Annotated in this window: 92 protein-coding genes and 3 pseudogenes (1 of these 95 running past the window's edge); 45 read left to right on the top strand and 50 right to left on the bottom strand. The window is 70.9% G+C overall.

The annotated features are described in order from the left end of the window. Positions 1-99 (top strand): annotated as a pseudogene (locus ACZ561_RS09160) (ectoine/hydroxyectoine ABC transporter ATP-binding protein EhuA); the annotation flags it as partial. Between the two features lie 144 nt (positions 100-243). Here the strand turns inward: ACZ561_RS09160 and ACZ561_RS09165 are convergent. Then, positions 244-1146 (bottom strand): MBL fold metallo-hydrolase, encoded by a 903-nt coding sequence (locus ACZ561_RS09165; protein WP_470991375.1) that lies wholly within the window; start codon positions 1144-1146, stop codon positions 244-246. Positions 1147-1245: 99 nt separating this feature from the next. On the opposite strand from ACZ561_RS09165, the gene ACZ561_RS09170 reads away from it, so the two are divergent. Then, entirely contained in the window at positions 1246-2199 is a 954-nt protein-coding gene (locus ACZ561_RS09170; protein ID WP_470991378.1) for an AraC family transcriptional regulator, read from the top strand. Positions 2200-2213: 14 nt separating this feature from the next. Here the strand turns inward: ACZ561_RS09170 and ACZ561_RS09175 are convergent, their stop codons facing one another. The 4 genes from ACZ561_RS09175 to ACZ561_RS09190 all read right to left on the bottom strand — a co-directional run bounded on the left by ACZ561_RS09175 (position 2214) and on the right by ACZ561_RS09190 (position 5313). After that, a complete protein-coding gene (locus ACZ561_RS09175) occupies positions 2214-2558 on the bottom strand; it encodes a MerR family transcriptional regulator (RefSeq protein WP_470991381.1) in 345 nt (114 codons plus the stop codon). A 120-nt stretch (positions 2559-2678) separates the two neighbouring features. Then, complete coding sequence (locus tag ACZ561_RS09180; RefSeq protein ID WP_470991384.1) at positions 2679-3548, bottom strand: endo alpha-1,4 polygalactosaminidase; 870 nt, start codon at positions 3546-3548, stop codon at positions 2679-2681. 287 nt (positions 3549-3835) lie between these two features. Further along, complete coding sequence (locus ACZ561_RS09185; protein ID WP_470991387.1) at positions 3836-4282, bottom strand: SRPBCC family protein; 447 nt, start codon at positions 4280-4282, stop codon at positions 3836-3838. Between the two features lie 224 nt (positions 4283-4506). Beyond that, positions 4507-5313, bottom strand: coding sequence for an aminotransferase class IV family protein (locus ACZ561_RS09190; RefSeq protein ID WP_470991390.1), 807 nt, complete (start codon positions 5311-5313; stop codon positions 4507-4509). A 485-nt stretch (positions 5314-5798) separates the two neighbouring features. On the opposite strand from ACZ561_RS09190, the gene ACZ561_RS09195 reads away from it, so the two are divergent. Continuing rightward, the gene (locus tag ACZ561_RS09195; protein ID WP_470991393.1) at positions 5799-7226 is read left to right on the top strand and encodes an MFS transporter; all 1428 of its coding nucleotides are present in this window, start codon (positions 5799-5801) and stop codon (positions 7224-7226) included. A gap of 69 nt (positions 7227-7295) precedes the next feature. Here ACZ561_RS09195 and ACZ561_RS09200 read toward each other — a convergent pair whose 3' ends face one another. Beyond that, the gene (locus tag ACZ561_RS09200; protein ID WP_470992936.1) at positions 7296-8570 is read right to left on the bottom strand and encodes a geranylgeranyl reductase family protein; all 1275 of its coding nucleotides are present in this window, start codon (positions 8568-8570) and stop codon (positions 7296-7298) included. A gap of 380 nt (positions 8571-8950) precedes the next feature. Here ACZ561_RS09200 and ACZ561_RS09205 point away from each other — a divergent pair. The 5 genes and pseudogenes from ACZ561_RS09205 to ACZ561_RS09225 form a co-directional block, all read left to right on the top strand. Beyond that, positions 8951-9337: pseudogene (locus ACZ561_RS09205) on the top strand (ABC transporter ATP-binding protein); the annotation flags it as partial. Positions 9338-9447: 110 nt separating this feature from the next. Continuing rightward, the gene (locus ACZ561_RS09210) at positions 9448-10665 is read left to right on the top strand and encodes a cytochrome P450 (RefSeq protein WP_470992939.1); all 1218 of its coding nucleotides are present in this window, start codon (positions 9448-9450) and stop codon (positions 10663-10665) included. Between the two features lie 4 nt (positions 10666-10669). Beyond that, positions 10670-10894, top strand: a complete 225-nt coding sequence (locus tag ACZ561_RS09215; RefSeq protein WP_470991396.1) for a ferredoxin — start codon at positions 10670-10672, stop codon at positions 10892-10894. 153 nt (positions 10895-11047) lie between these two features. After that, the gene (locus ACZ561_RS09220; protein WP_470991399.1) at positions 11048-12397 is read left to right on the top strand and encodes a cytochrome P450; all 1350 of its coding nucleotides are present in this window, start codon (positions 11048-11050) and stop codon (positions 12395-12397) included. 146 nt (positions 12398-12543) lie between these two features. After that, positions 12544-13422 (top strand): ATP-grasp domain-containing protein, encoded by an 879-nt coding sequence (locus ACZ561_RS09225; protein WP_470991402.1) that lies wholly within the window; start codon positions 12544-12546, stop codon positions 13420-13422. A gap of 6 nt (positions 13423-13428) precedes the next feature. Here the strand turns inward: ACZ561_RS09225 and ACZ561_RS09230 are convergent, their stop codons facing one another. Together ACZ561_RS09230 and ACZ561_RS09235 are read right to left on the bottom strand one after the other, a co-directional pair. Further along, positions 13429-14076 (bottom strand): permease prefix domain 1-containing protein, encoded by a 648-nt coding sequence (locus ACZ561_RS09230; RefSeq protein WP_470991405.1) that lies wholly within the window; start codon positions 14074-14076, stop codon positions 13429-13431. After that, positions 14073-14414, bottom strand: coding sequence for a PadR family transcriptional regulator (locus ACZ561_RS09235; protein ID WP_470991408.1), 342 nt, complete (start codon positions 14412-14414; stop codon positions 14073-14075). The genes ACZ561_RS09230 and ACZ561_RS09235 overlap by 4 nt, the downstream gene beginning before the upstream one ends. An 82-nt stretch (positions 14415-14496) precedes the next feature. On the opposite strand from ACZ561_RS09235, the gene ACZ561_RS09240 reads away from it, so the two are divergent. From ACZ561_RS09240 to ACZ561_RS09250, 3 genes are all read left to right on the top strand, one after another. Further along, complete coding sequence (locus ACZ561_RS09240) at positions 14497-14988, top strand: hypothetical protein (RefSeq protein WP_470991411.1); 492 nt, start codon at positions 14497-14499, stop codon at positions 14986-14988. Further along, positions 14985-15245 (top strand): DUF3817 domain-containing protein, encoded by a 261-nt coding sequence (locus tag ACZ561_RS09245; protein WP_470991414.1) that lies wholly within the window; start codon positions 14985-14987, stop codon positions 15243-15245. Before ACZ561_RS09240 ends, ACZ561_RS09245 begins: the two co-directional genes overlap by 4 nt. 218 nt (positions 15246-15463) lie before the next feature. Continuing rightward, on the top strand, positions 15464-16009 hold the full coding sequence (locus ACZ561_RS09250) for a barstar family protein (protein WP_470991417.1): 546 nt from the start codon (positions 15464-15466) through the stop codon (positions 16007-16009). 58 nt (positions 16010-16067) lie between these two features. Here the strand turns inward: ACZ561_RS09250 and ACZ561_RS09255 are convergent, their stop codons facing one another. Beyond that, the gene (locus tag ACZ561_RS09255; RefSeq protein WP_470991420.1) at positions 16068-16730 is read right to left on the bottom strand and encodes a class I SAM-dependent methyltransferase; all 663 of its coding nucleotides are present in this window, start codon (positions 16728-16730) and stop codon (positions 16068-16070) included. 145 nt (positions 16731-16875) lie between these two features. Between ACZ561_RS09255 and ACZ561_RS09260 the strand changes: the two genes are divergently transcribed. Beyond that, positions 16876-17667: an SGNH/GDSL hydrolase family protein gene (locus ACZ561_RS09260; protein WP_470991423.1), complete on the top strand. Its 792-nt coding sequence runs from the start codon at positions 16876-16878 to the stop codon at positions 17665-17667. Between the two features lie 75 nt (positions 17668-17742). Here ACZ561_RS09260 and ACZ561_RS09265 read toward each other — a convergent pair whose 3' ends face one another. Then, positions 17743-18147, bottom strand: coding sequence for a DUF5997 family protein (locus ACZ561_RS09265; protein ID WP_470991426.1), 405 nt, complete (start codon positions 18145-18147; stop codon positions 17743-17745). 58 nt (positions 18148-18205) lie between these two features. On the opposite strand from ACZ561_RS09265, the gene ACZ561_RS09270 reads away from it, so the two are divergent. Both ACZ561_RS09270 and ACZ561_RS09275 read left to right on the top strand, forming a co-directional pair. Further along, a complete protein-coding gene (locus ACZ561_RS09270) occupies positions 18206-19027 on the top strand; it encodes a LysR family substrate-binding domain-containing protein (RefSeq protein ID WP_470991429.1) in 822 nt (273 codons plus the stop codon). Positions 19028-19131: 104 nt separating this feature from the next. Beyond that, positions 19132-20145 (top strand): MBL fold metallo-hydrolase, encoded by a 1014-nt coding sequence (locus ACZ561_RS09275; RefSeq protein WP_470991432.1) that lies wholly within the window; start codon positions 19132-19134, stop codon positions 20143-20145. Positions 20146-20251: 106 nt separating this feature from the next. Here ACZ561_RS09275 and ACZ561_RS09280 read toward each other — a convergent pair whose 3' ends face one another. The 6 genes from ACZ561_RS09280 to ACZ561_RS09305 form a co-directional block, all read right to left on the bottom strand. Then, on the bottom strand, positions 20252-21436 hold the full coding sequence (locus tag ACZ561_RS09280; protein ID WP_470991435.1) for a cytochrome P450: 1185 nt from the start codon (positions 21434-21436) through the stop codon (positions 20252-20254). Further along, a complete protein-coding gene (locus tag ACZ561_RS09285; RefSeq protein WP_470991438.1) occupies positions 21426-22136 on the bottom strand; it encodes a cyclodityrosine synthase in 711 nt (236 codons plus the stop codon). The genes ACZ561_RS09280 and ACZ561_RS09285 overlap by 11 nt, the downstream gene beginning before the upstream one ends. Positions 22137-22341: 205 nt before the next feature. After that, positions 22342-23367, bottom strand: a complete 1026-nt coding sequence (locus ACZ561_RS09290) for a LacI family DNA-binding transcriptional regulator (RefSeq protein ID WP_470991441.1) — start codon at positions 23365-23367, stop codon at positions 22342-22344. A gap of 26 nt (positions 23368-23393) precedes the next feature. Next, positions 23394-24311, bottom strand: coding sequence for a carbohydrate ABC transporter permease (locus tag ACZ561_RS09295; RefSeq protein WP_470991444.1), 918 nt, complete (start codon positions 24309-24311; stop codon positions 23394-23396). Beyond that, a complete protein-coding gene (locus ACZ561_RS09300) occupies positions 24308-25342 on the bottom strand; it encodes a carbohydrate ABC transporter permease (RefSeq protein WP_470991446.1) in 1035 nt (344 codons plus the stop codon). Before ACZ561_RS09300 ends, ACZ561_RS09295 begins: the two co-directional genes overlap by 4 nt. Next, complete coding sequence (locus tag ACZ561_RS09305) at positions 25339-26649, bottom strand: ABC transporter substrate-binding protein (protein ID WP_470991449.1); 1311 nt, start codon at positions 26647-26649, stop codon at positions 25339-25341. Before ACZ561_RS09305 ends, ACZ561_RS09300 begins: the two co-directional genes overlap by 4 nt. A 191-nt stretch (positions 26650-26840) precedes the next feature. Here ACZ561_RS09305 and ACZ561_RS09310 point away from each other — a divergent pair, with 191 nt between their 5' ends. Continuing rightward, the gene (locus tag ACZ561_RS09310) at positions 26841-28862 is read left to right on the top strand and encodes a beta-galactosidase (protein ID WP_470991452.1); all 2022 of its coding nucleotides are present in this window, start codon (positions 26841-26843) and stop codon (positions 28860-28862) included. A gap of 107 nt (positions 28863-28969) precedes the next feature. After that, the gene (locus tag ACZ561_RS09315; protein WP_470991454.1) at positions 28970-30568 is read left to right on the top strand and encodes a glycoside hydrolase family 53 protein; all 1599 of its coding nucleotides are present in this window, start codon (positions 28970-28972) and stop codon (positions 30566-30568) included. A gap of 82 nt (positions 30569-30650) precedes the next feature. Here ACZ561_RS09315 and ACZ561_RS09320 read toward each other — a convergent pair whose 3' ends face one another. The 6 genes from ACZ561_RS09320 to ACZ561_RS09345 all read right to left on the bottom strand — a co-directional run bounded on the left by ACZ561_RS09320 (position 30651) and on the right by ACZ561_RS09345 (position 38423). Continuing rightward, a complete protein-coding gene (locus ACZ561_RS09320; RefSeq protein WP_470991457.1) occupies positions 30651-32057 on the bottom strand; it encodes a serine hydrolase domain-containing protein in 1407 nt (468 codons plus the stop codon). A gap of 141 nt (positions 32058-32198) precedes the next feature. Further along, a complete protein-coding gene (locus ACZ561_RS09325) occupies positions 32199-32975 on the bottom strand; it encodes a L,D-transpeptidase family protein (RefSeq protein ID WP_470991460.1) in 777 nt (258 codons plus the stop codon). Between the two features lie 179 nt (positions 32976-33154). Further along, on the bottom strand, positions 33155-33703 hold the full coding sequence (locus ACZ561_RS09330) for a hypothetical protein (RefSeq protein WP_470991463.1): 549 nt from the start codon (positions 33701-33703) through the stop codon (positions 33155-33157). 9 nt (positions 33704-33712) lie between these two features. Beyond that, a complete protein-coding gene (locus ACZ561_RS09335) occupies positions 33713-34057 on the bottom strand; it encodes a hypothetical protein (RefSeq protein ID WP_470991466.1) in 345 nt (114 codons plus the stop codon). A gap of 103 nt (positions 34058-34160) precedes the next feature. Next, positions 34161-35669, bottom strand: a complete 1509-nt coding sequence (locus ACZ561_RS09340; protein WP_470991469.1) for a carboxylesterase/lipase family protein — start codon at positions 35667-35669, stop codon at positions 34161-34163. Positions 35670-35762: 93 nt separating this feature from the next. Continuing rightward, complete coding sequence (locus ACZ561_RS09345; protein WP_470991471.1) at positions 35763-38423, bottom strand: SpoIIE family protein phosphatase; 2661 nt, start codon at positions 38421-38423, stop codon at positions 35763-35765. 169 nt (positions 38424-38592) lie between these two features. Between ACZ561_RS09345 and ACZ561_RS09350 the strand changes: the two genes are divergently transcribed. Next, the gene (locus ACZ561_RS09350) at positions 38593-39957 is read left to right on the top strand and encodes an NAD(P)/FAD-dependent oxidoreductase (protein ID WP_470991474.1); all 1365 of its coding nucleotides are present in this window, start codon (positions 38593-38595) and stop codon (positions 39955-39957) included. Positions 39958-40051: 94 nt separating this feature from the next. Here the strand turns inward: ACZ561_RS09350 and ACZ561_RS09355 are convergent, their stop codons facing one another. Continuing rightward, the gene (locus tag ACZ561_RS09355) at positions 40052-41140 is read right to left on the bottom strand and encodes a magnesium and cobalt transport protein CorA (protein ID WP_376433000.1); all 1089 of its coding nucleotides are present in this window, start codon (positions 41138-41140) and stop codon (positions 40052-40054) included. Positions 41141-41316: 176 nt separating this feature from the next. Between ACZ561_RS09355 and ACZ561_RS09360 the strand changes: the two genes are divergently transcribed. After that, on the top strand, positions 41317-42681 hold the full coding sequence (locus tag ACZ561_RS09360; protein ID WP_470991477.1) for a serine hydrolase domain-containing protein: 1365 nt from the start codon (positions 41317-41319) through the stop codon (positions 42679-42681). Between the two features lie 62 nt (positions 42682-42743). Here the strand turns inward: ACZ561_RS09360 and ACZ561_RS09365 are convergent, their stop codons facing one another. The 5 genes from ACZ561_RS09365 to ACZ561_RS09385 all read right to left on the bottom strand — a co-directional run bounded on the left by ACZ561_RS09365 (position 42744) and on the right by ACZ561_RS09385 (position 46668). After that, positions 42744-43340 (bottom strand): LURP-one-related family protein, encoded by a 597-nt coding sequence (locus tag ACZ561_RS09365; RefSeq protein ID WP_470991480.1) that lies wholly within the window; start codon positions 43338-43340, stop codon positions 42744-42746. Between the two features lie 158 nt (positions 43341-43498). Further along, on the bottom strand, positions 43499-44410 hold the full coding sequence (locus tag ACZ561_RS09370; RefSeq protein ID WP_470991483.1) for a carbohydrate kinase family protein: 912 nt from the start codon (positions 44408-44410) through the stop codon (positions 43499-43501). 122 nt (positions 44411-44532) lie between these two features. Next, positions 44533-44730 (bottom strand): hypothetical protein, encoded by a 198-nt coding sequence (locus tag ACZ561_RS09375; protein ID WP_470991486.1) that lies wholly within the window; start codon positions 44728-44730, stop codon positions 44533-44535. A gap of 79 nt (positions 44731-44809) precedes the next feature. After that, the gene (locus tag ACZ561_RS09380) at positions 44810-45577 is read right to left on the bottom strand and encodes a class II aldolase/adducin family protein (RefSeq protein WP_470991489.1); all 768 of its coding nucleotides are present in this window, start codon (positions 45575-45577) and stop codon (positions 44810-44812) included. After that, complete coding sequence (locus ACZ561_RS09385) at positions 45574-46668, bottom strand: C-terminal binding protein (RefSeq protein ID WP_470991492.1); 1095 nt, start codon at positions 46666-46668, stop codon at positions 45574-45576. The genes ACZ561_RS09380 and ACZ561_RS09385 overlap by 4 nt, the downstream gene beginning before the upstream one ends. Before the next feature lie 209 nt (positions 46669-46877). Between ACZ561_RS09385 and ACZ561_RS09390 the strand changes: the two genes are divergently transcribed. The 14 genes from ACZ561_RS09390 (at position 46878) to ACZ561_RS09455 (ending at position 62452) form a co-directional block, all read left to right on the top strand. Continuing rightward, positions 46878-47777, top strand: coding sequence for an Lrp/AsnC family transcriptional regulator (locus tag ACZ561_RS09390; protein ID WP_470991493.1), 900 nt, complete (start codon positions 46878-46880; stop codon positions 47775-47777). A gap of 99 nt (positions 47778-47876) precedes the next feature. After that, positions 47877-48803, top strand: coding sequence for a universal stress protein (locus ACZ561_RS09395; protein WP_470991496.1), 927 nt, complete (start codon positions 47877-47879; stop codon positions 48801-48803). 188 nt (positions 48804-48991) lie between these two features. Then, positions 48992-49633 (top strand): GntR family transcriptional regulator, encoded by a 642-nt coding sequence (locus ACZ561_RS09400; protein ID WP_470991499.1) that lies wholly within the window; start codon positions 48992-48994, stop codon positions 49631-49633. Positions 49634-49635: 2 nt separating this feature from the next. Next, a complete protein-coding gene (locus ACZ561_RS09405; RefSeq protein WP_470991502.1) occupies positions 49636-50538 on the top strand; it encodes a dihydrodipicolinate synthase family protein in 903 nt (300 codons plus the stop codon). Further along, positions 50535-52256, top strand: coding sequence for an L-arabinonate dehydratase (gene araD, locus ACZ561_RS09410; protein WP_470991504.1), 1722 nt, complete (start codon positions 50535-50537; stop codon positions 52254-52256). Before ACZ561_RS09405 ends, araD begins: the two co-directional genes overlap by 4 nt. 94 nt (positions 52257-52350) lie before the next feature. Then, positions 52351-53289: a carbohydrate ABC transporter permease gene (locus ACZ561_RS09415; protein WP_470991507.1), complete on the top strand. Its 939-nt coding sequence runs from the start codon at positions 52351-52353 to the stop codon at positions 53287-53289. Next, positions 53286-54200 (top strand): carbohydrate ABC transporter permease, encoded by a 915-nt coding sequence (locus tag ACZ561_RS09420; protein WP_470991510.1) that lies wholly within the window; start codon positions 53286-53288, stop codon positions 54198-54200. The genes ACZ561_RS09415 and ACZ561_RS09420 overlap by 4 nt, the downstream gene beginning before the upstream one ends. Next, positions 54197-55360 carry a Gfo/Idh/MocA family protein gene (locus tag ACZ561_RS09425; protein ID WP_470991513.1) on the top strand — a complete coding sequence of 388 codons (1164 nt, stop codon included), beginning with the start codon at positions 54197-54199 and terminating at the stop codon, positions 55358-55360. The genes ACZ561_RS09420 and ACZ561_RS09425 overlap by 4 nt, the downstream gene beginning before the upstream one ends. Further along, complete coding sequence (locus ACZ561_RS09430) at positions 55357-56196, top strand: DUF6807 domain-containing protein (protein ID WP_470991516.1); 840 nt, start codon at positions 55357-55359, stop codon at positions 56194-56196. Before ACZ561_RS09425 ends, ACZ561_RS09430 begins: the two co-directional genes overlap by 4 nt. Further along, entirely contained in the window at positions 56193-57752 is a 1560-nt protein-coding gene (locus ACZ561_RS09435; RefSeq protein WP_470991519.1) for a glycoside hydrolase family 43 protein, read from the top strand. Before ACZ561_RS09430 ends, ACZ561_RS09435 begins: the two co-directional genes overlap by 4 nt. A gap of 38 nt (positions 57753-57790) precedes the next feature. After that, entirely contained in the window at positions 57791-59131 is a 1341-nt protein-coding gene (locus ACZ561_RS09440; protein WP_470991522.1) for an ABC transporter substrate-binding protein, read from the top strand. Continuing rightward, positions 59128-59937: a rhamnogalacturonan acetylesterase gene (locus tag ACZ561_RS09445; protein ID WP_470991525.1), complete on the top strand. Its 810-nt coding sequence runs from the start codon at positions 59128-59130 to the stop codon at positions 59935-59937. The genes ACZ561_RS09440 and ACZ561_RS09445 overlap by 4 nt, the downstream gene beginning before the upstream one ends. Before the next feature lie 2 nt (positions 59938-59939). Next, positions 59940-61223 (top strand): pectate lyase family protein, encoded by a 1284-nt coding sequence (locus ACZ561_RS09450; protein ID WP_470991528.1) that lies wholly within the window; start codon positions 59940-59942, stop codon positions 61221-61223. A gap of 104 nt (positions 61224-61327) precedes the next feature. After that, complete coding sequence (locus ACZ561_RS09455) at positions 61328-62452, top strand: pectinesterase family protein (RefSeq protein WP_470991531.1); 1125 nt, start codon at positions 61328-61330, stop codon at positions 62450-62452. 140 nt (positions 62453-62592) lie between these two features. Here ACZ561_RS09455 and ACZ561_RS09460 read toward each other — a convergent pair whose 3' ends face one another. Together ACZ561_RS09460 and ACZ561_RS09465 are read right to left on the bottom strand one after the other, a co-directional pair. After that, positions 62593-63435 carry an SMP-30/gluconolactonase/LRE family protein gene (locus tag ACZ561_RS09460; protein ID WP_470991534.1) on the bottom strand — a complete coding sequence of 281 codons (843 nt, stop codon included), beginning with the start codon at positions 63433-63435 and terminating at the stop codon, positions 62593-62595. After that, the gene (locus ACZ561_RS09465; RefSeq protein WP_470991536.1) at positions 63432-64202 is read right to left on the bottom strand and encodes an IclR family transcriptional regulator; all 771 of its coding nucleotides are present in this window, start codon (positions 64200-64202) and stop codon (positions 63432-63434) included. Before ACZ561_RS09465 ends, ACZ561_RS09460 begins: the two co-directional genes overlap by 4 nt. Before the next feature lie 159 nt (positions 64203-64361). Between ACZ561_RS09465 and ACZ561_RS09470 the strand changes: the two genes are divergently transcribed. The 8 genes from ACZ561_RS09470 (at position 64362) to ACZ561_RS09505 (ending at position 75690) form a co-directional block, all read left to right on the top strand. Then, a complete protein-coding gene (locus tag ACZ561_RS09470) occupies positions 64362-65255 on the top strand; it encodes a mandelate racemase/muconate lactonizing enzyme family protein (RefSeq protein ID WP_470992942.1) in 894 nt (297 codons plus the stop codon). Positions 65256-65332: 77 nt separating this feature from the next. After that, on the top strand, positions 65333-66289 hold the full coding sequence (locus tag ACZ561_RS09475; protein WP_470992945.1) for a zinc-dependent alcohol dehydrogenase: 957 nt from the start codon (positions 65333-65335) through the stop codon (positions 66287-66289). Between the two features lie 130 nt (positions 66290-66419). Then, the gene (locus ACZ561_RS09480; protein WP_470991540.1) at positions 66420-67388 is read left to right on the top strand and encodes a hypothetical protein; all 969 of its coding nucleotides are present in this window, start codon (positions 66420-66422) and stop codon (positions 67386-67388) included. Between the two features lie 3 nt (positions 67389-67391). Further along, entirely contained in the window at positions 67392-68513 is a 1122-nt protein-coding gene (gene chvE / locus ACZ561_RS09485) for a multiple monosaccharide ABC transporter substrate-binding protein (RefSeq protein WP_470991543.1), read from the top strand. Beyond that, on the top strand, positions 68510-70069 hold the full coding sequence (gene mmsA / locus ACZ561_RS09490) for a multiple monosaccharide ABC transporter ATP-binding protein (RefSeq protein ID WP_470991546.1): 1560 nt from the start codon (positions 68510-68512) through the stop codon (positions 70067-70069). Before chvE ends, mmsA begins: the two co-directional genes overlap by 4 nt. Positions 70070-70078: 9 nt before the next feature. Then, positions 70079-71308: a multiple monosaccharide ABC transporter permease gene (gene mmsB, locus ACZ561_RS09495; protein ID WP_470991549.1), complete on the top strand. Its 1230-nt coding sequence runs from the start codon at positions 70079-70081 to the stop codon at positions 71306-71308. A gap of 96 nt (positions 71309-71404) precedes the next feature. Further along, complete coding sequence (locus ACZ561_RS09500; RefSeq protein ID WP_470991552.1) at positions 71405-72634, top strand: SUKH-4 family immunity protein; 1230 nt, start codon at positions 71405-71407, stop codon at positions 72632-72634. 152 nt (positions 72635-72786) lie between these two features. Continuing rightward, positions 72787-75690: a glycoside hydrolase family 2 TIM barrel-domain containing protein gene (locus ACZ561_RS09505; RefSeq protein WP_470991555.1), complete on the top strand. Its 2904-nt coding sequence runs from the start codon at positions 72787-72789 to the stop codon at positions 75688-75690. Positions 75691-75753: 63 nt separating this feature from the next. On the opposite strand, the gene ACZ561_RS09510 is transcribed toward ACZ561_RS09505, so the two are convergent. From ACZ561_RS09510 to arfA, 7 genes and pseudogenes are all read right to left on the bottom strand, one after another. Further along, positions 75754-76809 carry a rhamnogalacturonan acetylesterase gene (locus tag ACZ561_RS09510; RefSeq protein ID WP_470991557.1) on the bottom strand — a complete coding sequence of 352 codons (1056 nt, stop codon included), beginning with the start codon at positions 76807-76809 and terminating at the stop codon, positions 75754-75756. A 12-nt stretch (positions 76810-76821) separates the two neighbouring features. Further along, on the bottom strand, positions 76822-79563 hold the full coding sequence (locus ACZ561_RS09515; protein ID WP_470991560.1) for an exo-rhamnogalacturonan lyase family protein: 2742 nt from the start codon (positions 79561-79563) through the stop codon (positions 76822-76824). 461 nt (positions 79564-80024) lie between these two features. Then, positions 80025-80588 (bottom strand): hypothetical protein, encoded by a 564-nt coding sequence (locus tag ACZ561_RS09520; protein ID WP_470991563.1) that lies wholly within the window; start codon positions 80586-80588, stop codon positions 80025-80027. A 9-nt stretch (positions 80589-80597) separates the two neighbouring features. Continuing rightward, on the bottom strand, positions 80598-81491 hold the full coding sequence (locus tag ACZ561_RS09525) for a carbohydrate ABC transporter permease (protein WP_470991565.1): 894 nt from the start codon (positions 81489-81491) through the stop codon (positions 80598-80600). Next, complete coding sequence (locus ACZ561_RS09530) at positions 81488-82516, bottom strand: carbohydrate ABC transporter permease (protein WP_470991567.1); 1029 nt, start codon at positions 82514-82516, stop codon at positions 81488-81490. Before ACZ561_RS09530 ends, ACZ561_RS09525 begins: the two co-directional genes overlap by 4 nt. Next, positions 82516-83799 (bottom strand): ABC transporter substrate-binding protein, encoded by a 1284-nt coding sequence (locus ACZ561_RS09535; protein WP_470991570.1) that lies wholly within the window; start codon positions 83797-83799, stop codon positions 82516-82518. Before ACZ561_RS09535 ends, ACZ561_RS09530 begins: the two co-directional genes overlap by 1 nt. A 212-nt stretch (positions 83800-84011) precedes the next feature. Beyond that, positions 84012-85519, bottom strand: a pseudogene (gene arfA, locus ACZ561_RS09540) (arabinosylfuranosidase ArfA). A gap of 255 nt (positions 85520-85774) precedes the next feature. Between arfA and ACZ561_RS09545 the strand changes: the two are divergent. Both ACZ561_RS09545 and ACZ561_RS09550 read left to right on the top strand, forming a co-directional pair. Then, positions 85775-87337 (top strand): pectate lyase family protein, encoded by a 1563-nt coding sequence (locus ACZ561_RS09545; protein WP_470991573.1) that lies wholly within the window; start codon positions 85775-85777, stop codon positions 87335-87337. 285 nt (positions 87338-87622) lie between these two features. Further along, on the top strand, positions 87623-88687 hold the full coding sequence (locus ACZ561_RS09550) for a LacI family DNA-binding transcriptional regulator (RefSeq protein ID WP_470991576.1): 1065 nt from the start codon (positions 87623-87625) through the stop codon (positions 88685-88687). On the opposite strand, the gene ACZ561_RS09555 is transcribed toward ACZ561_RS09550, so the two are convergent. The 7 genes from ACZ561_RS09555 to ACZ561_RS09585 all read right to left on the bottom strand — a co-directional run bounded on the left by ACZ561_RS09555 (position 88674) and on the right by ACZ561_RS09585 (position 99667). Further along, positions 88674-89405 (bottom strand): glycoside hydrolase family 12 protein, encoded by a 732-nt coding sequence (locus tag ACZ561_RS09555; protein ID WP_470991578.1) that lies wholly within the window; start codon positions 89403-89405, stop codon positions 88674-88676. The two genes, ACZ561_RS09550 and ACZ561_RS09555, sit on opposite strands and share 14 nt — an antisense overlap. Before the next feature lie 35 nt (positions 89406-89440). Next, a complete protein-coding gene (locus tag ACZ561_RS09560) occupies positions 89441-91657 on the bottom strand; it encodes a glycosyl hydrolase family 95 catalytic domain-containing protein (protein ID WP_470991581.1) in 2217 nt (738 codons plus the stop codon). After that, on the bottom strand, positions 91654-93630 hold the full coding sequence (locus ACZ561_RS09565; protein WP_470991584.1) for a beta-galactosidase: 1977 nt from the start codon (positions 93628-93630) through the stop codon (positions 91654-91656). The genes ACZ561_RS09560 and ACZ561_RS09565 overlap by 4 nt, the downstream gene beginning before the upstream one ends. Next, the gene (locus ACZ561_RS09570) at positions 93630-95909 is read right to left on the bottom strand and encodes a WD40/YVTN/BNR-like repeat-containing protein (RefSeq protein WP_470991587.1); all 2280 of its coding nucleotides are present in this window, start codon (positions 95907-95909) and stop codon (positions 93630-93632) included. The genes ACZ561_RS09565 and ACZ561_RS09570 overlap by 1 nt, the downstream gene beginning before the upstream one ends. A gap of 61 nt (positions 95910-95970) precedes the next feature. Further along, a complete protein-coding gene (locus ACZ561_RS09575; RefSeq protein WP_470991590.1) occupies positions 95971-96933 on the bottom strand; it encodes a carbohydrate ABC transporter permease in 963 nt (320 codons plus the stop codon). After that, positions 96930-97988 (bottom strand): ABC transporter permease subunit, encoded by a 1059-nt coding sequence (locus tag ACZ561_RS09580; protein WP_470991592.1) that lies wholly within the window; start codon positions 97986-97988, stop codon positions 96930-96932. The genes ACZ561_RS09575 and ACZ561_RS09580 overlap by 4 nt, the downstream gene beginning before the upstream one ends. Positions 97989-97990: 2 nt before the next feature. Then, positions 97991-99667, bottom strand: a complete 1677-nt coding sequence (locus tag ACZ561_RS09585) for a type 2 periplasmic-binding domain-containing protein (RefSeq protein ID WP_470991595.1) — start codon at positions 99665-99667, stop codon at positions 97991-97993. 383 nt (positions 99668-100050) lie between these two features. Here ACZ561_RS09585 and ACZ561_RS09590 point away from each other — a divergent pair, with 383 nt between their 5' ends. Beyond that, the gene (locus ACZ561_RS09590; protein WP_470991598.1) at positions 100051-102879 is read left to right on the top strand and encodes a glycoside hydrolase family 3 C-terminal domain-containing protein; all 2829 of its coding nucleotides are present in this window, start codon (positions 100051-100053) and stop codon (positions 102877-102879) included. A 215-nt stretch (positions 102880-103094) separates the two neighbouring features. On the opposite strand, the gene yicI is transcribed toward ACZ561_RS09590, so the two are convergent. Together yicI and xylB are read right to left on the bottom strand one after the other, a co-directional pair. Then, positions 103095-105359, bottom strand: coding sequence for an alpha-xylosidase (gene yicI / locus ACZ561_RS09595; protein ID WP_470991601.1), 2265 nt, complete (start codon positions 105357-105359; stop codon positions 103095-103097). Positions 105360-105429: 70 nt separating this feature from the next. After that, entirely contained in the window at positions 105430-106908 is a 1479-nt protein-coding gene (gene xylB / locus ACZ561_RS09600; protein ID WP_470991604.1) for a xylulokinase, read from the bottom strand. A gap of 147 nt (positions 106909-107055) precedes the next feature. Here xylB and xylA point away from each other — a divergent pair, with 147 nt between their 5' ends. Next, a complete protein-coding gene (xylA, locus tag ACZ561_RS09605; protein ID WP_470991606.1) occupies positions 107056-108249 on the top strand; it encodes a xylose isomerase in 1194 nt (397 codons plus the stop codon). Positions 108250-108267: 18 nt separating this feature from the next. Here xylA and ACZ561_RS09610 read toward each other — a convergent pair whose 3' ends face one another. The 4 genes from ACZ561_RS09610 to ACZ561_RS09625 all read right to left on the bottom strand — a co-directional run bounded on the left by ACZ561_RS09610 (position 108268) and on the right by ACZ561_RS09625 (position 113630). Further along, positions 108268-108942: a hypothetical protein gene (locus ACZ561_RS09610; protein WP_470991609.1), complete on the bottom strand. Its 675-nt coding sequence runs from the start codon at positions 108940-108942 to the stop codon at positions 108268-108270. 26 nt (positions 108943-108968) lie between these two features. Continuing rightward, positions 108969-109499, bottom strand: coding sequence for a SigE family RNA polymerase sigma factor (locus ACZ561_RS09615; protein ID WP_376433103.1), 531 nt, complete (start codon positions 109497-109499; stop codon positions 108969-108971). Continuing rightward, positions 109480-110544, bottom strand: coding sequence for a LacI family DNA-binding transcriptional regulator (locus ACZ561_RS09620; protein ID WP_470992948.1), 1065 nt, complete (start codon positions 110542-110544; stop codon positions 109480-109482). Before ACZ561_RS09620 ends, ACZ561_RS09615 begins: the two co-directional genes overlap by 20 nt. 173 nt (positions 110545-110717) lie before the next feature. Then, positions 110718-113630: a glycoside hydrolase family 48 protein gene (locus ACZ561_RS09625; RefSeq protein ID WP_470991612.1), complete on the bottom strand. Its 2913-nt coding sequence runs from the start codon at positions 113628-113630 to the stop codon at positions 110718-110720. A gap of 262 nt (positions 113631-113892) precedes the next feature. Between ACZ561_RS09625 and ACZ561_RS09630 the strand changes: the two genes are divergently transcribed. After that, positions 113893-115343 carry the 5' portion of a cellulase family glycosylhydrolase gene (locus tag ACZ561_RS09630; protein ID WP_470991615.1) on the top strand. Its footprint extends 79 nt past the window's final position, so the window shows 1451 of its 1530 coding nt (coding positions 1-1451); the start codon lies at positions 113893-113895; its stop codon lies off the right edge, out of view.

A 115343-nucleotide genomic window follows, 5' to 3' on the forward strand; every position in this document is an offset into this window, starting at 1 on the left:
ATGGACGGCGGCGTCGTCGTCGAATCCGGCCACCCCCGCGACGTCCTCGGCAACCCCCAGCACGACCGCACCAAGGCATTCCTCTCCAAGGTGCTGTAGGCGGCATACGCGAAGGGGGTACGGACGCGCATCGCTCCGTGCCCCCTTCGCGTGCTGTGCGGGCCCCGGCTCTCGGCGGGTCAGGGCGGGGTTCGAGCGGCCTGGACACGGCCGCACGGTTCAGCGGGGCAGGGCGACGGCCGTTCACCACTCCGGCTGCTGGAGGGCGAAGCCGTCGCCCTCCCGGCGGACTTCCACCACGCCCCCGCCGCCGAAGTGCGCGGGCACGACCAGTTCCCGTTCGGCGGCGGCTCGTTCGAGGATGCGGCGTCGGCTGGCCACCGCTCCTCCGGGGTCCAGGCAGAAGCAGCTGTTGCACGAGGGGGCGAGGACCTGGACGGGGCTGTGCAGCAGGTCGCCGACGAAGACCGCCCTGTCCGTCCCGGACGCCAGGCGCAGAACGCTGGAACCCGGTGTGTGGCCCGGTGCCTGTTCCAGGGTGAGGTGGGCGTCGATGCGATGGGCGCCGTCCCAGACCACGGACTGCCCCGACCGGTGCACGGGCGCGACACTGTCCTCGTAGACGAGCCGGTCGTCCGCGTGCCGTCCCTTCCCGTACGCGTTGTCCGGGCCGAAGTGGGCGTCGTCCGCGGCCGGAATGAGGTACTGGGCGTTGGGGAACGTCGGAACCCACTCCCCCTCGACACCGATCGTGTTCCAGCCGACGTGATCGGCGTGGATGTGGGTGTTGACCACGACATCCACGTCCTCCGGGTGGACGCCGGCCCGTGCCAGGCCGCCGAGGAAGTCGCCCTGCCAGTGGTGGAACTGCGGCTGGCCGGGGCGCTCGCGCCCATTGCCCACGCCGGTGTCGACGAGCACGGTCCGTCCGCCGCTGCGCAGCACCCAGGTCTGCAGCGCCATCACCGCCCGGTCGCTCTCCGGCTCCCAGTGGTCCGGCGCCAGCCAGTCCTCGTTCGCCTTCCACATGTCCGCTCCCGACTCCGGGACCAGGCCACGGGCAGGCGCGAACGCGCCCTGCCACTCGACGATCCGGATGACCTCGACGTCTCCCAGCACCATGCTCTGAGGGCTCTCACTCTTCATGCTCCGAGCCTAGGAAGGGTCGATGAGCCTCTCAATGCTCGTGCTGCTCGGCCGAATACGCGATCGGATCACCGTTGAATCGGGCGGTACGCTGCATCGGTGGATGTGGTGAGCGACGCGATCGCGACCGTACGCATCGGGCAGCCTTCGTCCGACCGGGTACGGGCGAGCGGGACGTGGTGCACACGGCTCGCCCCGTACGACGGAGCGGGCTTCCACGTGGTCCTGGAAGGTACCTGCTGGCTGCTGCCCGACGGCGGCTCGCCCGTCCAACTCGGCGTGGGGGACGCGGTCCTGCTGCCGCATGGCACGGGACATGTGATCGCCGACTCCCCCGCCGACGCGGCGACCGTGGCACGTGCCGTGTCCTTCGAGCGGTGGGCCGATGCCGGTATGCCCCACCGTCCGTCGCCGGCCGCCCCGGACCTTGGTTCGCGCGGCGGGGTGGAGATGCTGTGCGGCAAGTACCGCCTCGATCGCAGCCGCGCTCATCCCCTGATGGCGGAACTGCCCCACCTCGTCCACCTGCCGAACCGCGTCGGCTCCCATCCCGAGCTGCGTGCCGCGATCGACCTGCTCGGCAGCGAGTTGCGCGCGCAGCGACCCGGCTCCGGCGTCGCCGTCCCGAGCCTCGTCGACCTTCTGCTCGTCTACATGATCCGTTCATGGGTGACCCAGGACTCCACCGGCGCCTGGTCGGCCGTACTCGGCGACCCGGTCACCGCAGCCGCCGTACGGGCGCTGCACGCGGCCCCGGCCGCGCCGTGGACGAACGATCGTCTCGCCGTCGAGGCCGGCGTCTCCCGGCCGACCCTGGCCCGCCGGTTCACCGCCCTCGTCGGACGCCCGCCGATGGCCTATCTCACCTGGTGGCGACTGACCGTGGCCGCCGGCATGCTCCGCGACACCCAGGAGTCCTTGACCGTCATCGCGCACCGCGTCGGTTACGCGAGCCCGTACGCCCTCTCCCACGCCTTCAGCCGCGAGTTCGGCACGACGCCCGGGCGCTACCGGACGCGGACCACGACTCCGGACAAGGAGCCGGGTCTCTGACCCGTCCCCACGGATCAGGGCCTGTCCAGGACGTCGGCGAGGGCGTCACGGCTGCGCCGGAGGTCGTCGATACGCTCGTTCGTCGCGGCCAGTTCCCGGTCCAGGATGGCCCGCACATCCACGCACCAGTCGAATTCCGGAAGTTCGCCACGGGCACACGGCAGCACCGCGCGGATCACATCCGTGGACAGACCCGCCCCCAGCAGCGCCCGCACCTGCCGCACGGTGACCACGGAGTCGTCGTCGTACTCGCGGTAGCCGTTCGGTCCGCGGCGGGCCTCCAGGAGCCCCTGCTCCCCGTAGTACCGCAACAGCCGCGCGCTGACTCCCGTACGCCGGGACAACTCCCCGATCAGCAACCGACCCGCCCCATCCCGCACCCCGTTCCACACCCGATTCCGCCCTCGACGCGCATCCTCAACGCCCGGACGAGACCCCGGCATTCCCGTACGGCACACCCGCCCCCGGCCAGTCTCGAATCAGCACGTGCGGCGCACGTGTCCCGGCTTTCCGTCCGGCCGTACGTCCGGGTCCCGCAGGACGATCGAGAGCGTGTCGCCCCAGGTCGCGCAGGCCGCGTCGAGGCCCCTCGTCTCGTACTCGATGACGAATACACGGTTGTCGAAGGCGGTCGCGTAAGGGCCGCACTCCTCGTACTGGCCGCACTCCTCGGCGACCGCGAAGTCGAAGCCGAGGCTTCGCCCCCTCTTCGCGAGGTCCGGGGCGTTCTTCTGGCCGATCGCGAGTCCGGCCGCGTGGGCGCGGTCGACGAGGAGGCGTGCGAAGGCGAGGTCGTGTTCGGGCGTGAGTCGGCCGTCGGACCGTTCGTACGAGTCGAGGTTGTCCGCCTCGACCGCCTGGTAGCCGTCGGTGGCGCACCCGTCGATCCACTCTCCGACGATCGCGGCGAGCCGCTGGCGCTTGGCCGGCGTGGAGACGTCCAGCAGCGCCTCACCCCACTCCTTGTCCATGACCGGATCACCGTTGGCGTGACGGAGGAGGAGGTCGGGGTGGTTGGCCTGCCACCAACCGGTGGCGTCCGGCTGGGCCTGGAAGGCGTTGACGTAGCAGATGTTGTACAGCCCGGCCGCGGGCTTCACCGTACGGTCGCGGGAGACCGCACTCACACCGGGCGGGGGTGCGTACGGTCCGCCGATCTGGTAGTCGAAGCCGACGTGGGGCTCGGGCGGCACCACCTTCCCCGAGGGCGCCTGGGACGGGGGGGCGGAGTCGTCGGCACCCTGCGGATCGTTCGAGGACGTGCATCCGACCACCGTCGCCGCGAGGACGCCGGCCAGGGTCAGGGCGGACAGCGCGTTGCGGACGGGGCGCGGGATGCGGGCGGTCACGGTGCGGGGCTCCTGGCTGTCGTACGGGTAGGGCGGGGCGCGCAGCCGTCCGGCCCGGGTGGTTGACGGCTGCTGCGGCGGTCGCCCGCAGGCATACGGTACGGCGGGGCGCGTCGGCGGCGGCATCGGCCTGCCGGAGACCCTCCCCCGGTACCTTCGCCGACGGGTACGAGCCCCCAACCCGTCGACCACACCGTCGTTCCCGAACGGCTGCGGCAACGTGTGGCGTGGCAACCGGTCGGATCTCGGTCCCGCCCGCCATCACGCCCGCCGTCACCCGGCCGCTGCTACGACGCTTCGACGGCCGCCTTGATGCGCCGCCCGAAGGCGTCGGCGTCCTTGCGAGCGGCGGCGAGCGCGAAGCCGACGACGAGCTTGCCGAGGCCGTGGCCCTCCAGCACGTTGAAGATCCGGACCCTGGTTCCGCCGTCCGGCAGGGGTTCGAGGTCGTAGCCCCCTTGGGACGCCGTCACGATGTTCTTGGACACCTCGGCCCAGCGCATCCGTCGCGGTGCCTCGAACTCGGTGATGCGGAACTCGCGCGCCGTCTTCATGCCGGCGTCCTTCACCGTGCTCCGGAACACCGTTCCCACTCCGGTCGGGGCGTCCGGCACCCGCTCGATCCGCTGCACCCGGGGGCTGAACTCCGGGTCGTTGCGCCCGTCGGCGAGGAACGCGAAGACCTCGTCGATGGGCCGACCGACATCCGTCGTCGCCTCGAACTGTCCGGACATCGGGCCACTCCCTGATCGCTTCCGTCGTGACGGCGAGCGTATGACTCCGGGCCGGGTCGCGCGCGACGGACTGCGCCACGGGGAGGACGGGCGACGCCGTCGTCGACGAACGACGAAAGCCCGCTGCCGCATACGGGGGAGATGCGGCAGCGGACCTTCACCGACAACCATAGCGGTTGATCATTCAACTGGAAAATGCGGTGGTGGACGCGAGGCGGCGGCGATCACAGCGAGGTCAGCGGTTCCGCCTCGTAGGCGCGGTGCAGCAGCTCCACGAAGGACGGCGCCTCGGGGAGCGGGACGGCGCCGATGCGGTGGACCGCGACGCCCGGCGTCCAGGAGTTCATGACCACTGCCCCCGCCAGGTCCGGCAGATCGGCGACCGTGACCTCCTGACGGCGCTGGGGGACGCCGAGGCGGTCCAGCTGTCGCTCGACGACGGCCATCGTGGTCCCGCCCAGCATCTCGGCGACGGGCCACACCACCGAGGCGCCGTCCCAGAAGGCCAGGTTCCAGATCGTCCCTTCGCTGATCCGGCCCCGCGGGTCGACGAACGCGGCGTCGTCGAAGCCGTCACCGACGGCGCGGCGGAGCGCGTACGTCTTGGCCACCTCACCGACGTGCTTCACCTCCGGGAGGAAGCGCTCGTACGTGACCGGCGCCAGCGCCAGCGGGCCGGCGGGGCCGCTCGAGGCCGGACCGGTGCGCACAAGCACCTCGGGCTCCTCGTCGGCGTCGGCGACGGTGAACTCGCCGGACGGTGAGTACGCCGTGGCCACCAGCGAGAGATCGGCGGGACCGGTGGCCCGCGCCGCCGTTCGGAGCCAGGTACGCACACGGTCGTCGGGGAGCGCGCGGCCGAAGAGCTCCACGGAGGCGTTCCGCAGCCGCGCCAGGTGGAGGTCGAGGCCCCGGACCCGGCCGCCACGCACCTGCATGGCGGTGAAGTGGGCGTAGCCCGCGAAGGCCAGTGGCGCGAGCTCCTCGGCGGTCGCCGTCCGACCGTTGCGCTGGACAACGAAGGTGGTCATGGTGTCGCTCCTGCCGTACGGGTTCGAGGGTGGGGCGAACCTCTACGGGGTCGCTCACGGCGCGAAGCTATGGCTTCACATCAATGGGAAGGTCAAGCTCGGGCCGCTGCGGCAGGATCGGCGTCATGAACACTGCCGACTGGGTACCCCTGTTCAGCTTCGAGAACGTTCCCGGCTGCCCGCGGCCGGGGCGGCTCATGGCGGTTTGACTGCGCGACCGCGGTATCGACTGGGACCCCTTTGCCGGCAACGACATCAGGATCGACCTCATGTGCGGGGTCCGTGCGGACGGGCGTTGGCACGGCACGGTCACGATGAGCGTCCGCGGGGAGGTCCTGCGTCGACTCGGCCTCCATCCCGACCAACCGACATCCGCGCCCGCCGACCCCTTGCCACCGAGCTGGTGGGGCCCTTGGGCGCGCTGACTCGCCGTCGGGGTGGGGCGATGCCACGATGAGGAGGAAGAGCGGGAATCGAGGTGCTCGATGAAGGCTCCTTCCGGGAACCGTGCTGCGCGGGGCCCGGGCCTGTTCACCGCCCGGGACCGGGCCGTGATCGCGGCGGCTGCACTGTCCATGCTGCTCGTGCAGATGGACTGGTTCGCGCTCAACCTCACGCTTCCCGTGATCGCCCGGGACTTCCACGAACCGACCACCGACCTGCAGTGGCTGGTCAGCGGATACATGCTCACCCTGGGCGCCTTCATGATCACCGGAGGGCGGGTCGCCGACGTCCACGGCCGGCGGCGGACGCTCGTCAGCGGGCTCGTCGGGTTCGGCGCCGTCTCCGTCCTCTGTGGCCTGGCACCGTCCACGGGGTGGCTCGTCGCGGGGCGGGTGGTGCAGGGCGTGACCGCCGCCTTCATCTTCCCGGTCGCCGTCGCCGTCGTCACGGGCTACTTCAGGGACGACCGGCAGGGCCGGGCCGTCGGAACGGTGCTCGCGTTCAGCGCCGTGGGCACAGCCCTGGGGCCTTTCGTCGGCGGGACGCTCGCCGAGCACGTCAGCTGGCGTGCCGTGTTCTACCTGAACGTGCCGATCTGCGCCGCCGCCGTGTTGTTGATGCTCCGCCACGTCCCGGAGACCCGCGACACCCACGCCTCGGGGCGGCTCGACCTGCCCGGGGCGGCCGCGATCGCGGGCGGGCTGACGCTGATCATGCTCGGCGTGGATCAGGGAGCCCGGTGGGGCTGGGCCGCTCCGGCTACGTGGGGCTGCCTCCTCGCGGGAGCCGCGCTGCTGGCCCTCTTCGCCCGGATCGAGCGGCGCAGCGCGGAACCGTTGCTGGACCTCGGACTGCTGCGGAACGGCCCGTTCATCACCATCACCCTGGCCGGGTCCTTGTCCAACGTCGTCTACTGCCTCGTCGCCGTCTTCTCGGCGCTCTACCTTCAGCAGGCGCGGGGCCTGTCGCCCTTCACCGCGGGGCTGATCTTCCTCGCGCTCTCGGTCGGCGCGGGTACGGCCAGTTACTTCTCGGGGCACCTGGCACACCGATGGCGGCCCGAAGTGCTCATGGCAATCGCCATGTTCCTCAGCGGCACCTCGCTGCTCGCCCTGACCTGGTCGACTCCGATCGGCCTGTACCTGGTGGTCTTCGCCGTGGTCGGCGCCGGGCTGGGCCTCGGCTGGGCCCTGACGAACGTCGCCACCCAGTCGTACGTACCGGAGACTCGTCTCGCCGCCGCCTCCGGCTTCGTCCTGACGTCGCTGGTCCTGCTCGGCGCGCTGGCCGTCGCCGTCGCCTCGACGGTGCTGGAAGCGCTCAGCGGTTCGGCGTCACGCGCAGCCTCCGACGCCTCGGCCATCGAACTGGTGCTCCGCGCCGCGGCTGTGCTCGCCCTGCTCGGGGGAGCACTCCTTCTCCGCCTGGTCCGCGCACCGGACCGGCCGGCGCTGCCGGACACCGCCTAGGGGTGCGGGTACGACCCGAGTCGTAGCGTTGCGAGGCCGCACCCCTGGTCGCGTTCCCGAATCCGTTCGTCAGGCTGCGGGGACGGCGCGTTGAAGGGCGGTGATGACGCGATCGAGAGCGTCCTTGCTGTACGGGTCCGCGAGGTTGACCCAGAGTTTGAACATGAAGCGTCGCAGGGTGGGGCGGCGAAGGGCCTTGGTGGCGACGAGCTTCATGACAGCGGGGTGGCCAAGGGCGTGGACGACGAGGCGTCCGACGGTGAAATACCGGCCGTAGGTGTCGCGGATGGTCTCGGGGTATGCGAGCAGAACCTCCTCGCGTGCATGCGCGGTGGGCTGCGCGAACGCCCGGGCGGCTGTTTCGGCTGCCAGGCGTCCGGACTCCATCGCGTAGTCGATGCCTTCACCGCTCAGGGGATTGATCATTCCGCCGGCATCGCCGGTCAGAAGCAGACCTCGTGTGTAGAGCGGACACCGGTTGAGGCCGGCGGGAAGAGGCGCTCCGCGCAGCGGGCTGAGAGCGTGGGCTTCGTCGAAGTGCCCGGCGGAGGCAAGACGCGCGGTCCATTCTCTGAAGAGCTGTCGGTGGTCGACCTTGGGTTTGAGTCCGATGTGGAAGGTGCCCAGGCCCACGTTGAAGGCGCCGTTGCCGACAGGAAAGACCCACCCGTAGCCGAACGGCATGTACGTTCGGTTACGGGAGTCGCGTGTTTCCAGATCGAGCCAAGCCTCCAACAGGTCCTCGTCATAGTGCGGCGCCGTGTAGTAGCGGCGCACGGCCACACCCATGGGTCGGTCCTTGCGTGGCTCGATCCCGAGTGCGACAGCCAGACGGCTCGACGCACCGTCTGCGGCGACCACCAACGGCGCCCGGTAGGTGCGGGTGGTGCCCTCCTGCTGAGCGATCACGCCGCTGACACGGCCGGTTGCCGGGTCGACGAGCGGCTCGGTGACCTTGGTCCCCTCGAGCAGGAGCGCGCCGCTCGCTACGGCTCTCTTGGCGAGAAGGTGGTCGAAATCCAGCCGACTGCGTACGAGCCCGAAGTCGGGGAAGGGCCCTTCACTGGGCCAGGGCATCTCCACAGTCGTGCCGGAGCCGTGTACCCGCAGACCTCGCGTTCTGGTCCAGCCGTCCCCGTCGATATCGAGGCCCAGGGCGATGAGTTCCTTCACGGCGCGTGGGGTGAGGCCGTCTCCACAGATCTTGTCCCGAGGGAAGGCGGCCTTCTCCAGCAGCAGGACGTCATGGCCTGCCAGCGCCAAATAGTGAGCGGCGGTACAGCCGGCAGGTCCCGCGCCGACAACGATGACATCCGCCGAATGGCGCTGTGGGGATGAGGTCATGAAACCTTCCTCTGTCGCAATGTGCCATGAGGCGCAACGGCTTCCCATGTGTACCCAGGACTGCAGGCCTCGACCACCCGTCTTCCGAGCGAAGACTTCGTCGCGCCTTCACGTCTCAGCAGTGCTATGGCGGGTGGGGCGTCCTGGAGATTCCGCCCTGTCGTCGCGACGACCTCAACGAGGTCCTGGCCGAGAGGGCGCGCAGGGCCAGAGGCGGATGACCGTGAGAGCTGATGTCGTCGGCGGCGCCTCCGCGAGGTCGAGGCGGGCGGTGGGTGCCCGGCGCTGCTGCGCCGCCGCGTCCGCCCGCCGGCCTCCGCCATGGTCGCCCGCCTCGACCCGGCCGCCAAGCGCGGCAGCGGCTTTGGCGGCTACGGCTGCGGGTGACGTGGAACGGCTCCGACCTGTCCACCGTCGACCCGGCGAGCGTCCGGGACCGCACCGGCCTGGTTCCGCAGATCTTCGCGCAGTGGCCGCTGCGCGTCCGCGAGAGCGTGACGCTGGGTCAGCCCCCGCACGGTCGACGACGGACCGGTGTGGGAGGCGGTCGGGATCCGCGTAGGGAGCACGGCATCTTCGAGCGCGTCAAGGCCATCGCCGGGGACCGCATCACGATCGTGGTGACGCACCGGCTGGAGAACACCTGTATCACCGACCGGGTGATCTGCCCGGAGAACGGTCGGATCACCGAACAGGGCAGCTGTGACGACCTCGTTCACGCCGAAGGTGTCTTCGCCGAGCTGCTCGCCCTCTCCCGCGACCGCTGAGACTTGCACGTCGTGCAATTTCTCTTTTACAGTGTTCAAACAAGGCCTTGAACACCGTTGAAGTCAACGGTGTCCGCCTCGGCGGACACCACTCCGACTGGGGGAACGCCATGCGCCACGAAGCGGCCGCACACCTGCCCGAGCCCGTATCACTGCCCTACGACCGCCCCGCCGGCTGCCCGTTCGATCCGCCCGCGCCCCTCGCCGAGCTGCGCGCACGGCAGCCACTCAGCCCCATGGCCTATCCCGACGGGCACCAGGGCCGACTGATCACCAGCCACGCCCTCGTCCGTGCCGTCCTTGCCGACCCCCGCTTCAGCTCGCGGTACGAGTTGATGCACTACCCGCTCCCCGGCGGCCCCGAGGGCGAGCTGCCGCCGGCGCCGCCCGGCGACATGACCGGGATGGACGCACCCGAACACACACGCTTCCGTCGCCTGCTCGCCGGCAAGTTCACCGTCCGACGGATGCGGTTACTCACCGAGCGCGTCGAGGAGATCACCGCCGAACACCTGGACGCGATGGAGGCCCAGGGCCCCGGCACCGACCTGGTCCAGGCGTTCGCGCAGCCCATTCCGGCGCTCATGATCTGCGAACTGCTCGGTGTGCCCTTCGGCGACCGCGAGACCTTCCACGGTTTCGTGACCGCTTTGATGAGGCTGGATTCCACGCCCGACGAGCGGATGGCCGCGATGACGGGACTGCAGGAGTACATGTACGGATTGGTGCTCGCCAAGCGGGCCGAACCGACCGACGACCTGCTGAGCGATCTGACGGCCAGCGATCTCACCGACGAGGAACTCACGGGCCTCGGAGGCTTCCTGCTCGGTGCGGGCCTCGACACCACGGCGAACATGCTCGCGCACGGCACCTTCGCGCTGCTGCGGCACCCCGACCAACTCGCCGCCCTGCGCGCCGATCCGGGCCTCGCCGAGCAGGCCGTCGAGGAGCTGATGCGGTATCTGAGCATCGCCCACACGACGGTGCGTGTCGCGCTGGAGGACGTCGAGCTCGACGGACAGGTCATCAAGGCCGGCGAGTCGGTCACCCTCTCCATCCAGGCGGCCAACCGCGATCCGGAGCGGTTCGAGGATCCCGACACCCTCGATCTGCACCGCAAGGCCACCGGGCAACTGGGCTTCGGGCACGGGATCCACCAGTGTCTGGGCCAGCAACTCGCCCGTGTCGAAATGCGCGTGGCCCTGCCCGCGCTCCTCACCCGGTTCCCGACGCTGCGCCTGGCCGTCCCGGCCGACGACGTACCCCTGCGGACGGACATGAACATCTACGGTGTGCACACCCTCCCCGTGACCTGGGACGGGAAGTAGAGCCATGGAACTGAGCATTGCCCGCGAACGGTGCCAGGGCGCCGGGATGTGTGTCCTGACCGCGCCCGAGGTGTTCGACCAGGACGAGACCGACGGCCGTGTCGTACTCCTGGAGGCCACGCCTCCGGTCGATCGACTGACGGCCGTGCAAGAGGCCGCCGAGCTGTGCCCCGCCGGTGTCATCACGGTCGACGATCCCCGCGGCATCGCCGGCCCGGCACCGGTGTAGCGGACCGGCTGCCGGTCGCGCTCGGGCCGCAGGTGCCCGAGCACGACCCTCTCCCCCATACCGAGAAACCTCCTCTGGCCTGCAGGGATTCCGAAGTGATCCCCCGCACACACCGGCCGGTACGTGCCCTGCCGCGTGCTAGCGTCCGCGAGCGTGACATCCGCCCTCGGCGGGCCCGGGCCCGCGTCCCCCACGGGTCCGGCCGGACCCTGCCCGTACGGTCGGGCGACCGGCGACTCGCCCCTTCCGGCGCACGAGACGCCCGGGGAGTTCGGGGCGCTCGGGGAGCTCGACCTGTTCGGCGAGGGCTTCGTCCGCGACCCGTACCCCTGGCTCGACGTCCTACGGACCGATGCCCCGGTACATCACGATCCCGCCACCGGGCTGTGGCTGGTCAGCCGGTACGACGACATCCGCCGCGTGCTGCTGGATCCTGCGGTCTTCCGGCCGGACAACGCACAGCACGCGATCACACCGCTGACTGTTCCCGCTCTCCGCGTGCTCGCCCGGGCGGGCTTCCGCGTCCGCCCCGCGCTCGCCAACAACGGCAGCGAGACCCATGCCGGGCTGCGCCGCGTGGTCACCCGGTTCTTCAACGCCCAGCGGGTCGCGGCGGCCGTGCCGGTGATCGAGCGGGTCGCCGAGGAACTGCTCGACACCGTACGAACCGAGATCGACGCCACCGGCGGCAGCGACCTCTTCGGCGCGTTCGCCCACACCCTGCCCTGCCGGGTCATGCTGGAGCTGCTCGGCATCGACGGCCTCGACACCGCGACCCTGGTCCGCTGGAGCGACGCCTCTCTGGAGTTGTTCTGGGGGCGCCCGACGGCAGAGCGTCAGCTCGAACTCGCCGCACTGGTCGCCGAGTTCCACCAGTGGCTCACCACCGTGGTGACGAACCGGACGGCTCCGTCGGACAGTTTCGTCGGCGCGCTGGTCCGGCACCGTCTGCCCGACGGGGAGCTGCTGGACGTGCGGACCGCGGTCGGCGCGTGCTTCTTCGTGTTCGTCGCCGGGCAGTCGACGACCGGCCAGCTCATCGCCACCGTCCTGCGCGGCGCACTCGCCGAGCCGGGCGTCTGGCCACGGGCGGCGCACGAGGAGGGCCTGGCCCGGGCGTGGGTCGAGGAGGTCCTGCGCCGCGAGCCCCCTGTCACCACCTGGCGCCGTGTCACCGAGCGACCCGTGGAGCTCGGCGGCGTACCGCTTCCCGCCGGCGCCGAGCTGCTGCTGATGCTCATGGGCAGCGGCTCCGACCCCGAGGTGTTCGAGGCCCCCGAGGAGATGCGCCCGTACCGCGCCAACTCGCGTCACCACCTGGCGTTCGGCGTGGGCCGTCACCGCTGCCCGGGCGCGTCCTTGGCCCGCACGGAGGCGGCCGTCGCCCTCCGCGCGGCGGCCCGCCGATTTCCCGCCCTTCGCCTCACACCGGACGCCCCTCCCCCGCCGGTCCTCGATCTGCTCTCGTTCCGCGCCCCGCTCCAGGTCCGGGTCTCGCCTTGAGGCGGCGGTGCGTCTCGGTCTGAGGCGCACGCTCCCCTGGTGAGGTCCGTTCCGGCCGGTCCGTGGGATCTTGCCCGGCCGCACACCTCTCCATGACACTGGTGTTCCATAGGAACGGACCTGACATGGGACGGCGGGAGAGACACGTGGGCACTGCCAGGATCGCGATCGTGACGAGCGAGGCGTACGCGGACCTCGACGAGGATCTTCCGCTGATGGTGGAGGCGCTGCGCGCCGGCGGCTTCGCCGCGGAGGCGGTGGCCTGGGACGCCGACGCCGCGGACTGGGGCGGTTTCGACCTGGCCGTCATCCGGTCGACCTGGGACTACGCCGACCGGCTCGACGAGTTCCTGGCATGGGCCGAGGAGGCGGGCCGTGCGACCCGGTTGAAGAACGCGTCGCAGATCGTGCACTGGAGCAGCGACAAGCGGTATCTCGCGGCGCTGGCCGAGCGGGGCGTCTCCGTCGTCCCCACGCGATTCATCGAGCCCGGCGAGCAGGTGCGCGCCGAGTACTTCGACGGACCCGAGGGTGTCGTGGTCAAGCCGACGGTCTCGTTGGGTGCGCGAGACACCGCGCGGTACGAGCCGGGCCGGTACGCGGATGCCGCCGGCCACGCCCGGATGCTGCTGGGGCAGGGGCGGGCCGTCATGGTCCAGCCGTACCTCCCCCTTGTCGCGGAGGGCGAGCGCGCCCTGGTCTTCTTCTCCGGGGTCTTCAGCCATGCCATCCGCAAGGGGCAGGTGCTGACCGAGCCCAATGTGATCGACAACGCCCGGACGCCTCATCCCGACGTCGCCCCGTATCAGCCCACCGAGACGGAACTCCGTACGGCGCTGGAGGCGTTGGCCTCGGTTCCCGGGACCGAGACGCCGTTGATCGCCCGTGTGGATCTGGCGCTCGACTCGTCGAGGGTGCCCGTGGTGATGGAGCTGGAGCTCATCGAGCCGAACCTGTTCCTCGGGGCCAACCCTGAGGGGCTGAAGCGTTTCGTCGAGGCCGTGGCAGCCGAGAGCCGCCGCTAGGGAGTCCTATGCGGGCAGTCGGGCGCATCGGCGACACGCCCGGGCGGAGGGTGCGGTCAGGGCGTGCGACGCCGCCGCGAGTGCGCAGGCCACGGCGATCAGAGGCCAGTTCGCGGCCATGATCGCTGCCACCGCGAGCGTCAGCGTGGCCAGCGCCATCGCGATGCTCGCGGTGGTGCCGGTCCACGCGACGACGAGTGGCAGCCGGTGCGGGGTGGGGAGTCGGCGGGCGAGGGTGCCCGAGGCCGCCAGCATGGCGGCGGCGAGGAGTGCGGCGACGCCCGCGACCCCGGCCAGATGGACCGCGAGGAGCTGACCCGTTCCGGCGCCACTGCTGAAGAGCGTGTACCAGCAGGCGATGAGGAACGGGGCGGTGAGGACGACGGACCGGGCGGTGTGCCGGGCCTGGGCGATGGTCAGCTCGCGCTGACACCCGGGCGCGAGCTCGTCGGGGGTGCCGAACTCCCGTACCGCCTGCCGGACGGCTTCCTCGTAGGGCGTTCCCTCGTGGGTGTACGCCTCCGCGGTGTCGGCGAGCCCGTCGCGCAGCTCCTCGATCAGCCGCGCCTTGGCCCGTGCCGGGCCGTGCAGGGTGCCCGCCAGGTCGGCGGCGTACTCCTCGACGAGGTCGCCCGGGCGACCGGCGGCGCTCATGTGGCGGGCCGGGGCGAGGTGGCGGGGTTCAGGACGGAGCCGATCGCCGCCGTGAACTCGCGCCAGGCGCTCCGCTCGCTCGCCAGGGCGCTTCGGCCCGCGTCGGTGAGCGCGTAACAGCGTCGGCGGCGTTCGCCGACCGAGTCCCAGCTGCTGCTCAGCAGCCCGATCCGCTCCAGCCGGTTGAGCGCCGGATAGATCGTGCCCGTCCGCAGGTCGAGCACGCCTCCGCTGCGCTGCTGGACCGCGGTGATGATCGCGTATCCGTGCAGTGGCCCCTGCTCCAGCACGGCCAACAGCAGTCCGTCCAGGTGCCCTCGCACCGCATCCGCCCTCATAGGTAGGCAGCCTACTCAATGGAGCAGTAGACGTGCTATCTATTGGCAGCCAACATATTGAGAACGGCTGGAGGGGCCTTCCATGACCAAGTTGCTGCTGTCCATACACGTGCTCGCGGCGATCCTGGCGGTCGGACCGATCGCCGTGGCCGCGTCGATGTTCCCGCGGTACGCGCGGGAGGCCGCGCCCGGAGGCGCGGACGTGGATACCGCCGACCAGCGAACTCGCGCCTCGTCCGTCGCCGCGATCCTGCACCGGATCTGCCGCGGCTACGCCGTCGCCGGTGTCGCCGTTCCGGTCTTCGGGCTCGCGACCGCCATCCAGCTCGGCGTACTCACCGACGCCTGGCTGATCTCGTCGCTGGTGCTGACGGCGGCGGCCGCTGCCGTCCTGGTGCTCGCGATCCTGCCCCGACAGCAGCGGATGCTCGCGGGCGGATCGGACCTGGCCGACGGCGGCACTCCTCAGGCGCTCGCGGCGCGACTGGCCATGCTCACGGGGGTGTTCAACCTCCTCTGGGCGATCGTCGTCGTCCTCATGATCGTCCGCCCCGGCTCGACCACGGGCGCGTGACGACCGTGCGTACTCTGCGCATCGCCGCCGGCGTCGAGGCGTTCTCCCTCGTGGCCCTGCTGGCCAATCTGCTCACCACGCACACGCCCGCAGTCTCGAGCCTCGTCGGCCCGCTCCACGGCACCGCCTACCTCGTCGTCATCGTGGCCACTTGGCAGGCCTCCAACACCACCACGCCGGGCACCCGTTGGGCCGCCGCCGTCCCCGGGGTGGGCGGACTGCTCGCCCTGCGACGGATGCGCAGCGAGGGGGCGTAGGACCGTCGGGGCCACCTCCGCATACGGCGGCGCTCCGCGGATGACGGTGAAGCACCTCTCCGAGGTGACGGCCGCCGCGAACCGGGGTGAATGATCCGCCGAGCGGAACCTGGTGCGGCGCTCTGTGATCCCGGGCGGGAACCGGCGTCCCACTACGCTCTCGAGAACCACGCGCCGCCCTGCTGCTTGGGTGTATTCGTTTCGATCACGTTGGGGTTGTGCCAGTGTTCGACGTAAGCAAACCGCAGGCCCCCTGGGTGGTCTTCGGCCCACGGGGCGCCGTCGAGATCGAGGAGCAGGTGGCGGCGCTGGAAGCCGCCGGGGGCAGGTCCTACCATCTCCAGGCCCAGGCGTTCACCGACATGGTGAGCACCTGCGACGCCTTCGGCGCCGCACTCGGGTTCCCCGGCTCCTTCGGCCGCAACTGGGACGCACTGGTCGACTGCCTCGACGACCTGCACGTGCACGAGACCGGCGGCGTGGGCATCGTCGTCGTCGTGCACGGGGCCGACGTCCTCCTCGACGCGGAGGACCTCAAGGCCCTCATGACCACGCTCTGCCTGGCAGCGGACCGCGCCAACACGGACGTCGACCCCGACGGTGACCCCCGGGAGCGCCCCGTGGTGATCGAGCACTTCGTCTTCCTGCTGGACGAGGTCGGGGTGGAGCATTTCGCCGCACGAATCGAGAACCCGGACCTCGTGGTCGAGACCGTCGCAGGCTTCCTCACCGTGACCCTGGACCTCGCGGTCTGGCGTCCGTGACGAGGTCGAGCGGACGATCAACCGGCTCGGACACCATCGGGCTCCGCCCTTCGGCGCCTCAGACCTCGGCAATCAGCGCGTACCGCTCATCGTCCACCCGCTTGCCCCACAGGTCGTCGTCTCCCTCACCGTCCAACGGCACCACGCGCAGTCGGGAGACGAGGGGGCGGACGGCCCCCGCCAGGTCCTCGGCACCGATCCCGCCGTGCCACGGCAGCGATTCGGCTCCGGCGACATAGGGGATCCCGCTCTGGCCCGCCTCCCTCCAGCGGCCCTCGACCAGGACCAGCCGACCTCCCGGCCGCAAGCGGCCGATCCAGTCACGCAGTGCGGCCTCCGGATCGGGGAGCGTCCAGAGCAGGTGCCGGGACAACGCGACATCGAAGCGTCGGTCCCCGGTCGGCGGCGCCATCGCGTCACCGGCCAGAAAGTGGCCCGAGAGGTGGGCGGCCTCGAGCTTCGCACGCGCCTGTTCCACCATCTTCGGCGCCAGATCGACGCCGGTCACCCGATGCCCCGCCTCGGCCAGCAGCAACGCGAGCGAGCCCGTGCCGCAGCCGATGTCGAGGACGTCGAGCGGGCCGGACGGTACCCAGTCACGCAGGTGCCGGGCCCAGGCGGCACGGGTGCGGGCGGCCCGTAGGCCATGGTCCGGTTCGTCGTCGAAGGCCGCGGCGGCGGCATCCCAGTAGGCGGCGATCGATGCGGTGCGGTCGGTCATCTCGCGATCCTCGCACCAGCCACTGACACTCCGTCCGGTGCCGAGCCACCCCTCACGCTATATTCAACGAGTTGAATAACAGACGTGTTGAATTCATTGCGGCGTGTCGGCCAGGACACAAGGCTCACGGAGGAGCGAAGCGCCCATGCACAACGGTCCCTTTACGCGTTACGTCGCGCTGGGCGACAGTCAGACCGAAGGTCTCGGGGACGGCGACGACGCCACCGGACTGCGTGGCTGCGCCGATCGGCTCGCGGAGCTGATCGCCGACACCAGCCCCGGGCTGGCCTACGCCAACCTGGCCGTGCGGGGGAAGCTCGCCGGGCAGGTGCGGGCCGAGCAGCTCGGGCCGGCTCTGGCGCTGCGTCCGGATGTGGCCACCGTGGTCGCGGGGATGAACGACCTGCTCCGGCCCCGCTTCGACGCCGACGAGGTGGCGGATCACCTGGAGGCGATGTTCGCCGAACTCACCGGCCAGGGCGCGAGAGTGGCCACCGTGACGTTCCCGGACACGGCGCGGATCATCCCGCTCGCACGGCCGCTCACGTCCCGAGTCACCGCCCTGAACGCCCGCATCCGGGAAGCGGCCGGTCGGCACGGCGTTGTGGTGGCCGAGACCTACCCTCATCCCGTCGTGACGGACTCCCGCCTGTGGAGTCCGGACCGGCTGCATGCCAGCCCGCTGGGTCACGAGCGCATCGCCGCCGCGGTCGCCGACGCCCTGGGCCTGCCCGGCAGCAGCGAGGCATGGACCCACCCGCTCCCCCCGCACCCGGGCCCGCCGCGGTCCGGAGCGCGCGCCGCGCTCGACGAGTTGCGGTGGGTCGCGGGCTTCCTGGGCCCGTGGATCGGCCGGCGTCTGCGCGGCCGTTCCTCCGGGGAAGGCCGTACGGCCAAGCGCCCCGAACCGATGCCGGTCCGGTCCTCGGGGGCGTGACGCCGCCCCGGACGCGAAACGTCCGGCCGTCGAAGGACGGCCGGACGGCTAGCTCGGCGGGGAAGCCGCCTCGGGTCAGGAGTCCGAGCGTTCGGCCTTCGCGGCCTTCTCGGCCTGCATCTCCTTGATCCGGACCGCTTCCTTGCGGACCTCGGCCTGGGTGGCGCGCTCCTTCTGCAGCCACTCCGGGTCTTCCTTCTTCAGCTCCTCGATCTGCTCGGTCGTGAGGGCGTCAGTGATCCCGCCCCGCGCGAGGCCGGAGATGGAGATGCCGAGCTTGGCCGCGATCACCGGGCGGGGGTGCGGTCCGTTGCGGCGCAGTTCGCGGAGCCACTCGGGCGGATCGGTCTGCAGGGCGTTCAGCTCGGTGCGCGAGACGACACCCTCCCGGAACTCGGCGGGGGTGGCCTCGAGGTACACACCCAGCTTCTTCGCCGCTGTCGCGGGCTTCATCGTCTGGGCGGTCTGGTGCGACGTCATGGTGTCAAGGGTATCGAGCGTGTGAGCTACCTCTGACCACGACCGGTAACCTGGCGGAGTGACTGGCCAGGAAGTATCCCCCTCGTTCCGGCTCGCCTACGTCCCGGGAGTGACGCCCACGAAGTGGGTGCGGATCTGGAACGAGCGGCTGCCCGACGTTCCGCTGACCCTCGTCCAGGTGCCGCCCGCCGAGGCCTGCGCCCTGCTGCGGGACGGTGGCGCGGACGCCGGTCTGGTGCGCCTGCCGGTCGACGGTACGGACCTCAGCGCCATCCCCCTCTATGCCGAGACGACCGTCGTGGTGATCCCCAAGGACCACGTCGTGGCGGCGGTGGACGAGGTGTCCCCCGAGGATCTGGCCGAGGAGATCGTGCTGCATCCGCTCGACGACACGCTCGACTGGGAGCGTCCGCCCGGGTTGCCGGCGTTCGAGCGCCCCGCCACGACGGCCGACGCGATCGAGCTGGTGGCGGCAGGGGTGGGTCTGCTCGTCGTGCCCCAGTCGCTTGCCCGGCTGCACCATCGCAAGGACCTCACCTACCGCCCCGTGTCGGACACCCCCGAGTCACGGGTCGCGCTGTCGTGGCCGCAGGACGAGACGACGGATCTGGTGGAGCAGTTCATCGGGATCGTCCGCGGGCGGACCGTGAACAGCACCCGTGGCCGTCCCGCGACCTCGCCGCAGCCGAAGGGCAAGCGTCCGGAGAAGGGCGGCAGGCCGGCGGCCAAGAGCCCTCGGAGCGGTTCCGGCGGATCGGCCCGCTCCGGTGCTTCCGGCCGCTCCGGCGGTTCCGGTGGTTCCGGCGGCGCGAAGGGCTCCAAGAGCGCGCCCAAGGGCTCGAAGAACGTCAAGCGCGGGAAGCCGCGCCGGAAGCCGTAGCGCCGTCCTCACCGCGCCCGACCAGTGCTCATAGGCGTACACCTATGACTCCCATGGTGATCCGGTCTTGGACAGGGGCGCGCGCCGGCTGATCTTCTGGCGCCATGAGCGACGACACGAACACGAACGGGCGGAACCACCACGGCTTCGCACGGCGGGCGGTGCTCCGAGGCGCCGCCCTCGGCGCGGCCTTACCCCTGCTGCCGACCGCGGTGGGCGGCGCGACGGCCCAGCCCCGGTCCGCCGACTCCGCCCCCGACCCGGACTCCGCGTCGCTGCGCTGGCTGGGCACGGCCGGCTGGCGGATCGACGTCGGCGACCGGACAGTGCTCTTCGACCCGTATCTCACCCGCTTCAAGACGGGCCTCTTCGAGGCGGCCTTCGATCCGGCCACGAAGATCAAGGAGACCGACGCCGGGCTGGTACGGGAGTACGCCGGGAGCCCCGAGCTCATCCTGGTCAGCCACTCCCACTGGGACCACATCGCCGACGTGCCGTACATCGCCAAGGCCACCGGCGCGCGTGTCGTGGGAACCGAGACCACGTTCCATCTGCTCGTCGCCTTCGGTGTGGATCCGCTCCAGATCTCCGTGGTCAAGGGCGGTGAGGTGCTGGACTTCGGCGGCGGCCTGACCGTGGAGGTGGTGGCGAGCCTGCACAGCCGTAACAAGAAGCACGCCTATTTCGCCCCGGGCACCCGCACGGCGCCGCCCGCCACCGTCCCCGAGACCATCTCCGACCTGCCGGAGGGCGACACCCTCGCCTTCCAGGTCACGGCCGGCGCCGGGGGCCCCGCACTGTTCCTGATGGGCGCCAGCGACTTCTCCGAGCGGGCGGCCGACGGGCTGCGTCCCGACGTGGCGATGGTCGCCGTGCCCTCCAGCTCCGCGACCCACCGCTACGCGCCCCGGCTGCTGCGTGCACTGGGATACCCGCCGGTGGTCGTCCCCGTCCACTGGGACAACTTCGAGACGCCGCTGCGCGAGCCCGTGGTCCCCGATCCCACGATGGATCTGACCGGGCTGATCGGCCGGGTGCGCCGGGAGTCGCCCGCGAGTCGTGTCGTCGTGCCCGACTACCGGACCGTCTACGGCGGTGACATGCGGCCTCGCCGCTGACGAGTCACGCACGACCGGCCAGTGCTCGCCAGCGCGGGAACGCCGTCGCCCCCGGCGGGTGGCCGGGAGCGACGGCGGTCGGCGTGCGGAACGGGTCAGGCGACGGTCACCAGGCGACCGGAAGGCGCTCGGGGATGCGCTTCATGAAGCGGGTGCGCCAGACGAGTTGGTCGACCGGGACGGCGAGGTGGAGGTCGGGCATCCTGTCGAGGAGCACCTCCAGGGCGATCTCGGTGTGCCGCTTGCCGAGGGCCGTGGCCGGGCAGTAGTGGCCGCCGCCCCCGAACGACAGATGCGCCGCGGCGTTGGGCCGGGTGATGTCGACGGTGTGCGGGTCGGGGAAGACGGCCGGGTCGGTGTTGGCCGCCTCGACCAGGACGAGGAGCAGCTCGCCCTTGCGGACCTCGACGTCGCCGAGGGTGACGTCCTCGAGGGCGAGGCGCGGCAGCCCGTCGGCGATCGAGAGGTTGACGCGCAGCAACTCGTCCACGGCGGCGGGGATCCGCTCCGGCTCCTTGCGCAGCCGCTCCCAGACGTCGGGGTTCTGGAGCAGCGAGAAGATGGCCATGGTGAGGAAGCCCATGGTGGAGATGACGCCCGCGCCGAAGAAGGTGACGCCGACCGTGGCGAGCATCTCGTCGGTCAGGTGGGCGTAGTCGGGATTCCCTCGCAGGGCGGCGAGTTCGGCCATCAGTCCCGTGGTCGCCGGGTCGTCCAGGCGCTCGACCATGTAGGCGATGTCGCGGTCCCAGTTGAGCCGGGCGCCGGTGACGGGGCAGGCCGAGTTCATGAACGCGATGTCCAGGCTGGCGGCGAGGCGCGGCGCGTCGGCCTCGGGTATGCCGAGGATCCGGCAGTGGAGGTTCTCCGCGTACGGGTTGGTGAACCGGCCGCGGAGGTCGACGGGCGGGCCGTACGCGACGAGCTCGTCGACGAGTTCGGAGGCGTGGCGGCGCATCCACTCGGTGAGGCCGTCGCTCTTGGGGTTGATCGCCTTGAGGACGGCCTTGCGGAGCCCCGCCCCGGTGATGTTGCCCATGTTGTTGACCACCTCGGGCGGGATGGTCAGCGCGTACTGCCGGGGGGCACCGGGCGCCGAGGTGTCCTTGAGCGAGAAGCGGGGGTCTTCGAGGACCTGCTTGCACAGCTCGTAGGAGGAGACCAGCCAGGCCGGGTCGCCGGCGATGGTGCGGACTCGTTTGACCGGCTCGGCGCGGAGGGACTCGATCTCGGTCGGAAGACGGTCCCCGCGGGCGGAGAACGGGAAGTCGGTGAGCGTGTCAGTGGTCATCGTGGTCTCCGAGGATCGCGCTGACGATGGCGTGGCCCTGGTTGCGGGAGGCGCGCAGTCCGGAGCCCCTGGAGTAGAGGAGTTCGGCCATCGGCAGGAGCTGGTGGTAGCAGTTGAGAGAGGAGGGGACACCGAGGATCGCGGGGGTGTCCAGGAAGAGCGGCGCCTCGGCGCAGATGTACTGGAGGCAGACCTCGCGCTGGCGGGCTGTGGCGGTCTGGCCTTCGAGGACCTTCGAGGAGAGGAACGCCGCGACGAGTTTGTCGCAGGTGGCGAGAAACTCCGGGTCGGTGGCGAGCAGGTCGTCCAAGTGCTTGCGCAGGTGCCGGTAGGCAGGTATGTCGAGGAGCGCGGACATGGGGCGCCCTCGGAGCCGTTCACCGCCGGGGTCGGTGGCGGCGACGGCGTTGTTGACCTTGGCGCGCACGCCGCGGAGGTTCTTGACCGTCTTGCGGCGGGCCTCGTCCGGCGGGTAGCCGAGGGCCTCGTACATGTCTGCGACGTGCAGGTCGGTGTAGATGAGGTCGACCTGCTCGAAGTTGCGCAGTCCCCAGGTGGCGAGGTCGGCCACGCGCTGAGCGGAGAAGTAGCCGTTTCCGGGGGAGATTCCGATGACCGCGTGGGCGCCTTCGGTGTGGATCACTTGGCAGTGCTGCGTATACGGCTGGACCTTGAAGCTGTCGGTCGCTGTCGTCGACAAGTGAAGAGATGTCCTTCGGGCCGCTAGTCCCGTCGGGGCCGTGTGCCCCTGGTGTGGCGGCGACGGCATGAAGTTACCGGCGATCTCCACAGAGTGACGATTCTGATTGCGACGTGGCTTGTAATCGTCTGTACATGACCGAAATTGATACGCCGTCCTTCATTTGGAGCGGCATATTCCGGCCATTGTCTCGGGTGTTGGACGCTCAGCTCGACTCGCGGCGCACCAGCTCCGTGGGGAGGATGACCGCGGACGGTTCCTCGCCGCCGATGCGGGCGAGCAGCATCCGGACCATTTCCGTGCTGATGCGGTCCCACGGCTGACGGATCGTGGTGAGCGGCGGACGGGAGGACACGGCCGCCTGGGAGTCGTCGAAGCCGCCCACGGCGACGTCCTCGGGGACCCGGCGGCCGGCGCGGTCGAGGGCGTCGAGCACGCCCTGGGCCATCAGGTCCGAGGCAACGAACACGGCGTCGATGTCCGGGGCCCGCTCGAGGAGCCGGGCGGCCGCGCTCGCCCCGCTCGCCCGGCTGTAGTCCCCGGTGGCGATCAGCGCGTCGTCGACGGGCAGGCCGTACTCGGCCAGCGTTTCGCGGTATCCCGCGAGGCGTTCGACGCCGCCCGGGGTGTCCAGGGGGCCGGTGACGGTGGCGATGCGGCGGCGCCCCGTCTCGTACAGATGGCGGACCATGTCCCGTGCGCCGTCCCGGTCGTCCGCCGCGACATAGCCGATCTTGGCGGTCTGGCCGAGCGGCTTGCCGCACGCGACGACCGGGACGCCCGCCGCGTGCAGATGGGCGACGACGGGGTCGCCGGAGTGGCTGGAGACGAGCAGGACGCCGTCGACGTGGCCGGCTTCGATGTAGCGCAGATTGCGCCGCCGTTCGTCCTCGGTGCCGGCGATCATCAGCAGCAGCGGGATGTCCTGGGCGGCGAGCGCCTGCGTGCAGGCCCGCAGCAGCACGTTGAAGTTCGGGTCCTCGAAGAACCGCTCCTGAGGCTCGGTCAGCAGGAACGCCACCGAGTCGGACTTGCCGGTGATCAGCGAGCGTGCGTGCCGGTTCACGACGTAGCCCGTCCTGCGGATGGCGGCGTCGACGGCGGCCTTGGCCGTAGGGCTGACGTAGTGCCCGCCGTTGAGGACGCGCGAGACCGTGCCGCGCGAGACCCCTGCCTCTCGCGCCACGTCGTGGATCGTGGCCGGGCGACGCCTGCCCGCTGGAATGCTCATGCTCGTTTCCCCTTGTTCCCCGGTGCTCAGGACTTTACGGCGCCGGACAGCAGATCGAGGCTCCAGAACCTCTGGATGACCAGGAACAGCGCGATGAGCGGGACGATCGCCAGCAGCGCGCCGGTGACGACCAGCGTGTAGAGGGCGGGTTGTCCGGCGCCCTGCTTCAGCAGGGTGAACAGACCGACGGTCATGGGGAACTTCTCGTCGTCGCCGAGCATGATGAACGGCAGCAGGAAGTTGTTCCAGATGGCGACGAACTGGAAGAGGAAGATGGTCACCAGCCCCGGTGACATCATGGGCAGGGCGATCCGCAGAAAGATGCGCCACTCCCCCGCGCCGTCCATCCGGCCGGCCTCCACGAGCTCCATGGGGATCGCGGCCTCGGCGTAGATCCGGCCGAGATAGACGCCGTACGGCGAGAGGATCAGCGGCAGCAGGACGGAGAGGTACGTGTCCGTCAGATCGGCCTCGGCCATGAGCAGGTACTGCGGGATGGCGAGAATGACGGGGGGCATGAGCACGCCGGTGAGAATCAGGTTGAAGAACGTCTCGCGGCCGCGGAAGCGGTAGACGGCGAGGGCGTAGCCGGCGAGCGCCGACACGATCGTGGAGAGCACGGCGCCGAGGCCCGCGTAGAACACGGAGTTGGCCATCCACCGCCAGTAGAGACCGTCGCGGTACGCGGCGAGGTCGGCGACGTTGTCGCCGAGGCCGTCCCCGGGGAGGAAGGTGAAGGTGGAGAAGAGGTCGGCGCCCGACTTGGTGGAGGCCACCAGGACCCAGGCGATGGGCAGCAGGCAGTAGAGCGCGCCGAGGAGCAGTGCGGCGGTCGGCAGGAGGGCGACGCGGCGGGGGCGCGGAGGCCCCTGGGACGTTCCGGGGGTGCTGCCGGCGGCCGGGGCGGCCTTGCGTACCTGCGGCGGGGAGGCGAGCCCGCTCATCGGGTGGCTCCTTGCTTCGTACGACGGTTGGAGGCCCTGAGCAGGCCGAAGGAGAGCAGGAAGGTGGCGGCGGCGAGGACCACGGCGGTGGCCGAGGCGGCGTGGATGTTCCCGCCGGTGAAGGCGTCGTTGTAGACCTTCATCAGGGGGCTCCAGGTGGTGGGGATGCCGTTGGTGAGCGGCCGGAGTGTGGTGGGCTCGTTGAAGACCTGGAGGGTGGCGATGATCGAGAAGAAGAACGTCAGGACCAGGGAGGGCGCCACCATCGGGATCTTGATCCGCAGGGCGATCTGCAGCTCCGAGCAGCCGTCGAGCTTGGCGGCCTCGAAGACCTCGGTGGGCAGCGAGCGCAGCGAGGTGTAGATCACGATCATGTTGAAGCCGGTGCCGCCCCATACGGCGATGTTGGCCATCGCCAGGTACAGCGGGCCGCCGTCCATCAGGTCCGGTTCGGGCATCCCGAGAGCGTCGAGGAGGTAGTAGAAGGGGCTGACGTCCGGCAGGTAGAGGAAGCCCCACATGAGGGCCGCGATGACTCCCGGGACCGCGTACGGCAGGAAGATCACGAGGCGGGAGAAGGAACGGGCCCGTACCCGCTCGGAGTCGAGCAGCAGCGCGAACAGCAGCGCGAGTCCGAGCATGACCGGGACGACGATCGCGCCGTAGCCGACGATCCGCAGGGCGCTGTGGCCGAGTTCGGAGTCGGTGAGGGCGGCGGTGTAGTTCTCCAGACCCGCCCACACCTCGTACCTGTCACCCTTGCCCAGACCGAGGCCCTTGACCTCGATCTTGTGGAAGCTGAGCCACAGCGCGTAACCGATGGGCAGCGCGAAGAAGAGGACGAAGAGGACGGCTGCCGGGAGGAGAAAGAGGTAGGGGGCGCTTCGCGCTCGATTGAGGGTGGTGGTGGGCGACGGAGAGAAGGAGGGGGCGCTTCGCGCTCGATTGAGGGTGGTGGTGGGCGACGGGTGGGCGTACGGGGCCGGCTGGGCCCCGTACGCCCGGCGCACGCCCTTGATGGGCTGCGTCACCGGGCGACCTCGAAGCCCTGCTTCTTGAGGTCGGCGACGGTGGCGCCCTGCATCGCGGTCAGGGCGGCGCCGAAGTCGGACTTGGCCTTGGCGGCCTTGCCGAACTCGTCCTTGAAGGAGGTGTAGGCCACGTTCACGTTCGGTCCCCAGGCGGCGGGGGCGGTGGTCTTCGCGATCTCGGCCGCCTTCGTGTAGAACTCGGCCTGGTTGGCGAAGAAGTCCGGGGACTTGGCCAGCGCGCCGCCGGTCTGGGCGGCGGTGGCGGCCGGGTAGATGCCGGCCTCCTTCACGAGGGCGGCGAGCGCCTCGGGGTCGGTGTTCAGCCAGGTGGCGAACTTCGCGGCGGCCGCCTTGTGCTTCGAGTCGGTGGTGACGGCGGTCGTGGATCCGCCCCAACTGCCCGTGGAGGGCTTCGACGCGTCCCACTGCGGCAGCGGGGCCATGGCCCACTTGCCCTTGGTGTCGGGCGCGGCGGTCGTCAGGATGCCCGGCGCCCAGACGGCGCTGACCCAGGCGAGCTGCTGTCCGGTGTTGAGGGCCTTGTTCCAGGCGGGGGTGTACATCGGCTGGTTGTCGATGGCGCCCTCCTTGACGAGGCCGCCCCAGAAGTCGGCGACCATCTTGGTGCCGGGATCGTCGATGGCGACCTTCCACTTCTGGTCCTGGGTGGTCCACCACTGGGCGCCGGCCTGCTGGGCGAGGCCGGCGAAGAGACCGGAGTCGTTGGAGGAGAAGGTGGTGAGCGCCTTGTCGGGAGCCTTGGTCTTGAGGGCCTTGGCTGTGGCGGCGAACTCGTCCCAGGTGGTGGGGACCGTGAGGCCGTACTGCTGGAACAGGTCAGTCCGGTAGAAGAACATCAGCGGGCCGGAGTCCTGGGGCACGGCGTAGACGGCGTCGGAACCGAGCGTGGTCTGCTGCCACAGGCCGGGTGCGAAGGCGTCCTTGACGCCACCGACCTCCTGGGAGATGTCGGCGAGGGCGTCGTTGCTGACCAGCGTCGGCAGTGCCTGGAACTCCGCCTGGACGAGGTCGGGGGCCTGGTGGGCCTTGGAGGCCGTGATGATCTTGGTGACCAGGTCGTCGCCGGAAGCCTGCTTCTGGACGGTGACCTTGATGTCCGGGTTCTTCTTGTTCCAGATCGCGGCCACCTTGTCCATGTTGGGCGCCCAGGCCCAGTAGGTGAGCGATACGGGACCGGATTCGGCCTGCTCGGCGCTGTCGGACGAGCCGCAGGCGGTGAGCACGGCCGCGCCGAGCGCGACGGCGGTGGCAGTGGCGACAACACGGTGGCGCAAAACGATGGGCATGGAGCCTCTCCCCTGACGAGCGGTCCTTCCGTCGCGGAAGGACCTGCCATGCATCTGTGAGCGTTCACAGTAGAGAAACGTTCCGGACACTTGTCAATGGTGGATCGTGTGCGGTTATGTTGCGTTGCCACATCGAGATCTGATGTGTGTACGTTCCCAGATGTTCGAGTTCGACGCTCAGGAGACACCTCATGCAGGACACCGGCCCCCGAGGTCTGCACCGCCTCGCCTTCGGCGGGGACTACAACCCCGAGCAGTGGCCGGAAAGCGTCTGGCAGGAGGACGTCCTATTGATGCGCGAGGCCGGCGTCACCATGGTGAGCGTCGGAATCTTCTCCTGGGCGCTGCTCGAACCAGAGCCGGGAGCATACGATTTCGGCTGGCTCGACCGGGTCCTGGACCTGCTGCACGAACACGGCATCCGCGTCGACCTGGGTACGCCGACGGTGGTGCCGCCCGCGTGGTTCTACCGAGCCCACCCCGAGGCACTGCCGGTCAGCCGCGAGGGCGTGCGCTACGCGTTCGGCTCGCGCGGCGCGATCTGCCACAGCTCACCGGCGTACCGCGAGGCGGCCGCCGGGATCACCACGAAGCTGGCCGAACGGTACGCGGGACACCCCGCGCTTGCGATGTGGCACGTGCACAACGAGTACGGCGTCCCGGTCAGCGCCTGCTACTGCGACACCTGCGCGGCCCACTTCCGCCGGTGGCTGGATGAGCGGTACGGATCGGTCGAGGCCGTCAATGAAGCGTGGGGCACCGCTTTCTGGGGCCAGCACTACACCTCGTACGAGCAGATCGACCCGCCGCGCCTGACCCCCACCGTGGGCAACCCGGCCCAGCAGCTCGACCACCGCCGCTTCGCCGACGCCACCATGCGCGAGAACTTCCGCATGGAACGGGACATTCTGCACCGGCTCTCCCCCGGCGTCCCCGTCACCACCAATTTCATGACCGCGCTCAGCCAGTGCCACGCGGTCGACTACTGGGCCTGGGGCCGCGAGGTCGACCTCGTCACCAACGACCACTACCTGATCACCGACGGGCGCCGCACGCACGTCAACCTCGCCATGGCCGCCGATCTGACCCGCTCCGTCGCGGGCGGCGCGCCCTGGCTGCTTCTCGAACACGCCACCTCCGGGGTCAACTGGCAGCCCCGCAACCCCGCCAAGCGTCCGGGAGAGATGGCCCGCAACGCGCTCGCCCATGTCGCGCGCGGATCCGAGGGCTCGATGTTCTTCCAGTGGCGCCAGTCCCGCAGCGGCGCGGAGAAGTTCCACTCGGCGATGCTGCCGCACGCCGGAACCGACTCGCGCGTCTGGCGCGAGGTGGTGGGGCTCGGCGGCGATCTCGACTCGCTGGCCACGCTGCGCGGCACGCGTACCGTCCCGGACGTCGCCATGGTGTGGGACTGGCAGTCGTGGTGGGCGCAGAGCCTTGAGTGGCGCCCGACCGAGGACCACGACGCGCGCGAGCGCGCCGACAGCTTCTACGAGACGCTCTACGACCGGCATCTGACCGTGGACTTCGCCCGCCCGGAGGCCGATCTGTCGGCGTATCCGCTGGTCGTGGTGCCCGCGCTGTACCTCACCACCGAGGCCGCGGGCCGCAACCTGCGGGCGTACGTGGAGAACGGCGGCACGCTCGTCGTCTCGTACTTCTCCGGGATCGTCGACGAGCACGACGCCGTCCACCCCGGCGCGTACCCCGGCGTCCTGCGGGACGTGCTCGGGCTGACTGTGGAGGAGTGGTCGCCGCTGGGCGAGGGTGAGTCGGTGCGGATCGCGGGCCCGGGCGGGGCGACGCTGCCCGCGGACGTCTGGACCGAGTTCGTGGTCGCGCGCGGGGCCCGGCCCGTGTGGACGTACGCGGACGGGCCGGCCACCGGGCGCCCCGCCGTCACCCGCCATCGCCTGGGCAAGGGCACCGCCTGGTACGTCTCCACCCGGCTCGACGCGGTCTCGCTGGACACCATCCTCGGCGCGGCCTGCGAGGACGCCGGCATCGCGCCTCGCGGCGATCTCCCGCACGACGTCGAGGTCGTCCGCCGCTCCGGCGGCGGCGGTGACTACCTCTTCGCCCTCAACCACACGGAACACGACGTGAAGGTGCCGCTGGAGTCCCCCGGCACCGAACTCCTGGGCGGCGAACGCTCCGCCGGTCACCTCGCCCTCCCGGCGGGTTCGGTCCGCGTCGTGCGTCTCGACGCCTGACCGCCTCCCATGACTCCCCGGGGACGGGCGTCCCGCACGCCTGCCCCCGGGTGAACGGCACCACCGCACCACCTCCCTTTCCCTCCACCGTCGAAGGGACATCGACGATGTACGCCGTTCCCCGCACCCTGCGGTCACTCATGTCAGGTACACGCCTAAGAGTCGCCGCGGCCTCCGCGCTCGGCGCCCTGTTCCTGGCCGCACTGCCCGCGGCACCCGCCCAGGCGGCGACCACGCTCGCCAACACCGGTTTCGAGGCCGACGGCACCGGAACCGCGACACCCTCCGGCTGGTCCACCTACTCCGCGACCGGCCAGAACTCGGCCTCCTTCACGGAGGCCGGCGGCCATGCCGGGAGTTACCGGCTGAGCCACTGGGCCTCGACCGCCTACCAGGTGGAGACGTACCAGTACCTGTCCGGGCTGACCGACGGCCCTTACACGCTGAGCGCCTGGGTGCGCTCCAGCGGCGGCCAGAGCACCGCCCGTCTCGCGCTGCGCAACTGCGGCTCCGCCGAGCAGCGCACCGACCTGCCGCCCACCCCGAACGGCGCCTGGATACGCCTCGTGACCTCGGTGAAGGTCACCGGTGGCCAGTGCACGGTCAGCGTCAACTCCCACGCGTCGGCGGGACAATGGCTCAACGTCGACGACCTCACCTTCACCTCCGGCTCGACGGGCCTGTCCGTCAAGGGCGTCGACATCTCCTCGCTGAAGAAGAGCGAGGACCTCGGCGGTACGTACCGCACCGGCACGGGGGCGACCGGGGATGCCGTGGCGATCCTGAAGTCCGCGGGCGCCACCTACGGCCGGCTCAAGGTGTGGGTGAATCCGGCCGACGGCTACAACGACAAGGCGCGCGTCCTGGCGACGGCTCAGCGCATCAAGGCGCAGGGCATGAAGCTGCTCGTCGACTTGCACTACTCCGACACCTGGGCCGACCCCGGCGCCCAGGCCAAGCCCGCCGCGTGGGCCGGTCACTCGTACAGTCAGCTCACGACCGACGTGTACAACCACACCTACGACGTCCTGAACGCGCTGAAGGCGCAGGGCACGACGGCGGACATGGTGCAGATCGGCAACGAGATCAACACCGGGATGCTGTGGCCCGAGGGCTCGACGGAGAACTGGTCGCAGCTGGCGGGGCTCCTGAAGGCGGGCATCTCCGCCACCAAGGCCGTCTCCTCCTCCACGCAGGTGGCGCTCCATCTCGCGCACGGCGGCGACAACGCCCTGTACCGCTGGTGGTTCGACAACGCGACCGCTCAGGGAGTCTCGTACGACGTCATCGCGGTCTCCTTCTACGGATACTGGCACGGATCCCTGTCCGCGCTGCAGACCAACCTCGACGACATCTCCGCCCGCTACGGGAAGAAGGTCATGGTCGCCGAGACGGCGTACCCGTTCCGGCTGGACAGCGAGGACGGCCACGAGAACATCATCGACACGTCGGCGGAGCTGGTCTCCGGCTACCCGGCGAGCACGGCCGGTCAGTCTGCCTGGCTGCGGGACGTGATGAACGTCGTGGAGGCCGTGCCGAACGGTCGCGGACTGGGTGTCGTCTACTGGGAGCCCACCTGGACCGCCGTCGCCGGCAACGGCTGGGACCCGGCGGACCCCGCGTCGGGCAACGGCTGGGAGAACCAGGCCCTGTTCGACTACGACAGCAGGCTGCTGCCGGCGGCCTCCTGGCTCGCCCATCGCTGACCGGACACCACGGCGACCGGCCTCGCTTCCCTGGGGAGGCGGGGCCGGTCGCTCGGTGGAGCCGATGGAGCCTGTGGAACCGTTACGCGGAGGCGGTGTGCACCCGGCCGAAGACCCGTCCGCCGAGGTCGATTCCGGCGATGGCACCGCTCGCGTCGCGGGAGAAGAAGCCTCGCTGCCCCGCCAGTCCACCCGCGGTGACGATGAACTCGTCGCCGCCGCCGGGCAGCAGGCCCATGGCCGCCGGCTCGTAGTCCGCGGGCATCTCGTAGTCGGCCGCGGCGCGGATCTCCGCCTTGATCCCGGCCGCGAGGGTCAGCTCCGCCCCGTCGGTGGCGACGGCGAGCGTCATGGCGTCGTTCTCGTACCCGCCGACCACCTCCTGGGCCCGCGCCGCGTCGTACGGAAGCGGCTCCGGGTCCTTGTCCACGACGCCGAGGTAGTGCTCCAGGGCCCAGCGGACGGCGGTCCGGTTGAAGGGGATGCCGTCCGGGCCGGCGTTGGACATGGCGACGACGGCGAAGTTCCGCTCGGGCACGAGCAGCAGTTCGACGAACTGGCCGTTGACCGAACCACCGTGCTCGATGGTCCTCACGCCGTCCACCTCGCGCAGGAACCAGCAGAGGCCGAAGCCGTCGCCGAGATTGCTGCCGCGCAGCTCGACCGTCTGCTCCCGCATCCGGTGCAGCACCTCGGTCGGCAGCAGCCGCTCGCCCTTCTCCGTGAGACCGTCGCCGAGCTGGAACCTGGCCCAGGCGAGGACGTCCGACGCCGAGGAGGCGAGACCCCCGCCGGGGTTGTTGGCTCGGGTGAGCTTCCACTCCCTCGCGACGGCGAGGTCGCCGTCCTCGCCGGGGTTGTGCCCCACGGCGAACCGCCTGGTCATGGCCTCGGCGGTGCCGAAGAAGCTGTGCGAGAGCCCCAGCGGCTCGACGAGCAGCGAGGCGATGGCCCGCTCGTACGTCAGACCCGTGACGTTCTCCAGGACCCGCCCGAGCAGGTTGAACGCGGCCTGGCTGTACGAGGCACGGGCGCCGGGCTCACCGACGAACTGCAGCTCGGCCATCTTCGCCACGAAGGCGGCCAAGGCGTCGTCGCCGTCCCCGGTGTCGACGATGAGGTTCCAGTCGAGGCCCGAGGTGTGGTTGAGCAGGTTCAGGACGGTCATCTCGGCCGCTGCCTTCTCGTCGGCCAGCACGAGCTCGGGAACGTACCGGCGCACCGGCGCGTCCAGCTCGACCCGGCCGTCGGCGACCAGCCGCATCAGCGCGGTCGCCGTGAAGGTCTTCGTCACGGAGCCCAGCAGGAAGAGCGTTTCCTCGTCCACGGGGAGCGGGTTGTCGAGGCTGGTCACGCCATGGCTCGCGAAGACCTCGCGGCCGTCCGCCCACACGCCCACGGTGACACCGGGGATGTCGAACTTCTCGGCCGTCAGCGCGACGAAATCGGTCAGCTCGGTCCGGTACTTCTGGGTGGTGCTGGCACTCATGGTGGTTTCTCCTGATCGGGTGTCGTCGTTCTTGATGACCACGACGATGCCCGGGTGCCCTGACAGCTCGCAGACCGCTCGCTGACAAACGGCGTTGTCGCCTGTCAGCGAGCAGCGCCGGCTGTCAGCCCCCTCTTCGGATCACCGTGCGATCTCCTCGGCGGGACCCATCACGATCACCGGTTCCTTGGCCGGGTCCAGGTGGCGCAGCAGCAGTCGCATGACGTCGGCCGTCAGGGAGATGCACCCCTGTGTGGGGCCACCGTGGTCGACATGGATCCATACGCCTCCGCCACGCTCCTCGCCGAGCGGGCGCTCCTTGTTCAACGGGGTCGTTCCGGAGACGCGGTTGTAGTCGATGGCGACCACGTAGTCGAACGACCCTTCCAGGGGTTCGCCGAGGAAACCGGTGCCCGGGGAGACGAACTGCTCGTCCTGGTCGTAGGGCAATAGAGCTCCGGGGTCCGGCATCAGGCCGCCGGCGTCGCCGAGCGTGAAGACTCCGATGGGGGTGCGCAGATCGCCGACCGTGTGGTCGTTCGTCCAGCCGCGCAGTGCGTTGTGAGCGGTCCAGGGACCGGCGGCGCGCTGCCACCGCCCGGCCGCGTCCCGCTCGTAGAACACCGCCTTGGCCACGTTGGTGTCGCGGGTCTTCCCCGTGACCACGAACACCTGGCGTGAGCCGTCCGGAATTCTCGTACGGGTGGCGGGGCCGAGGCCGGGAGGGGCGGGGGGCCGGGCCGCGGGTGCGGCGGGCCGGGGGGCGGCGGCCCCGGAGCCGGCGTTCTTGGCGGCGGCGCGGGGCGGGGCGGGTGGCGTGGATTCCTCGGGTGACACCGTCGTGTAGCCGACTACGGCGAGTGTCGCGCACAGGGCGGCGGTCAGCCCACGGCCGGGGCGTACCTTCCTGACAGACATGGGGCGGCATCCTCCGACGCTCGGAAACGGCAGTGCGGCGATGTGTACCCGGTCCGCGTACGTCTCTGTCGGAAGAGCGGCTTCCTCACCCGACCGGGGCAGAGCCGACTCATCGCCAAGGACGTTTCTGAACAACCGTCAGAGGGGGCGGCGCCCTCACAGGAAGCGCCGGCGCGCCGTCAGGAAGGAGTGGCTCCCCGACTCTCCCGCCACCGCGGCGCCTCGTCGTCGGGGCAGTCGGGGCTCGCGAAGTGGAAGGGAACGCCCAGCCGCTCGGCCAGGTCCGGGCCTTCGCGCAGCGCCTCCTGGGCCTCGGGCCACGGCGGGACGGTGCCGTTGAACACACGCAGGTCGCCGCCGTGCCGGATCTCGGCGAGGTAGTGCTCGGCGGCCGGATCGTCGGTGATGAGCAGGAGGAGCACCCTCCAGCCGAACGAATCGCCGTCCCACACCGCCTCGACGGCGACGGGACGGCCCGGCAGCTTCGCGGCCCGCTCGGCGAGGGCCGCCGGGTCGAGGGGCTCCGTCGGACCGGGCGCGAAGCGCCTGCCGAGTTCCCCGTAGCGCTCGATCACCACATCGAGCGCCTCGTACAGGCCTGGTCGGGATCGTTCCGGAAAACTGTCGCGGATCTCCTTGACGGCCGTGAGGCGGCGGCCGAGACGGATCAGGTCGTCGACCGCCTGACGTGCCTCGACCGGGAGTGCGGTCCAGATCTCCGAGTTCATGATCCGGTGTCAGGCGGTGGCGGCGGGGGTCTCGTCGAGCTCCCAGGCGTGGCGCTTGAACTCGCGGACGAAGTCCGGGTGGTCCTCCCAGTTGCGGGCGACGCCGCGCAGGACGTCCCAGTTGTGCTCCAGGGCCTGGTCGATGATGTTGCGCATCGCCGGGTCGGCCGCCGCCCGCTGCTTGGCGAGGCCCTTGACCGCCGCGGCGGCCTTCACGGTGCCGAGGAGGGCCCGCAGGGCGCGGGAGGTGTCGTCCATCCCGAATCCGTGGTCGCTGCCGTTCTCGGGGTCGAACAGCGGCCGGAGGCGGTCCTCGATGAACGCGGTGATCCGCTCGAAGTGCTGGACGTCCATCGGGGTCTCCCTCTTCTGCCGCTCCACCACGGGGCCCGGCCTGTCGCGTGCTTCTGTCGTCCGCGCGGTGCTTCGTCCGCGCCCTGTGATTATCCCGTGTGCCCTACGGGAGCGACGGCGGGGCCATCCGTATGTCGTGCCACAGGGCGTGCGCGGCGCTCGCGCCCTCGGTGCGGTCGGCGGGCACGCCCCAGACGTGGACGGCGGGTGTGGCGGCGGTGAGCGGGGCCCACCCCGGGTCTCCGGTGGCCGCGAAGGCCGCCCAGGCGTCGACGATCCGCCGGGACAGTGCACGGTCGTCGGCGTCGGCGGGCCCGCCGGTCAGGAAGTCGACGCCCCTGGCGTCCAGGGTGCCCAGGGCGAAGGGCACGTCGGCCGCGTGCCAGGCGCGCACCGGACTTCCGTCGGGTCGGGTGCGGCGGCGGTCGAAGCGGGAGACGAAGGTGCGGCCGCCCGCGCGGGCGTGGGCATCGGCGATGCGGACGGTGGGGACGGTGAAGACCGCGTCGCCCGCGAGGGCGAGGAAGACGTCGAGTACCGGCGCGCCGGGCATGAGGTCGCGGTAGGCGGCGACGAGGTCCAGAGGGAGGCCGTAGTCGGCGGCGAACCGGGCGAGGCCGTCGTCCGTGGTGACCGGCGGCATACTGCCGACCTGGTGCATCAGCCAGTACTCCTCGGTGGTGTGGCAGACGAGGAGGTCGACGGGGCGGGGCGCGCCGTCGGAGGCCGGGGCCTCGACCGGGTCCCTGCTCAGCAGCACGCCGTCGAGGACGGGGCCGTAGAGGACGGTGTCGTAGTGGAGGAAACCGGAGTCCGGATCGCCGGCGTACCGTGCCACCACCTGGTCCGATGCCTCGACGAGAGCGCCGGGGGTCGCGGAGAGCAGTCCTTCGGCGGTGGGGGCGACACCCGCGGCCTCGGCCACCTCGCGGGCCAGGCGCTCGGCGAGCTCCGGCGGGAAGAACGCGTCGGGGACGCTGTGGGCGATGGCCCGGTGGAAGAGTCCGTCGGCCCGCGCGCTGCTCATCAGGCACGCGATCGAGCCGCCGCCGGCGGACTGACCGGCCACCGTGACGTTGTCGGGGTCGCCGCCGAAGGCGGAGATGTTGTCGCGGACCCACTGCAGTGCGGCGATCTGGTCGAGCAGTCCCCGGTTGTCGGGGAAGCCGGGGACATGGCCGAACCCCTCGAATCCGAGGCGGTAGTTGCACGTCACCACGGTGAGTCCGGCGTGCGCCAGGGCGGTCCCGTCGTAGTCGGGCTGGGCGGACGAGCCGAAGGTGTAGGCGCCGCCGTGGATCCAGAAGAGCACGGGCTGCGGCTTCGAGGTGTCCGCCGTGGACCAGATGTTGAGGGTGAGGACGTCCTCCCGGTCCGCGCGCCAGACTGGGGCGCCCGGGAGCTCCGCGGACTGCGGCGCCACCGGCCCGAAGCCGGTGCAGTCGCGTACTCCGTCCCAGGCCTCGGCGGGCATCGGCTCCCGGAAGCGGCCGGCGCCGAACGGCGGTGCGGCGTACGGGATGCCCAGGGTGACGCGCAACCCGTCGACGACCGTGCCTCGCACCGATCCCTGCTTCGTCACCACGATGTCCTCGGCGGCACGCGCACGCACAGGCGGAACTCCCCCTCTTGGTCGTCGCCGCCGGTGTCTCCGTGCGACGGGACACCCTCGCACGCGACTGGGGGCCGGGCAATCGAATAAAGATCATTCCGGGGCGGCGGTGTCCGGCGCGGCGGGATCGCCGTCCAGGGGCTGTTCGGCCCAGATCACCTTGCCCTCCCCCGTGTAGCGGACGCCCCAGCGCCGGGTGAACTGCGAGATCAGGAAGAGGCCGCGGCCGCCCTCGTCGGTGGTGCGCGCGTGGCGCAGATGAGGGGAGGTGCTGCTGGCGTCGAAGACCTCGCAGATCAGGGTGCGTTCGAGGATGAGCCGCAGTCGGATCGGTCCCGAGGCGTGCCGGATGGCGTTGGTGACCAGTTCGCTGACGACGAGTTCGGTGGTGAAGGCGAGCTCCTCCAGCCCCCACGCGGCCAACTGGCGTGCGGTCATCACCCGGGCGCGGGCCACGACGGCCGGTTCGGCGGGCAGTTCCCACACGGCGACCTTCCCTGCCGCCAGGCTGCGGGTCCTGACCAGCAGGAGGGCCGCGTCGTCGGTGTAGGGCCTGCTGGGCGCCAGTTCGTCGACGACGCTGCGGCAGAGTTCGTCGAGCGGCAGGTCCCGCGACCGCAGGACGCGGCCCAAGCCTTCCTTGCCCGCGCCGGGCACGGCGATCAGGCCCTCGGTGTAGAGAGCCAGCACGGTGCCCTCCGCCAAGGGCAGTTCGACGGACTCGAACGGCAGCCCTCCGATGCCCAGGGCCGGGCCGGGAGGCAGCGCGGGAAAGTCGATGGTTCCGTCGGGGGCGACGACGGCGGGCGCGAGGTGACCGGCGCTCGCGAGTTCGCAGCGCAGGCTGACGGGGTCGTAGACCGCGTACAGGCAACTGGCACCGACGGCCCCGAGGTTGGCCTCGCCGCCGATGCCGGCCTCCCGCCCCTCCCGTGTCGCCTGGAGGACGAGGTCGTCCAGGTGGGCGAGGAGTTCCTCGGGCGACAGGTCGAGGTCCGCGAGGGTCCGGACGGCCGTACGGAGCTGGCCCATGGTCGCGGCGGCCTCGATACCGTGCCCGGGCACCTCACCGACAACGAGGGCGACGCGGGCTCCCGAGAGCGGGATGACGTCGAACCAGTCTCCGCCGAGGCCGGAGAGTTCGTCGGCGGGACGGTAGAAGGATGCCGCGTCGACGGCTTCCTGTTGCGGTACTCCGTGGGGAAGGAGGCTGCGCTGGAGGACGAGCGCGGCGGCACGCTCGCGGGCGTAACGGCGGGCGTTGTCCAGGCAGACGGCGGCGCGGGCGACGAGCCCCTCGGCGAGCCGCAGGTCGTCCTCGTCGAACGCCTCGTCCCGCCGCGAGCGGAAGAACGTGGCCACGCCGAGGGTGACGCCCCGGGCGAGGATCGGCACGACCACGGCCGTGTGCGCCAGGGCGTCGGTGGACGGCCGTCGGGTGGAGTCGGCGGATGGAGGACGCGCCGGCTCCGCCGACGTGGACGGTACGGGTTCGGCGGAAGGGGGCTCCGCAGGCGCGGCGGGGGCGGAGCGTACGGCGTCGGCGGAGGGGGACTCCGCAGGCGCGGCTGGTGTCGCCTGCCCGGGGGCCGCGGTCGCGAACGGTCCCGTACTGTCGCGGAGTTCCGGCCCCCTGGCCGGAAGGGCCGACTCCCTGCCGGCGGCGTCCAGTCGGGCGGCGATCCAGGACCGGCCGTGGGCCAGGCAGCCGATCTGGGGGGACGACGGCAGGTAGGCGGCCTCCTTCCCCGGCTCCACCACCGCCTCGGACGCGCCCGCGCGCGCCATCTGGGCCCCCGCGCGCACCAGCCGTACCGCCGTGGCCCCGGCGGTCGGGCCCGCCGCCGGCTCGGCGCCCCGGATCACGGAGTCCAGCAGGTCGACGGCGACGAAGTCGGCGAGCCCGGGCACGGCCACATCGGCGAGGTCCTGGGCGGTCCCCATGACGTCCAGGCTGCGGCCGATGCGTTCGCTCGCGAGGGCCATCAGGGCGAGCCGGAGGCGCGCGCGGTAGCGGTCGGTGATGTCGACGACCGCGTAGCAGACCCCGAGGGGGCGGCCGTCGTCGTCCTCGAGCCGGATGAACGACATGGAATGGGCGTGGTCCCGGCCCGGAACGGCCCGGGTGCGGCCCACGTGTTCGTACCCCGTGACCGGGTCGCCGGTCTCGAGGACCTGACGCATCTTCGACTCGACGAGCTCCGCGTTGAGGCCGGGCTGGATCTCCGCGAGCCGTCGGCCGCGGCGCTCGTCGGCGCGGCCTCCGCCGAAGTGCTCCAGCGCGGTGTTGGACCAGACGCAGCGCAGCTCGGTGTCGACCAGCGCGAGCCCGACGGGGGCCTCGGTGACCATCCGCTCCAGCAGGGCGGGCCCCATCGTCCACTGGCGGGAGCGTGCCGCTCCGGTGGCCACGGCCAGCCAGCGTGCCGGAGTCGCGTCCTCGGGCAGGGGCAGCAGGGTGATGTCGACGGCGATGTCGCGGCCGTCACGGTGGCGTGCGAGGACGACACCCGACCAGCCACCGTCCGTCGTGCAGCGCTCCGCGATGGCGGGCAGGCGTGCGACCTCGCCCGGGGCGAGCAGGGACTCGACGTGTCGGCCGCGCAGCGCCTCGAGCGAGTGGCCGAGGAGCCGCTCGGCGGCGTGCGGGCGGCCGATGACGACCCCGTCCTCGTCGAAGAGGAGGACGGCGGAGCCCGCGACGCCGAACGCCGTCGTCTGCCCGGTGGTGTCTGTGTCCTCGGGTCTCCCCACGGCCGTCGGCTCCGTTCTCGGCTCCCACCCTGTTTTTCCCTTTTATCACACTGCGTACGCTTCATCCGGGCACTGCGCGGCCGTCACCCCTTCGGCGGACGGGCCGGGTTCCCGCCCCGCCGGAGAGGTTAGTCAGCAGTCAAGGACCGACGACCCGGAAGGCGGGCACGTGACTCGACCGAAGATCCTCGTGGTGGGCGCCGGCTTCGCCGGGGTCGCCTGCGTGCGTCGACTCGAGCGGCGGCTGACCGCGAGGGAGGCGCACATCTCGCTGCTCACGCCGTTCTCGTACCAGCTGTATCTGCCCCTGCTCCCCCAGGTGGCGGCGGGGGTGCTGACACCGCAGTCGGTCGCGCTGTCACTGCGGCGGAGCGAGCGGCACCGGACCCGGATCATTCCGGGCGGCGCGGTCGGCGTGGACACGGCCGCGAAGGTGTGTGTCGTCCGGACGATCACGGGTGAGCTCGTGAACGAGACGTACGACCATCTGGTGCTGGCGCCCGGCAGTGTGACGCGGACCTTCGACATCCCCGGTCTGAGCGAGCACGCGCGGGGGATGAAGACGCTCGCCGAGGCGGTGTACATCCGCGACCATGTGATCGCCCAGCTCGATCTCGCCGATGCGGGCCAGGACGAGGCCGAGCGCGCGGCGCGGCTGCGGTTCGTGGTGGTGGGCGGCGGATACGCGGGGACGGAGACGGCCGCGTGTCTGCAGCGGCTCACGCACAACGCGGTCAAGCGGTATCCGCGCCTGGATCCGAAGCAGATCAGATGGCATTTGGTGGACCTCGCCCCCAAGCTCATGCCGGAACTCGGCGACAGGCTCGGGGGCGCGGCCATGGAGATCCTGCGCCGACGCGGGATCGAGGTCTCGCTCGGCGTCTCGGTCGCCTCCGTCGACGACGATGCGGTGACGCTCACCGACGGGCGGGTGCTGCCGAGCCGGACCCTGATCTGGACGGCCGGGGTGGCCGCCAGCCCGCTGATCGGCACGCTGGGCGCGGAGACGCTGCGGGGTCGCCTCGTGGTGACGCCCGACATGGTCGTGCCCGGCCTGGACGGGGTGCACGCCCTGGGCGACGCCGCGGCCGTACCGGACCTGGCCAAGAACGAGGAGGGGGCGATCTGCCCGCCGACCGCGCAGCACGCCCACCGTCAGGGCAAGCAGGTCGCCGACAACATCGTGGCGACCCTCCGGGGCGAGCAGACGTACCCCTACTTCCATCGGGACCTCGGTCTGGTCGTGGATCTGGGCGGGCGGGACGCCGTCTCGAAGCCGCTCGGCGTGGAGCTGCACGGGACGCCCGCCCAGGCGGTCGCCCGCGCGTACCACTGGGCGGCGCTGCGAACCCAGGTGGCCAAGACGCGTGTGATGACGAACTGGCTGCTCAACGCCGTGGCCGGCGACGACTTCGTGCGTACGGGGTTCCTGGCGTCCCGGTCCGGGACGCTGGCCGACTTCGAGTACACCGACGCCTATCTCACCCCCGAACAGGTCCGGGAGCACACCTCGGCTCTGCGGACTCAGGGCTGAGGCCACGGCGCCGGTCCGACGGGCCGCGGTCACGCTCACGCCCGGCACGGGCACGGCCGGTCCACTCGGTTTCGGCCGGCGCCGGCGCGGTGGGTCAGAGCCAGCCGTTGCGGCGGAAGCTTCGGTGAAGGAGGACGCAGGCGGTGGCCATCGCGGCGACGACGATCGGGTAGCCGTAGGTCCAGCGGAGTTCCGGCATGTGCTCGAAGTTCATCCCGTACACCCCGCAGACCATCGTCGGGACGGCGATGATCGCCGCCCATGCCGTGATCTTGCGCATGTCCTCGTTCTGGGCGACGGTCACCTGCGCCAGATGCGCCTGGAGGATCGAGTCGAGCAGGGCGTCGAAGGACGTGATCTGTTCCGTGACCCGGGAGAGGTGGTCGGCGACGTCGCGGAAGTACGGCTGTATGTCCGGGCCCACGAGCGCCAGCGGCTGCGCGGCGAGGGCCTGCAGCGGGCGGTCGAGAGGGGTCACCGCCCGCTTGAGTTCGAGCAGTTCCCGCTTCAGCTGGTAGACGCGACCGGCGTCGCCGCGGGAGGACTGCTCGCTGAAGACTGCCGTCTCGACCGCGTCGATGTCGTTCTGCACGGCGTCGGCGACCGCGAGGTAGTCGTCCACCACGTGGTCGGCGATGGCGTGCAGGACGGCCGCGGGACCCTTGGCCAGCTGCTCGGGCTCCGCCTCCAGCGCTTCGCGCAGCGGCCCGAGCGAGCCGTGCCTGCCGTGCCTGACGGTGATGACGAAGTCGGAACCCGTGAAGACCATGAGCTCGCCCGTGTCGACGACCTCGCTGGTCGCGGTGAGCTCCTCGTGCTCGACGTAGCGGACCGTCTTGAAAACGGCGAAGAGCGTCTGGTCGTACCGCTCCACCTTCGGCCGCTGATGGGCGTGTACGGCGTCCTCGACGGCCAGCGGATGCAGCCCGAAGAGCTCGGCGAGTCCGGCGAACTCCTCGACGGACGGCTCGTGCAGCCCGATCCATACGAACCCGTCGCCGGACTTGCGTACCCGTCGGACCGCCTCCTCCGCGGGGCAGGGCCCCCGCTGCCGCGCCCCGTCCTCGTAGACCACACAGTTGACGACCGCGGTCCCCAGCGGCGAGCGCGCCGGGTGGCTGAGGTCGACGGTGCGGCGGTAGGCGCGGCGGACGGTGCGCCGGAGGTTGCGGATGATGGGCACGTGGGGCTCCTCGGGACGATCAGCGGTCAGTGTGCCATCCACCGGCTGTGAGCGGGACTCCTGACAAATGTCACAGGGTCCCTGTGCACAAGATCCTCCCGGGGGTGGAGGTCGGGCCGAGCGCGCGGGCCGAGGATGAATCCACCGCATTCGAACGAGGGAAGCAGGATCCACCCATGTCTTCGTCCCGCAGGGCCCGACTGTCGTCCGTCGCCGCGGCCACCCTGATAGCACTCTCCGCCTCGGCGTTACCGGCACAGGCCGTCACCGCCGAGCCCGGCTCCGCCACGGCCGCGTCCCCCGTCGCGGCGGCCCTCCCCGGCCACGGTCTCGACCGCGCGGCGCTGCGCGGCTCGCTCGACGCCTTCCACAAGGCGGGGATGTACGGCGCCTATTCGGCGGTCCGCGACGGTTCCGCGCAGTGGCGGGGCGCCACCGGTTTCGCCGACGTCGACACCCGTCGGCCCGCCCGGCCGGACCTCGAGCACCGGGTCGGCAGCATCACCAAGACCTTCACGGCCGTCGCCGTCCTCCAGCAGGTCGGGGCCGGACGCATCGACCTGGACGCTCCCGTCGGCCGCTACCTTCCGGACGTCGTGCCCGGCGAGCGAGGCCGGCAGGTGACCGTGCGGATGCTGCTCAACCACACCAGCGGCATCGCCGACTACGTCCTGCCCGCCTTCCCCGGCATCCTCGAGAACCCCGGCAAGACCCTCGACGAGAACCGGCTGCGGCACATCGCCCCCGAGGAACTCGCCCGCCTGGGACTCGCGGCCCCGCCCGTCGCGCAGCCCGGGAAGCACTCGTACTCCAACACCAACTACATCCTCGCCGGGATGATCCTGGAGCGGGTCACCGGTCAGAAGGCCGAGACGTACATCACCCGGAACGTCATCCGCAAGGCCGGCCTGCGCCACACCTATTTCCCGCGTACCGCGTCCATCCAGGGACCGCACGCCAGGATGTACGAGTCGTTCTTCGGTCTGATCGACCCGCCCCGCGACTACAGCGACTACGACATGTCGTGGGCCGGGACGGCCGGCGCCCTCGTCTCGACGACGGGCGACCTCAACGACTTCTACCGCGCGCTGCTGAAGGGGCGGCTGCTCGGTGCGGCCGAGCTGCGCGCGATGAAGACGACCGTCCCCGCGTACGAGACGGAGCCGGGCGAGGAGTTGAGGATGGGCTACGGCCTGGGGATCTACACCCTCAAGATGCCCAGCGGCGGCTGGTACTGGGGGCATGACGGAGGCGTCTTCGGCGCCGGTACATGGGCCCTGTCCACCGAGGACGGCCGTCGCCAGGTCGCCATCGGCTACAACCTCATGAAGTACCAGCGCTTCGACGAGCAGGGCCGCCCGCTGCCGGACCCCGTCACCGACGCGCTGCGCGCCCACGTCGACGGGGCCCTGTCCGGCGCGCCCGCGCCCGCCCGCGGTGATGCTCCCGCGTCCGCCCCTGGTGTGGCGCCTCAGCGTGCCGAAACCCTGCCCGGCCTGCCGATCGGTCCGGACGCCATGCACCAGGCGTCCCTCCGGTAGACGCGCCCACTTGCTCCGAGTGTCCCGGTTCCCGGCCGCCCCCCGGCGGCCGGGAACCGGCGTCAGCGGGACTGCAGGGCGTCCAGGGCGACGGCCTGCGCTATCGCCAGGCGGCGATCGAGGTGCGCGTCGCCGATCTCCAGCACGTAGCGGTCCCGCAGGCCGAACTGCTTGTTCACCGACATGACCGAACGGCCGTCGACCGCGAAGTCGAAGTGGTACGGCCAGGCGAACGGCAGCACGTCGACGAACGGGATCAGGTCCCAGACCCTGCGGACGACGGCCACGGTCATGTTGCGCTCCACACCGGTGGTCTCGGCACCGGCCCCCTCCTGGTTCATGTGCCAGGTGCTGCGCAGCAGGGAGGCGGCGAAGTTCTTGCGGAGCGTGCCGACGGGGCTGCCCGAGGCAGCGCGTATGTCGTAGGTCGCGCCGAGATCCACGATCTGCCGGGCCTGGAAGGTGAAGAGGACCTGCCGCTGGGACTCGTCCGTGTAGAAGGTGATCTGCTCCTTGAGGGCCATCCTCTTCTGGTGGGCGAACGCGACGACCTCCCCGTCGGCGCCGTCGGGTCCTGCTGCGTGCACCACATATCGATTGGCCATCGGCGTGAGCTTCTGGCGGATGTGGAAGCGGTGCTGCGACTGCTCGAGACCCACGGTGCACTCCACGTTCGTCGTTGACTTCACGACGATGATCGCGCCCGGTCCGAGGCCGCCGCAGTCATCGAAAGTCGTTTCCCACGACGACGAACGGATGGCGTGATCCCGGTGGACGGGACGGGCGCAGGGCCGCCGTCCCGTCCACCGGGCGGGGGTCAGCCCCGCGAGGCCGCCAGGAGTGCGTCGGAGGTGATGAGGGCGGTCGAACCCGGGGCCGTACAGGCGTAGGCGCCGGCCACCGCGCCGAGTCGGGCGCAGTCCAGCACGTCCCGGCCGGCGAGCTTGCCGTAGAGGAAGCCGCTGACGAAGGCGTCACCCGCGCCGTTGGAGTCGACGACGGGTGTGGGCGGGGCGACGGCCGGGATGTGGCGCGGGGTGGGGCCGCCGTCCCGGGTGAGGACGTACGAGCCGTCGGCGCCCGCCGTGGCGACCACGGTCTGCGCGCGGCCCTCGCGCAGGATCTCCCCCATCAGGTCCGGGGTTCGCTCGCCCGGCCCCTCGGCGCTGAAGAAGACGAGATCGGAGCGGAGAGCGAACTCCCGGTGGTGCTCGGCGAGCCCGTCCCAGTCGTGGACATCGGTGGAGACGGGTACGCCCAGAGCCTCGATGTCGTCGTAGAGGAAGCGCGTGAAGTTCATGATGGACAGGTGCGCGTGGCGGGTGCGCCGCAGCCGGGGCAGGTAGAACTCCCGGGGCATCCGCAGGTCGGCGGGGTCCCTGGCGTCGTAGAAGGACATCCGGCGCCCTGTCGCGTCCACGAGGTTGACCGCGCGGCGTGTGCCGGCGGGCGAGATCACGGGGGCGAACTCGACGTCCCCCTCGGCCATGCGCGCACGGACGAGTGCCCCGATGCCGTCGTCGCCGATGCAGTCGAGCAAGGCGACCTCGAGGCCGAGGGCGCGGGTGCCGAGGGCCACGTTTCCCCCGGTGTGCCCGGCCCATTCCTCGATCGGACCGACCTGGACCGAGTCGGCGAGCGGGACGGGCAGGGCGTCGACCCGGATCACGGTGTCCACGCCGCTGCCACCGAACACCAAGACGTCGTACTGCGCCTGTTGTTGACTCATGGTTCCGCCTCTCAGGTCCCGCCGCGGACCAGTATGGCCGGACCCGAGGTACGGATGTGATCGGAGAAGCGCGACCGGGAGGCCGCGCAGGTGAGCCTCACGGTCTCAGGACCGCGCACCGGTCACTCGCCGGCGTCGCCGCCGCGGTCGAGGCTCGAGTTGCCGTTCGTGCGGCCCGAGCGGCGTACCAGTTGGCCGGCCGCCAGGGTCACGGTGGCCACACCGCGCACCCAGCGCGGGCCGCCGCGCGCCGCCCACACGACACAGACGCACCCTCCGACGGCGAGCACGAGGACGCCGGACAGGATGAGCAGAGCCATGCTCCTCCCCCTTCCTACTGTTGCGGTCCTCGTCATCCTCTCATCGGCGAACGGACCGTCGGAGAGCCCCTCGGCACCTTCAGTCCTGGTAGTCCGGGCAGGTCCGGTCCAGGAGGCGGAGCATGGCCGCCCATGCCAGTTCGTACGCGTCGTCGTCCTGGAAGTCGGCCGTGGCCTCGCCCGTGAGTTGTCGGGCCGTGTACTCGCAGACTTCGGCGGGAGGTGTCACCAGGGGGCCGCCGCCGGCCTGGGCGGTGACCTGGATCTCGCAGGCCCTCTCCAGGTAGTACATGCGGAGGAAGGCCTGGGCGGCGGTCTCGCCGACGGTCAGCAGGCCGTGGTTGCGGAGGATCAGTGCCGGGTGGGGGCCTATGTCGGCGACGATGCGTCGCTGCTCGTCGAGGTTGAGGGCGATGCCCTCGTAGTCGTGGTAGCCGACGCGGTTGTGGAACTCCATCGACATCTGGTTGAGCGGGAGCAGCCCGTGCTCCTGCGCGGCGACGGCGCAGCCGGCCTTGGTGTGGGTGTGCAGGACGCAGTGCGCGTCGACGCGGGCGGCGTGGATGGCGCTGTGGATGACGAAGCCGGCCGGGTTCACGGGGTACGGGGTCGGTTCGACGGGGTTCCCGGCCAGGTCGATCTTGACCAGGTTGGAGGCGGTGATCTCCTCGAAGAGCAGCCCGTAGGGGTTGATGAGGAAGTGGTGCTCGGGTCCGGGCAGCCGGAGGGAGATGTGGGTGAAGATCAGGTCGGTCATCCGGAAGTGGGCCACGAGCCGGTAGACGGCGGCGAGTTCGCGGCGCAGCCGGAGCTCCTCGGCGGTCCTCGTCGGCGTTGCGGTGGTCATGCGGCGGCTCCTTCGGGGGCGGGGGCGGTCGGGTCGACGACCGGGGCGGGGACGGTCGGGTCGACGCCCGGGGCGGTCGCGGTCGGGTCCACGACGGGCGCGGGCGCGACGGGTGCGGCGGTCGGGTCCACGACGGGGGTCAGGGGGCGGCCGGTGCGGTGCCAGGCGAGGACGTTCTCGGCGGGTCCGCACACATAGGCGCGGCGCGAGGTGTCGGACAGGAACGCGCTGTGGGGGGAGAGCTGGATGCGCGGGTGGGTGCGCAGCGGATCGTCGGCCGGGGGCGGTTCCACGGGATAGACGTCGAGGGCGGCGCCCGCCAGCCGGCCGGTGTCGAGGGTCGTCAGCAGGGCTTCCGGGTCGACGAGTTCACCGCGTGCGACGTTGACGAGGAAGCCGCCGGGGCGCAGTCGCCCGAGCAGCGCTCCGTCGACGAGGCCGCGGGTGGCCGGGGTGAGGGGGACGTGCAGGGAGAGGACGTCGCTCGCGGCGGCGAGGGCGCCGAGGTCGTCGTACCGTGCGATGCCGGCCGGCCAGTGGGCCGGGGCGGTGTGCGGGTCGTACGCCGCGACCCGCCCGAAGACGGGGGCGGCGATCGCCGCGAAGGAACGGGCGATCCGGCCGAGACCGACAAGGCCCAGGGTCAGTTCGCTCGCGCGGCGCGGCAGCCGGCGCTGCCCGGCGAACTCGGCGTTCCAGCCGCCGGAGCGGACGACGGCGTCGGCCTGCGGGAGGCGGCGTACGAGCGAGAGCGTGGAGGCGAGCGCATGGACGGCGACGTCCTCGGTCGCGGCGTCGGGGAGGTTGGCCACCCACAGTCCCCGGCGTCGGGCCTCGGTCGTGTCGACCATGTCGTACCCGGCGGACATGGTGGCGAGGATTCGCAGTCCGGGCAGCCGGTCGAGCAAGGCCGCGTCGATCCGCGCGTAGCCGACGATCAGGGCGACGGCGTCCGTGGCGATCTCGGCGATGGCGTCGGTGTCCCGCGTGCCGGCGACGCGCACCTCGAAGCCTGCCTCCTCCAGCAGACGGACGCCCGGTGCGGGGTCGAGGTCATCGGTGTCGGTGAAAACGGCGACGGGCTGGTTCACACCGCCCCCTTCTCGTTCGCGCGGCTGATTCGTCTGTTGACGACGGCTAGAACTTACGATTCCTCCGAGGAAGCTGTCCACTGGCAGATGCACCGGATGCCCCGTGACGCATGTCACGAACGCGGCCCAGCCGCGCCCCGGTACCCGAGAATGACTGCGGACCCGGGCCCGAACGCCGCCCCGGGCCATCGAGCCGAGGAGATCACCGGGTGGATCTGGACCCCATCGACCTGGCCGTCGTCCGCGCCCTCCAGGACGACGGGCGCCTCGCCTACGAGACGCTCGCCCAGCGCGTCGGCCTGTCCCGGCCCGCCACCCGCGCGCGGGTCCAGCGGCTGCTGGAGTCGGGCGCGGTCCGGGTCGTCGCGGTCGTCCACCCCTCGGTCCGCGGACTGACCGCGTCCGCCCACCTCTCGATCGACGTGCACGGGGCCGCGGAGCCGGTGGGCCGCGCGATCGCCGCCCTGCCGGAGGCACCGTTCGTCAGCCTGACGGCCGGACCGCGCGCCATCATGACCGAGCTGCGCACCGAGGGCTTCGACGCCCTCGAACGGACCATCGAGCGCGTGCGGTCGACACCCGGTGTCGCGGTGGTCGACGCCCTGATCGGCACCCGCCACCTCAAGGACCCGTACCTGCTGGCGGACGAGCCGACGGCCGCCGCCCCCGACGACACCGACCTGCGGATCCTCGACGCCCTCGAACAGGACGGCCGCCTGCCTTTCGCCGAACTCGCCGAGCGCGTCGGCCTCTCCCCCGGCGCCACCCGCGCCCGTACGCTGCGCCTCCTGGACGGAGGCGTGGTGAAGGTCCTCGCGCTCGTCCGCCCCGAACTGCTGGGCCTCGGGTACCTGTGCGGGTTCGCCGTCCGGATCGAGGGGGCGCGGGAGCCCGTGGCACGAGCCCTTGCCGGGTGGGAGCGCGTGACGTTCCTGTCGGCCTGCCTCGGGCGGGCCGAACTGGTGGGCACGGTCACGGCGGAGTCCCTGGGAGCGGTGCGGGCGACCCTCGACGCGATCCGCGCCGAGCCGGGGGTGCGGGCGGTGGAGAGCTGGATCCATCTGGAGCTGGTCAAGGAGCGCTACGACCTGGGCGCGCCGACCTGGTGACACCGAGGCGCCATCCGATCCCCCTCCCCCGCGACATCCGGCTCGCGTACCTCGCAGCCTCCCGGCGTGACGCCACCGGCGGGTGGTAATAATCCAGTTATGAGCGCAAAGTCCGTTGTCGTCGGTGTGGACGGGTCCGAGCACAGTCACCGTGCCCTGGAGTGGGCACTGAGCACCGCACACGAGCTCGACGCCCCGCTCGTGGTGGCCCATGTGCGCTCCGAGGCGCTTCAGCTCGGGGCCGCGCGCATCGCCTCGCTCGGCGAGACCACCGAGATCCCCGACAGCGTCATCGACGGCGTCCGCCAGTGGATCGAGGAGCGAGGCACCAGCGTGCCCGTACGGTACGAGTCGCTCGACGGCTCCGTGCCGGACGCCCTGCTGACGGAGGCCCGAACCGCGCGCCTCCTGGTGACCGGCTCCCGCGGCCGCGGCGGCTTCGCGACGCTGCTCCTGGGCTCCTCCAGCCGGGCCCTCGCCTCACACGCACCCTGCCCGGTCGTCGTCGTGCCGCACGAGGCGCGGGACGCCTCGCTGGAGAGCGGCACGGAGGCGGGCAGGATCCTGCTCGGACTCCACCCGGAGGAAACCGCCGACGAGGTCCTCGACTTCGCCTTCCACGCGGCCCGGCAACGGGGCGTGGCGCTGGAGGCGGTGACGGCCTATCGGCTCCCACCTTCGCCGATCATGCTGGTCGGCCCGCCGGCTCCGGCACTTCAAATGCCGCCACCCATCCCCGTGGACGAGACACCCGAGCTCGTCGAGGAGACCTCGCGGAATCAGGAGAAGCGGCTACGCCCCTTCACCGAGCAGTACCCGGACGTCGAGGTCGTTCCCGTCGTCGTCCCGTCGGACGCGGCGGGCCGGCTCGTCGAGGGATCACGGAAGGCGGGGCTCGTGGTCGTGGGCCGCCACCACAGACACCGGGTCCAGACGCTGCTCATGGGATCGGTCGCGCACGCGGTCCTGCACCACGCCCATTGCCCGGTCGCGGTCGTCCCGGCGGCCGCTCCCGCATCATCCTGAGCGACGAGGCCATCAAGCCTCGAACCAGGGACCCCTGACGGTTCGAGGGTTCGGACGGCGGTTCCAGAAAGCGCTTTCCGAAAGTATCGCGCAACCCATTGACGACACACGGCGGTAGCCCTAGCTTCATGCGCACCGCACTTCGTACGTCATATATGAGACGCGATACACGAGATCTGAGAGCGCCCATGGCCTTCGCCCCGAGCCCGATACCCTCCCGCACCCAGTACGTCCTGGAGGCGATCAAGCACGACATCCTGACCGGAGGGCTGAGACCGGGCCAGGCTTTGGTGGAGACCGAACTCGCCGCTCGTTTCGGGGTGTCGAAGACCCCGGTGCGCGAGGCGCTGAAGACCCTCGCGGGCAGCGGACTCGTGGTGATGAGTCAGTACAAGGGCGCGACCGTCCGCATGGTCGACGCGGACATGGCGCGTGCCGTATACGACGTGCGGCTGCTTCTGGAGCCGGAGGCGGTACGGCGCACCGTCGCCTCCGCGGCCCCGCTCGACACGGCACGGGAGGCTCTGCACCGCGCTTCCGTGGCCAACGATCCGGCCGAACGGTCCCTGGCCAACCGGGACTTCCACCGGGCGCTCTACGTCCCGTGCGGCAATCCGCTGCTCGGCCGGATGCTCGACGAGGTCCGCGACCAGGCCGCTCTGGTCTCCACCGTGGCGTGGGCCGCCGTTCCCTCCTGGGAGCGGGAGGCCGCCGAGCACGAGGAGATCCTGCGCCTGTCCGTCGCCGGAGACGTCGACGGCGCCGGCCGGGCCGTCCATGACCACATCGCCTCGTTCGTCGAACGCGCCTTCCCGCAGGAGAGTGAGTGACCATGGCCTTCGAGTCCATGAAGGCCGCGTTGGCCGATGTCGTGGCCATCCCCGTGACCCCCTTCGCCGAGGACGGTTCCCTCGACACTGCCGCGCATCGCACGCTGCTGCGCCGGCTGCTCGACGGCGGCGTACGGACGCTCACGCCGAACGGCAACACCGGCGAGTTCTATGCCCTCACTCCCGAAGAGCGGCGTCTGGTCACGGAGTTGACCGTTCAGGAGGCGGGCGACCGTGCCACGGTGCTGGTGGGCGTCGGACACGACATTCCCACCGCGATCGAGGCCGCCCGGCACGCCCGTGACGCGGGGGCCGCGATGCTGATGGTCCATCAGCCCGTGCATCCGTACGTCTCCGAGAGCGGCTGGGTCGACTACCACCGGGCCATCGCCGACGCCGTACCCGAGCTCGGCATCGTCCCCTACATCCGCAACGCCCAGCTGAGCGGGGCGCGTCTGGCCGAGCTCGGCGCCTCCTGCCCGAACGTCATCGGGGTGAAGTACGCCGTCCCGGACGCCTCCCGCTTCGCGGCCTTCTCCCGGGACGCGGGCCTCGACCGCTTCGTCTGGGTCGCGGGTCTCGCCGAGCCGTACGCACCGTCCTACTTCGCGAGCGGCGCGACGGGTTTCACCTCGGGCCTGGTCAATGTCGCTCCCTCCGTGTCCCTGGAGATGCTCACGGCGCTGCGGGCGGGTGACTACCCGGCCGCGATGAAGGTGTGGGAGCAGATCCGCCGCTTCGAGGAGCTGCGGGCCGCCCACTCCAGCGCCGACAACGTCACGGTCGTCAAGGAGGCGCTCGCCGCCCTCGGACTGTGCCGACGTGATGTCCGTCCGCCCTCCCGTGAACTGCCCGAGTCCGAGCGGGCCGAGGTCGCCTCCATAGCCGCCGGGTGGCCGGCATGAGCCGTTCGCCCGAGGAGCTGCGCAGCCATCAGTGGTACGGCACGGACGGTCTGCGCTCGTTCAGCCACCGCGCCCGCACCCGTCAGCTCGGCTATCTCCCCGAGGAGCACCTCGGCAAGCCGGTCATCGCGATTCTCAACACCTGGTCGGACATCAACCCCTGCCACGTCCATCTGCGCGACCGCGCGCAGGCCGTGAAGCGGGGGGTGTGGCAGGCCGGCGGCTTCCCGCTCGAGTTCCCGGTCTCCACGCTCTCGGAGACCTTCCAGAAGCCGACCCCGATGCTCTACCGCAACCTCCTCGCCCTGGAGACCGAGGAGTTGCTGCGCTCCTACCCGGTGGACGGTGCCGTACTGATGGGCGGGTGCGACAAGTCCACACCGGCGCTGCTCATGGGGGCGGCCAGCGTGGACCTGCCCACCGTCTTCCTGCCCGCCGGGCCGATGCTGCCGGGCCACTGGCGGGGGGAGACCCTCGGCTCCGGCACGGACATGTGGAAGTACTGGGACGACAAGCGGGCGGGTCTGATCGGCGACTGCGAGATGGCCGAGCTGGAGAGCGGTCTCGCCCGCTCCCCGGGTCACTGCATGACGATGGGGACCGCGTCCACGCTGACGGCCGCGGCCGAGACGCTCGGTGTGACGGTGCCGGGGGCGTCCTCGATCCCGGCGGTCGACTCGGGCCACGACCGGATGGCGGCCGCCTCCGGGATGCGGACCGTGGAACTCGTACGGCAGGACCTGCGGTTGTCGCGGATCCTGACCCGCGAGGCGTACGAGGACGCGGTCGCGGCCGTCCTGGCCCTCGGTGGTTCGACGAACGCGGTCATCCACCTGATCGCGATGGCCGGGCGCTCGGGGGTGAAGCTCACCCTGGACGACTTCGACCGGATCGCCAGGACCGTGCCGGTGCTCGCCAACCTACGGCCCGGCGGGCAGTACCTGATGGAGGACTTCCACTTCGCCGGCGGGATGCCCGCCTTCCTCTCCCGTCTGACGGATCTGCTCCATCTCGACCGGCCGACGGTCTCGCACGCCACGCTGCGGGAGCAGCTCGCCGGCGCCCTCGTTCACAACGACGAGGTGATCCGGGTACGGGAACGGCCGCTCGCGGCCGAGGGCGGGGTCGCGGTGCTGCGCGGCAACCTGTGCCCGGACGGCGCGGTCATCAAGCACATCGCCGCCGAGCCCCACCTGCTCAAGCACACGGGTCCTGCGGTGGTCTTCGACGACTACCGCACGATGCAGCGAACCATCGACGACCCGGCGCTCGGCATCACCGCCGACCATGTGCTGGTGCTGCGCGGTGCGGGCCCGAAGGGCGGTCCGGGGATGCCGGAGTACGGGATGCTGCCGATCCCCCGCCACCTCCTGGAGCAGGGAGTACGGGACATGGTGCGGATCTCCGACGCCCGGATGAGCGGCACGAGTTACGGCACGTGCGTGTTGCACGTCGCACCCGAGTCGCATGTGGGCGGGCCGCTCGCGCTGGTGCGTACGGGGGACGTCATCACGCTCGACGTCGAGGCGAGGACGCTTCGCCTGGAGGTCTCGGACGAGGAGCTGGAGCAGCGCAGGCGGGCGTGGACGCCTCCACCCGCACGGTACGAGCGCGGCTACGGCGCGCTCTACATGGAGCAGATCTCCCAGGCCGACACGGGCTGCGACTTCGAGTTCCTGGCCAGGCCGGGGACGACCCCGGACCCCTACGCCGGCTGATCCCGGCGGGCCGACCGCAACTCCCCGTCCGTATGGGTTCGGTATTTCGAACACTGTCTGCGAAGCGCTTCACGCCAAGATCGGAGCCGCCGTCATGGCCTCAGCTGTGACCTCACCACCCAAGGCCGCCAAGGCACCTGGGCGACGCCGCACGGGAGCGACGCCACGCCGGCTGCCGTATCTCCTGATCGCCCCCGCGGGGCTGCTGATGCTGGGCTTCATCGCCTACCCGGTGCTCAGCGTCTTCTACTACAGCCTCCAGCACTACAACCCCACCAAGCCCTGGCGGAACGGCTACGCGGGCTTCGACAACTTCACGCGCATCTTCACCGAGGACCCGCACTTCTGGGGGACGCTGACCTTCTCGCTGAAGTGGGTGGCCGTCGAGGTGACCCTCCAGCTGCTGTTCGGGCTGGCGCTCGCCCTGATCGTCAACCAGACCTTCGTGGGCCGCGCGGTGGGCCGGGCCCTGGTCTTCTCCCCGTGGGCGGTCTCCGGGGTGCTGACCTCGGCGATCTGGGTGCTGCTCTACAACTCCCAGACGGGCATCACCCGTTACCTCGCGGACATGGGGATCGGCGAGTACGGCACGTCCTGGCTTTCGGACACGGCAACGGTCTTCCCGGCGGTGGTCGTCGCCGACCTGTGGCGCGGTGTCCCCTTCTTCGCGATCCTCATCCTCGCCGACCTCCAGTCCGTACCGAAGGACCTGTACGAGGCGGCCGAGGTCGACGGAGCGGGCCGGCTGCGGCAGTTCTTCCACATCACACTGCCGCACCTGAAGGACGCCATCATCCTGTCCACGCTGCTGCGCGCGGTGTGGGAGTTCAACAACGTCGACCTGCTCTACACCCTGACGGGCGGCGGTCCCGCGGGCGAGACGACCACCCTGCCGCTGTACATCGCCAACACCAGTGTCGACGCCCACAACTTCGGTTACGCCTCCGCCCTCACGACGGTGGCGTTCGTGATCCTTCTCTTCTGCTCGATGGTCTATCTGCGCCTGAGCAAGTTCGGAGGCGAGAGCAAGTGACAGTCGAGGTCACCACCCCCGACACGGCCGCAGGCCCCGCGGCCCAGGCGCCACCACCGCCGGCCACGCCCCCGTCCGCGGGCCGCAGGCGGCGGCGCGCCTGGGACGAGGTCCCCCGCTGGCAGATCTATCTCCCGCTCGGCATCTACCTGCTCTTCACCCTCGTCCCCTTCTACTGGGTCCTGCTCTTCGCCGTCCGCCCGGCGGGCTCCACCTCTCTCGTGCCCTGGCCGATGACGACCGAGCACTTCGAGAAGGTGTGGAACGAGCGCAGCTTCGCGATCTTCTTCCAGAACAGCCTGCTCATCGGCCTGGCCACGCTGGTCACGACCACGGTTGTCGCGCTGGCCGGCGGCTACGCCCTGGCCCGCTTCGACTTCAGGCTCAAGAAGGGGTTCATGCTGGCCCTTCTGTGCTCCCAGTTCGTGCCGGGTGCGCTGCTGCTCGTGCCGCTCTTCCAGATCTTCGCGAATCTGCGGATGATCAACTCGCTGGGCAGCGTCATCATCGCGGAGACGGTCTTCCAGCTGCCCCTGTCGATGATCCTGATCAGCGGATTCATCAAGAACGTGCCGTACTCGCTCGAGGAGGCGGCCTGGGTCGACGGCTGCAGCCGGTTCACGGCCTTTCGTATCGTCGTGCTCCCGCTGCTGCGGCCGGGTCTGGTGGCCGTCGGCTCCTTCGCCTTCGTCCACTCCTGGAACCACTTCCTCTTCGCGCTGATGTTCCTCAGCAGCCAGGACAAGCAGACCATCCCGGTCGGCCTCAACACGCTGATGGGCGCCGACAGCGTCGACCTCGGAGCGCTCGCCGCCGGCGGTGTGATCGCGGCCGTGCCGGTCGTCATCGTCTTCGCCTTCATCCAGAAGTGGCTGGTCACCGGCTTCAGCGCGGGGGCGGTGAAGGGATGAGCGAGGTACGCACCCCGCTGCCCGTGGTCCTCGCCGGGGCCCGCGGTCACGGCCGCTCGCACCTGGTCAACATCAACCGGCTCGAACGGCTCGGCCTGGTGCGCCTCGCGGGCGTCTGCGAGCTGCGCCCCCTGGACGCGGAGGAGTTGGGCGGCTTCGGTACGCCGGAGCAGTCCTCCGACTTCGACGCGCTGCTCGCCTCCACCGGGGCACGGATCGCTGTCATCTGCACGCCGATCCAGACGCACACCGACCTGGCGCTGACCGCCGCCCGGCACGGGGCCCATGTGCTCCTGGAGAAGCCGCCGGCCCCTTCGTACGCGGAGTTCCGCCGGATGGCGGACGGGGTCGCGAAGGCCGGTGTGGCGTGCCAGATCGGCTTCCAGTCGCTCGGCTCGCACGCCGTCCCCGCGATCCGCCGGCTCATCGAGGAGGGCGCTGTCGGTGAGCTCCTCGGCGTCGGAGGAGCCGGGGCATGGGTGCGGGACGAGGCGTACTTCCGGCGCGCTCCCTGGGCGGGGCACCGGCGCCTCGACGGCGTGGACGTGGTCGACGGGGCGCTCACCAACCCGCTCGCCCATGCCGTCGCCACCGCGCTCGCACTCGCGGGCAGCACCCGGGCGGAGGACGTCGAGCACATCGAGACGGAGCTGCTGCGCGCGAACGCCATCGAGTCCGACGACACCTCCAGCGTCCGGATCGTCACCGCGCAGGGCACGCAGGTCACGGTCGCGGCGACGCTCTGCGCCGAGACCGCCTCCGAGCCGTATGTGATCGTCCACGGCACACGGGGCCGAATCACGCTCTGGTACAAGGACGACCGGGTCCTGCTCCAGCGTGGTGGCCACGGCCCGGTGGAGACCGTGTACGGCCGCACCGACCTGCTGGAGAACCTGGTCGCCCATCTGACCGACGGCGAGGCGCTGTGCGTGCCGCCGGAGGAGACCGGCGCGTTCATGCGGGTCGTCGAGGCGATCCGTACCGCGCCGGACCCCGTGGAGCTGCCGGGCGAGTGCTGGCGCACCGAGCCGGGCGAGAGCGCCTCCCGCCGGGTGGTCTCCGGTGTCGACGGGCTCGTCGCGGCGAGCGCCGACACCCTCAGCCTCTACTCCGAGCTCGCTCCCCCTTGGTCCCTGACCCCGAAGGCGGATGCCCGATGAACCAACCCATGGTGCTGCGCTGCGCCGGCCGTGCGGTCGCCCGCTACGTCCTGCGCCCCGATCTGGCGGCCGACCACTCCCCCCGTCCCTATCTGCACCCTGTCTCCACCCTGGCGGGTGTCGAGGTCACCGAGCAGTTGCCCGCCGACCATCCGCACCACCTGGGGGCGGGGGTCGCCGTCCCCGATGTCGCCGGGTTCAACTTCTGGGGCGGGCGCACGTTCGTCCGCGACCAGGGGCCGGTCGCGCTCGACAACCACGGCGTCCAGCGGCACGAGGGGTTCAAACTCCGCGACCCGGACGGCTTCGTCGAGGAGCTGGTCTGGGTGGCCGGCGAGCGCACCCTGCTGCGGGAGCACCGGACCGTCTCGGCCACGGCGCTCACCGACTCCGCGTGGGCACTCGACTTCACCTTCTCCCTCGCCAATGTGTCGGGCGAGGAGCTGTCCATCGGCAGCCCCGCCACCAACGGGCGGCCCGGCGCCGCCTACGGCGGCTTCTTCTGGCGAGCACCTCTGGAGGGCGCCTCCCCCGAGGTGTTCGGCGCGGACGCGGAGGGCGAGCGGTCCGTCCACGGACGGGCGGCCGACTGGGTCGCGCTCGCGGGGCAGGGCTGGACGCTGATCTTCGCCGGAGCCACGGAGGAGACCCGGCGCGACCCGTGGTTCGTGCGCGCCGCCGAGTACCCGGGTGTGGGCTCCTCCCTCGCCTTCGCCGACCGGCTGACGGTCGCGGACGGTGCGGCGGTGGTACGGCGGGTGGTGACGGTCGTGGCCGACGGGCGGCTCGACCGGGACGCGGCCGCTGCCCTCGTCCGCAAGGCGGTGACGGCGTGACCGCGACCGCGCTGCCGACCGGGGACCTCGGCGACGGGACATACCGCAATCCGATCCTGGCCGCGGACTGGTCCGACCCGGACGTGCTGCGGGTCGGCGAGGACTACTACCTCACCGCCTCCAGCTTCGGCCGGTCCCCCGGCCTTCCGCTCCTGCACTCCCGCGACCTGGTCAACTGGACGCTCGTCGGACATGCTCTTGACCGGCTGCCGCCGGAGGCCGCGTACGCCTCGCCCCGGCATGACGGCGGAGTGTGGGCGCCCTCGCTGCGCCACCACGACGGCCGGTTCTGGATCTTCTGGGGCGACCCGGACCACGGCATCTGGCAGACCAACTCCCCTTCCGTACGCGGGGAGTGGAGCATCCCGCAGCTCGTCAAGGCGGGTCGCGGCCTGATCGATCCGTGCCCCCTGTGGGACGAGGAGACCGGCGAGGCCTATCTCGTGCACGGCTGGGCGAAGTCCCGTTCGGGCATCAGCAACCGGCTGACCGGCCACCGGATGAGCCCCGACGGCGGCGGTCTCCTCGACGAGGGCAGGACGATCGTCGACGCCGACACGATCCCTGGGTGGTTCACCCTCGAAGGGCCCAAGCTCTACCGCCACGACGGCTGGTTCTGGATCCTCGCCCCGGCCGGCGGTGTGGCGACCGGTTGGCAGGGCGCGCTGCGGTCGCGTGACTTCTTCGGACCGTACGAGGAACGGGTCGTCCTGGAGCAGGGCGACACCGACGTCAACGGCCCGCATCAGGGCGGCTGGGTACGTACCCCGGGCGGCGAGGACTGGTTCGTGCACTTCCAGCAGTGCGGGGCGTACGGCCGGCTCGTCCACCTCCAGCCGATGCGCTGGGACGAGGACGGCTGGCCGGTGCTCGGGGACGCGGGCGCTCCCGTCCGCGTCCACACCAAGCCGGCGCTGCCGCCTCAGCCGGTCTCCGCGCCCGCGGTCGACGACGACTTCCCGGGCGGGCGGTTCGGGCGCCAATGGCAGTGGACGGCCAACCCCCGGGACGGCTGGGCCACCCAGCACGGGGGCGACGGACTGCGGCTGAACTGCGACCGTACGGAGGGCATCGCCGACCTCCGGACGATGCCGCACATCCTGACGCAGCGGCTGCCCGCACGCCCCGGCAGCGTCGAGGTCGAGCTGCGGCTCGACAGCGAGGAGCCGGGCGCCCGGGCCGGTCTGGTGGTGCTCGGCGACGCCTACAGCTGGATCGGGCTGCGCCGCGAGACGGACGGCACGGTCCGTTTCGTGCACCGCTTCGCCCCTCTGAACGCCGACCGTGAGCGGGACGCGGCGCCGTCCCTGCCGGTCCCCGGCAGCCGCGTGAGGCTGCGGATCGACCTGCTGTCGGGGGCCCGCTGCCGGTTCTCACACTCCGTCGACGACGGCGCCGAGGGCTCCGACGGCTTCGTGGTGAGCGGGCAGGTCTTCGCCGCCACGCCCTGGCGCTGGGTCGGCGCCCTGCTCGGTCTGTTCGCCGCCGCCCCTTCGGGCGCGGGGGGCCCGGCGGGCACGGCCGCGTTCACCTCGTTCCGTATCACCCCCTCCTGAACCCGCAACGCACGACATCCGAGAGAAGAGAGCCGACGATGACCATCTTCCGCGGCGGGCGGCGCAGAGCCGCCAGCGCCCTGGCCCTGTCGACCGTCCTCGCCCTGACCGCCACCGCCTGCGGTGACGACGGCAGCGGCGCGGCCGGAGACAAGGGCACCGAGGGATCGGGCAAGGGAAAGATCACCTTCTGGGACAACAACGGCGGTGTCCGCACCGATGTCTGGAAGGAGATCATCGCGGACTTCGAGAAGGCGAACCCCGACATCGACGTCGAGTACGTCGGGGTCGCCTCCAAGGAGGTCCAGTCGAAGTACGACACCGCGATCCAGGGCGGCGGCCTGCCGGACGTCGGTGGTGTCGGTGCGGCGATGCTCGCCGGGATCGCCGCGCAGAACGCGCTGGAGCAGCTGGACGCGCGCATCGCGTCCAGCTCGCTCAACGGCAAGCTCAACGCGGGCATGGTCGACAGCGTGAAGTCCGCGGGCGGTCAGGACAAGCTCTTCACGGTCCCGACCTCGGCGAGCAACGGTGTCCTCTACTACCGCACCGACCTGTTCAAGGCCGCCGGTCTCGACGAACCCGACACCTGGTCGAAGTTCTACGCGGCGGCCGACAAGCTGACCGCCAAGGACAAGAACAAGTTCGGCTACACGATCCGCGGCGGCGCGGGCTCCATCGCCCAGGCCCTGGACGCCATGTACGGCCAGAGCGGAATCACCAGCTTCTGGAACGGCGACAGGACCACCGTCAACGATCCGAAGAACGTGGCGGCCCTGGAGAAGTACGTGGGGCTGTTCAAGAAGAACACCCCGGCGGCGGACGTCAACAACGACTTCACCAAGATGGTCGCCCAGTGGGACAGCGGTGAGATCGGGATGCTCAACCACAACCTGGGGTCGTACCAGGACCATGTGAAGGCACTGGGCACCGAGAAGTTCCGCGGCATCCCGAACCCGACGACCGACGACGGCGCCCGGGTCATGGTGTCCAACCCGGTCGACGGTCTGGGTCTGTTCTCGTCGAGCAAGAACAAGGCGGCGGCCTGGAAGTTCATCGAGTTCGCCGCGTCGCACGCCTCCAACAGCAAGTGGAACGAGTCGGCCGGCGCGATCCCCGCCCACACCGAGGCCGCCAAGGACGCCTGGATCCAGAAGGCCGAGCCGACGAAGCTGGCCGCCGAGGTGCTGTTCAGCGGCAAGGCGACGATCATCCAGCTGCCGTACTACCTGCCCGACTGGAACACCATCTCCAAGGCCGACAACGAGCCCGGCTTCCAGAAGGTCCTGCTCGGAAAGTCCTCCGCCAAGGAGTTCCTGGACGGCCTGGCCGAGCAGCTGAACACGGCACAGGCCGAGTGGAAGTCGCAGAACAAGTGACCGTCGCCCGACGGCGGATCCTCACGGCCGGGGCGGGTCTCGTGCTCGCCCCGGTCCTTGCACCCACCGCACACGCCGCCCCCTCCCGAGGAAAGCCCCGTATGCGCACCCTGTTCATCGCCGGCGACTCCACGGCCGCCCAGAAGTACGCCGACGCAGCACCCGAGACCGGCTGGGGCATGGCGCTCCCCTTCTTCCTGCACAAGGACGTGACGGTCGCCAACCACGCCATCAACGGCCGCAGCACGAAGAGCTTCATCGACGAGGGCCGGCTCGACGCGATCCTCGAGGTGATCCGGCCCGGCGACCTCCTCCTGATCCAGTTCGCCCACAACGACCAGAAGGACACCGACCCCACCCGCTACACCGAGCCCTGGAGCACCTACCAGGACAACCTGCTCCGGTATGTCTCGCAGGCGCGGGAGCGCGGTGCGCGGCCCGTGCTCGCCACCTCCGTGGAACGGCGCAGGTTCGACGCCGACGGCACGGCGCTGCGGACGCTCGGGGACTACCCGGCCGCGATGCGGGAGGTCGCCCGGGACGAGGAAGTCGACCTCCTCGACATCCAGGAGCTGTCCCTGGCGCTGTGGCAGAAGCTCGGCCCCGAGACGACCAAGACGTACTTCAACTGGACGCCGGCCGAGCAGGACAACACCCATTTCAACCCGCCGGGGGCCATCGCCGTGGCACGGCTGGTCGCGGCCGAGCTGCTGCACACCCGGGTGCTCGCCCCGCGCGACACGCACCGCATCGACGAAGAGATCCCCACCGAGTGGGTCACCTGGCCCGATTCCGAGGAGAGTTGAACGTGAGACGACACAAGAGCCTCTGGCTGGTGGGCGCGACCGCCCTCGTCCTGGGCATCACCGGTCCCACCGGCGTCGCGCGGGCGGCGAGCGATCCCGCCCGTCAGACCCTGCCGGCCGGGGACGGCTGGGCGTCGGAGGGCGCGGGGACGAGCGGCGGCGCGGCGGCCGACGCCTCGCGGGTCTTCACGGTCACGACCTGGGAGCAGTTCCGGGCCGCGCTCGCCGTGCCGGGGACCGCACCGAGGATCGTGAAGATCGTGGGGACGCTGAACGCGACGGCGGCGGGATGCTCGGCCTTCGAGGCACCGGGCTACGACTTCGACCGCTATCTCGCGGACTACGACCCGGCGGTCTGGGGGTACGAGACGACTGTGAGCGGCCCGCAGGAGGATCTGCGGGCGGCCTCCGCGACCAGCCAGGGCAAGGCGATCAAGGCGTACGTCCCCGCCAACACGACCGTCGTCGGGGTCGGCAGGAAGGCCGGGATCGTCGGCGGCAGCCTGCAGATCCAGGGCGTCGACAACGTCGTGGTCCGGAACCTGACGCTGGAGAGCCCGCTCGACTGCTTCCCGCAGTGGGACCCCACCGACGGTGCGACCGGTGCATGGAACTCCGAGTACGACAGCATGGTCGTCTACGGCTCCACGCACGTCTGGATCGACCACAACACGTTCACCGACGGCGCGCACCCGGACAGTTCGCTGCCGAGGTACTACGGCGAGGTCTACCAGCAGCACGACGGCGAGCTGGACATCGTGCGCGGCGCGGATCTGGTGACCGCGTCCTGGAACGTCTTCGCCGACCACGACAAGACGCTGATGATCGGCAACAGCGACAGCGCGGGCGCCACCGACCGCGACAAGCTGCGGGTCACCCTGCACCACAACCTCTTCAAGAACGTGATCGAGCGGGCGCCCCGGGTCCGCTTCGGCAAGGTCGACGTGTACAACAACCACTTCGTGGTGCCGGCCTCCGGCTACGCGTACAGCCTCGGTGTCGGTCAGGAGTCCCAACTCGTCGCCGAGAAGAACGCGTTCACGGTGCCCACGGGCGTCGGCGTGGGGACGATCCTGAAGAAGTGGAAGGACGCCCCGGTCACGACGGTGGGGAACCTCGTCAACGGCCGGCCCGTCGATCTGCTCGCGGTCCACAACACGGAGTTCCCGGGCGAGATCCTGCGCGACGGAGCCGGCTGGACTCCGGTGCTGCGCGGCCGGGTCGACGCCCCGCAGGCCCTGCCCGGCCTGGTCGACCACCGCGCCGGCGCGGGCCGGATCTGCTGACCGGAGGCGGGGCGGCCCACCGTGGCCACCCGTCCGGCCTCCGCCCCGCCTCCCGCTCCGTCCCCCTCTTCTTTTCGCACCCTTCGATGAAGGAGCTCTTTGCCATGCCTCCGCCCAGTCGTCGTGCGCTGCTGACCGCGGGCACCGCGGCGGCGCTCTCCCTCGCCGTCGCCGCCGTCCCCACGGCCGCCGCCGCCCGTTCCGCGCGGCCGTTCGGCCGCTTCGGCTCGCCCTCCCGGCGGCTGACCGAGCGCACCCTGTACGTCCACCCCGGTGGGCTCGGCGACCACACGAGCGTCCAGGCCGCGGTGTCCGCGGCGAGCGGCTCCGGCCGGACGGTCGTCATCGCCCCCGGCACGTACCGCGAGACGGTCGCGGTCGGCGCGGCCGCGACCGGCATGACGTGGATCGGGGCGAGCGAGGACCCCCGCGACGTGGTCGTCGTGTACGACAACGCGGCAGGCACGGTTCGCCCCGACGGCACGACGTTCGGCACCTCCGGTTCGGCCACGACCACCGTCCAGGCGGACGGCTTCGCCGCCCGTTGGATCACCTTCGCCAACGATTTCCTCCGCACCGACCTCCCCGGGAACCCCGGCACCCAGGCGGTGGCGATCAAGGTGCAGGGCGACCGGTCGTCCTTCCTGCACTGCCGGTTCCTCGGCCACCAGGACACGCTGTACGTCGACTCGATGTCCCTGGCCGCCGTCGCCCGCCAGTACTTCGCCCATTGCTATGTCGAGGGTGACGTCGACTTCGTCTTCGGCCGCGCCCGTGCGGTGTTCGAGCACTGCCATTTCCGTACGCTGCTGCGCAGCGATCTGACCTCCGCACCGCACGGCTTCGTCTTCGCCCCGTCCACCGCCGGCGCCAACCCGTACGGTTTCCTGGCCACCCGCTGCCGGGTGACGACCGAGGCGCCTGACGGCTACTACAAGCTGGCCCGCCCGTGGGTGCCGAGCTCGGACCCCACCGCCTGGCCCGCGCTCGTGGTCCGCGACAGCGTCCTGGGGCCGGGCGTCGACGCCGTCGCTCCGTACGCGAACATGCGCGACGCCTATCCGTGGCAGGCCCAGCGGTTCGCCGAGTACCGCAACACGGGCCCCGGCGCGGCGATCACCGTCCCGGAGAACCGGCCCCAGCTCACGGCGGTGCAGGCCGAGTCGGCGACCGCGTCGGCGTATCTGGGCGACTGGACGCCCGGGCGGACCGGTTCGACCATGAACTGACGGTCGGTGAACGTGCCGGCGACGTACCGACCGTCGCGCTCGGCACAGTGACGTGGGGAGGGGTCCTCCGGCGGGTGCCCCTCCCCGCTTGTCGTTCCCGGGGAGGCCGCCGGTGCCGCCCGGTGGTGAGCGGTTGCCGGTCAGCCGGCGAACGGGGTGGCGTGCAGTCCTTCACCGATGCCGGGCAGGACGAGCAGCGAGCCGGCGTCCGGCTCGGGCTCCCGCAGGCCCGTGCGGGCCGTGGTGACGTACAGATCGCGCAGTCCGGGGCCACCGAACGCGCAGGCGGTCGGTCGGGCCACGGGAAGCGGGAGGATCCGGTCGAGCGTGCCGCGCGGGGTGTAGCGGCGCAGGGCTCCGCCGTCCCAGAGCGCGACCCAGACACAGTCTTCGGCGTCCACGGCGAGTCCGTCGGGGAAACCCGCGCCCTCCTCGACGGTCGCGAACTCCCGGCGCTCGACCACGTGTCCGTCCTCGACGCGCAGCATGTCCACGCGGCGGGTGGGGGTGTCGATGTAGTAGGTGAGGGTGTGGTCGGGGCTCCAGCCGACGCCGTTGCTGATGGTGACCTTGTCGAGGAGGGTGGTCGTGGCGCCGTCGGGGGCTGTCCGGACGAGGTTGCCGCCGCCGGCCTCCTCGTCGTAGCGCATGGTTCCGGCCCACAGGCTGCCGTCGGGGGCGACGGCGGCGTCGTTGCCGCGCCGTCCGGGTACGGGGTCGTGGCGGAGCCAGGAGAAGGCGCCGTCGGCGGAGTAGAGGCCGATGCCGTCCCGGAGATTGGCGACGAGTCCGCCGCCGACGCGCGGTTTCACCGCCCCGATGTGCTGGTCGACGGCCAACACGGAGCGGCGGCCGCTCGCCGGCTCGTAGGTGTGGACGCGGCGGCCGAGGATGTCGACCCAGAGGAGCCGCTCGCCGGCGGTGTCCCATGTGGGCCCCTCGCCGAGTTCGGCGTCCTCGCATACCGCGACCTCGGTCTTCACCGTCCGCCCCGGTGGCCGAGGCGCAGGGAGAGGTCGGCGGCGCCCTTGGCGGCGAGTTCGGCCAGTTCACCTTCGCGCTGCTCACTCCAGCGGATCATGGGGGCGGAGATGGACAGGGCGGCGACGACCCGGCCGGCGCGGTCGCGCACGGGGGCGGCGACACAGCTGACATCGGGGTTGGATTCTTGGTGCTCGCTCGCGGTCCCTCGCGCGCGGATCTCGGCGAGGGCGGCCCGCAGGGCGTCCGGCTCGGTGATGCTGTCGGGGGTCATGCCGACCAGGTCGCGGCCCTCGATGCGGGCGTCGAGCTCGTCCTCGGGGAGGGCGGCGAGCAGCATCTTGCCGACGGCGGTGCAGTGGGCGGGCAGCCGGCGGCCCGCGGCCGAGACCATGCGGACGGCATGGGTGGAGTCGACCTTGGCGATGTAGATGACGTCCGTGTCCTCCAGGATCGCGACATGGACGGTTTCGTCGCAGGTCTCGGCGACCTCGCGGGCCACGTTCTGCCCTTCGGCGGCGAGGTCGAGCTGCTCGGCGTAGCGGCTGCCGAGCTGGTAGGTGCGCACGCCGAGGCGGTAACGACCCGGCTGTTCCGGTATGGGCACCAGGTAGGCGCGGGCGGTGAGGGTGGAGAGCAACTCGTGCGTGGTGGTGCGCGGGAGTTGGAGCCTGCGGGTGATCTCGGGGGCGGAGAGCGTTCCGTCGCCCTGCAGGAACAGCTCCAGAATGTCGAATGCTCTGGCCACCGCGGGAACGAGGCGTCCCATGACCATCACCCACCCCTCTTGTTCGATATTCCGACCGTCGATCGGTATGGCGAACGCAGGCTAGCGGTGGGGCTGTTCGTCGGGCAATGGTTGTGCGGGCCATTGACACCATGGCGGCCCGCAAATACGGTCACGCCACCATTTCGAACGTGTGACGAAATATCGAACAACTCCGGGAGCCAGCACCGTGCGCATCACGGGAATCACCACACAACACCCTGGCGCAATCTCACCTACGTCCAGGTGCACACCGACGAGGGTCTGACCGGGGTCGGCGAGACCCGGATGCTGGGTCGTACCGACGCGCTCGTCGGGTACTTGCGCGAGGCCGAGGCCAACCACATCGCGGGGTCCGACCCGTTCGGAACCGGCCACTTCGAGCTGGACGCCGAGCAGTCGCGGTACGCGGTGTCGCTGATCGAGGCGGTCCGGGACGCGATCGGGCCCGACACCGAGCTGATGCTGGAGATGCACGGGCGGTTCTCGCCCGCCACGGCGGTGCGACTGGCGCGCGAGCTGGCGCCGTTCCGGCCGGCGTGGCTGGAGGAGCCGGTGCCGCCGGAGAACCTGAAGGCGCTGGAGAAGGTCGCCGCCAAGGTGGACCTGCCGATCGCGACCGGAGAGCGCATCCACGACCGGATCGAGTTCCGGGAGCTCTTCGAGTCGCAGGCGGTCGACATCATCCAGCCGGACCTGGGACACATGGGCGGCATTCTGGAGACCCGCAAGCTCGCCGCCACCGCCGAGACCCACTACATGCTGGTGGCGCCGCACAACGTGGGCGGTTCGGTGCTCACCGCGGCCTCACTGCAACTGGCCGCCTGCACACCGGACTTCAAGATCCTGGAGCACTTCAACGACTTCGCGGACGCCGAGATCAAGAAGGTCGTGCGCGGGGCGCCGCAGGTCGATCCGGAGACGGGCTGCTTCGAGGTGTCGCACGCGCCGGGACTCGGGGTCGAGCTGGACGTGGACGCCGCCGCCGAGTTCCCCCAGCAGCGGGCCCGGTTCGATCTGTGGGCCGAGGGCTGGGAGCGGAGGGACCCGAAGTGAGCGGCCCGCAGGCCTCCGGGGTCAGCCGGGCGGTCGTGGTCGAGGCGCCCGGTGAACACCGGCTCGTGGAGCGGGAGATGCCCGAGCCCGGCCCCGGCGAGGTACGGGTGCGGGTCGCCGCCGCCGGGATCTGCATGAGCGACCGCGAGGTGTACGACGGGCACCGCGCGCCCGGCTACGTCCGCTACCCGGTCACCCCTGGGCACGAGTGGGCCGGCACAGTGGAGGCCGTCGGGGCAGGCGTCGATCCCGCCCTCGTGGGGCGGGGCTGCGTCGCCGAGGGCTTTCGCGCCTGCGGGACCTGCAAGCGGTGCCGGTGCGGGGAGACCAGCCTGTGCACGGCGGGGTACGCGGAGACCCGCTTCACCGAGCCGGGCGCCTTCGCGGACCATCTGGTCGTGCCCGCACGGCTGTTGCACCTGCTGCCCCCCGGGGCCGACCTGCGTGCCGCCGCGCTCATCGAACCCGCGGCCGTGATCGCCGCCGCGATACGGGTGGGGCGGCCGCGTCCCGGTGAGCGCGTGGCCGTCGTCGGCGCCGGCACGCTCGGGCTGCTCGCCGTCCAGCTGCTCGCCGCGTCCTCGCCGGCCGAGCTGGTCGCGGTCGACCCTCGTGCGGCGCGTGGCGAGCAGGCGCTGCGGCACGGGGCGAGCGAGGCCCTGAGCCCCGAGGAGGCCGGTGCCGCCTCGCTCGGCCGCTTCGACCTGGTCGTGGAGACCGCCGGGGCACCCTCCACGGCCGCTTCCGCCTGTCTCCTCGCCCGCAGGGGCGGCCGGGTCGTTCTGACCGGGATGTTCGCGGCCGGGGCGACCGGTATCGACCCCGTGCATCTCTCGGTCAGCCAGCTGGAGATCCGCAGCGTCTTCGGGGCGCCGTCGGCCGCCTGGGCCGATGCCGTGCGCGCCTTCGGTCTGGGGCTGCTCGACCCCGCACCGCTGATCAGCCACGAGTTCCCACTGGAGCGATTCGCGGAGGCTGTCGCGCTGGTCGGCGGCGGCGATCCGGAGACCGGCAAGGTGCTGCTGCGCCCCTGAGCGTCGCGGCCCGCCACGCCCGCCGTTCGCACGCGCGCGAGCCGTACGGCGGTGCGGGAGCCCTGACGCCCCGTACCGCCGTGCACCCACTGAACCGAACCCTGTCCGATATACCGAACAAAGGACGATCGTGACCGCTGCCTCCCCACCCCGGCGCCCCGGCGTCGACGCGCTCGCGCGGATCGGCCATCCGGTGCCGCCCCTCGATCCCGCCGACGCCTCGCCTCACGCCTTCCCCGACGGCGGCACGTGGCGCACCGAGATCCCTTCCGTGGAGGGCCCGGAGGCGCTCGCCGTCGTCCTGAAGGAGAGCGCCCGGCTCGACCTGCCGGTGCACCGGATCAGTCAGGGCAGCGGTGTCTGGATGCTGTCCGACGCCGAGATCACGGAGATGGTGGAGAGCTGCGCCGAACGCTCCGTCGAGCTCTGCCTGTTCACCGGACCGCGCGGCATATGGGACATCGGCGCCGCCACCCGTACCGACTCGGGCGGCGCCGGGCTACGGGCCCGGGGCCACGACGCACTCGCCGGATGCGTCGAAGACGCCCTGCGCGCCGCCGACTTGGGGGTGCGCTGCCTGCTCGTCGCCGACGAGGGCGTGCTCTGGACGCTGCACCGGATGCGGGAGTCCGGCGCCCTGCCGGCCGACATCACGTTCAAGGCCTCGGCGCTCATCGGCCCCGTCAATCCCGCCTCGTACGCGGTGTACGAGCGCCTCGGCGCGGTCTCCCTCAACGTCCCCTCCGACCTCACCCTCGACCACCTCACCGAGATCCGCCGGGCCAGTCGCGCGCCCATGGACCTCTATGTGGAGGCCCCCGACGACCTCGGGGGGTACGTCCGGATGTACGAGGCGGCCGAGCTGATCCGGCGGGGCGCGCCGCTCTACCTCAAGTTCGGGCTCAGCAAGTCCCCCGGCATCTATCCGTACGGCGCCCATCTGCGTGAGCACACTCTCGCCACCGCCCGGGAACGCGTCCGGCGCGGACGGCTCGTGCTCGATCTGCTGGCCCGGCACGGAGCCGACGGCGGGATGTCGCCGCTCGGCTCCCGGCTGCCCGGCGACCTCCGCCGCTTCCCCGCCCCCGAAGGGAACTGACCCATGCCCACCCGCACTCTGCGCGCCGCCACGGCGGCCGCCCTGCTCTCCGTGCTCCTGGCCGGCGGCCTCACCGCCTGCGGCCAGGAGGCCCGCGGCGGCAGCCGCTACAAGCCCGACGCCGGCAAGGGCGGCACCATCGGCCTCGCGATGCCGACCAAGGCCTCCGAGCGATGGATCGCCGACGGCGAGAACATGGCGAAGCAGTTCCGGAAGGCCGGCTACGACACCGATCTGCAGTACGGCGACGACAAGGTCGAGAACCAGATAGCCCAGATCGAGAACATGATCACCAAGGGCCGGCGGCTCCTGGTGATCGCCGCGATCGACGGCTCCGCGCTCACCGAGGTGCTGCAGCGCGCCCACGACGCCGGCATCCCCGTGATCTCGTACGACCGCCTGATCATGGGCACCGAGAACGTGGACTACTACGCGTCCTTCGACAACGAGCGGGTCGGCGAGCTGGAGGCGACGTACATCGTCGAGCGGCTGAAGCTCGGCGCACCGGCGAAGAACGCCGGCAAGCCGTACGACATCGAGCTGTTCGCGGGTTCTCCGGACGACAACAACACCCGGTACTTCTGGAGCGGCGCCATGAAGGTGCTCCAGCCGTACTTCGACAGCGGCCAGCTCGTCGTCCGCAGCGGGCAGACGAAGATGAACCAGGCCACCACGCTGCGCTGGGACGGCGGTACCGCCCAGAAGCGGATGGACGACCTGATCAGCAAGAACTACGGCGAGGAGAGCGTCGACGCCGTCCTCTCGCCGTACGACGGCATCTCCATCGGCATCATCTCCGCCCTCAAGAGCGCCGGTTACGGGACCGCGGGGCAGCCGCTGCCCGTCGTCACCGGGCAGGACGCCGAACTGGCGTCGGTGAAGTCCATCATCCGCGGCGAGCAGACGCAGACCGTCTTCAAGGACACCCGCAAGCTCGCCGCCCAGGCGGTGGCGATGGGCGACGCCGTGCTGAACGGGAGGAAGCCCGTGGTCAACAACGTCGAGGACTACGACAACGGCAAGAAGACCGTGCCGTCGTATCTGCTCGATCCGGTCAGCATCGACAAGTCGAACACCTCGCTCCTGGTCCGCGAGGGGTACTTCACGGCGGGACAGCTCTCATGACCGGGCCCGCCGTCCTGGAGATGCGCTCCATCACCAAGACGTTCCCCGGCGTCACCGCGCTCAGCGAGGTGAACCTCACCGTACGGGCGGGCGAGATCCACGCCCTGTGCGGGGAGAACGGCGCGGGCAAGTCCACGCTGATGAAGGTCCTCAGCGGCGTCCATCCGCACGGCAGCTACGAGGGCGAGATCCGCTTCGAGGGCGAGCCGGTGGCCTTCAAGGACATCCGGGCGAGCGAACGCCACGGAATCGTGATCATTCATCAGGAACTGGCTCTGATCCCCCATCTGTCGATCGCCGAGAACATCTTCCTCGGCAACGAGCAGACCCGTCGCGGCGTCATCGACTGGAACGACACCCTGCGCAGCGCCGGCCGGCTCCTCAAGCGGGTCGGACTGCACGAGAACCCCCACACTCCGGTAGGCGAACTCGGTGTCGGCAAGCAGCAGTTGGTCGAGATCGCCAAAGCGCTCTCCAAGGAGGTGAAGCTGCTCATCCTCGACGAGCCGACGGCCGCGCTCAACGACGAGGACAGCGCGAAGCTCCTCGAACTGATCCTGGAGCTGCGGCGCGAGGGCATCTCCTCCATCATCATCTCCCACAAGCTGAACGAGATCCGGCGGATCGCCGACCAGGTCACGGTCCTGCGCGACGGCCGCACCATCGAGACGCTTCCCGTGCGTCCGTCGGCGGACGCGGCGCCGGAGCTCTCCGAGGACCGGATCATCCGCGGCATGGTCGGACGCGACCTCGACCACCGGTTCCCGGAGCGCACCCCCTACGAGGGCGAGGACGCCGGCCAGGTGGCGCTGGCCGTCCGCGGCTGGACCGTGCGCCACCCGACGGACCCCCGTCGCACCGTCGTCGACGATGTGTCGCTGACGGTCCGCCGGGGCGAGATCGTCGGCATCGCGGGCCTCATGGGCGCGGGCCGCACCGAGCTGGCCATGTCCGTCTTCGGCCGCTCGTACGGGCGGTACGCGGCGGGCACCGTGGAGATCGACGGGCGGGAGACGGCGACGCGGACCGTACCGGAGGCGATCCAGGCCGGACTGGCCTACGTCACGGAGGACCGCAAGCAGTACGGCCTCCATCTGGCCGACACCGTCCATCGCAATGTCTCGCTGGTCTCCCTGCCCGGGATGCGACGGCGCGGAGTCGTCGACGAGTTCCACGAGCGCAAGGTCGCCGAGCGGTACCGCACGAGCATGAACATCAAGACGCCCACGGTCTTCGAGCAGGTCGGCCGGCTCTCCGGCGGCAACCAGCAGAAGGTCGTGCTCAGCAAGTGGATCCACGCCGACCCGAAGGTGCTGATCCTCGACGAGCCGACGCGCGGTATCGACGTCGGCGCCAAGTACGAGATCTACACCGTCGTCGACCGGCTCGCCGCGCAGGGAAGAGCGGTGCTCTTCATCTCCTCCGAGCTGCCGGAGCTGCTCGGGATGTGCGACCGGATCTACACGATGGCGGAGGGCCGGCTGACCGGTGAGGTCGCCCGTGCCGACGCCACCCAGGAAACCCTGATGCGTCACATGACCATGAGCAGAAGCTGAGGCCCCGCCATGACCACCACGACCCCTTCCGCACCGGAGACGAAGGCGGCGCACCCGGTGCGCCCCTCGGCCGGGGCCCTGCTCCTCCAGGGCGTGCGGGCGAACATGCGCCAGTACGGGATGCTCGTCGCGCTCGTCTTCCTCGTCATCCTGTTCCAGATATGGACCGACGGCACACTGCTGCTGCCGAACAACGTCTCCAACCTCATCCAGCAGAACAGCTACATCCTCATCCTGGCCATGGGCATGATGATCGTCATCGTCTCCGGCCACATCGACCTGTCCGTCGGCTCCCTGGCAGCGTTCGTCGGCGCCCTGTCGGCGGTGATGATGGTCAGGCACGACATGCCCTGGGTCCTGGCCCTGGTGCTGTCCCTGTTGGTCGGGGCGGTCGCCGGCGCGTGGCAGGGGTACTTCATCGCCTATCTCGGCATCCCGTCGTTCATCGTGACGCTCGCCGGAATGCTGCTGTTCCGCGGTCTCACCCAGATCTTCCTGGAGGGCCGGTCGCTGGCGCCGTTCCCCGACGGGTTCCAGAACATCGCCAAGGGCTTCATCCCCGAGATGGGCCCGTACACGCAGTACCACAACCCGACGCTGTTCCTCGGTCTCGTCACGGTCGTCTTCCTGCTGCTGCGCGAGTGGCGCGACCGCAAGCGCCAGCTGGCGTACGAGCTCGACGTGCTGCCCGCCGGACTGTGGGCGCTCAAGTGCGTGGCGATCGCGGCGGCGATCGTGGCCTTCACCCTCACGCTGGCGAGCTTCCACGGGGTTCCGGTCGTCATGCTGATCATGTGCGTGCTGTTGATCGGCCTGGGGTACGTGATGCGCAATGCGGTGGTCGGACGCCATGTGTACGCCCTGGGCGGCAACAAGGCGGCGGCCAAGCTCTCGGGCGTGAAGGACAAGCGCGTCACGTTCCTGGTCTTCGTGAACATGGGCGTCCTGGCGGCGCTCGCGGGCTGTGTGTACGCGGCACGGCTCAATGCGGGCACTCCGCAGGCGGGTCTCAACTTCGAACTGGAGGCCATCGCCGCCGCTTTCATCGGCGGAGCGTCGATGAGCGGCGGAGTGGGCACGGTGACGGGCGCCGTGATCGGCGGCCTGGTGCTCGGTGTCCTCAACAACGGCATGTCGCTGGTGGGCATCGGCACGGACTACCAACAGGTGATCAAGGGCCTCGTCCTGCTCGCGGCGGTCGGCTTCGACGTCTGGAACAAGCGCCGGTCGGTGGCGTAGGCGGGCCGCACACTCCTCCCTCGCGGCGATGTCCGGTGGTCGGTCCTAGGGTGATCCACGACGGAAGATCACCACCGGCGCTACAGGGAGACAGGCATGACGGGCACGCCCCTTCTCGTACCGGAGCACACGCTCCATCCGGCGATCACGCACGAACCGACCCGGCGCCGGCTGACGGAGGAGGGGCTGCCCGATTCCGGGAGTGTGATCGGCTTCGCGCGGCTGGCCGAGTCCCGGGTCGTGACGGTGTCGCACCTGGTCGAGGAGGGCGACGATCCGGGGGACCTGGACCCGGACATCGCGGGCCTGGTGGCCCTCGGGGAGGTGGTCGCGGACGAGTGGAGCTCCCTGGAGGTCGTCCTCGACGGCGCGTCGGGGCGGGTGTTCAGCCTGCGCATGAGCTCGGCTCGGTACGCCGAGGTGCATCCGCTCGCTCCGTCGCTGTCGGCGCTCGCGCGTTTCCTGACGGCAGTCGACGAACTGACCGGGCTTCGCGGCCGGTTCGCCGGCCTGGCGGGGCGCACCGGCGCCGAGGCGGTCGGCGAGGCGACCGGGTTGCTGCTCTCCGTCTTCACGGAAGAGGAGTGGGGCGACGGCGGCTGGGGAACGGCCGGCGACCCGGCGGAGTGGGACCATGCGGTCCCGGCTCTCTGGCGCATCACGGCACAGATACGGCCCCTGCCCCTTGTCTCCGGACCGGGCGGGGGCCTGCGGCTCGACCTGCCGGCGGATCTGCTGGACGAGGAGTTCGGGCCCGAAGGGGTGGTACGGGTCGACCCGGCGAACCTGCCGACGGCGCTGGAGCACGAGCCGACACGGCGCTTCCTGGCCGAGGTCGGGCTGCCGAAGGACGGCCGGATGTTCGGCCTCGCCGACGAGGACACGCTGCTGCTTCCGCTGCCCGAGGACCGCGCGCGGTCCAAGGAGGATCCTCGGCTCCGCCATCTGTGGAACGGCACGGACACGCTGCCGCCCGACGCCGACCGCCTGTTCGTCGTCGGGGGTCTGATGCACGACTTCGACGTGGTCGTCGACGGGTCGACGGGAGAGGTCCACTACCTCACGTACGACGGCGACACGGTCACACCGGTGAATGCCGACCTCTCCACACTGGCCTTCACGGTCTGGATGCACAGCCGGCAGCAGGGGTTCGCGGACGAACACGACCTGACCGGCAGGTTCGGCGACTTCTACCACGCGCTCGCCGCCGCGATGGTCTCGGCGCTCGCCTCGGTCGACCCGATCGCCTGTCTCCCCGCGAAGGACGATGACGACTACCGCTACTGGCCGGAGGTGTTCCACGACGAGGCGGGCGCGGTGCTCTGAACTCTCTCGGTCCAACCGCGCCGACAAGAGTCCAACAGTCCGGCGGGCCGACGGGGTTGTGGTGACCGCGACCCCACGGTGGGATGAGGGCCGACGGAAATCGCTTTCTGCATTGGTGACCTCCCCATTCCCTCCTCTCCCACAGGAGCCCCATGTCCACCCTGCCCTGGTACGAAGACGTCTCCCCCGGGTGCGGCGGGCTGCCGCCTCGGGCCTGGTACGCCCGCTCGGATGCCGTCTCCCTCTCCCTCTGCGGAGCCTGGCGGTTCCGGCTCTCGCCGGCGGCGGACACCGAGGACGAGTCCTTCGCCTCCGAGGGGTACGACGCCGGCGCCTGGGAGGAGATCGCCGTGCCGGGGCACTGGGTGCTCCAGGGCAAGGACCACGGGGCGCCCGCGTACACCAATGTCGTCTATCCGTTTCCGGTCGATCCGCCGCGCGTCCCGACCGAGAACCCCACGGGTGACCATCTGCGCCGCTTCGACCTGCCGGAGATCTGGCCGGATGGGGGCGAGGCCGTGCTGCGTTTCGGCGGTGTCGAGTCCGCGGCACGGGTGTGGCTCAACGGCGAGGAGCTGGGCGAGTTCAAGGGCTCGCGACTGCCGCACGAGTTCGCCGTCGGACCACTGCTGAAGGAGCGCGGCAATGTGCTCGCCGTCCGGGTCCACCAGTGGTCGTCCGGGTCCTATCTGGAGGACCAGGACCAGTGGTGGCTCCCGGGCATCTTCCGCGACGTGACGCTGCTGCACCGCCCCGAGGGCGCGGCCGGCGACTTCTTCACCCATCTCTCGTACGACCACACCGACGGCACGGGCACCCTGCGGGTGGAGTGCGACGTGCCCGGCCGGGTCACGGTGCCCGAGCTGGGCATCGACATCGGAACGGGCGAGTCGGTCACGGTACCGGTCGAGCCGTGGACGGCGGAGACGCCCCGGCTGTACGACGGCGAACTGGCCGCCGGGGGTGAACGGATCCCCCTGCGCATCGGGTTCCGTACGGTCGCCGTCGAGGACGGCGTGATCAAGGTCAACGGTCGCCGGATCCTCTTCCGGGGCGTGAACCGACATGAGTTCCACCCGGAGCGTGGCCGGAGCGTCGACCTGGCCACCATGCGCCGGGACGTCGAGCTGATGAAGCTCCACAACATCAACGCCGTACGCACCTCCCACTATCCGCCGCACCCCGCCTTCCTCGATCTGTGCGACGAGTACGGCCTGTGGGTGATCGACGAGTGCGATCTGGAGACGCACGGATTCCAGGATCTCGGCCGGCGCTCCAACCCGGTCGACGACGCGCGCTGGACCCCCGCTCTGCTCGACCGGGCGGCACGGATGGTCGAGCGCGACAAGAACCACGTCTCCGTGATCGTCTGGTCCCTCGGCAACGAGTGCGGCACGGGCGCCGGGCTCACCGCGATGGCCGAGTGGATCCGCGACCGCGACCCCTCGCGGCTCGTCCACTACGAGGGCGACCTCTCCTGCGAGGACACGGACGTCTACTCACGGATGTACGCCCCGCACGCCGAGGTCGAGCGGATCGGACGCCGGGAGGACCCGGGCCCGGCGGCTCGGCGCGAACTCCCCTTCATTCTCTGCGAGTACGGGCACGCCATGGGCAATGGACCCGGGGGACTCGCCGACTACCAGCGGCTGTTCGAGAGGTACGAGCGCTGTCAGGGCGGCTTCGTCTGGGAGTGGATCGACCACGGGCTCGTCCACCCGGAGTACGGCTACGGATACGGCGGCGACTTCGGCGAGGAGCTGCACGACGGGAACTTCGTCTGCGACGGGCTCCTCTTCCCCGACCGGACACCGTCGCCGGGCCTGGTCGAGTACAAGAAGGTGATCGAGCCGGTCCGCATCGAGGCGGGCACCGCCGAGAACACGGTCCGGATCACCAACGGGTACGACTTCGCCGACCTTGCCGGCCTCGCCTTCACGTGGGCCTTCGCGGTCGACGGAGAGACGGCCGGGACCGGACGGCTGACGGTGCCCGGGCTCGCACCCGGCGAGAGCGCGGAGATCGCGCTGCCGGCGCCTCCCGTCGACCGGACGGACCGCGAGGCGCACTGGACGGTCCGGGCGCTGCTCGCGCACGACACGCCGTGGGCGGCGTCGGGCCACGAGATCGCCTGGGGACAGCTCGCCGTCGGCGGGCCGGTGCCGCCCACTGCGGCGGCCGGTGCGCCGCCGGTTCGGCACGCCGGGCGGATCACCCTCGGTCCGGGCTCCTTCGACGCCCGTACGGGCGAGCCGCTGGCCATCGGCGGGATCCCGCTCACGGGCCTACGCCTGGACGTCTGGCGGGCGCCGACCGACAACGACAACGGCGCGGCCTGGCAGCCGGACGAGCGCTACGGACTGCTCTGGCGCGAGCTCGGTCTGCACCGGATGCGGCATCGGATCGACGCCGTGGAGACGGACGCCGAGGCGCTGACGGTACGGACCCGGGTGGCATCGGCGGCCCAGGACCTCGGCCTCGTGACCACGTACCGGTGGACGTCGGACGGGACGAGGCTCCGGCTGACGGTGAGCGTCACGCCCGAGGGCGAGTGGCGGCTGCCCCTGCCCCGGCTCGGCGTCCGCCTCGGCCTCCCGGCTGCCGTGGACCAGGCGGCATGGTTCGGCGGCGGACCGGGCGAGGCATACCCCGACACACGTGCGGCGGCGCGGACCGGCCGCTGGGAGGCCACGGTGGACGAGCTGCAGACACCCTATGTACGCCCGCAGGAGAACGGCGCCCGGATCGACACCCGGTGGGTCGAACTCGGCGACGGATCGACCGGATTGAGGGTCGAGGGAGACCCGCTGTTCTGGTTCACCGCCCGCCGTTGGACCAGCGAGCAGCTCGACGCCGCCGAGCACCACGGCGACCTCACGCCCGGCGACACGGTGTGGCTCACCCTCGACCACGCCCAGCAGGGCATCGGCTCGCAGTCCTGCGGCCCTGGGGTCCTGCCGGAGTACCGGCTGGACGCCGCCCCCGCGACGTTCGCCTTCACGTTCGAGCCCACCTTCACGTCCCTCGACGCGCGCGGCGCCGGCGGCACCGCGTGAACCGTGACGTCCCCGCGTCCTGCGGCCGGCCGGCGCGTCAGTCGGCCGGCCGCGGAGCGGCTCTCAGCGGATCAGGCGCTCGGGAACGATCCTCTGGGCCCTCAGTTCACCGACGACGAGGGCGGCGTACTCGGTGGCCCCGTGCACCGAGGTGTGGGTGTTGTCCTTCTTCTCGGTCGTCAGGTACAGCGCCTTGGACGCCTCCGGACCGAGCTCCTCGACCATCGCCTTGGTGAGGGCCGTGAGGTCGATCAGCGGGGTGGCGAGGTCGGCCGCCAGACGGCGGACCTCGGCGGGGTGGTCCACGCCGAGGCCGTTGACCAGCAGGGCGGTCCCGTTGTTCAGGGTGCCGTCGGTGTTGAACCAGCGGCGGACGATCGGGGTCACGAGGACGGGCCGGCCACCCCGTTCCCGTACGCCCTCGACGAGGGTGGTGAGGTTGGCGCGGTAGGTCGCCGCGTCCGTCTGCTTGTCGTTGTGGGCGAGCTGGATCAGGACCGCGTCACCACGGCGGACGAGCGGCTGGACGGCCGGAAAGAGGGCCGGGTTGGCGAGATAACTCACCGTGCTCTCACCGGAGTCGGCGTGGTTGGCGACCGCGACTCCGCGTTTGAGGTACTGAGGGAGCCGCTGGCCCCACCCCGCGTACGGGTCCCCCGGCTGGTCGCAGACCGTCGAGTCCCCGATGAGGAAGATCCGTGGGGCGGCCGGGGCCGGGGTGACGACCACTCCGGCGGGGAGCGGTGCCGTACCGCCGAAGGTCAGGTCGAGGCCGGGGCTGCCCGCGGGTCCCGTCGGCTCGCCCTCGGAGGCGCGAACGTCGACGGTGAACGAGCGATGGACCCTCTCCCCGGTGTCCGTGGCCGTCTCGGCGAGCATGGCCCGCCGGGTCTCGGCGGTCACGGACGTGGAGCCCGCGGTGTCCCCGCCAAGGGTGACCTGGACGTGGTACGTGCCGGGCGGGATGTCGAAGTGGCAGGCGATCGGTGCCGTGGTGGTGCAGTGGTCGAGGCCCTTGCCGTCGGGGCTGTCGGCGTGGGCGGGGGCGGCGCCGAGGGTGGCGGCGGTGAGCGCGGCGACGACGGTCGCGGCGGCGGTGAGCCGGGTGGTGCGTGTCATGGCCTCTCCTTACTACGCCGGAAGGCTGTCGCCGATGAGGGCGAGGTTCTGGATGGCGGCGAGTCCGAACAGCGCGGTGGTGTTGGTGCTGATCCACAGGTGCTCGTAGCCGGGCTCCAGCGCGGCCGGGCCCCGGACCGGGGTCTTGTCCCACACCATGGCCTTCGTGTACCCGTCGCTGTCGTGGAACTTCTGCCACGCCCTCGTCGCCAGCTGGGGGTCGTTCAGCTGGGCGGCGGCGTACGCGTCCTGGCGTGAGTGGCCCTGGAAGAGGAGCAGGGTGCCGAAGTTCTTGCCGTACCGGGCGGTCTGTTCGGTCTTGGTGGCGTTGAAGTAGCGGCAGTAGTCGAGCCAGGCCGCCCTGAACGCGGGCATGTCGATGAGGTCGATGAGCTCGGCGCACATCTCGACGAGGCCGAACATGGCGGACAGGTGGGACACGCCGACGACGGGCTCGGTCGCGACGGCGAACCGGCCGGTGTCGAGGTCGTACAGTCCCGTGCCCTGCACGAAACCGTTGGGCTGGGCGGCGATGGTCTCCATGGTGGAGCGCAGCCGGGCCTCGGCCTTGGCGGCCTTGGGTCCGCCGCGTTCCCACTCGGTGAGCCAGGCGGCGGCGAGTCCGCTCCAGTCGGTCCCGAAGCCGATGGACAGGGCGTGCCGGTCGGGGGTGTACGGCTCGGTGCGGATCTTGCGGATGGGGTCGAGGACGAGGAAGGTCTCGTCGGAGTCGACCAGGGCGTGCATGAGGTCACCGACGCGTTCGTCCGCGGTGAGGAAGTAGTACGGGCGGCGGTAGACGGCCGTCGAGATGCGCTGCTGCTTGGCGCTGTCGGCGAAGTGCTGGACGCCGTGGCGGGTACCGAGGCCGGCCCAGGTGCCCAGGTGGTAGACGTCGACCTCGCCGGTGTGGCGCGTCATCGCCTCCGCGAAGCGGAAGACGTCCGCGCGACCGGAACGCAGATAGGCGTACCAGAGCCAGAGGTCGGGCGAGAGTTCGGAGTTGTCCCAGGCGTAGCCTCCGACGTCGTACCGCCACTGGTGCCGGTCCTCGTCGTAGGTGTGCATGATGTCGCCGTAGTCCCAGAAGCCGTACCAGCGGCGCTGTTCGGTCTGGTCCCTGTAGTACGTGAAGAGGTAGTCGAGGTGGTCCTCGATGGTCGCCTTGGCGGGGGTGGAGCGGTCGACGGGCGCGAAGAGTCCGCCGAAGACCCCGGCGCGGGTCAGGTCCTCGGGGCTCGCGGCGAGCTGGGGCGGCGTGCGGACGGCGGCGGCCTGGGCGACGAGCGTGTCGGCGGTGGGGGTGGCGGCGTTGGCCCAGAACATCAGCTCGCTGGTGCGGGCGATGCCGTATGGGGTGCCGAAGCCGGGCTCGTAGTCCTCGTAGGTGATGTTCAGGCCCTCGAGCTGCTCGGGGAAGGTGTCCTGGCCCATGCCGTCGTGGTAGAAGCGCAGGTCCATGGGTTGCGCCTCGGGCGACCAGAGCCAGAGGGTGACCTCGGCGGCGTCACCGGCGGCGCCCCGGATGTCGAGCTGGGCCGGGTGCTTCTGCCAGAAGTCGCGGAGCCCGAAGGAGAGTCCGCCGCTGACCCCGCCGACGTAGCCGAAGCCGTTCGCCCTTCCGCCGCCGCCTGCCGGGATCCACCCGTGACCGGACTTGGTGCGCTTGCGCAGGGTGAAGCCGTCGGAGGAGAGCTGGGCGAGGGTGTAGTCGCCCCAGGCGGGGATGTACCGCAGCCGGGTGGTGACCCGCTGGTCCCAGGTGGCCGGGTCGGGCAGCTTCTCGCCCTTGACCTGGGCCGTACGGACGGCGGCGCCGGGGTCACGGCGCAGGCCGGTGATGCCTTGGACGGCCTCGGTGAGGAAGCCCTCGCCCTCGCCGGCGATGCGGATGTGGCGGTCGTAGGCGGTGTCACGCAGGGGGACGGTGAAGCGGACGCCGAGGCCGCGGATGAAGTCCTTGTGCTGGTCTCCGTCGTAGGTGATGGTGTGCACCATCCGGAAGGACTCGCTGCCGGCGTAGAAGTAGAGGCGTACGGAGAACGGCAGCCAACTGCGCCTGGCCTTGCGGTGCTTGCCGTCGACCCGGATGACGGCGCGGACGGGTCCGGACTGCTCGACGGTCGCCCCGGCGATCTCGCCGTCGAACCGCTCCCACGTGGCGTTGCCGTGGTCCCCGTCGTCGAGGTCGCTCTGGCGGAGCAGGACGAGCCGGCCGTCGGTGGCGATCTTGACGGTGCTGCGGGTCACGGAGTCGACGAGCTTCTCGCCGTCCTTGGAGATGACGGCCTTGATGGTGCCGGTGTCGACGGTGATCCGGCGGCCGGTCTCGGTGACGGTGACCACCTTCGGTCCTGCGGCGGGGGTTCCGGGCGCGAGGGTGAACTCGTCCGCCCCTGCGGCCTCGGGGCCGACCGCGTGCGCGGTCCACTTGAGCGAGCCGTCGGGCCAGCGGGCGGTGGTCCAGGTCTGTACGGGGACGTTCCTGCCGTCGGCGGTGGTGAGCGCGAAGTCCTGACCCTCGGGGTGGGGGCCCTTGGGCCACGGCACCCCGAACGTGGACCCGGGCGCGGCCCCGAGGCCACCGGCCTCGAGCCAGGTGACGGTCGCGGGCCGGCCCGCCGCGGGGACCGCGGCGGTCGCGGCGGTCGCGGCGGCCCGGGCGTCGCCGCGACCGAGGGCCCAACTGAACTGCGCGGCGGCACCGGCGAGGGTGGCGGCTTTGAGGAGAGAGCGGCGGGGGATGGGGGGCATGGGAGGTCCTTTCATGGTCATGACATGGAGGGTGGGGCTGGGGGCGTCCTTCGTTCCGCTGGAGCGGGGCGCGCAGGGGGCGGCGCCCCACACGTGGTGGGCACGCGTTCCGCTGGGGCGGTGCCCACCACGTGCCGCCCGCTCGCCACCCCCGTTGTGGGCATTCGTTCCGCAGGGCAGCGCCCACGCTGACGGCTGCGCCACCCACCCCCGTTGTGGGCGACTGTTCCGCTGGGGCTGGGGGTCCCGCGCCTGCCCACAACCAGGCGGGCGGCGGGGGTTGAGGGGGGCGCCGCCCCAGCGAAGCGCCTGCCCACAACCAGGTGGGATCCGTTCCGGCAGGGCGCCCTGCCCACACGCGCGTGGGCAGCGGCCCGCGGAAGCGGTGGGGCACGACCCGGCGGGGCACGCACGCACCGCGGTGGGACCGTGCCCCCGCGCCGCCGCCCCCGCCCCAGACGTCAGGAAAGACGTGCGCGGTGTTCCGCCGCGAGCGTCGCCGCCACCACCACCCCCAGCGCAGGCGGCGCGAGTGGCGCCGCGAACCAGGCGGACGCGGCGATCACGCCGAGACCGCAGACGACGAGCAGCGAGCCCGCGGGGTCGCCGAGCGTGCGGCGGGCGGCGGCGCGCAGCAGGGCACGCCACGAGGCGTTCGGGCGCCAGGCCGTGGACGCCCTCAGCACGGTCACGATCAGCGCGAGCATCGCCAGGACCCCGACCGCGCCCACGAACCGACCACCCGGCAGCCCCGCCCGTACGATCGCGAGGTCGGCCCCCAGCAGGGCGAGCGCCACCCAGACCGCGAGCCCCACGAGCCAGCCCCGGCGCACCGCGGAGCGCAGATCCGCGACGAACTCCCTCCACCCGCCCTCGACTCCGCCGGTCCAGCGGCGCAGATGCGCCGCCCCGGCCGCCAGCGCCGCGGGCAAGGTGAGCAGCGGCAGGGAGGCGAGGGCGATCCACACCCCGACGAGCAGGCATTCGGCGAAGACCCCGAACCGCGCGAGGACACGCGCTCTCATCCCGCCCCCTCAGCCCTTGAGCCCGGACGTGGCCATACCGTCGATCAGATACCGCTGGAAGGCGAGGAAGAAGAGCAGCACCGGCAGCAGCGCCACCAGTGACATCGCGATCATGCCTCCGTAGTCGGCCACTCCCTCCTGGTCGACGAACATCTTCAACCCCAGGGCCACGGTGTACTTCTCAGGCGTGTTGACGTAGATCAACGGGCCCATGAAGTCGTTCCAGGTGTTGATGAACGTGAAGATCGCGCTGGTGATCAGCGCCGGCCGGCACAGAGGCAGCACGATCGACCAGTAGATCCGCAGGTGGCCACAGCCGTCCAGCCGGGCCGCCTCGTCCAGCTCCTTGGGCAGGTTGCGCATGAACTGGACCATCAAGAAGACGAAGAAGGCGTCGACGGCCAGGTACTTGCCCAGAAGCAGCGGCGTATAGGTGTCGATGACGTCCATCTTCTGGAACAGCACGTACTGCGGGATCAGAAGCACGTGGTACGGCAGCAGCAGGGTGCCGATCATCAGCGCGAACATCAGATTGCGTCCCGCGAACCTGATGCGCGCGAAGGCGTACGCCGTCAGCGACGAGGACAGCAGCACCCCGATCACGGATCCGACCGCGAGGACGGTGGAGTTGAGGAAGAAGGTGGAGATCGGGATGTCGGCGATGCCCTCGGTCAGGCGGGTGTAGTTCCTGACGACGGGATCGGTGGGAAACAGCTCCAGGCTGCCGACGATCTCGTCGCCCTCCTTGAACGAGGCGCCGAGCACCCACACCACGGGATAGAGCACCACCGCGAGGACCGCGAGCGAACCCACGTGCCAGGCGAGCGAGCCCGCGCTCCGGCGCCGGAAGCCGGCCGAGGCCGACGGCGTGCGTGCGGGTCGTACCGTACGGGACATGCTCATCGAGCCGCCTCCTCGTAGTGCACCCAGCGCTTCTGGGACCAGAACAGCACCGCCGTGACGGCCGCGACGGCGAGGAGCAGCATCCACGCCATGGCCGAGGCGAGGCCCATCCGGCTGTTCTCGAAACCCTGGACGTAGAGGTAACAGGTGTAGACGAGCGAGCCGTCCGCCGGACCGCAGGCGTTGCCGCCCGCTCCTCCGCCGACGATGTAGGCCGAGGCGAAGATCTGGAACGAATGGATGGTCTCCAGCAGGACGTTGAAGAAGAGCACCGGCGAAATCATCGGCAGCGTGATGTTCCAGAACCGGCGCCAGGGTCCGGCGCCGTCCACCTCTGCGGCCTCGTACAGCTCGCGCGGAACCTGCTTGAGGCCGGCCAGGAAGATCACCATGGGTGCGCCGAACTGCCAGACGGTCAGCGCCACCAGGGCGTACAGGATCCATGCGGGATCGCCGATCCAGCCGCCGACGTCCACGCCGAACAGTGTGCTCTGGGCCCGGTCCACGACCGCTCCGTCGGAGAAGATCGCCTTCCAGACGATGGCCACGGACACGCTCGCTCCGATCAGCGAAGGAGCGTAGAACGCGGCGCGGTAGAAGCCCTGTCCGCGTCGGCTCTGGGCCAGCAGCAGCGCCACCCCGAGAGCGAGCAGCAGCTTGAGCGGCGTCCCGATGACGACGTACCACAGGGTCACGGAGACGGAGTGGCGCCAGCGCGGGTCGCCGAACATCTCGGTGAAGTTCGCGAAGCCGATCCACCTCGGGGAGTCGAAGAGGTTGTAGTCGGTGAACGCGAAGTACAGAGAGGCGACCATCGGGCCCGCCGTCAGCAACAGGAACCCCGCCATCCACGGGGACATGAAGAGATAGCCGGCCAGATTCTCCCTGCGGTCACGCCGCTTTCGGGCGGCGGCGAGGTGCGGAGCGAGGTCCGGTCCGCGGTCCGGTGCGTGGAGCGGCCCCGAGCCCTGGGTGGCGGGGTCACCGACTCCCGCGGCGGGGGCGTGGGTCACGGTCGATCCCATCAGCTGCCGAGAGCCGTCTTCGACTCGGTGAAGAACTGCTTGACCGCCTCGTCCACCGACCGCGTGCCAAGACCCAGTTCCTCCGCGAGACGGAGGAAGGCCGACTCGCAGACATCGGCGCCGGACGGGTGCGGGGTGATCGGCTCGAGGACACCCGCGTCGACCAGGGACTGCTCGTACGCGGCGATCTCCTTGGCGACCGGGTCGGTGGGCCGGAACGCCTCGTACTGCGCGACGGTCGCGGGGACCCCACGGTCGTAACCCATGATCGTGGCGACCTCGGGGTCGTGGACCATGAAGTCGATGAACTGGGCGACTTCCTTGGGGTGCTTGGTGCGCTTGGAGCCGCTGAGCATCAGGGAGCCGAGGTACTGACCGGTCTTCCTGCCGTCGGTGGTGGGGATCGGCGCGAGGCCGTACTCGCTCTTGCCCTCGGCGGTGTAGCGGTTGGTGAAGTTGTCCCAGGTGAACTCGCCGGCGGCGAGGTCGGCGGTCACCGCGGACTTGGGCTTGGCCTGGACGACCTTCTTGGTGTTCGCCACGACGCCGGACCTGCTGTCCCGCTCCGCCTTGGTCCACCAGTCGGTCAGGTCGGCCTCGGTGAAGCCCAGGCCCTTCTCGGTGAAGAAGGCCTTGCCCTGCTGGCGCAGGTACAGGTCGTAGAGGTACATCACGCCGTACATGCCGCTGTCGCCCGCCCGGCCGCCGCTGTCGCGGATCTTCTTCATCGCCGCGTCGAAGTCGGCCCAGGTCCAGCCCTGTCGGGGCGTGACGCCCGCCCGGGTGTAGACGTGCTTGTCGATGACGAGAGCCATCGAGTTGCTGCCCACGGGGACGCCGAGCAGCTTGCCGTCGACCTCGCCGAACTTCTCCAGTCCGGCCCGGAAGCCCTCGGTGCGGAGGTTGCCGGCCTTGACCTGCTGGTCGAGGTCGAGCAGGACGTTCTTGGCGTCGTACTTGCGCAGGAAGGCGATCGCGTTCTGGAAGACGTCCGGCGGGTTGCCGCCCGAGGCCTGGGTGTTGAACTTCTTCCAGAAGTCGGTGTACGGCTGGAAGTCCGTCTTGACCTTGATCTTCGGGAACTTCCTCTCGAAGAGCGCGATCGTCTGGTTGATCCGCTTGGCGCGGTCGTCGGACCCCCACCAGGCGTACCGGATGGTGACGGTCCCGTCGCCCGAGCCACTGCCGTTGCCACACCCCGCCGCGGTCAGGCCGAGAGCGGCCAGGGAGCCGCCCGCCACCTTGAGCAGACCGCGTCGGTCGACCGTCCCTTGAGTACGCACTCTTCGTCCTCCACGCACGATTGAAACGTTTTAGGAAAGCGCTTGCCGAGCCAACGTAAGGAGGGCCGCTGCGCTCGTCAATATTTTGGACAGGATCGATTGAAGCAGTCCTATCTGCCGGGGTTCAGCATGGCGATACAGCCCGGAGAGACACACTCGGAACGTCGGGAGCCTCGAACTGAAAGGATTCACTTGCCATCTTCTCCGGTGAGTCAGGCCAGCCGGATCACGTTCCAGGACATCGGCTCCAGGACGGCGTTCAACCGGCCGTCCGTGAGGGCGGAGCCGTCCACGCGATGCGGGCGGACCCGATCGGGTTCGTCGACGGTGTTGCGCGCCTCGGGGTCGGCGTCGGCGAGCGCCGAGTGCTCGACGACACGGTTCAGCTCCAGGCCGTGCAGGGTCACGTCGAGCGGGAGGGGCCGGCCCCGGTCACGGTTGACCGCGAAGAGGGTCACTCCCCCGTCGTCGTTCCGTACGGCGGTGGCGTGCAGCAGCGGTACGGCGCCGAGCGCGCGGTCGCGTACGTCGGCGAGTCCACCCGGACGTCGAGAACCGTGCCGCGGCCGTACCGGGACGCCTGGGCGAAGGGATGGAAGGTGGTCTGCCGCCAGGCCGCCCCGCCGGGCTCGGTCATGATCGGCGCGATCACGTTGACGAGTTGGGCGAGGCAGGCGACGGACACCCGGTCGGCGTGGCGCAGCAGAGCGATGAGGAGCGAGCCGAGGACGACGGCGTCGGTGACCGTGTAGACGTCCTCCAGGATGCGCGGCGCCTCCTGCCACTCCTCCACGGGGTGCGGATTGGGTCGGCGTTGGTACCAGACGTTCCACTCGTCGAAGGAGAGGGTGATCTTCTTGCACGACGTGAGCCGGGCGCCGACGTGGTCGCAGGTGGCGACGACGGCTTCGATGAAGGCCTCCATGTCGACGGCGGATGCGAGGAAGGAGTCGCGGTCGCCGTCGACCTCCTCGTAGTAGGCGTGCAGGGAGATGTGGTCGACCGCGTCGTAGGTCTCCGCGAGGACGGTGGCCTCCCAGGCGGCGAACGTCTCCATGCCGCGATGCGAGCTGCCGCACGCGACCAGTTCGAGTCCGGGGTCGATCCGGCGGAGGGCGCGGGCGGTCTCGGCGGCGAGCCTGCCGTACTCCTCGGCGGTCTTGTGGCCGGTCTGCCACGTCCCGTCCATCTCGTTGCCCAGACACCACAGCCGGATGCCGAAGGGGTCCTTGTCGCCGTGGGCGATGCGCCGCTCGGAGAGCTCGGTGCCGGACGGGTGGTTGGCGTACTCGAGGAGGTCCAGGGCCTCGGCGACACCGCGTGTGCCGAGGTTGACGGCCATCATGGGCTCGACCTGCGGGCCTGCCTTCCGCACGAAGGCGATGAACTCGCCGAGACCGAAGCGGTTGGTCTCGGTGGAGCGCCAGGCGAGGTCGAGGCGGCGGGGCCGCTCGTCGAGCGGGCCGACCCCGTCCTCCCACCGGTAGCCGGAGACGAAGTTGCCGCCGGGGTAGCGGATGACCGTGACACCCAGTTCGCGGACGAGGTCGAGGACGTCGGTGCGTATTCCGTCGGCGTCGGCGGCGGGGTGGCCGGGCTCGTGGATGCCGGTGTAGACGCAACGACCGAGGTGCTCGACGAACGAGCCGAAGAGCCGGGGATCGACGGGGCCCACGGTGAAGGCCGGATCGAGGGTGAGTCGGGCGGCGGCACGGGGCATGCGGTTCCCTTCGAACGGGGGCGGACCCCCACGTCCCGTTGTTCGAAATTTCGACCAACAGTCGTGACTTCGAACGGGACGGTAGGTCGGGCGACTTGGCACGTCAAGAGAACGCCCTTCACGGAAGGTGGTGGTCCACCACTCGCTCTGCCGGCATCGCGGAATCAGCGAGGAGGGCGGCAACTTCCGTGGCCGTCGTGGCGACTACGGGTCGGAGTGCCGACGGCCGGTGCTCGACGACGTAGGGAGACCAGGATGAGACGAACAGTCGCGCGGCGACTGTCCGCGGCGATGGCCACGATGGCCGTCGCGGCCGGGACCGGGGCGGTTCTGTTGATGCCCGAGGCCTCGGCGGCCACCGGTGGCGCCACCGGGTACGCGACACAGAACGGCGGGACCACGGGTGGCGCCGGCGGGCAGACGGTGCGGGCCACCACGGGGACCGCGATCCACGCCGCCCTGTGCGGCCGGGCCAGCAGCAGTACCCCGATCACCATCGAGGTCGAGGGGACCATCAACCACGGCAACACCAGCAAGGTCTCGGGCGCCAGTTGCAACACCGCCGACGGTGTGATCGAGCTCAAGCAGATCAGCAACGTCACCATCGTCGGGGTCGGAGCGGGAGCTCTCTTCGACCAACTGGGCATCCACATACGCGAGTCCAGCAACATCGTCATCCAGAACGTGACCGTCAGGAACGTCAAGAAGTCCGGCTCTCCGACGTCCAACGGTGGTGACGCCATCGGTATGGAGAGCGGCGTCCGCAACGTCTGGGTCGATCACGTCACCCTGGAGGCCTCGGGCGGGGAGTCGGAGGGTTTCGACGGACTCTTCGACATGAAGGACAACACCCAGTACGTGACCCTGTCCTACAGCACCCTGCGCAACTCCGGCCGCGGTGGCCTCGTCGGGTCCAGTGAGAGCGACCTCTCGAACAGCTTCATCACGTACCACCACAACCTGTACGAGAACATCGACTCCCGCGCGCCTCTCCTGCGGGGCGGCACGGCCCACATGTACAACAACCACTATGCGAGCCTCAACGAGTCCGGCATCAACTCCCGTGCCGGCGCCCGCGCCAAGGTCGACAACAACTACTTCGAGGACTCCAAGGACGTCCTGGGCACCTTCTACACCGACGCGGCCGGGTTCTGGCAGGTCAGCGGAAACGTCTTCGACAACGTGACCTGGTCCAGCCCCGGAAGCGAGAACAACCCGGCCGGGCCGAACCCGCAGTCCAACACGACCGTCACCATCCCGTACGCGTACCCCCTCGACGCCGCCTCCTGCGTCCCGGCCGTCGTGAGCCAGACCGCCGGCGCCGGCAAGGGTCTGCGGGTGTCGGACGGCTCCTGCACACCGCAGACGCCGACTCCGACCAGCACCACGACGACCAGCCCGACGGCCACCCCGACCACCCCCGTCCCGACGACGACGCCCAGTCAGCCCTCCGGCACGAATCTCAGCATCGGCGCCGGCTCCGACGGATCCAGCAAGGCGAGCGGGACGAGTTTCGGCAACGTCCGCGACGGTGACATGAGCACGTACTGGTCGCCGGCCGGCTCGACCGGCGCGATCTCGATCAAGTGGGGATCCGCCGTCTCCGTATCGGCGATCACCGTCCGGGAGGCATCGGGCTCCGTGGGCGCCATCGGCTCCTGGCGGGTCGTCAACGCCGACACGGGTACCGTCCTCGCCTCCGGCAGCGGGGCGGGCGCCATCACCTTCCCGCGGACCTCACTGAGCAAGGTCACCTTCGAGATCACCGGCTCGACCGGCACCCCGGAGATCGCCGAGTTCGAGACCTACGCCGGATAGCGGGCGTCGGTCCGCGACCCCCGGCATCGATGGTCGGCCGCTCCGCCGGGCGGCCGACCGCCGCGCCACCAACGACTCCTTCTCGCAGGTCGCCGCTTCAGCGAGGCCGTCTCGACGAAGTCGCCCTCATGCACTCCACGACGGAAGCAGGTGTCGAAGCGCTTCGATCCTGCCCGTCTCCCACTCTGGACACCCTCTGGCCGCCGGAGATACCGTCGACACTGATCACATCGGCCATCTCGGCGGAGAGATTCTCGAAGCGCTTCACCACGGACGGGAGAACGGATGATCACCCTCGCTCAGGTCGCCCGGCACGCCGGGGTGTCGGCCAGCACGGTGAGCTACGTCCTCAGCGGTAAGCGCTCGATCTCGGCGGGAACCCGGCGCCGCGTCCTCGACAGCATCGAGCGTCTCGGCTACCACCCGCACGCCGGCGCCCGCGCCCTCGCCAGCAGTCGGTCGCGCATCATCGCCCTGATGGTGCCGTTGCGGACCGACATGTACGTCCCCGTGATGATGGAGATCGCCATCTCCGTCGCCACGACCGCCCGCGCCCATGGATACGACGTGCTGCTCCTGACCGGTGAGGAGGGGGTCGCGGCCGTACGGCGCGTCACGGGCAGCGGTCTCGCCGAGGCGCTGATCCTGATGGACGTCGAGCTCGAGGACGAGCGCCTCCCCTTGCTCCGTATCTGCGGGCAGCCCTCCGTGCTGGTCGGCCTCCCGGCCGATCCCACCGGACTCACCTGCGTCGACCTCGACTTCGCCGCGGGCGGCGCACTGTGCGCCGAGCACCTCGCCGGCCTCGGTCATCGCGAGATCGCCGTCATCGGCGAGGCCCCCGGCGTCTACGAACGGCACACCGGCTTCGCGGAGCGGACCCTCAGCGGGCTGCGGGGCCGGGCGGACCAGCTCGGTCTGCGCGTTCTCCACCGCCCCTGCGAGGGCAGTTACGAGGCGGTCCTCGCCACCCTCGGCCGCGTCTTCGACGAACGGCCGGACACCACCGCGCTCGTCGTGCAGAACGAGGCCGCGGTGGAGCCCCTCCTCGCCCTGCTGCGCCGCGATGGACGGGCCGTGCCGGAGGACGTCTCCGTGGTCGCGGTCTGCCCCGAGCAGGTGGCGGCGCAGGCCTCCGTACCTCTCACCTCGGTCGCCATCCCCGCGCAGGAACTGGGGCGGCAGGCGGTGGAGCGGCTCGTGGCCAAGCTCGGTGGTGGCACCGAGGACGGCGAGGACGACGTGGCACTCCTCGCGCCCGAGCTGACCGTGCGGGACAGCTCGGGCCCGGCGCCGGCGAAGGCGCGGACGAAGGAGTCGGCGTCGGCGCGGCGGCTCAGCCGGCGCTGACGGTCAGGTTGTTCGCCCGGAAGTCGAGGCCGCCGGAGGACGAGGTGATCTCGAAGCCGAACTGCACGTCGCCGATCGTCTCGTCCCCCATCCACTTCTTGGTGTCCTTGATCCACTTGAGGATCGGCAGGATGTTCACCGTCCCCGCCGTGGAGTCCGACGTCCGCAGGAACGAGAACACGTCGTGGGACGTGCCGTCGGCGTGCGGCACCTTCCCCTTGTACACGCTCCAGCTGTGGCCGCCCAGAGCGACGTCGCCCTGGTGGTCGCCGAGCGCGCCGACTGCGCCGTTGGCGTTGACCCAGAGCATGATCTCGTAGTCGTAGTCGGTGTCCCAGATGTCGTACGAGCTGTTGTACGCGCCCGCGGCGGGCACCGTCACGTCGTAGTTGCTGGTCAGCGTGGTGAAGGCGCTGATGCGACGGTTCACCACCTTCTTGGCGTTGGGATACGACTTGATGCCGCCGGTGTTCGGGTGGTTCGCCCAGACGCCCCAGTTCGTACCGGAGTTGGCCCACGTGCACTGGGCGCCGGCGCCCGAGCCCCAGATGTTGTTGTAGAGCGTGTAGCCACCCAGTGTGGTGTTGCCCCACTGGTCGCAGGTGTTCCAGACGGCGGCCTCGGCGGGTGCGGCCGCCAGGCCGAGCGTCGCGCCGAAGGCGAGCACGGGGGCGAGCAGAGCGGTCCGCAGGCTGCCGAGGGTCGTACGTCGTGCCATGGTCGGTCCTTCCAGGGGTGGGGGTCGGCCGCGCCTCACGGCGTGAGGACGCGGCTCTCGCCGGCGCGCAGGTCGACTGGGCGCGCGCCGGCGGGAGTCCTGACGTCGATCCGTCCGGTACGGGTGGGGCGGACGACGGCGGTGTACGTGTCCGGGCTCCAGGTGAGGTCGACGGTGGCCCCGAACATGGTGCGGATGCCGAGGAGCCGGCCCGAGGGGTACGCGGCGGGTGGCGCGGGCAGCAGCACGAGGCGGCCGGGAGTCGACTGCACGAGCATCTCGATCAGCAGCGCGGGCAGCGTGTGGGCGGCGTCGGCGTTGTAGACGTCGCGGTCCGGATAGTGCGCGCTCATGAGGGAGTCGTGGAAGTAGTCGCCCGTCAGGACCCGTCGGAGCGCCTCTGCCGCGCGGTCGGCGTCCCGCAGCCGGGCGGCGGTCAGGCCCTGGTGCAGGTGTCCGTGAGCGGAGTCGTTCTCGCTGCCGCGCAGTTCGAGCGCCCGAAGGGCGGCCTTCGCCAGGTCTGGGGTGTCGTACGGGTTGATCTCCCCGTGCGGCCACACGGCGTACAGATGGCTGAGATGGCGGTGGTCGTAGCGGTCGTCGAGACCGGGCCAGGCCCATTCGGCGAGCGCTCCGTCGGCGTTGATCCGGTACGGGGGCAGCCGGTCGGCGAGGGCGCGCCACCGGTCGGCGGCGGCATCGGTACCGTAGTCGGCCGCAGTCAGCAGGGCGTGGCGCGCCGCGGTGAGGTCCATGGTCGCGTTGATCGCTCCCCAGCCCCCGCCGACGGGCCGGTTCTCCGGTGAATAGGAGGGGACGACGACGAGCCGGCCGTCGGGTCCCGTGCGGGTGAGGAAGTCCTCGTAGAACACGGCGAGTTCGGCGACGGCGGAGGCGGTCTCGGGATCGGGTGTGCCGTGCGTCTGGTCGTGGTCGAGGAGTGGCTTCAGGAGCCAGTCGGCGCCCGCGGTCCACAGGTGAAGGGGGTACTCGCGGCTGAAGTGGTACGAGTGCCCCGAAACGCCATCGGTATGAGCGGGCGCCACGATGCCTCGGGCGCCGAAGACGGCCCTGGCGTTGTCCCGCCAGTCGGCCAACTGGCCCTGGACCAGGCGTGCATGGGCCGCCGTCACCTCGGGAAGGTCGGCCGCGGCGGCAGAGGCCGTCTGCAGATTGAGATTGGCGTCGTGGGTGAGGGCGCCGGACCAGGCGGTGTTCCAGTCGCCGGTCCACAGACCGGTGAGGCGGGGCGGCAGCATGCCGGAGGAGGACAGGAGGTGGTAGCGGCCGGCGGCGAAGAGCCGCTCCAGGAGGGCGGGGCTGCCCGTCCGGCGCAGCAGCGCGGAGCCGGACAGAGCGCGCTCGGCCGGGTCCGCGTCGAGGTCGAGCGTCACGCGCTCGTAGGCTGCGCGGTGTCGTTCGGTGTGGCGGGCGAGCAGACGCGCGTGGACCGCGTCGAGGTCGTGCGGCGAGGTCGGCTCCTCGGGGTCCCCGACCAACAGTGCGCGCAGCGCTTCCGCCTCCGGGGTCGTGTCCGCTTCGCCTTCGTGGCGGCGTACCCGGGTCAGGATCAGGAGCCGCCGCGCGTCGTCGAAGTGGGCGCCCGCCGGGGAGAGGGAGGCCCGGCCGCCGGTGGCGACGGCGAGGGTGACGCCGGTGTACCCGAGGGTGCTGCCCGGGTAGCGGGCGCGCAGGGCGAGGAGGACGCCGCCCGGGGTGAGGACCGCGCTCCGGCCGACCGCGAGATCGTGGGGTGCGCCGGGGAGCCTGTGGTCCAGGAGGAGTTCGGTCCGCCGGCCGGGGTGGGTGACGTACTGGACGACGACGTCGTCGGCGCGGGAGACGAAGACCTCGCTGCGGGCCTTGCCCCGAGTCGCGGTCGCGACACCGGTGGCGAAGTCGACGGATCGCCGGTAGCGCCCGTGCGTGTCGGAGGTCGCGCGGGCGAGGCGGGTCTGGAAGGCCGGGTGGAACGGGCGTACCCAGCGCAGCGGGCGTCCGTCGGTGAACTGTTCGGCAGCGGTGGTGTCGCCGGCGAGCAACCGGTCCTGGAGCCCGGCGAGTTCGGCGGCCAGGAGCGGCGGGCGGATGTCCTCGTCACGGTGGAGGGGACGTACGAGCGTGTGATGGGTGACGATCACGCGGTCGTCGTCGGGATCGCCGAGGACCATGGCCCCGTGCCTGCCGTTGCCGGCCAGGAAGGCGTCCTCCCAGCGGGCGGCCGGGCGTCCCTCCCATGTCCGGTGGATCACGTCGCCTCCTGAAGCACGGCCGCTCCGTACCGGCCGAGCCGCAGCGAGCCCTCGACGGTCGCGCCGGTGAGCAGGTCGTGGTGGCGGCCGGGGACGGTGATGGCGGCGTGCTCCCGACCGTGGTTGAGGACGAAGAGGAACGGTCCTCTGCGTACCGCTTCGACGCCGGTCGGAAGGTCGTCGAGGACGGGGCGGACGCCCGCGTCTCGGGCGGCCTCGCCGAGCAGGTCCCGCAGCGCCGCGGGCTCGGGAAGTGTCGAGACGTACCAGGCGCGGCCGTTACGGAGCACGGCGGGCAGTCCGTCGAGCTCGCCGCCGCGGTAGCCGGCGACGGTGTGCGTGCCGGGGGCGGCCTGGATCTCCTCGGACCAGAGGGTGCCGTGGAACTCGCCGCAATCGGTGTGCTCGCCCGCGTCCAGAGGCCACCATTCGTGGACGAGGTCGATGCCGAAGAGCTCGCGGAGCCGGGGGTCCATGCCACCGGGGCGTACGCGGTCGTCCTCGTCGGCGACGCCGGTGAGGAAGCCGCAGACCAGGGTGCCGCCCTCGCGCACATGGGCCAGGAGGTTGTCGATCGACTCGTCGTCGAGGAGGTAGAGGTGGGGGACGACGACGAGCGGGTACGGGGTGAGGTCGGCGGCCGGATGGGCGAAGGCGGCCGTGACGTGGTTGTCCCACAGGGCGCGGTGCCAGGCGCGGACGATCTCGGGGTACTGGAGCAGGGAGGAGGGCCTGCCCTCCTGCTCTCCGGCCCACCAGGAGTGCCAGTCGTGCAGGATCGCCACGTCGGCGTGGGCGCGGGTTCCGGTCATCCGCGGTCCCAGGAGGGCGAGTTCGGCGCCGATCTCCTTGATCTCGCGGAAGGTGCGGCCCCGCTCCCCCGCGTGGCCGACCATGCCGGAGTGGAACTTCTCGGCTCCCTGGCGGGACTGGCGCCACTGGAAGTAGCAGACGGCATCGGCGCCGTGGGCGACGGCCTGGAGGGACCAGAGCCGGTTGAGCCCGTACGGCTTGGGATGGTTGACGCCTCGCCAGTTGACCGGTCCGGCCGCCTGTTCCATGAGCATCCATGGTCCGCCGCCCGCCTGGGAGCGGGTCATGTCGCCGATCATCGCGTTGTACTGGCCGCCGAGCGGGTCCTTCGGATCGGGGTAGACGTCGATCGAGACCAGGTCCTCTTCCGCGGCCCACCGCCAGGCGTCCTGGCCGGACCAGAAGGGCATGAAGTTGGTGGTGACCGGGATGTGCGGGGTGTGGCGGCGCACGATGTCCCGCTCGGCGCGGTAGCACTCCAGGAGCATGTCGGAGGTGAAGCGCTTGAAGTCGAGTACGTGGGTGGGGTTCTTCATGTAGTGGGCGCGGCGGGGCGGGAGGATCTCGTCCCAGGAGTCGTAGCCCTGGCTCCAGAATGCAGTGCCCCAGGCGGTGTTGAGCGCGTCGAGGGTTCCGTATCGGTCCTGGAGCCAGCGGCGGAAGGTGGTGGCGGCTTCGTCGCCCCAGTCGTAGGTGCAGTACTCGTTGTTGATGTGCCACATGGTGAGCGCGGGGTGCGTCGCGTAGCGGGCGGCGAGGTCCTCGGTGAGGGCGGCGGCGTAGCCGCGATAGACGGCGCTGGAGTGGGAGAAGTGCTGGCGCGAGCCCCACCACTCCGTCTGCCCGTTCTCGTCGCGCGGCAGCGTCTCCGGGTGGAGGCGTCCCATCCAGGGTGGCGGCGAGGAGGTGGGGGTGGCGAGGACGACTCCGATGCCGTGGTCGTGCATGAGGTCCATGAGCCGGTCGAGCCAGCCGAACTCACGGGCGCCCGGGCGGGGTTCGATCTTGGACCAGGAGAAGACGCCGAGCGTGACGCAGGTGACTCCGGCCTCGTTCATGAGGCGGACGTCGTCCTTCCAGGTCTCCTCGGGCCACTGTTCGGGGTTGTAGTCGCCCCCGAAGAGGATCCGGCCGCGGGTGGCGTCGTCGAGCGTCGGCATCAGACGGGCTCCCCGTACTGGATGCCGCGTCCGTTGGTTCCCAGGTAGACCCGGCCGTGGATGCGTGGGTCACCGGTGATGACCTCGCCGGTCCACCCCCATTGGTGGGCGTCGTCGTTGATCCGTGTCCACGTCCGCGCCAGGTCGTCGGAGCGGAGGACCGCGGTGGTGGGGCCCGTGGCGCCGACCTGGTAGATCGCCGGGTAGTCGGCGCCGGCGGCCGCCTTGCCGAAGCCGAGCGTGTACGAGGCCCAGCAGCTGGTCACCTTGGCGAAGCTCACGCCGCCGTCGGTGGACCTGTACAACCCGTTCCATTTCACGCTCAGCCACAGGTCGCCGCTCCGTCCGGGGGCCGCGACCAGCTGGAACTGAGTGTCACCCGAAGGCAGCCCGCTCGCGCGGGCCGTGAAGGAGCGGCCGCTGTCCGTGCTGGCGTACAGAGTGCCCGTGTCGGTGTCGTACGCGTAGAACAGTGCTGGGTCGGACGGGTCGGCGACCGGCGTGGCGCCCTTCGGGAAGGACGGGATCTCCGTCCAGGTCGTGCCGTTGTCGTCGGAGCGGTGCCCGGGGTGCCGGGTGCCGTCCCAGTGCACGAAGGACCAGATGAGGGTGGTCGCATCGGCGCTCAGGGCGATCGGTCCGGGCGCGTCCGCGGCGATGGCGGGCTGGGCGGCGAAGGGCGCCCAGGTCCGGCCCCCGTCGGTGGAGTACGCGCCGTTGCCGTGGTCGCCCCAGCCCGTGCGGACGACCCGCGAGGGCACGAGCGCGGCCTGCGCGAGTCCGGTCGCCGATCCGAACACCGGGCGGGTGGCCATACCGCCGGAGGGGGACGCCGTCAGGGTGTCGTGGTAGAGGACGCCGATGTCGCCGAGTCCGCTGATCAGATGCGCCTTGCCTGTCGGTGGCGAGATCAGCCGGCGTACGGCGGACTCCTCCAGGCCTCGGACGCGCGGGCTGAAGTGCACGAGGTCGCGGGTGCCGTAGATCGTGGCGCCCGTGCCGTAGAGGAGGTTCCGTGAGTCGTACGGGTCGAGTGCGAGCGCCTGGATCCACCAGCCGAACTTGGGCTCGTCCCCGCCCCACTTCAGGAAGGGCGTCTCGGAGACGTCGAAGACGGTGGAGTCCTTGAGGGACTTCCAGGTGCGCCCGCCGTCGGTCGTGCGGTAGAGGGTGTCGACGGCCGCCCAGCGGTTGTTGGTGGCGACGACGGCGGTGCCGGGGCGCCGGGCGTCCACGGCGAGCCCTCCGTAGCCGAACGTGTCGGCGGAACCGTCGGATGTGGTGCCGCCGGGGCGGACGGGGGTGACATCGGTCCAGCGGCCCGTGAGGGTGTTCAGTTTGTGGACGGAGCCGTCGCTCTGGCCGTTCGGGCCGGGGGCGTCGGCGTAGCTGAGGTACAGCTCGTGCGCGCAGACGTCGAAGGCGGCACGGACCGGGACCTTGGCGGAAGGGCCGGCGGGAAGGCCGGGCACGGCTTGCCAGCCGTCGGCGGTGGTGCGGAGGAGGGTGGTGCCGCCGTCGCCCCAGCCGGCGTAGACGGTGCGGCCGGCGGCGACGAGGAAGGTCACGCCCTGGCCGCTCTCCGAGGGCCGGGCGGGGAAGCCGGGTGCGGGGGCCCAGGTGGCGCCCCGGTCGGTGGACTTCAGCAGGCCGTCGTGGCGGGTGCCGAGCCAGAGGGTGTCGCTGTCGCGGGGGTCGACGAGGAGCCGTTCGCCCGTGCCGCGGCCGTCCTCGTTGGCACCGAGCTTCACCGTCAGATCGGTACGGGTCCAGGTGGCGCCGCGGTCCTCGGAGCGCAGGATGGCGCCGTTCCCGGCCCATGGCCGGCTGTAGGTGCCGACAGCGAGGTAGAGGCGGTCGGGGTGGGCGACGTCGACGGCGAGCGCCTCCACCCCCAGGAGGTTCCAGTCGTCCCAGCCGAGATGGTCGGTGAGGGGGACCCAGCGGTTCGCGCCGGAGTCCCAGCGGTAGGCGCCGCCGATGTCGGTGCGGGCGTACGCGAGCCCGCGTACGGAAGGGTGGAAGAGGATGCCCGTGACGAAGCCGGTGCCGCCGATCACGGCGGTGCGCCAGCGGTAGGGCGTGGTGTTCGCCGGGCTGTCGGCGCGTGCCGTCCCCTGCGCGAGCGGGAGGGCGGTGGCGGCCGCGACGGCCCCGGCTCCGGCGAGGACGGTGCGTCGCCGGACTGCGGGAGCGCCGAAGGAGGAAGGGCCGGCGGCGGGGGCGCCGATGACGGAGGGGCCGCCGGGGGAAGCGCCGACGGGGACGGACACAGGCATGGCGAACCTCACGCTGGACGGGGAACGGTGGGAGGAAGGCGGCATGGCGAGAACGCGGGGCTCACCCCTTGACGGCGCCGGTGAGCATCCCCTTCTTGAAGTGTTTCTGCACGAAGGGGGAGAGCACGGCGACAGGAAGCAGGGCGAGCACCATGACCGCCATCTGCACGGCGAGCCCGGAGAGCGGGCCGGCCTTCACGGCCTGCCCGAGACCGACCGGGATCTCCTGCTTCTGGACCAGCTGGATGAGCACGTTCTGGAGCGGCATCATGTTCTGGTCGCTGAGGTAGATCGACGCGTTGAACCAGGCGCTCCAGTAGCCGACGGCGTAGAAGAGCGTGATGACGGCGATGACCGCGCGGGAGAGCGGCATCACGATCTGCCACAGGATGCGCAGATCGCCGGCGCCGTCGATCCGGGCGCTGTCGATGAGTTCGGGCGAGATCCCCATGAAGAAGCCGCGCAGGACGAGGATGTTGAAGACGCTGACCGCGCTCGGCAGGATCAGCGCGAGATAGGTGTCGGTCAGACCGAGCGTCTGCACCAGCAGATAGGTGGGGATGAGCCCGGCGCCGAAGAACATGGTGGCCATGAGCGTGAGCAGGATCGCCCGGTGCCCGACCGATCCCGGCCTGGACAGCCCGTACGCGCAGAGGATGGAGACGGCCATCGAGAAGACGGTGCCGGTGACCGTCACCCCGACGCTGACGAGGGCGGCGCGGGTGACCTGGCCTCCGCTGAGCAGCTCCTGGTAGGCGATGAAGGTGATGTCCCGGGGCACGATCACCAGCCCGCCCGCCTCGGTGATCGTCTTCTTCGAGGAGAGGCTGGTGACGATCACGATCCAGAGCGGGACCAGCACGGCCAGGCAGGCGAGGCCGAGGACGGCTCCTTTGGCGGTGAGTCCGGCCCGGGTGGGCGGCTCCTCCCAGACGGGGCGGTCCGGCGGGGCCCAGCGCGAGCGCCCGGGCTCCGCTGCCGTACTCAGGACCGTCCGCCCCGGGCCCGGTGTCGTGGTGGTCATTTCCGGTACACCCCCTGCTCGCCCATGAGATGGGCGACCTTGTTCGCCGAGAGGACCAGCACGAGACCGACCACGCCCTTGATCAGACCGGCGGCCGCCGCGTAACTGAAGTCCTGGCTGCGCAGTCCGGTCCACCAGACGAAGGTGTCCAGCACCTCCGCTGCTCCGGGCCCGACCGCGTCGCGTTGGAGCAGCAGCTGCTCGAAGCCGACGGTGAGCGCGTCACCCACCCGCAGCACGAGCAGGAGCGCGATGATCGGGCGCAGAGCGGGCAGGGTGATGTGCCACATGCGGCGCCATCGGCCGGCGCCGTCCATGGCGGCAGCCTCGTACAGGTCCTGGTTGACGGCGGCGAGTGCCGCCAGAAAGACGATCACGCCCCATCCGGCGTCCTTCCAGATTCCCTCGGCGGTGACGAGGAACGTGAAGATCTCCGGGTCGGTCATGAGGTCGAAGCCCTCGTGACCGTGTTGGCGCAGGGTCTGCGCGATGATGCCCGCGCCGCCGAGGATCTGCTGGAAGACGGTGACGACGAGGACCCAGGAGAAGAAGTGCGGCAGGTAGAGCACGGCCTGGATCAGCGCGCGGAGCCGCGGCCGCAGCACGCTGTTGATGAGCAGCGCGAGCGCGATCGGCACCGGGAAGTACAGGAGGAGCTGGAGCAGGAAGAGGACGAACGTGTTCTCCACCGCGTCCCAGAACGCCGGGTCGGCGAAGACCCGTTCGAACTGGGCGAGACCGACCCAAGGTGATTCCAGCATGGCGGTGACGCCGTTGGTCGAGATGTACGGGTCGTAGTCCTGGAAGGCGACCACATTGCCGAGGATCGGTATGTAGTTGAAGACCAGGACCAGGAGGAGCGCGGGGACGGTCATCAGCAGCAGGGCTCGGTCCCGCTTCAGCCGGCGACCGAGCGGGATCCGTCCGGACGACCGGGTGCGGTCCGGTGACGTGGTCCCGGGCCGCGACCCGGGCGGGGACCCGGACCGCTGCCGGGACCCCGGAACGGTCCTGGACCGGGATCGGGGCCTGGTCGGGGTGGGGTTGTGCGTCACGGTCAGCTCGCCGCGGATCCGTTGGCGTCGAGCAGCCTCTTGTACCAGTCGCGCAGCTGATCGCCGCCCTTGCTCTTCCACTCCGACACCGCCTGCTGCATGTCGGAGACCTTCTTCCGGCCGCGGACGACGTCCTTCTCCAGCTGCTCGAAGTCGTTCATGAGGCCGGTCCACTGGGAGGGTTCGACGACGGTCATCCCGTAGAAGGAGGACTTGTCGGTGAACGCGCCCATGCGCTGCTGCCACTCGACCGTCGCCCGGGTGGCCTCGGGGAAGTCGGGGTGGGCGACGTAGGGGGCGGGGCTGGCGACGAACAGCCACGAGCTGGAGACCTCGATGTTGCCCTGATCGGTCTTGACCGGCATCCCGTTCTTCACGGTGTGATCGACGCCCTCGACTCCGTAGTCGGTGAGCATCCGTTCCTTGGTGCCGTACGGGGCGGCGGTGAAGTCGGCCATGGCGAGGACGTCCTCGATGACGGTCTGGGAGCTGCCCTTCTTGACGAAGGCCCAGATGTTCGCGGGGTTGGTCGCCCAGAGCTCGGGACTGCCGCCCGCGTGCCCCGGGATGTCCATCGCCGAGATCGCGAAATTCGGGTTCTGGGCTGCCTGTTCGGCGGTCTTGGCGTACCAGTGCGAGAGGTCGTTGTTGTAGATGAGGACCTGGCCCGCGGTGAACCGGTTGCCGGCGTCCCCCTGGTTCTGCGCCTTCTCGTCGGGGTGAACCACGCCCGCGTCGAACAACCTGCGGGTCCACTCCAGCGCTTCGAGGTACTCCGGGGTCTCGATGCGGTTGACCAGCTTGCCGTCGACGAGGTTCCAGCCGAGCGACTTCTCGCTGCCGGAGAGGACGCCGAACATGTTGTAGGCGGTCCAGGTCATGTCGCCGCAGGCCCACACCTTCGCCTTGGCGCTGGTGATCTCCTTGGCGAGGGCGAGGAATTCGTCGGCGCTCCTGGGCAGTTGCCAGCCCTTCGCGTCGAAGACGTCCTTGCGGTAGAAGGGCGCGATGTTGGTGACGTACGAGGCGGGCATCGGCAGCCCGCGAAGGCTCCCGCCGAAGATGGAGCGCTGCCAGGCGTCTGTGGGGATCGCCGCGAGGTTCGGGTATGCCTTCACCTTGTCGCCGGAGAGGTACGGTCCGAGGTCCTCGAATTTGGCGTTGACGGCGCTCGGGATCTTGCCGCCGAGGTTCCAGCCGGGGACGACGACGACGTCGGGAATGTCGCTGGAGGCGAGGATGGCGCCGAGCTTCTGGTCGTAGACGGCGCCGTCCTGGTTCAGCCAGGTGGCCTTGACGCCGATGGCGTCGTTCATGGCCGTGTAGTACGCGTTGTCGGCGGCCGGCGGGGTCCCCCAGAACGGGGCCATGACCCGGATGGCGCTGCCCTTGCCCCGCTTGGTGGCGACGGAGGTGGCCAGCTTGTCCTTGGGGATGGCCCGGAAGAAGCCGTCCGCGGAGCCGTTCTTCGAGGGGATGTCCGGGGCGACGACCGTGCGGGCGACGAAGGCGGGGAGGATCTTCTGTGCGTCCTTGCCGGTGGTGGTCCCGTCCTTCTTCGCCGTCTCCCCTCCGCCGCAGGCGGCGAGCAGCGGCATCCCTCCTGCGACCGCTGCCGCGGCCACGGCGGTGGAGGCGAGGAAGCTTCTCCGGCTGGAGACGGCGTCGTTCGGCGTCATTGCGTCAACCCTTCGTGGCGCGCCGGGACACTCGGCGGCTGTGGCCGCCGGTCGGCTGCGAAGTCCGAGGTGGGGCATGGAGCGTGGAAGCGGGCGGGCCGTCCGGCCCGCGGCGTGCTCGACAAGCGGTGACGATGCGCGTCGAAGCCTGCCGAAGCCCGTCGAATACCTGTCGAAGCGCTTCGATGTTGCTGCGAGGTTAGGCGAACGCCTCAGACCCGGCAAGAGTCGGGCGCAAGATTCGCCTGCGACAGAGAGGGAGGTCATAAGAGATACAACTCCCCTTGCTTCAGGGGCAGGAAGGTCATCGACCACACTGACGTCTTGACTTGACGAAGGATCGGACCGAGCATTCGAAGCGCTTCGAATGAAGGGAACCGCACGTGACCGTACAACGGCAGATCGACGACCTCCTCGCGCGGCTGACGCCCGATGAGCGGATCGCGATGCTGCACCAGTTCGCGCCCGCCGTGGACCGTCTGGGCCTCGCCGCCTTCCGCACCGGGCAGGAGGCGCTGCACGGCGTCGCGTGGATGGGACCCGCCACCGTCTTCCCCCAGGCCGTCGGCCTGGGCGCGACCTGGAACCCGGAACTCGTCCGCCGGATCGGTGAGGCAGTCTCCCGGGAGGCGCGTGCAATGCGCGCCAAGGACGAACGCGTCGGGCTCAACGTCTGGGCGCCGACCGTCAACCTGCTGCGCAACCCCCTGTGGGGCAGGGGTGAGGAGGGCTACTCCGAGGACCCGGGCCTCACGTCCGCGATCGCCGTCGCGTACACCCGTGGTCTGCGCGGCGACCATGCCACGTACTGGCGCACCGCCCCCGTGCTCAAGCACTGGCTCGCGCACAACAACGAGACCGACCGGGCCACTTCGTCCGCGTCGGTCCGACCGCGGGTACTGCACGAATACGATCTGCGGGCCTTCCGCGGCGCTGTCGAGGCGGGCGCGGTGGCCGGCGTGATGCCCGCCTACAACCTGGTCAACGGCCGGCCGAACCATCTCTCCCCCTATCTGCGTGAGCACCTGCGCACCTGGACCGACCAGGAGCTCCTCGTCTGTTCCGACGCGGGCGCACCGACGAACCTGGTCGAGCACGAGCACTACTTCGCCACCCACGAGGAGGCCACGGCGGCCGCGCTGCGCGCCGGCGTCGACTCCTTCACCGATCACGGGACGGACGCCGAGCCGATCGTCGCCCGCCTCCGCGGGGCGCTGGAGCGGGGACTCCTCGACCAGGACGACATCGACACGGCGGTGCGCAGGCAGCTCGCCGTGCGCGCCGCACTCGGCGAGTTCGAGCCGGAGCTCACCCCCGACGTCGCGCAGGGCGCGTTCGACACGCCCGAGCACCGGGCCCTGGCCCTCGAAGCGGCCGAACAGGCCGTCGTGCTCCTGAAGAACGAGCCGCGGAACGGCGGCGGCCCGCTGCTTCCGCTCCCCGCCGACGAGCGGATCGCCGTGGTCGGTCCGCTCGCCGACGAGTGCAAGCTCGACTGGTACAGCGGCACGCTGCTGCACCGCTCCACCCCGCTGGACGGTGTGCGCGAGCACTACGGCTCCGACCGGGTGCGCCACGCCGACGGCTCCGACCGGGTCACGCTGCGGACCACCGCGGGCGCGTGGCTGCGGGTACCCGAGAACGGCGCGCCCGACGAGGCCCGGGGCACCGAGGGCGCCCTTGACCCGGCGCTGCTCACCGGCCGCACCGACCTCCCGCCGCTGACCGCGGACGCGGAGGGTTCGGTGTTCGCGCTGACCGACTGGGGCGGCGGGGTGCTCACGCTGCGGGCGCCCGACGGGCGGTATCTGTCCGTCGCGGAGGACGGTTTCGTGCGGGCCTCGGCCGATCAGCCGGGAGGCTGGGTCGTCCAGGAGACGTTCCGCTGGATGGAACACGGCGAGGGACACCTCCTGGTGCACATCGGGACGGGCGGCTATGTGTCTGTCGCCGCCGACGGCGTGAAGGTTGCCGCCGACCGCGCATCCGCCGAGACCCTCACCGTCGAGGTCGTCGAGCACGGCGAGCACGCGGTCGCCCTGGCCGCGGCGGACGCGGACGTCGTCCTCGTCGTGGCGGGCAACGACCCCCACATCAACGGACGCGAGACCGAGGACCGTACGACGCTGGCACTGCCCGGGCGGCAGGACCGGCTGTGGCGCGCGGCCGTGGCGGCGAACCCTCGGACCGCGCTCGTCCTCGTCTCCTCATACCCGTACGCCGTTGCCGAGGCCGCCGAGGCGTTGCCCGCGCTGGTGTGGACGGCGCACGGCGGCCAGGCCGCCGGCACCGCGCTGACCCGGGTGCTGGCGGGCGACGTCTCTCCCGCGGGCCGCCTCCCCCAGACGTGGTACGCCTCCGACACGGACCTGTCCGACCTGCTGGACTACGACGTCATCGGCGGCCGTCAGACGTATCTGTACTTCGACGGCGTCTCGCTGTTCCCCTTCGGACACGGCCTGTCGTACACGACGTTCGGATACGCGGATGCGGCCGCGCGCATCGACGGGGAGCTCGTACGCGTCTCCTGCACGGTCACGAACACCGGCGCCGTCGCGTCCGACGAGGTGGCCCAGGTGTACGTACGGGCCGTGGCCCCGTCGGTGCCGCGCCCGCACCGGGAGCTCGTCGCGCACCGCCGCCTCCACCTCACCCCCGGCGCGTCCGAGGCTCTGTCGTTCGAGGTCCCGCTCTCCGCGCTGGGGTTCTGGGACGTGGCGCACGGGCGGTGGTCGGTCGAGCCGGGGACGTACGAGATCCTCGTCGGCGGGTCGTCGGCGGAGCTCCGGGTCTCCGCGCCTCTGGAGGTCCAAGGGGTACGGTCCGGCCCGCGACCGGTCATGGAGCTGGGCCTCGACGCGGTCGTGTACGACGAGCAGAGCGGCACGGAGATCGTCGACCGCACCAAGGTGTCCGGGGACTCCGTCACCCCGGCCGACCCCGGCAGAGAGGGCGAACTCGTCTTCCGGCGCTGTGACTTCGGGGAGGGTGCGACCGAGGTGACGATCGAGGCGGCAGGCGAGGGCGTGGTGGAGCTGGCCCTGGGGACGGGCGTGGATCGCGTTCCGCTTGCCGTGATCGAGGTGGCGGCGACGGGCGGACCGTACGCGTACGTCACCGCGGGCGCGGAGATCCTGGCGCGCGGGGTCGCCGATCTCCGCATCGAGCTGCGCGGGACCGTTCGTCTCGCGCACGTCGCCTTCTCCGGCTGAGGGTCCGGACGAAGCGCGACCGACAGGGCCCGGCACCGAATCTCTTCGGTGCCGGGCCCTCGTCGTGCCGCCGGCCTGGCCGTGCCGACGGTCTACGTCGTGCGGTCGGCCTTCGTGTGCCTGCGGTCTTCGTCGTGCGGTCGGCCTTCGTGTGCCTGCGGTCTTCGTCGTGCCCGGCGCCGTCTCGGCGCGGGACGTCAGTGCGGCGCAGGACGTCAGTGCGGCGCGGGAACGGCGACCTCCGAACGCCCCTCGGCCGCGCCGCCTCCGACCAACCGCAGCCGGAAGGGGCGGTCGGTGTCGTGGGTGGTCGCCCGGAACCCTCCGCCCGTGCGGACCACGCGATAGACGGCCCCCGTCTCCCCGTGCGTGTCGGGCACGGTGACGGTCCGGTCGACCGTCCCCGGAGTCACGAGGAGCATGAGGTCCTGGAGCCAGTCTCCGTCCGGGCGCTGCTGGTCGGCGCCCATCGGGAGCACCGTGCCGGGGCGTACGTACAGGGGCAGGCTGTCGAAGCCGTGGACCTCTCGGCGCCAGCCCGGTCCCGAGACCGTCTCACCGGTGAGCAGATGGGTCCACTCACCCGCGGGCAGATAGACCTCGACCTCGCCGTCGGCCGAGAAGACGGGCGCGACGAGCAGATCGGGTCCGAGCATGTACTGCCGGTCGAGGGTCCGGCATGCCGGGTCCTCGGGGAATTCGAGCAGCATGGGCCGCATGACGGGCACGCCCGTGGCGCGTGCCTCGACCGCGGCGCCGTACAGGTACGGCATCAACCGATGCTTCAGTTCGGTGAACCGCCGGGCCACGTCGACCGCTTCCTCTCCGAACTCCCACGGCACCCGGTAGGTCTCGTTGCCATGCAGCCGGCTGTGCGAGGAGAGCAGACCGAAGGCGAGCCAGCGCTTGAAGACGGCGGGGTCGGGCGTCCCCTCGAAACCGCCGATGTCATGGCTCCAGAAGCCGAAGCCGCTCAGGGAGAGCGACAGACCGCCGCGCAGCGACTCGGCCATGGCCTCGAAGGAGGCCCAGCAGTCGCCGCCCCAGTGGACCGGGAACTGCTGGCCGCCGGCGGTGGCGGAGCGGGCGAAGAGGACCGCCTCGCCCATGCCCCGCTCCTTCAGCAGGAGTTCGAAGACCGTCCGGTTGTAGAGGTGGGTGTAGTAGTTGTGCATCCGCTCCGGGTCGGAGCCGTCGTGCCACTCGACGTCGATGGGGACGCGCTCACCGAAGTCCGTCTTGAAGCAGTCGACGCCCTGGGCGAGGAGCGGCCGCAGCCGGTTCTGGAACCAGGTACGGGCCTCCGGGTTGGTGAAGTCGACCAGGGCCATGCCGGGCTGCCACAGGTCCCACTGCCAGACGTCGCCGTTCGGCCGCTTGACCAGGTAGTCGCCGGCCAGTCCCTCGGCGAACAGCGTCGACTTCTGTGCGATGTACGGGTTGATCCACATGCTGATCCTCAGTCCCCGCTCCTTGAGCCGGGCCAGCATTCCGGACGGATCGGGGAAGGTCTCGGGGTCCCACTGGAAGTCCGACCACTGGTACTCCCGCATCCAGAAGCAGTCGAAGTGGAAGACGGAGAGCGGGATGCCGCGCTCGGCCATGCCGTCGACGAATTCGGTGACGGTCGCCTCGTCGTAGGGGGTGGTGAAGGACGTGGTGAGCCAGAGGCCGAACGACCAGGCGGGCGGGAGCGCGGGACGGCCGGTGAGGGCGGTGTAGCGGGTGAGGACGTCCTTGGGCGTCGGTCCCGCGACGACGTAGTACTCCAGCGTCTGGTCCTCGACGCTGAACTGCACCTGGCCGACGGACTCCGAGCCGACCTCGAAGGAGACCTTGCCGGGGTGGTTGACGAAGACGCCGTAGCCGCGTGAGGAGAGGTAGAACGGGATGTTCTTGTAGGCCTGCTCGCTGCTGGTGCCGCCGTCGGCCTGCCAGATGTCCACGGTCTGGCCGTTCTTGACGAACGGGGTGAAGCGCTCCCCGAGTCCGTAGACGTTCTCGCCGACGCCCAGGGCGAGTTGGGCCGCCATGTGGTGGGCGCCGTCGGCCGTGGTGACGAAGGCGGTTCCCTTGGGGCCCGCCGTGGTCAGGGGTCGGCCGTGCGCGTCCAGGAACTCCAGGGCCCAGGGGGCCGCGCGGTCCAGGCGCAGGGTGAGAGGCCCGGTGGTCAGTTCGGTGACGGTTCCCTCCCGGTGCACGGTGGCGGCGGAGGGCATGTCGCCCGGCAGGACGAAGTCCGGTCCGTGGTGCGCCTTTCCGGCGTGGTGGGTCAGCCTCACCCCGATCACGCCCTCGGCGGGCGAGAAGCATTCCACGGTGATCAGCGCCGAATTGAGCGTGTCGCCGCGCGACTCGACGCGCTTCACGGAGGCGTATGCGGTGAACTGGTCGGCGCTCACGTGCAGATCGCGTACTTCGGTGGCGTAGGAGGCTCGGACGCCTTCTCGCATGAGCCAGAAGCCGTTGGTGAACTTCATCGTGGTCCTCGTCGCTCTGGTGCGGTGCGGGGCGGTGAGTGGGACGCCGGCGGGTCGGTCTCAGGTCGTGTCAGGACAGCAGGGCGGGGGTGGCGCGTTCGAGCGTCCCGGCGATGCGGTCCCAGGTCTCGTGGTCCTTGGCCGACGCCGGCAGCAGCTCGCCGTGGCCGGTGCCCCACGCGGTCGCCACGGCGACCGGGTCCTCGCCGGAGGCAGCCGCCGCAGCGAGGGCGGCGGCGCCGAGGGCGACGAGTTCGGTCGCGTACGGGACGATCAGGGGCCGCCCGGAGAGCCGGCGTACGGTCTCCGTCCAGGCCCTGCCCCGGGCGCCGCCGCCGATCAGGCGCAGCGGACGGTCCCGGACCGAGGGGTCGGCGGGGTCGAGCCCGCAGGCGGCGAGGAGTTCGTCGAGGGCGCGCAGGACGGTGAAGGCGGCGCCCTCGTAGGCCGCGCCGAGGATCGCTCGTGGGGTGGTGGTGTGGCGCAGCCCGGTGAGGAGTCCGGCGGCGTGCGGCAGGTCGGGGGTGCGTTCGCCGTCGAGGTACGGCAGGACGACGAGTCCGTCGCCGGGGACGGCGTCCTCGCGGTCGAGGCCGAGGAGGTCGGCGAACCTGTCGACGGCGAGGGTGCAGTTGAGGGTGCATCCGAGCGGGAGGAACGTGCCGTCGGCGGAGGCGAAGCCGGCGAGCCCGGGGGCGGCGGGACGGGTGCGGGTGGCGGCGAAGACGGTGCCGGAGGTGCCGAGGCTGACGACGGGGTGGTCCAGGTGTCCGGCGCCGCCGAGGCCGAGTCCGACGGCGGCGGCCATGTTGTCGCCGGTTCCGGCGGCGACGGCGACGCCGTCCGGGAGGCCGAGCGTCGCCGCGGCAGAGGCGGTGAGGGTGCCGACGCGGGTGGCGCCGCTCGGGGCGACGACCGGGAGCGACTCCGGTGCGAGGCCGAGGAGTTGGAGGAGCGCGGGGTCGTAGGCGCCGTCGGCGGTGGAGTACCAGCAGGTGCCTGAGGCGTCCCCGGGGTCGGTGGCGGCGACGCCGCTGAGCCGCTCGGTGAGGAAGTCGTGCGGCAGGCGGACCGCTGCCGTCGCCGCGGCGGTGGCGGGCTCGTGCTCGCACAGCCACTGCCACTTGGCTGCCGTCATGGACGCGACGGGCACCGAGCCGGCCCGCGCCAACCAGGCGTCGGGGCCGCCGAGCGCGTCGGTGAGGTCGGCGGCCTGCGGCGCCGAGCGGGTGTCGTTCCAGAGCAGTGCGGGGCGCAGGGGGCGGCCGGTGGGGTCGAGGACGACCAAGCCGTGCTGCTGCCCGGCGACCGCGATCCCGGTGACGGCGGACGCGGCCACCCCGGCTTCCTTCAGTCCCCGGGCGACGGCTTCTCCGAGGGCGGACCACCACTGCTCGGGGTCGCTCTCGCGCGCGCCGCCGGTTCCGGTGACGGTGTGCCGGGCGCGGCCGACCGCGAGCAGGGCGCCGGTGGCGGCATCGACCACGGCTGCCTTGGTGGACTGTGTGGAGCTGTCCACACCGATCACCACGGGGTGTGTCGCCGGCATGGCGTTCACCTTTCCTCGACTCGGCCTCTGGCGCGCTCTCGCGCGTTGCCGTATTAGTTATCTCAGAAAACAAATACCCGGGCCAGACCTGGCCGCGTATCAGTTCGCGGTGTTCGCCGCGGCCGAGCAGCTAAAGAGGGACAGAGCATGGCGGAACGCTTCACCCCCACCCCCGGAGGCCGGTTCACCCCCACCCCCGAGGACCGGTTCACCTTCGGCCTGTGGACCGTCGGCTGGCAGGGCCGCGACCCCTTCGGCGACGCCACCCGCCCCGCGCTCGACCCGGTCGAGTCGGTCGAGCGGCTCGCCGCGCTCGGTGCGTACGGCGTCACGTTCCACGACGACGACCTGATCCCCTTCGGCGCCTCGGAGACCGAGCGCGAAGGTGTGGTCAAGCGCTTCCGGGCCGCGCTGGAGAGCACCGGCCTCAAGGTGCCGATGGCCACCACGAACCTCTTCACGCACCCGGTGTTCAAGGACGGCGGCTTCACCGCCAACGACCGCGACGTACGCCGATTCGCGCTCCGCAAGACGATCCGGAACATCGACCTGGCCGTCGAGCTCGGCGCCACGACCTACGTCGCCTGGGGCGGCCGGGAAGGCGCCGAGTCGGGCGCGGCGAAGGACGTGCGCGTGGCGCTGGACCGCATGAAGGAGGCCTTCGACCTGCTCGGCCAGTACGTCACCGAGCAAGGCTACGACCTTCGGTTCGCGATCGAGCCCAAGCCGAACGAGCCGCGCGGCGACATCCTGCTGCCGACGATCGGGCACGCGCTCGCGTTCATCGAGCGCCTGGAGCGGCCGGAGCTGGTCGGCGTCAATCCGGAGACGGGCCACGAGCAGATGGCCGGGCTGAACTTCCCGCACGGCATCGCCCAGGCCCTGTGGGCCGGCAAGCTGTTCCACATCGACCTCAACGGCCAGTCCGGCATCAAGTACGACCAGGACTTCCGCTTCGGGGCCGGTGACCTGCGCCAGGCGTTCTGGCTGGTGGACCTCCTGGAGAGCGCCGGGTACGAGGGGCCGCGGCACTTCGACTTCAAGCCGGTGCGCACCGACGGCTTCGACGGAGTGTGGGAGTCCGCGAAGAACTGTATGCGCAACTACCTGATCCTGAAGGAGCGTGCGGCTTCCTTCCGCGCCGACCCGGAGGTCCAGGAAGCGCTGGTGGCCTCCCGGCTTCCGGAGCTGGCGACCCCCACGGCCGCCGACGGTCTCGCGGGGCTGCTCGCCGACCCCACCGCGTACGAGTCCTTCGACCCGGCCGCGGCGGCCGGTCGTTCGATGGCCTTCGAGCGTCTGGACCAACTGGCTCTGGAGCACCTTCTCGCGGTCCGCTGACCCGGCTGCCGACAAGTCCTACGGAGCGGTGGGCGCGAAGCCGCCGCGTGCGGAGGCCCGGTGGCCGGAGGTGTCCGTCCCCGTGACCGTGTACGTGTCGGATCCGGCGTCGCGCCCGCCCTCGGCGTGGTTGTACTGGCCGGCGAAGACATGGCGTCCGGCCGGAACGGTACGTCCCGAGGTCAGGGTCCAGCGGTAGACGAGGGCGCCGCCGTCCTCCCGTACCGAGACGGTGAAGTCCTCGGCCGGCAGGGTGCGCCAGTTGCCGGTGGAGGCGACACCTCCGGTCTGGGCGACCCGTAGCTCGACGACGAGCCCGGAGAGCGGGGTCGAGGTGGTGACGGTGAGGTCGCTCTGCGCCCAATAGCGGTTGCTGCCGGGGTCGATCACGCCTTCGGCCCGCAACCGCGGTTCCGCGCTCGGCTCGGAGCCGGCCGCTGCGGCCGAGCGGGACGGGCCGGACAGCGCGGTCACGGCGTAGCCGCCCGCGGCGAAGACCCCTGCGACGGCCACCGCCGCTCCGGCCACCTTCAGCCAGGGCACGGGGCGCAGGGACCGGACGGGCCGCGCGGGGACGGATCGCGCGTCCCCGGCCATGCCGCGCTCGACCCGGGCGAGCATCCGGGCCCGGTCCGGACGGTGGGCTTCGGCCGCCTCCCGCAGCCCTGCGCGCAGCTCGTCCTCGTTCGTCACGCGCTCTGTCCCCACTCCCTCACCCCTCACGCCTTCCTCCCGGCCAGTTCCGACGCCGCTCCGGGCCCGAGCACGCGCTGCAGCTCGGCCATGCCCTTGGAGGTCTGGCTCTTCACCGTACCGACCGAGACGCCGAGGACCTGTGCCGTGTCCCGTTCCGACAGGTCGAAGGCGTGGCGCAGGACCACACAGGCACGCTTGCGGAACGGCAGGGCGCGCAGCGCGCTCCGGACGTCGACGACCGCCGGTACGTCGGGGTCGTCGACGCGTTCGGAGCGCCGGTCCCAGAACAGCGCGACGCGGCGCCGTTCGCGGACGGCACTGCGGATGCGGCTGCGGACGAGGTGGGCGACGACTCCCCGGGCGTACGCGACGGGGTGGTCGGCGCAGCGCACCCGGTCCCAGCGGTGCCAGAGGGCGACCATCGCATCCGCCGCGAGATCGTCGGCCGCGTCCGCCTCACCGGTCAACAGGTGGGCGAGGCGGGCGAGTTCGGCATAGTGGCGCTCGAAGAACTCGTGGAACTCCGTCGCGTCCTCATCGACGGCTGTGGCCACGCCGGCCTCTCTCCCCGGCGCCGGTGCGCTCCGGTCCGCTCGCGGGGGCGGGTCCCGTGCTGCCGCGCGCTTCCAGTTCGGGTGCGATCAGGACGGTGCCGGCGGGCTCCTGCCCTTCGAGATGGGCGAAGACCCTCTCGACGGCGAGCCGCCCCATCTCCTGGGCAGGGACGCCGATGGAGGTGAGTGGCACGGACGCCTCGGCCGCGACCTGGCCGGCACAGACCGCGATCACCGAGACGTCCTCGGGCACCGCGCGCCCCTGCTGGCGCAGCAGCGCGAGCAGCGGTTCGACGGCGGCCTCGTTCTGGACGACCAGTGCGGTGGTGGCGGGGCGTTCCTCGAAGATCCGGGCGACGGTCGCGGCCACCGCGGCGTAGGTGCCGTCGCAGGGTCGGTGGAGCAGGCCGACCGACTTCTCGGCCGCCGTGCCGCGCAGCCCCACCAGGGTGCGTTCGGCGAAGCCGGTGCCCCGGGCGTAGACGGCCGGCGGCTCGCCGAGGACGGCGATCTGCCGGTGGCCGAGCTCGGCGAGATGGTCCACGCACTGGGCGCCGGCGGCCTCGAAGTCCAGGTCTACGCAGCTGAGTCCGCTGGTGTCGGCGGGCAGGCCGATGAGGACCGCGGGGCGCTCGGCCGCCTTCAGAGGGAGCAGGCGCGGGTCCTCGAGTTCGACGTCCATCACGATCATCCCGTCGGCCAGTGCGCTGCCTTCCACGCGGTGGACCGCCTCCGGGCCCTCCTCGCCGGTGAGGAGCAGCACGTCGTAGCCATGGGCGCGGGCGGTCGTGGTGACGGCCATCGCGATCTCCATGAGGACGGGCACGTACATGTCGGTACGGATGGGCATCATCAACGCGAGGATGTTCGTCCGGCTGCTGGCGAGCGCGCGGGCACCCGCGTGCGGGCGGTAACCGAGCTCCTCGATGCTGCGTCGGATGCGCTCGCGGGTCGCTGCGGAGATCGACCGTTTGCCGCTCAGTACGTAGCTGACCGTGCTGGCCGAGACTCCGGCGTGGCGCGCGACATCGGCGAGGGTCACCATGCTGATCTCCGCCCCGTTCTCCACGGCTCTGTTCGGACAAGCGCTTCGACGCGCTGCGGAAGCGACCTTATCGCTTGCCGTGCTCACGGCGAAGAGCGGTGCCGGGCAGACCCTGAACACAGGGGCCTGCCCGGCCGTTTCGTACGCGCGACCGCTCTTCCGCGGGGGCGCTGCTATTCGAGCAGTTCGGCGTACGAGCCCATGGCCAGGGCGATGTCCGCCTGGGCCCAGAACCGGTGGTACGTGAAGACGGGCGCGGCGCCGCCCGCGAGGTAGGCCTCGATCTTCGGCCAGGCGGGGTCGGCCTGGTAGAAGGTGCGGAGCGAGGCGAAGGTGGACGAGGAGTTCACGGTGTCGCCGTTCGGCATGGTGCCGGTCCAGCCGCTCGGTACGTACACCGGGTCGTCGAACCGGTTGTAGTCGGCGCGGGTCTCCGGGACGGCGATGCCGAGCGGGTCCTGGTGGTGGGTCCACATGCCGTCGAGGAGTGCCTTGGCGACCCGCTTGGCCTCGGCGTGCCCGGACTTGGCCGCGTAGTAGGTCAGCGTCTTGGCGTAGGCGGCGGCCACGCCGACGTCGTCGGTGTAGTCGGTGACGGTGACGTGGAGTCCGGCGTTGGCGCCGGGGTCAGCGGCGTTCCAGGTGTCGGGGGCTCCGGACCACTGGAGGGTGGAAGGGATGCGATAGGTGCCGTCGGGGTTGATCGTGGTCTTCGACAGCGCCCAGCCGACCCACTTGTCGAGCACGGTCCCGGCGGCCGCGTCACCGGTCTGCCGGTAGTACTCGGCAACCCGCTCCATGGACCAGGCCTGGAAGCCGAACCACTGGTTGGACGCCGGGTCGTGGTAGACGGGCTTCTCGTCGTAGAAGAGGCCGTGGAAGGTCGGGGTCCCGGCCGGGGGCTGGGCGTAGCGGCCCTGCCAGCTGTTGGTGGCACCGCCGGCGATGGCGCCCTCGTCGGACTGGAGCCAGCGGTAGAACTCCAGCTGCCGGTCGAGGCTGGTCGCCCAGTCCGCCGCGCCGGTCGCCGACTTGGGCTTCAGCGGGGCGTACTCGCTGAGCGCGTAGGCGGCGAGAGGGTTCTGGTAGCCGCCGTGGGCGTGGCTGGATCCGATGCGCCAGGACCAGCCGGCGCTGGTGTCGGTGGCGCCGCCCCAGGCGTAGTACCAGGACATCAGGTAGTGGGCGCTGTCCTTGCCGGTGCCGGCGGGGCAGACGGTCGGCCCGACGCAGTTCCCGGACTTCTTGAAGTACTTGTCGAACATGGCGTAGCGCAGGTAGTCGCCCATCTTGGCGGCCTTGGAGACCGTCGATGTCACCTGGGCGCCCTTGCCCTGCTCCTTGGCCCAGATGTCGGCCCAGTAGGCGGCCTGGACGGCGCGGGCGTCGGCGTCGGGGGCGTTGGTGAACTTCCACTGCTTGGCGTAGGAGGCGTCCCCGGTGAAGAGGTCGAGGTAGCCGTTCCTGCCGCCGTAGGTGAAGGTGTCGCAGGTGGGGTGAGGGACGGTCTCCCAGACGGACTCCTGGGGGCCGCGCTGGAAGGTGTTGATGTACGAGGGACCGGTCGCCGTCGGTCCGGCGGAGCACTTCCCGGGCTCGTTGCCGTAGCCGTAGACGTTGTCGACGTCCTGGAGCCAGTGCATCCCGTAGATGTCGTCGGTGCCGTACGCCGTCTTCAGTTCGGCGGCGATCGGGTCGGAGCCGGCGGTGACCCCGGAGTCGAGCCGGGCCGGGTACTGGGACGGCAGGTCGTGCTCGGGTGCGTAGGTGGCGGGCTTGGAGGCGTTGTAGGTGCCGGTCGTGGGCTGGTCGGCACGGGTGGGGATCATGAACTTCTCCATGGTGTCCCACGCGCCGTTGAACCTGGTCCAGTCGCCGGTGATCTTCCCGTACATCGCCTGGAGCCAGATCAGATAGCTGTACGCCTCCGAGGTCGTCTCGTGCCCGTGGTCGGGGGCCTCGACGATCAGCGTCTCGACGGAGTGGTACGGAACGCCCTCGGGCGAGAAGTAGCCGTTGGCCGGGTCGGTGATCTTCCCATGGAGGTCGAGGAAGCGTGCGTCGTAGGTGGAGTCGGCGGCCAGCTGGGCGACGGTGACCTCGGCCTTGGTGTGGCCGGGGGCGGTCGCGGTGAAGACGGCCGAGCCGGTGCCGGTGGCCGCGGCGGCGACGGTCACCTTCTGGGCGGTGTTCCAGTTCGCCGGGGTGAAGGTGAGGCCGGCGGGGGTGGCAGTGAGGTTGCTGTTGCCCGAGGTGCGGGCGACGGTCACCGTGACGTCGGCGGCGGGCTGGGTGGAGAGCTTCAGTTCGTACGTGCCGGTGGCGCCCTGGCGTACCCCGAACTGGGCGGGGGTGGCGACGAGTGCGGGACCGGCGGCGACGGTGATCCCGACCGGGGCGGACTCGGCGGAGGCGCCGAGGCTGTCGTAGGCCTTGGCGTAGAGCGAGTGGGAGCCGGCGGCGAGACCCGTGGCGCCGAGGGCGAAGGGGGCCGTGGTGTCCGTGCCGAGCAGGGTGGTGTCGCTGTAGAACGCCACCTTGTCCACGGTCGCGCCGTCCGCGGCTGCCGCGGTGGCGGCCAGCGGCACGGGGTCGCCCGCGGTGAAGACCGCTCCGGGGGCGGGGCTGGTGAGCACGGCGACCGGCGGCTGGTGGGCGCCGGCGCAGGAGGTGCCGTTGACGGCGAAGGCGGTCGGTGCGGTGTTGGTGCCGCTGTACGTGAACTGGGCGCCGGTCGTGACGGCCGCTCCGGCCGAGATCGTCCTGTTCCAGTCGGCGTGGGCGACCGTGACGGTCTTCCCGGACTGGGACCAGGTGCCGCTCCAGCCGTTGGAGAGTTTCTGGTCGCCGCTGTAGGCGTAGGTCAGGGTCCAGCCGTCGAGCGGGGTGGTCGCACGGTTGGTGAGGGTGACTTCGGCGGTGAAGCCCGAACCCCAGTCGTTGGTCCGGTAGTCGACGCTGCACTGCACCGCCGCCGCGTGGGCGGTGGTGGTGCCGACGGCCGTCAGGCCCAGAGGCAGGGACAACGCCGCGGCCAGCGCGGTCAGCAGCCGACGCGTTCTCGGTGGTCGTCGTCGTGGTGGCATGGGGGTGGTTCTCCTCGCGGCTCGGGAGGTGGGGCTTGCGGGAGTGAGGGAACAAGCTCTGAACCAGTGGGAGCGCTCCCACTGTGCAGTTGGGACACAAGGGCGTCAAGGCGCGCGAAGAGTCGAAGACATTCGACCGAGAAGTTCGTCAACTCCTCTTTTCGTTGGCGCCAGTTGACGCTACGGTCTGGCCCCACCAGTGGGAGCGATTCCGTCAGTCGGCGCGTCGTCAGCGACGCGTCCTCGCTGCAAGGAGTCGCTCATGCGACATCCCCCACGCTTGTCCGCGCTGCTCGCCGGAGCGGCGTTGACCATGACGAGCACCGCTCTCGCCGTGGTCGGTACGGCCTCCGGAGCAGCGGCCGCACCTCCCTGCACAGTGGACTACCGGGTCGTCGGCGAGTGGGCCGGCGGCTTCCAGGGATCCGTCACCGTCACCAACAACAGTGCGGCGCACAGCAGTTGGATGCTCGGCTTCGACTTCCCGGCCGGCCAGAAGATCAGTCAGGGCTGGGGCGGCAAGTGGTCCCAGTCCGGCACGACGGTCACGGCCGTCAACGAGAGCTGGAACGGTTCCCTCGGCACGGGCGCAAGCGCCACGGCCGGGTTCATCGCCTCCTGGGCGGGCGCCAACACCGCGCCCACGTCCTTCACGCTCAACGGGACCGTCTGCAACGTCGATCCGGGACCGGACCCGACGCCCACGCCCACGCCCACGCCGACGAGCCCCACACCCACTCCTACGCCCACCGATCCCACCGACCCGCCCGACCCCGTCTCCGGCGCGCCCGAACTGAGCGTCGCCGGCACCCGGCTCACCGACCAGAACGGCGCGACCCGTCGTCTGCTCGGCGTCAACCGGTCCGGCGGCGAGTTCATGTGCGTCCAGGGTCACGGCATCTTCGACGGCCCGGTCGACGACGCGTCCATCCGCGCCATCGCGGACTGGAAGGCCAACACCGTTCGCATCCCGCTCAACGAGGAGTGCTGGCTGGGCCTGGACAACATCAAGCCCGAGTACCGGGGCACGAACTACATCAACGCCGTGAAGGGGCTCGTCGATCGCGTCCTCGTCCATGGGATGACCCCGATCGTCGAACTGCACTGGACCTACGGGCAGTACACCGGCAACTCGGCGGGCTGCTCCGACATCCACGCCTCCTGCCAGAAGCCGATGCCGAACGCCCAGTACACGCCGGCCTTCTGGACCTCGGTCGCCGACACCTTCAAGAACGACCGCCGGGTCGTGCTCGACCTGTTCAACGAGCCGTATCCGGACCGGGCGACCTCCACCACCGCGCAGGCATGGAGCTGCTGGCGCGACGGCGGCATCTGCCCGGGCATCGGCTACGAGGTCGCCGGAATGCAGGACCTGCTGGACGCGGTCCGGGCCACGGGCGCCCGGAACCTCGTGCTCGTCCCCGGCATCGCGTACTCCAACGATCTGAGCCAATGGCTCTCGCACCGTCCCACCGACCCGGCGGGCAATCTGGCCGCCGCCTGGCACGTCTACAACTTCAACACCTGCTCCAACGAGGCGTGCTGGGACAGCACGCTCGCTCCGGTCGCCGCGCAGGTACCCCTCGTCGCGGGCGAGATCGGCGAGAACACCTGTGGTCACGGCTTCATCGACCGCGTCATGAAGTGGTTCGACGACCGCGGCCTCTCGTATCTCGGCTGGACCTGGAACACCTGGAACTGCTCCTCGGGACC

This window comes from Streptomyces sp. NPDC039609, from assembly GCF_055596705.1.

Coding starts and splice junctions, on each gene's coding strand:
- ACZ561_RS09165 (WP_470991375.1), bottom strand. CDS start 1,146: ATGAAGAGTGAGAGCCCTCAGAGCATGGTGCTGGGAGACGTCGAGGTC.
- ACZ561_RS09185 (WP_470991387.1), bottom strand. CDS start 4,282: ATGTCCGGACAGTTCGAGGCGACGACGGATGTCGGTCGGCCCATCGAC.
- ACZ561_RS09190 (WP_470991390.1), bottom strand. CDS start 5,313: ATGACCACCTTCGTTGTCCAGCGCAACGGTCGGACGGCGACCGCCGAG.
- ACZ561_RS09195 (WP_470991393.1), top strand. CDS start 5,799: ATGAAGGCTCCTTCCGGGAACCGTGCTGCGCGGGGCCCGGGCCTGTTC.
- ACZ561_RS09200 (WP_470992936.1), bottom strand. CDS start 8,570: ATGACCTCATCCCCACAGCGCCATTCGGCGGATGTCATCGTTGTCGGC.
- ACZ561_RS09210 (WP_470992939.1), top strand. CDS start 9,448: ATGCGCCACGAAGCGGCCGCACACCTGCCCGAGCCCGTATCACTGCCC.
- ACZ561_RS09215 (WP_470991396.1), top strand. CDS start 10,670: ATGGAACTGAGCATTGCCCGCGAACGGTGCCAGGGCGCCGGGATGTGT.
- ACZ561_RS09230 (WP_470991405.1), bottom strand. CDS start 14,076: ATGAGCGCCGCCGGTCGCCCGGGCGACCTCGTCGAGGAGTACGCCGCC.
- ACZ561_RS09235 (WP_470991408.1), bottom strand. CDS start 14,414: ATGAGGGCGGATGCGGTGCGAGGGCACCTGGACGGACTGCTGTTGGCC.
- ACZ561_RS09240 (WP_470991411.1), top strand. CDS start 14,497: ATGACCAAGTTGCTGCTGTCCATACACGTGCTCGCGGCGATCCTGGCG.
- ACZ561_RS09255 (WP_470991420.1), bottom strand. CDS start 16,730: ATGACCGACCGCACCGCATCGATCGCCGCCTACTGGGATGCCGCCGCC.
- ACZ561_RS09260 (WP_470991423.1), top strand. CDS start 16,876: ATGCACAACGGTCCCTTTACGCGTTACGTCGCGCTGGGCGACAGTCAG.
- ACZ561_RS09265 (WP_470991426.1), bottom strand. CDS start 18,147: ATGACGTCGCACCAGACCGCCCAGACGATGAAGCCCGCGACAGCGGCG.
- ACZ561_RS09275 (WP_470991432.1), top strand. CDS start 19,132: ATGAGCGACGACACGAACACGAACGGGCGGAACCACCACGGCTTCGCA.
- ACZ561_RS09280 (WP_470991435.1), bottom strand. CDS start 21,436: ATGACCACTGACACGCTCACCGACTTCCCGTTCTCCGCCCGCGGGGAC.
- ACZ561_RS09290 (WP_470991441.1), bottom strand. CDS start 23,367: ATGAGCATTCCAGCGGGCAGGCGTCGCCCGGCCACGATCCACGACGTG.
- ACZ561_RS09295 (WP_470991444.1), bottom strand. CDS start 24,311: ATGAGCGGGCTCGCCTCCCCGCCGCAGGTACGCAAGGCCGCCCCGGCC.
- ACZ561_RS09305 (WP_470991449.1), bottom strand. CDS start 26,649: ATGCCCATCGTTTTGCGCCACCGTGTTGTCGCCACTGCCACCGCCGTC.
- ACZ561_RS09310 (WP_470991452.1), top strand. CDS start 26,841: ATGCAGGACACCGGCCCCCGAGGTCTGCACCGCCTCGCCTTCGGCGGG.
- ACZ561_RS09315 (WP_470991454.1), top strand. CDS start 28,970: ATGTACGCCGTTCCCCGCACCCTGCGGTCACTCATGTCAGGTACACGC.
- ACZ561_RS09320 (WP_470991457.1), bottom strand. CDS start 32,057: ATGAGTGCCAGCACCACCCAGAAGTACCGGACCGAGCTGACCGATTTC.
- ACZ561_RS09325 (WP_470991460.1), bottom strand. CDS start 32,975: ATGTCTGTCAGGAAGGTACGCCCCGGCCGTGGGCTGACCGCCGCCCTG.
- ACZ561_RS09330 (WP_470991463.1), bottom strand. CDS start 33,703: ATGAACTCGGAGATCTGGACCGCACTCCCGGTCGAGGCACGTCAGGCG.
- ACZ561_RS09335 (WP_470991466.1), bottom strand. CDS start 34,057: ATGGACGTCCAGCACTTCGAGCGGATCACCGCGTTCATCGAGGACCGC.
- ACZ561_RS09360 (WP_470991477.1), top strand. CDS start 41,317: ATGTCTTCGTCCCGCAGGGCCCGACTGTCGTCCGTCGCCGCGGCCACC.
- ACZ561_RS09370 (WP_470991483.1), bottom strand. CDS start 44,410: ATGAGTCAACAACAGGCGCAGTACGACGTCTTGGTGTTCGGTGGCAGC.
- ACZ561_RS09375 (WP_470991486.1), bottom strand. CDS start 44,730: ATGGCTCTGCTCATCCTGTCCGGCGTCCTCGTGCTCGCCGTCGGAGGG.
- ACZ561_RS09380 (WP_470991489.1), bottom strand. CDS start 45,577: ATGACCACCGCAACGCCGACGAGGACCGCCGAGGAGCTCCGGCTGCGC.
- ACZ561_RS09395 (WP_470991496.1), top strand. CDS start 47,877: ATGAGCGCAAAGTCCGTTGTCGTCGGTGTGGACGGGTCCGAGCACAGT.
- ACZ561_RS09400 (WP_470991499.1), top strand. CDS start 48,992: ATGGCCTTCGCCCCGAGCCCGATACCCTCCCGCACCCAGTACGTCCTG.
- ACZ561_RS09405 (WP_470991502.1), top strand. CDS start 49,636: ATGGCCTTCGAGTCCATGAAGGCCGCGTTGGCCGATGTCGTGGCCATC.
- araD (WP_470991504.1), top strand. CDS start 50,535: ATGAGCCGTTCGCCCGAGGAGCTGCGCAGCCATCAGTGGTACGGCACG.
- ACZ561_RS09415 (WP_470991507.1), top strand. CDS start 52,351: ATGGCCTCAGCTGTGACCTCACCACCCAAGGCCGCCAAGGCACCTGGG.
- ACZ561_RS09425 (WP_470991513.1), top strand. CDS start 54,197: ATGAGCGAGGTACGCACCCCGCTGCCCGTGGTCCTCGCCGGGGCCCGC.
- ACZ561_RS09430 (WP_470991516.1), top strand. CDS start 55,357: ATGAACCAACCCATGGTGCTGCGCTGCGCCGGCCGTGCGGTCGCCCGC.
- ACZ561_RS09440 (WP_470991522.1), top strand. CDS start 57,791: ATGACCATCTTCCGCGGCGGGCGGCGCAGAGCCGCCAGCGCCCTGGCC.
- ACZ561_RS09455 (WP_470991531.1), top strand. CDS start 61,328: ATGCCTCCGCCCAGTCGTCGTGCGCTGCTGACCGCGGGCACCGCGGCG.
- ACZ561_RS09465 (WP_470991536.1), bottom strand. CDS start 64,202: ATGGGACGCCTCGTTCCCGCGGTGGCCAGAGCATTCGACATTCTGGAG.
- ACZ561_RS09475 (WP_470992945.1), top strand. CDS start 65,333: ATGCCCGAGCCCGGCCCCGGCGAGGTACGGGTGCGGGTCGCCGCCGCC.
- chvE (WP_470991543.1), top strand. CDS start 67,392: ATGCCCACCCGCACTCTGCGCGCCGCCACGGCGGCCGCCCTGCTCTCC.
- mmsA (WP_470991546.1), top strand. CDS start 68,510: ATGACCGGGCCCGCCGTCCTGGAGATGCGCTCCATCACCAAGACGTTC.
- mmsB (WP_470991549.1), top strand. CDS start 70,079: ATGACCACCACGACCCCTTCCGCACCGGAGACGAAGGCGGCGCACCCG.
- ACZ561_RS09500 (WP_470991552.1), top strand. CDS start 71,405: ATGACGGGCACGCCCCTTCTCGTACCGGAGCACACGCTCCATCCGGCG.
- ACZ561_RS09505 (WP_470991555.1), top strand. CDS start 72,787: ATGTCCACCCTGCCCTGGTACGAAGACGTCTCCCCCGGGTGCGGCGGG.
- ACZ561_RS09510 (WP_470991557.1), bottom strand. CDS start 76,809: ATGACACGCACCACCCGGCTCACCGCCGCCGCGACCGTCGTCGCCGCG.
- ACZ561_RS09515 (WP_470991560.1), bottom strand. CDS start 79,563: ATGCCCCCCATCCCCCGCCGCTCTCTCCTCAAAGCCGCCACCCTCGCC.
- ACZ561_RS09520 (WP_470991563.1), bottom strand. CDS start 80,588: ATGAGAGCGCGTGTCCTCGCGCGGTTCGGGGTCTTCGCCGAATGCCTG.
- ACZ561_RS09525 (WP_470991565.1), bottom strand. CDS start 81,491: ATGAGCATGTCCCGTACGGTACGACCCGCACGCACGCCGTCGGCCTCG.
- ACZ561_RS09530 (WP_470991567.1), bottom strand. CDS start 82,516: ATGGGATCGACCGTGACCCACGCCCCCGCCGCGGGAGTCGGTGACCCC.
- ACZ561_RS09545 (WP_470991573.1), top strand. CDS start 85,775: ATGAGACGAACAGTCGCGCGGCGACTGTCCGCGGCGATGGCCACGATG.
- ACZ561_RS09550 (WP_470991576.1), top strand. CDS start 87,623: ATGATCACCCTCGCTCAGGTCGCCCGGCACGCCGGGGTGTCGGCCAGC.
- ACZ561_RS09555 (WP_470991578.1), bottom strand. CDS start 89,405: ATGGCACGACGTACGACCCTCGGCAGCCTGCGGACCGCTCTGCTCGCC.
- ACZ561_RS09565 (WP_470991584.1), bottom strand. CDS start 93,630: ATGCCGACGCTCGACGACGCCACCCGCGGCCGGATCCTCTTCGGGGGC.
- ACZ561_RS09570 (WP_470991587.1), bottom strand. CDS start 95,909: ATGCCTGTGTCCGTCCCCGTCGGCGCTTCCCCCGGCGGCCCCTCCGTC.
- ACZ561_RS09575 (WP_470991590.1), bottom strand. CDS start 96,933: ATGACCACCACGACACCGGGCCCGGGGCGGACGGTCCTGAGTACGGCA.
- ACZ561_RS09585 (WP_470991595.1), bottom strand. CDS start 99,667: ATGACGCCGAACGACGCCGTCTCCAGCCGGAGAAGCTTCCTCGCCTCC.
- yicI (WP_470991601.1), bottom strand. CDS start 105,359: ATGAAGTTCACCAACGGCTTCTGGCTCATGCGAGAAGGCGTCCGAGCC.
- xylB (WP_470991604.1), bottom strand. CDS start 106,908: ATGCCGGCGACACACCCCGTGGTGATCGGTGTGGACAGCTCCACACAG.
- xylA (WP_470991606.1), top strand. CDS start 107,056: ATGGCGGAACGCTTCACCCCCACCCCCGGAGGCCGGTTCACCCCCACC.
- ACZ561_RS09620 (WP_470992948.1), bottom strand. CDS start 110,544: ATGGTGACCCTCGCCGATGTCGCGCGCCACGCCGGAGTCTCGGCCAGC.
- ACZ561_RS09625 (WP_470991612.1), bottom strand. CDS start 113,630: ATGCCACCACGACGACGACCACCGAGAACGCGTCGGCTGCTGACCGCG.